108 protein-coding genes and 1 riboswitch (2 of these 109 cut by a window edge) are annotated in these 110,805 nt (G+C 72.4%); of the genes, 46 read left to right on the top strand and 62 right to left on the bottom strand.

Annotated elements, in window-relative coordinates; genetic code table 11:
• From EIM48_RS11055 to aceE, 3 genes are all read right to left on the bottom strand, one after another.
• Positions 1–924, bottom strand: partial view of a hypothetical protein gene (locus tag EIM48_RS11055; protein WP_125111652.1) — the 5' portion only. 540 nt of this gene lie to the left of the window's left edge; only the first 924 of its 1,464 coding nucleotides appear in the window; the start codon lies at positions 922–924; the stop codon falls past the left edge of the window.
• Positions 924–2,207, bottom strand: coding sequence for an AAA family ATPase (locus EIM48_RS11050; protein ID WP_125111651.1), 1,284 nt, complete (start codon positions 2,205–2,207; stop codon positions 924–926). The genes EIM48_RS11055 and EIM48_RS11050 overlap by 1 nt, the downstream gene beginning before the upstream one ends.
• A gap of 135 nt (positions 2,208–2,342) precedes the next feature.
• A complete protein-coding gene (aceE, locus tag EIM48_RS11045) occupies positions 2,343–5,033 on the bottom strand; it encodes a pyruvate dehydrogenase (acetyl-transferring), homodimeric type (protein ID WP_125111650.1) in 2,691 nt (896 codons plus the stop codon).
• Between the two features lie 756 nt (positions 5,034–5,789).
• Here aceE and EIM48_RS11040 point away from each other — a divergent pair.
• The gene (locus EIM48_RS11040; protein ID WP_019399037.1) at positions 5,790–6,203 is read left to right on the top strand and encodes an STAS domain-containing protein; all 414 of its coding nucleotides are present in this window, start codon (positions 5,790–5,792) and stop codon (positions 6,201–6,203) included.
• 105 nt (positions 6,204–6,308) lie between these two features.
• Here EIM48_RS11040 and EIM48_RS15355 read toward each other — a convergent pair whose 3' ends face one another.
• From EIM48_RS15355 to rsgA, 6 genes are all read right to left on the bottom strand, one after another.
• On the bottom strand, positions 6,309–6,449 hold the full coding sequence (locus EIM48_RS15355) for a hypothetical protein (protein ID WP_019399036.1): 141 nt from the start codon (positions 6,447–6,449) through the stop codon (positions 6,309–6,311).
• Positions 6,450–6,493: 44 nt separating this feature from the next.
• Positions 6,494–6,958 carry a hypothetical protein gene (locus EIM48_RS11035; protein ID WP_028915152.1) on the bottom strand — a complete coding sequence of 155 codons (465 nt, stop codon included), beginning with the start codon at positions 6,956–6,958 and terminating at the stop codon, positions 6,494–6,496.
• A gap of 46 nt (positions 6,959–7,004) precedes the next feature.
• Positions 7,005–7,235, bottom strand: a complete 231-nt coding sequence (locus EIM48_RS11030) for a hypothetical protein (protein WP_125077340.1) — start codon at positions 7,233–7,235, stop codon at positions 7,005–7,007.
• Between the two features lie 222 nt (positions 7,236–7,457).
• Positions 7,458–9,752: an NADP-dependent malic enzyme gene (locus EIM48_RS11025; RefSeq protein WP_125111649.1), complete on the bottom strand. Its 2,295-nt coding sequence runs from the start codon at positions 9,750–9,752 to the stop codon at positions 7,458–7,460.
• Positions 9,753–9,925: 173 nt separating this feature from the next.
• Positions 9,926–11,167 carry a flavohemoglobin expression-modulating QEGLA motif protein gene (locus tag EIM48_RS11020; RefSeq protein WP_125077342.1) on the bottom strand — a complete coding sequence of 414 codons (1,242 nt, stop codon included), beginning with the start codon at positions 11,165–11,167 and terminating at the stop codon, positions 9,926–9,928.
• Between the two features lie 59 nt (positions 11,168–11,226).
• Positions 11,227–12,336 carry a ribosome small subunit-dependent GTPase A gene (rsgA, locus tag EIM48_RS11015; protein WP_019399031.1) on the bottom strand — a complete coding sequence of 370 codons (1,110 nt, stop codon included), beginning with the start codon at positions 12,334–12,336 and terminating at the stop codon, positions 11,227–11,229.
• 173 nt (positions 12,337–12,509) lie between these two features.
• On the opposite strand from rsgA, the gene EIM48_RS11010 reads away from it, so the two are divergent.
• Genes EIM48_RS11010 through EIM48_RS11000 form a run of 3 tightly spaced genes read left to right on the top strand, consistent with a single transcriptional unit; the run spans position 12,510 to position 15,120 of the window.
• Positions 12,510–13,781, top strand: a complete 1,272-nt coding sequence (locus EIM48_RS11010) for a pyridoxal phosphate-dependent aminotransferase (protein WP_026010616.1) — start codon at positions 12,510–12,512, stop codon at positions 13,779–13,781.
• 2 nt (positions 13,782–13,783) lie between these two features.
• Complete coding sequence (locus EIM48_RS11005; RefSeq protein WP_028915157.1) at positions 13,784–14,419, top strand: SGNH/GDSL hydrolase family protein; 636 nt, start codon at positions 13,784–13,786, stop codon at positions 14,417–14,419.
• Positions 14,420–14,448: 29 nt separating this feature from the next.
• Positions 14,449–15,120 (top strand): class I SAM-dependent methyltransferase, encoded by a 672-nt coding sequence (locus tag EIM48_RS11000; RefSeq protein ID WP_026010615.1) that lies wholly within the window; start codon positions 14,449–14,451, stop codon positions 15,118–15,120.
• A gap of 44 nt (positions 15,121–15,164) precedes the next feature.
• Here the strand turns inward: EIM48_RS11000 and EIM48_RS10995 are convergent, their stop codons facing one another.
• Entirely contained in the window at positions 15,165–15,941 is a 777-nt protein-coding gene (locus EIM48_RS10995) for a polysaccharide deacetylase family protein (RefSeq protein ID WP_125077343.1), read from the bottom strand.
• Between the two features lie 62 nt (positions 15,942–16,003).
• Between EIM48_RS10995 and grxD the strand changes: the two genes are divergently transcribed.
• Positions 16,004–16,930 (top strand): Grx4 family monothiol glutaredoxin, encoded by a 927-nt coding sequence (grxD, locus tag EIM48_RS10990; protein ID WP_019399026.1) that lies wholly within the window; start codon positions 16,004–16,006, stop codon positions 16,928–16,930.
• A gap of 59 nt (positions 16,931–16,989) precedes the next feature.
• On the opposite strand, the gene EIM48_RS10985 is transcribed toward grxD, so the two are convergent.
• Complete coding sequence (locus EIM48_RS10985) at positions 16,990–17,526, bottom strand: DUF924 family protein (RefSeq protein ID WP_019399025.1); 537 nt, start codon at positions 17,524–17,526, stop codon at positions 16,990–16,992.
• A 134-nt stretch (positions 17,527–17,660) separates the two neighbouring features.
• Here EIM48_RS10985 and EIM48_RS10980 point away from each other — a divergent pair, with 134 nt between their 5' ends.
• From EIM48_RS10980 to EIM48_RS10965, 4 genes are all read left to right on the top strand, one after another.
• A complete protein-coding gene (locus EIM48_RS10980) occupies positions 17,661–18,287 on the top strand; it encodes a 2-hydroxychromene-2-carboxylate isomerase (RefSeq protein WP_019399024.1) in 627 nt (208 codons plus the stop codon).
• Between the two features lie 85 nt (positions 18,288–18,372).
• A complete protein-coding gene (locus EIM48_RS10975; protein ID WP_125077345.1) occupies positions 18,373–19,314 on the top strand; it encodes a DegV family protein in 942 nt (313 codons plus the stop codon).
• Positions 19,315–19,381: 67 nt separating this feature from the next.
• Positions 19,382–19,720, top strand: coding sequence for a hypothetical protein (locus tag EIM48_RS10970; protein ID WP_125111648.1), 339 nt, complete (start codon positions 19,382–19,384; stop codon positions 19,718–19,720).
• A 13-nt stretch (positions 19,721–19,733) separates the two neighbouring features.
• On the top strand, positions 19,734–20,411 hold the full coding sequence (locus EIM48_RS10965; RefSeq protein ID WP_019399021.1) for a hypothetical protein: 678 nt from the start codon (positions 19,734–19,736) through the stop codon (positions 20,409–20,411).
• Between the two features lie 3 nt (positions 20,412–20,414).
• Here the strand turns inward: EIM48_RS10965 and EIM48_RS10960 are convergent, their stop codons facing one another.
• From EIM48_RS10960 to frmR, 5 genes are all read right to left on the bottom strand, one after another.
• Positions 20,415–20,981 carry a hypothetical protein gene (locus EIM48_RS10960; RefSeq protein ID WP_083852434.1) on the bottom strand — a complete coding sequence of 189 codons (567 nt, stop codon included), beginning with the start codon at positions 20,979–20,981 and terminating at the stop codon, positions 20,415–20,417.
• Positions 20,982–21,063: 82 nt separating this feature from the next.
• The gene (fghA, locus tag EIM48_RS10955) at positions 21,064–21,915 is read right to left on the bottom strand and encodes an S-formylglutathione hydrolase (RefSeq protein ID WP_019399019.1); all 852 of its coding nucleotides are present in this window, start codon (positions 21,913–21,915) and stop codon (positions 21,064–21,066) included.
• Positions 21,916–21,927: 12 nt separating this feature from the next.
• Positions 21,928–22,629 (bottom strand): NAD(P)H-binding protein, encoded by a 702-nt coding sequence (locus tag EIM48_RS10950; RefSeq protein ID WP_019399018.1) that lies wholly within the window; start codon positions 22,627–22,629, stop codon positions 21,928–21,930.
• Between the two features lie 3 nt (positions 22,630–22,632).
• Positions 22,633–23,742 (bottom strand): S-(hydroxymethyl)glutathione dehydrogenase/class III alcohol dehydrogenase, encoded by a 1,110-nt coding sequence (locus EIM48_RS10945; protein WP_125077348.1) that lies wholly within the window; start codon positions 23,740–23,742, stop codon positions 22,633–22,635.
• 59 nt (positions 23,743–23,801) lie between these two features.
• Positions 23,802–24,077, bottom strand: a complete 276-nt coding sequence (gene frmR, locus EIM48_RS10940; RefSeq protein ID WP_019399016.1) for a formaldehyde-responsive transcriptional repressor FrmR — start codon at positions 24,075–24,077, stop codon at positions 23,802–23,804.
• A 134-nt stretch (positions 24,078–24,211) separates the two neighbouring features.
• Between frmR and EIM48_RS10935 the strand changes: the two genes are divergently transcribed.
• Entirely contained in the window at positions 24,212–25,453 is a 1,242-nt protein-coding gene (locus EIM48_RS10935) for an HD-GYP domain-containing protein (RefSeq protein ID WP_125111647.1), read from the top strand.
• Positions 25,454–25,681: 228 nt separating this feature from the next.
• Positions 25,682–25,999 carry a hypothetical protein gene (locus tag EIM48_RS10930; RefSeq protein ID WP_125111646.1) on the top strand — a complete coding sequence of 106 codons (318 nt, stop codon included), beginning with the start codon at positions 25,682–25,684 and terminating at the stop codon, positions 25,997–25,999.
• A 33-nt stretch (positions 26,000–26,032) separates the two neighbouring features.
• Here EIM48_RS10930 and EIM48_RS10925 read toward each other — a convergent pair whose 3' ends face one another.
• Positions 26,033–27,421, bottom strand: coding sequence for a glutamate--cysteine ligase (locus EIM48_RS10925; protein ID WP_306460558.1), 1,389 nt, complete (start codon positions 27,419–27,421; stop codon positions 26,033–26,035).
• A 135-nt stretch (positions 27,422–27,556) separates the two neighbouring features.
• Between EIM48_RS10925 and EIM48_RS10920 the strand changes: the two genes are divergently transcribed.
• Entirely contained in the window at positions 27,557–28,270 is a 714-nt protein-coding gene (locus EIM48_RS10920; protein WP_019399012.1) for a VIT family protein, read from the top strand.
• A gap of 16 nt (positions 28,271–28,286) precedes the next feature.
• Here EIM48_RS10920 and yihA read toward each other — a convergent pair whose 3' ends face one another.
• The gene (gene yihA, locus EIM48_RS10915; RefSeq protein WP_019399011.1) at positions 28,287–28,889 is read right to left on the bottom strand and encodes a ribosome biogenesis GTP-binding protein YihA/YsxC; all 603 of its coding nucleotides are present in this window, start codon (positions 28,887–28,889) and stop codon (positions 28,287–28,289) included.
• 147 nt (positions 28,890–29,036) lie between these two features.
• Here yihA and EIM48_RS10910 point away from each other — a divergent pair, with 147 nt between their 5' ends.
• The 4 genes from EIM48_RS10910 (at position 29,037) to EIM48_RS10895 (ending at position 32,295) form a co-directional block, all read left to right on the top strand.
• Positions 29,037–29,825, top strand: a complete 789-nt coding sequence (locus EIM48_RS10910; RefSeq protein ID WP_019399010.1) for a c-type cytochrome — start codon at positions 29,037–29,039, stop codon at positions 29,823–29,825.
• Positions 29,826–29,947: 122 nt separating this feature from the next.
• A complete protein-coding gene (locus EIM48_RS10905) occupies positions 29,948–30,595 on the top strand; it encodes a thiol:disulfide interchange protein DsbA/DsbL (protein WP_125111645.1) in 648 nt (215 codons plus the stop codon).
• Positions 30,596–30,634: 39 nt separating this feature from the next.
• Entirely contained in the window at positions 30,635–31,444 is an 810-nt protein-coding gene (locus EIM48_RS10900) for a thiol:disulfide interchange protein DsbA/DsbL (RefSeq protein ID WP_125111644.1), read from the top strand.
• A gap of 110 nt (positions 31,445–31,554) precedes the next feature.
• The gene (locus tag EIM48_RS10895) at positions 31,555–32,295 is read left to right on the top strand and encodes an endonuclease/exonuclease/phosphatase family protein (RefSeq protein WP_026010609.1); all 741 of its coding nucleotides are present in this window, start codon (positions 31,555–31,557) and stop codon (positions 32,293–32,295) included.
• 12 nt (positions 32,296–32,307) lie between these two features.
• On the opposite strand, the gene EIM48_RS10890 is transcribed toward EIM48_RS10895, so the two are convergent.
• Positions 32,308–33,084 (bottom strand): SDR family oxidoreductase, encoded by a 777-nt coding sequence (locus EIM48_RS10890; RefSeq protein ID WP_019399006.1) that lies wholly within the window; start codon positions 33,082–33,084, stop codon positions 32,308–32,310.
• Between the two features lie 46 nt (positions 33,085–33,130).
• Here EIM48_RS10890 and EIM48_RS10885 point away from each other — a divergent pair, with 46 nt between their 5' ends.
• Entirely contained in the window at positions 33,131–33,355 is a 225-nt protein-coding gene (locus EIM48_RS10885; protein ID WP_125111643.1) for a hypothetical protein, read from the top strand.
• A 21-nt stretch (positions 33,356–33,376) separates the two neighbouring features.
• Here the strand turns inward: EIM48_RS10885 and sppA are convergent, their stop codons facing one another.
• Together sppA and EIM48_RS10875 are read right to left on the bottom strand one after the other, a co-directional pair.
• Complete coding sequence (gene sppA, locus EIM48_RS10880; protein WP_028915170.1) at positions 33,377–35,284, bottom strand: signal peptide peptidase SppA; 1,908 nt, start codon at positions 35,282–35,284, stop codon at positions 33,377–33,379.
• A gap of 70 nt (positions 35,285–35,354) precedes the next feature.
• Positions 35,355–36,749, bottom strand: a complete 1,395-nt coding sequence (locus EIM48_RS10875; RefSeq protein WP_019399003.1) for an MATE family efflux transporter — start codon at positions 36,747–36,749, stop codon at positions 35,355–35,357.
• A gap of 64 nt (positions 36,750–36,813) precedes the next feature.
• Between EIM48_RS10875 and EIM48_RS15715 the strand changes: the two genes are divergently transcribed.
• The gene (locus EIM48_RS15715) at positions 36,814–37,929 is read left to right on the top strand and encodes a DUF3667 domain-containing protein (protein WP_305000369.1); all 1,116 of its coding nucleotides are present in this window, start codon (positions 36,814–36,816) and stop codon (positions 37,927–37,929) included.
• Between the two features lie 3 nt (positions 37,930–37,932).
• Here EIM48_RS15715 and EIM48_RS15590 read toward each other — a convergent pair whose 3' ends face one another.
• The gene (locus tag EIM48_RS15590) at positions 37,933–39,282 is read right to left on the bottom strand and encodes a hypothetical protein (RefSeq protein WP_233581679.1); all 1,350 of its coding nucleotides are present in this window, start codon (positions 39,280–39,282) and stop codon (positions 37,933–37,935) included.
• A gap of 445 nt (positions 39,283–39,727) precedes the next feature.
• On the opposite strand from EIM48_RS15590, the gene EIM48_RS10860 reads away from it, so the two are divergent.
• Positions 39,728–41,953 carry a primosomal protein N' gene (locus EIM48_RS10860; RefSeq protein WP_026010225.1) on the top strand — a complete coding sequence of 742 codons (2,226 nt, stop codon included), beginning with the start codon at positions 39,728–39,730 and terminating at the stop codon, positions 41,951–41,953.
• 13 nt (positions 41,954–41,966) lie between these two features.
• On the opposite strand, the gene EIM48_RS10855 is transcribed toward EIM48_RS10860, so the two are convergent.
• Positions 41,967–42,719, bottom strand: coding sequence for an NYN domain-containing protein (locus tag EIM48_RS10855; RefSeq protein ID WP_019397299.1), 753 nt, complete (start codon positions 42,717–42,719; stop codon positions 41,967–41,969).
• An 89-nt stretch (positions 42,720–42,808) separates the two neighbouring features.
• Between EIM48_RS10855 and EIM48_RS10850 the strand changes: the two genes are divergently transcribed.
• Positions 42,809–44,119, top strand: a complete 1,311-nt coding sequence (locus EIM48_RS10850; RefSeq protein ID WP_125111642.1) for an MFS transporter — start codon at positions 42,809–42,811, stop codon at positions 44,117–44,119.
• Positions 44,120–44,142: 23 nt separating this feature from the next.
• A complete protein-coding gene (locus tag EIM48_RS10845; RefSeq protein WP_026010226.1) occupies positions 44,143–45,435 on the top strand; it encodes an NAD(P)/FAD-dependent oxidoreductase in 1,293 nt (430 codons plus the stop codon).
• A gap of 9 nt (positions 45,436–45,444) precedes the next feature.
• Here EIM48_RS10845 and EIM48_RS10840 read toward each other — a convergent pair whose 3' ends face one another.
• The 9 genes from EIM48_RS10840 to rhlB all read right to left on the bottom strand — a co-directional run bounded on the left by EIM48_RS10840 (position 45,445) and on the right by rhlB (position 53,541).
• Positions 45,445–46,068 carry a trimeric intracellular cation channel family protein gene (locus EIM48_RS10840; RefSeq protein ID WP_019397302.1) on the bottom strand — a complete coding sequence of 208 codons (624 nt, stop codon included), beginning with the start codon at positions 46,066–46,068 and terminating at the stop codon, positions 45,445–45,447.
• 126 nt (positions 46,069–46,194) lie between these two features.
• The gene (rpoH, locus tag EIM48_RS10835) at positions 46,195–47,073 is read right to left on the bottom strand and encodes an RNA polymerase sigma factor RpoH (RefSeq protein WP_019397303.1); all 879 of its coding nucleotides are present in this window, start codon (positions 47,071–47,073) and stop codon (positions 46,195–46,197) included.
• 179 nt (positions 47,074–47,252) lie between these two features.
• The gene (locus tag EIM48_RS10830) at positions 47,253–47,966 is read right to left on the bottom strand and encodes a pirin family protein (protein ID WP_125111641.1); all 714 of its coding nucleotides are present in this window, start codon (positions 47,964–47,966) and stop codon (positions 47,253–47,255) included.
• A complete protein-coding gene (locus tag EIM48_RS10825) occupies positions 47,963–48,337 on the bottom strand; it encodes a hypothetical protein (protein ID WP_019397305.1) in 375 nt (124 codons plus the stop codon). The genes EIM48_RS10830 and EIM48_RS10825 overlap by 4 nt, the downstream gene beginning before the upstream one ends.
• A 97-nt stretch (positions 48,338–48,434) precedes the next feature.
• On the bottom strand, positions 48,435–49,175 hold the full coding sequence (ung, locus tag EIM48_RS10820; RefSeq protein ID WP_019397306.1) for a uracil-DNA glycosylase: 741 nt from the start codon (positions 49,173–49,175) through the stop codon (positions 48,435–48,437).
• 33 nt (positions 49,176–49,208) lie between these two features.
• Entirely contained in the window at positions 49,209–50,033 is an 825-nt protein-coding gene (locus tag EIM48_RS10815) for a response regulator (RefSeq protein WP_019397307.1), read from the bottom strand.
• Positions 50,033–50,983, bottom strand: a complete 951-nt coding sequence (gene ftsX / locus EIM48_RS10810) for a permease-like cell division protein FtsX (protein ID WP_019397308.1) — start codon at positions 50,981–50,983, stop codon at positions 50,033–50,035. The genes EIM48_RS10815 and ftsX overlap by 1 nt, the downstream gene beginning before the upstream one ends.
• Entirely contained in the window at positions 50,980–51,666 is a 687-nt protein-coding gene (ftsE, locus tag EIM48_RS10805; RefSeq protein ID WP_028915177.1) for a cell division ATP-binding protein FtsE, read from the bottom strand. The genes ftsX and ftsE overlap by 4 nt, the downstream gene beginning before the upstream one ends.
• 150 nt (positions 51,667–51,816) lie before the next feature.
• Positions 51,817–53,541, bottom strand: coding sequence for an ATP-dependent RNA helicase RhlB (gene rhlB / locus EIM48_RS10800; RefSeq protein ID WP_125111640.1), 1,725 nt, complete (start codon positions 53,539–53,541; stop codon positions 51,817–51,819).
• 219 nt (positions 53,542–53,760) lie between these two features.
• Here rhlB and trxA point away from each other — a divergent pair, with 219 nt between their 5' ends.
• Positions 53,761–54,093, top strand: a complete 333-nt coding sequence (gene trxA / locus EIM48_RS10795) for a thioredoxin TrxA (protein WP_019397840.1) — start codon at positions 53,761–53,763, stop codon at positions 54,091–54,093.
• Between the two features lie 243 nt (positions 54,094–54,336).
• Positions 54,337–56,124, top strand: a complete 1,788-nt coding sequence (rho, locus tag EIM48_RS10790) for a transcription termination factor Rho (RefSeq protein WP_125111639.1) — start codon at positions 54,337–54,339, stop codon at positions 56,122–56,124.
• An 87-nt stretch (positions 56,125–56,211) separates the two neighbouring features.
• Here rho and EIM48_RS10785 read toward each other — a convergent pair whose 3' ends face one another.
• Both EIM48_RS10785 and EIM48_RS10780 read right to left on the bottom strand, forming a co-directional pair.
• Positions 56,212–57,060, bottom strand: a complete 849-nt coding sequence (locus tag EIM48_RS10785; protein ID WP_083852369.1) for an energy transducer TonB — start codon at positions 57,058–57,060, stop codon at positions 56,212–56,214.
• A gap of 91 nt (positions 57,061–57,151) precedes the next feature.
• Positions 57,152–58,009: a hypothetical protein gene (locus EIM48_RS10780; protein WP_083852370.1), complete on the bottom strand. Its 858-nt coding sequence runs from the start codon at positions 58,007–58,009 to the stop codon at positions 57,152–57,154.
• A gap of 128 nt (positions 58,010–58,137) precedes the next feature.
• Between EIM48_RS10780 and EIM48_RS10775 the strand changes: the two genes are divergently transcribed.
• Complete coding sequence (locus EIM48_RS10775) at positions 58,138–59,988, top strand: monovalent cation:proton antiporter-2 (CPA2) family protein (protein WP_125111638.1); 1,851 nt, start codon at positions 58,138–58,140, stop codon at positions 59,986–59,988.
• Between the two features lie 21 nt (positions 59,989–60,009).
• Here the strand turns inward: EIM48_RS10775 and EIM48_RS10770 are convergent, their stop codons facing one another.
• Together EIM48_RS10770 and EIM48_RS10765 are read right to left on the bottom strand one after the other, a co-directional pair.
• Positions 60,010–63,324 carry an ankyrin repeat domain-containing protein gene (locus tag EIM48_RS10770; RefSeq protein WP_125111637.1) on the bottom strand — a complete coding sequence of 1,105 codons (3,315 nt, stop codon included), beginning with the start codon at positions 63,322–63,324 and terminating at the stop codon, positions 60,010–60,012.
• Positions 63,317–63,574, bottom strand: coding sequence for a YcgL domain-containing protein (locus EIM48_RS10765; RefSeq protein WP_019397279.1), 258 nt, complete (start codon positions 63,572–63,574; stop codon positions 63,317–63,319). Before EIM48_RS10765 ends, EIM48_RS10770 begins: the two co-directional genes overlap by 8 nt.
• Positions 63,575–63,750: 176 nt before the next feature.
• Here EIM48_RS10765 and EIM48_RS10760 point away from each other — a divergent pair, with 176 nt between their 5' ends.
• From EIM48_RS10760 to EIM48_RS10745, 4 genes are all read left to right on the top strand, one after another.
• A complete protein-coding gene (locus tag EIM48_RS10760; protein ID WP_026010217.1) occupies positions 63,751–64,965 on the top strand; it encodes a beta-ketoacyl-[acyl-carrier-protein] synthase family protein in 1,215 nt (404 codons plus the stop codon).
• Positions 64,962–65,747 carry a beta-ketoacyl synthase chain length factor gene (locus EIM48_RS10755; RefSeq protein WP_125111636.1) on the top strand — a complete coding sequence of 262 codons (786 nt, stop codon included), beginning with the start codon at positions 64,962–64,964 and terminating at the stop codon, positions 65,745–65,747. The genes EIM48_RS10760 and EIM48_RS10755 overlap by 4 nt, the downstream gene beginning before the upstream one ends.
• A complete protein-coding gene (locus EIM48_RS10750) occupies positions 65,740–66,501 on the top strand; it encodes a glycosyltransferase family 2 protein (protein ID WP_125077365.1) in 762 nt (253 codons plus the stop codon). Before EIM48_RS10755 ends, EIM48_RS10750 begins: the two co-directional genes overlap by 8 nt.
• Before the next feature lie 82 nt (positions 66,502–66,583).
• Positions 66,584–67,849, top strand: coding sequence for a cation:proton antiporter (locus EIM48_RS10745; RefSeq protein WP_037034817.1), 1,266 nt, complete (start codon positions 66,584–66,586; stop codon positions 67,847–67,849).
• A 10-nt stretch (positions 67,850–67,859) separates the two neighbouring features.
• Here EIM48_RS10745 and fabG read toward each other — a convergent pair whose 3' ends face one another.
• The 8 genes from fabG to EIM48_RS10705 are packed head-to-tail and all read right to left on the bottom strand — an operon-like array spanning position 67,860 to position 74,305.
• Complete coding sequence (gene fabG / locus EIM48_RS10740; RefSeq protein ID WP_037034820.1) at positions 67,860–68,597, bottom strand: 3-oxoacyl-ACP reductase FabG; 738 nt, start codon at positions 68,595–68,597, stop codon at positions 67,860–67,862.
• Between the two features lie 33 nt (positions 68,598–68,630).
• A complete protein-coding gene (locus EIM48_RS10735) occupies positions 68,631–69,086 on the bottom strand; it encodes a phosphotransferase (protein WP_125077366.1) in 456 nt (151 codons plus the stop codon).
• The gene (locus EIM48_RS10730) at positions 69,083–71,425 is read right to left on the bottom strand and encodes an MMPL family transporter (RefSeq protein WP_125108927.1); all 2,343 of its coding nucleotides are present in this window, start codon (positions 71,423–71,425) and stop codon (positions 69,083–69,085) included. Before EIM48_RS10730 ends, EIM48_RS10735 begins: the two co-directional genes overlap by 4 nt.
• 6 nt (positions 71,426–71,431) lie before the next feature.
• Positions 71,432–72,091, bottom strand: a complete 660-nt coding sequence (locus tag EIM48_RS10725) for a LolA-related protein (RefSeq protein WP_019397287.1) — start codon at positions 72,089–72,091, stop codon at positions 71,432–71,434.
• Positions 72,006–73,016, bottom strand: coding sequence for an acyltransferase (locus EIM48_RS10720; RefSeq protein ID WP_125111635.1), 1,011 nt, complete (start codon positions 73,014–73,016; stop codon positions 72,006–72,008). Before EIM48_RS10720 ends, EIM48_RS10725 begins: the two co-directional genes overlap by 86 nt.
• Positions 73,006–73,299, bottom strand: a complete 294-nt coding sequence (locus EIM48_RS10715) for a polyketide synthase dehydratase domain-containing protein (protein ID WP_125111634.1) — start codon at positions 73,297–73,299, stop codon at positions 73,006–73,008. Before EIM48_RS10715 ends, EIM48_RS10720 begins: the two co-directional genes overlap by 11 nt.
• A gap of 30 nt (positions 73,300–73,329) precedes the next feature.
• The gene (locus tag EIM48_RS10710) at positions 73,330–74,010 is read right to left on the bottom strand and encodes a ketosynthase (RefSeq protein WP_028915188.1); all 681 of its coding nucleotides are present in this window, start codon (positions 74,008–74,010) and stop codon (positions 73,330–73,332) included.
• A 28-nt stretch (positions 74,011–74,038) separates the two neighbouring features.
• Positions 74,039–74,305 carry a phosphopantetheine-binding protein gene (locus EIM48_RS10705; RefSeq protein WP_037034862.1) on the bottom strand — a complete coding sequence of 89 codons (267 nt, stop codon included), beginning with the start codon at positions 74,303–74,305 and terminating at the stop codon, positions 74,039–74,041.
• A 264-nt stretch (positions 74,306–74,569) separates the two neighbouring features.
• On the opposite strand from EIM48_RS10705, the gene EIM48_RS10700 reads away from it, so the two are divergent.
• Complete coding sequence (locus EIM48_RS10700; protein ID WP_232207879.1) at positions 74,570–75,547, top strand: pteridine-dependent deoxygenase; 978 nt, start codon at positions 74,570–74,572, stop codon at positions 75,545–75,547.
• Between the two features lie 43 nt (positions 75,548–75,590).
• On the top strand, positions 75,591–76,916 hold the full coding sequence (locus EIM48_RS10695; RefSeq protein ID WP_125111633.1) for a serine hydrolase domain-containing protein: 1,326 nt from the start codon (positions 75,591–75,593) through the stop codon (positions 76,914–76,916).
• Between the two features lie 18 nt (positions 76,917–76,934).
• On the opposite strand, the gene EIM48_RS10690 is transcribed toward EIM48_RS10695, so the two are convergent.
• Positions 76,935–77,996: a patatin-like phospholipase family protein gene (locus EIM48_RS10690; RefSeq protein WP_051403695.1), complete on the bottom strand. Its 1,062-nt coding sequence runs from the start codon at positions 77,994–77,996 to the stop codon at positions 76,935–76,937.
• 38 nt (positions 77,997–78,034) lie between these two features.
• Positions 78,035–79,426 carry an AMP-binding protein gene (locus tag EIM48_RS10685; protein ID WP_125111632.1) on the bottom strand — a complete coding sequence of 464 codons (1,392 nt, stop codon included), beginning with the start codon at positions 79,424–79,426 and terminating at the stop codon, positions 78,035–78,037.
• Positions 79,427–79,594: 168 nt separating this feature from the next.
• On the opposite strand from EIM48_RS10685, the gene EIM48_RS10680 reads away from it, so the two are divergent.
• Genes EIM48_RS10680 through hemF form a run of 4 tightly spaced genes read left to right on the top strand, consistent with a single transcriptional unit; the run spans position 79,595 to position 84,016 of the window.
• A complete protein-coding gene (locus EIM48_RS10680) occupies positions 79,595–81,988 on the top strand; it encodes a S9 family peptidase (protein ID WP_125111631.1) in 2,394 nt (797 codons plus the stop codon).
• A complete protein-coding gene (locus EIM48_RS10675) occupies positions 81,985–82,413 on the top strand; it encodes an NUDIX domain-containing protein (protein WP_019398309.1) in 429 nt (142 codons plus the stop codon). The genes EIM48_RS10680 and EIM48_RS10675 overlap by 4 nt, the downstream gene beginning before the upstream one ends.
• 57 nt (positions 82,414–82,470) lie before the next feature.
• The gene (locus EIM48_RS10670) at positions 82,471–83,040 is read left to right on the top strand and encodes a hypothetical protein (RefSeq protein ID WP_019398310.1); all 570 of its coding nucleotides are present in this window, start codon (positions 82,471–82,473) and stop codon (positions 83,038–83,040) included.
• Positions 83,041–83,083: 43 nt separating this feature from the next.
• A complete protein-coding gene (gene hemF, locus EIM48_RS10665; RefSeq protein ID WP_019398311.1) occupies positions 83,084–84,016 on the top strand; it encodes an oxygen-dependent coproporphyrinogen oxidase in 933 nt (310 codons plus the stop codon).
• Positions 84,017–84,415: 399 nt separating this feature from the next.
• Here hemF and polA read toward each other — a convergent pair whose 3' ends face one another.
• Entirely contained in the window at positions 84,416–87,196 is a 2,781-nt protein-coding gene (polA, locus tag EIM48_RS10660; RefSeq protein WP_019398312.1) for a DNA polymerase I, read from the bottom strand.
• Positions 87,197–87,294: 98 nt separating this feature from the next.
• Between polA and EIM48_RS10655 the strand changes: the two genes are divergently transcribed.
• Positions 87,295–87,591, top strand: a complete 297-nt coding sequence (locus tag EIM48_RS10655) for a DUF2782 domain-containing protein (RefSeq protein WP_028915195.1) — start codon at positions 87,295–87,297, stop codon at positions 87,589–87,591.
• A 12-nt stretch (positions 87,592–87,603) separates the two neighbouring features.
• On the opposite strand, the gene soxR is transcribed toward EIM48_RS10655, so the two are convergent.
• A complete protein-coding gene (gene soxR, locus EIM48_RS10650) occupies positions 87,604–88,074 on the bottom strand; it encodes a redox-sensitive transcriptional activator SoxR (protein ID WP_125111630.1) in 471 nt (156 codons plus the stop codon).
• 65 nt (positions 88,075–88,139) lie between these two features.
• Between soxR and EIM48_RS10645 the strand changes: the two genes are divergently transcribed.
• Positions 88,140–88,691, top strand: coding sequence for an NAD(P)H-dependent oxidoreductase (locus tag EIM48_RS10645; protein ID WP_019398315.1), 552 nt, complete (start codon positions 88,140–88,142; stop codon positions 88,689–88,691).
• 62 nt (positions 88,692–88,753) lie between these two features.
• Positions 88,754–90,601 (top strand): ABC transporter ATP-binding protein, encoded by a 1,848-nt coding sequence (locus tag EIM48_RS10640; RefSeq protein ID WP_199728414.1) that lies wholly within the window; start codon positions 88,754–88,756, stop codon positions 90,599–90,601.
• 17 nt (positions 90,602–90,618) lie between these two features.
• Here the strand turns inward: EIM48_RS10640 and EIM48_RS10635 are convergent, their stop codons facing one another.
• Together EIM48_RS10635 and EIM48_RS10630 are read right to left on the bottom strand one after the other, a co-directional pair.
• Entirely contained in the window at positions 90,619–91,923 is a 1,305-nt protein-coding gene (locus tag EIM48_RS10635; RefSeq protein ID WP_028915198.1) for an MFS transporter, read from the bottom strand.
• 10 nt (positions 91,924–91,933) lie between these two features.
• Positions 91,934–92,881 (bottom strand): aldo/keto reductase, encoded by a 948-nt coding sequence (locus EIM48_RS10630; protein WP_125111629.1) that lies wholly within the window; start codon positions 92,879–92,881, stop codon positions 91,934–91,936.
• Positions 92,882–93,049: 168 nt separating this feature from the next.
• Here EIM48_RS10630 and EIM48_RS10625 point away from each other — a divergent pair, with 168 nt between their 5' ends.
• Positions 93,050–93,664 carry a DNA-3-methyladenine glycosylase gene (locus EIM48_RS10625; protein WP_125077375.1) on the top strand — a complete coding sequence of 205 codons (615 nt, stop codon included), beginning with the start codon at positions 93,050–93,052 and terminating at the stop codon, positions 93,662–93,664.
• Positions 93,665–93,688: 24 nt separating this feature from the next.
• Positions 93,689–93,815: riboswitch (yybP-ykoY riboswitch) on the top strand.
• A 44-nt stretch (positions 93,816–93,859) separates the two neighbouring features.
• On the top strand, positions 93,860–94,426 hold the full coding sequence (locus EIM48_RS10620; RefSeq protein ID WP_125111628.1) for a manganese efflux pump MntP family protein: 567 nt from the start codon (positions 93,860–93,862) through the stop codon (positions 94,424–94,426).
• An 11-nt stretch (positions 94,427–94,437) separates the two neighbouring features.
• On the opposite strand, the gene EIM48_RS10615 is transcribed toward EIM48_RS10620, so the two are convergent.
• From EIM48_RS10615 to EIM48_RS10605, 3 genes are all read right to left on the bottom strand, one after another.
• Positions 94,438–94,884, bottom strand: a complete 447-nt coding sequence (locus EIM48_RS10615) for a universal stress protein (RefSeq protein WP_125077377.1) — start codon at positions 94,882–94,884, stop codon at positions 94,438–94,440.
• Positions 94,885–94,972: 88 nt separating this feature from the next.
• The gene (uvrD, locus tag EIM48_RS10610) at positions 94,973–97,153 is read right to left on the bottom strand and encodes a DNA helicase II (RefSeq protein ID WP_125111627.1); all 2,181 of its coding nucleotides are present in this window, start codon (positions 97,151–97,153) and stop codon (positions 94,973–94,975) included.
• 203 nt (positions 97,154–97,356) lie between these two features.
• Complete coding sequence (locus tag EIM48_RS10605) at positions 97,357–97,977, bottom strand: TIGR00645 family protein (protein ID WP_019398323.1); 621 nt, start codon at positions 97,975–97,977, stop codon at positions 97,357–97,359.
• 195 nt (positions 97,978–98,172) lie between these two features.
• On the opposite strand from EIM48_RS10605, the gene EIM48_RS10600 reads away from it, so the two are divergent.
• On the top strand, positions 98,173–98,859 hold the full coding sequence (locus EIM48_RS10600) for a glutathione binding-like protein (RefSeq protein WP_125111626.1): 687 nt from the start codon (positions 98,173–98,175) through the stop codon (positions 98,857–98,859).
• A 12-nt stretch (positions 98,860–98,871) separates the two neighbouring features.
• Here EIM48_RS10600 and EIM48_RS10595 read toward each other — a convergent pair whose 3' ends face one another.
• The 3 genes from EIM48_RS10595 to EIM48_RS15350 all read right to left on the bottom strand — a co-directional run bounded on the left by EIM48_RS10595 (position 98,872) and on the right by EIM48_RS15350 (position 100,697).
• Entirely contained in the window at positions 98,872–99,573 is a 702-nt protein-coding gene (locus EIM48_RS10595) for a class I SAM-dependent methyltransferase (RefSeq protein ID WP_125111625.1), read from the bottom strand.
• A gap of 96 nt (positions 99,574–99,669) precedes the next feature.
• Positions 99,670–100,290, bottom strand: coding sequence for a DUF4375 domain-containing protein (locus tag EIM48_RS10590; RefSeq protein ID WP_158675207.1), 621 nt, complete (start codon positions 100,288–100,290; stop codon positions 99,670–99,672).
• A 47-nt stretch (positions 100,291–100,337) separates the two neighbouring features.
• Positions 100,338–100,697 carry a hypothetical protein gene (locus EIM48_RS15350; RefSeq protein WP_158675206.1) on the bottom strand — a complete coding sequence of 120 codons (360 nt, stop codon included), beginning with the start codon at positions 100,695–100,697 and terminating at the stop codon, positions 100,338–100,340.
• Positions 100,698–100,911: 214 nt separating this feature from the next.
• Between EIM48_RS15350 and EIM48_RS10585 the strand changes: the two genes are divergently transcribed.
• Entirely contained in the window at positions 100,912–103,134 is a 2,223-nt protein-coding gene (locus tag EIM48_RS10585) for a S9 family peptidase (protein WP_125111656.1), read from the top strand.
• A gap of 97 nt (positions 103,135–103,231) precedes the next feature.
• Here EIM48_RS10585 and EIM48_RS10580 read toward each other — a convergent pair whose 3' ends face one another.
• Positions 103,232–103,708, bottom strand: coding sequence for a hypothetical protein (locus EIM48_RS10580; protein WP_125108996.1), 477 nt, complete (start codon positions 103,706–103,708; stop codon positions 103,232–103,234).
• A 158-nt stretch (positions 103,709–103,866) separates the two neighbouring features.
• On the opposite strand from EIM48_RS10580, the gene hemB reads away from it, so the two are divergent.
• Positions 103,867–104,856: a porphobilinogen synthase gene (gene hemB, locus EIM48_RS10575; RefSeq protein WP_125111623.1), complete on the top strand. Its 990-nt coding sequence runs from the start codon at positions 103,867–103,869 to the stop codon at positions 104,854–104,856.
• A gap of 29 nt (positions 104,857–104,885) precedes the next feature.
• Here the strand turns inward: hemB and EIM48_RS10570 are convergent, their stop codons facing one another.
• Positions 104,886–105,767 (bottom strand): PD40 domain-containing protein, encoded by an 882-nt coding sequence (locus EIM48_RS10570; protein WP_199728412.1) that lies wholly within the window; start codon positions 105,765–105,767, stop codon positions 104,886–104,888.
• Between the two features lie 71 nt (positions 105,768–105,838).
• On the opposite strand from EIM48_RS10570, the gene aroE reads away from it, so the two are divergent.
• The 4 genes from aroE (at position 105,839) to EIM48_RS15760 (ending at position 107,486) form a co-directional block, all read left to right on the top strand.
• Positions 105,839–106,690 (top strand): shikimate dehydrogenase, encoded by an 852-nt coding sequence (gene aroE / locus EIM48_RS10565; protein ID WP_125111622.1) that lies wholly within the window; start codon positions 105,839–105,841, stop codon positions 106,688–106,690.
• A 9-nt stretch (positions 106,691–106,699) separates the two neighbouring features.
• On the top strand, positions 106,700–107,053 hold the full coding sequence (locus EIM48_RS10560; protein ID WP_233581678.1) for a hypothetical protein: 354 nt from the start codon (positions 106,700–106,702) through the stop codon (positions 107,051–107,053).
• A 158-nt stretch (positions 107,054–107,211) separates the two neighbouring features.
• On the top strand, positions 107,212–107,412 hold the full coding sequence (locus EIM48_RS15765; protein ID WP_343202909.1) for a DUF2798 domain-containing protein: 201 nt from the start codon (positions 107,212–107,214) through the stop codon (positions 107,410–107,412).
• Positions 107,413–107,423: 11 nt separating this feature from the next.
• Positions 107,424–107,486, top strand: a complete 63-nt coding sequence (locus EIM48_RS15760; protein ID WP_343202908.1) for a hypothetical protein — start codon at positions 107,424–107,426, stop codon at positions 107,484–107,486.
• 21 nt (positions 107,487–107,507) lie between these two features.
• Here EIM48_RS15760 and EIM48_RS10550 read toward each other — a convergent pair whose 3' ends face one another.
• The 4 genes from EIM48_RS10550 to EIM48_RS10535 form a co-directional block, all read right to left on the bottom strand.
• The gene (locus tag EIM48_RS10550; protein ID WP_125077147.1) at positions 107,508–107,747 is read right to left on the bottom strand and encodes a hypothetical protein; all 240 of its coding nucleotides are present in this window, start codon (positions 107,745–107,747) and stop codon (positions 107,508–107,510) included.
• Between the two features lie 95 nt (positions 107,748–107,842).
• A complete protein-coding gene (locus EIM48_RS10545; protein WP_125111621.1) occupies positions 107,843–109,141 on the bottom strand; it encodes a DUF58 domain-containing protein in 1,299 nt (432 codons plus the stop codon).
• Between the two features lie 34 nt (positions 109,142–109,175).
• Positions 109,176–110,162, bottom strand: a complete 987-nt coding sequence (locus EIM48_RS10540) for a MoxR family ATPase (RefSeq protein WP_125111620.1) — start codon at positions 110,160–110,162, stop codon at positions 109,176–109,178.
• On the bottom strand, positions 110,159–110,805 hold the 3' portion of the coding sequence (locus EIM48_RS10535; protein ID WP_125111619.1) for a DUF4350 domain-containing protein. It continues 478 nt past the right edge of the window; only the last 647 of its 1,125 coding nucleotides appear in the window; its start codon lies off the right edge, out of view — the gene reads right to left on this strand; its stop codon occupies positions 110,159–110,161. The genes EIM48_RS10540 and EIM48_RS10535 overlap by 4 nt, the downstream gene beginning before the upstream one ends.

The following is a 110,805-nucleotide window of genomic DNA, read 5'->3' as shown; positions in this document are numbered from 1 at the left end:
TTCGCCGGCCAAAACGGTGAACAAGTCCGCCTGAGCGCGCTCATCAGACTTGATCGCTTCGGGCAAAGCGAAAATGCCCATATCTTCCCGCAACTCAAGTTTCACTCCCTTAAGGAGTGCAGCAAACGCCCCCTTGGAAACCGTAGAGTTGGCCAACCAGCTATAGAGAAGACCATAGAGATCTGTAGTAGACCACTTGAGCTCCACACGCTCAGCGCGAAGCTTAGATGCGTCTGGAAAATCAAAGACAAGGCGATCGTCACCCTGATCTGGGCGCACGAAAATCTTGGCACGAATAGACGAATAACTTCGAAGTGACAGCGAGAGTCGCAGAAGGCCCCGCGTGAGCTCTCGAACCACCTGCCAGTTGGCGCCCAGCCGGTCTAGCGCGTCGAAGACGAGAAGCTGCTTGACACCCTCACGCCGCAGCCGGGCATCGGCTGCGACCATTGCACGCTCGTACTCTTCGGGATGCTCGTTAATGAACGCACAAGCTTTCTCGAAACTCTCGCTCTCCCACGTCCTATCAATAGCTTTTAGCAGCACACTACGCCAAACTGTCTCTGGTCGAATCCCCTTTTCAAGAAGAGAACGCAACACATTAGCCGATGGCGCAGCGCCTTTGCTGAAATCATCTCCGGAGAAACCCAGGGACGCACGCACTGAAGCCAAGTTCAATTTGGGATAAGCCAGCGCGAGAACCCGCCTCGTATCCTCGTCAATTAGGGCGCCAGACCAGAAACTCTTCCCGACACCCCGATTGCCCACTACGATCGCACGATCCGGATCGAGAGCACCTTCATGCCCCCTCGGTGCATACATTTCCTTCGGATCAGGCGGCCTCGAAGCATTATGTGAGACATCCAGAGGAAGCTGCTGCAGGCCTCCGCGAAGATCGGCCACAACCTGAATTGTAGGCCTCATCACCTAATCCTCAGTCGCTCACGCGCAGCATCGATGAACGCACCAAAGGTTGCGTCGAAAGCACGCCCAGTCAACAGGTCCGGACTGTCCACAGGATCAAAATCCCGATAGTTAGAATCATCCAGAATGATCCACGAGGCATGAGGCGCCGCATCATCATCCAGACTGAAGGAGAAATCACCGGTCTGGTCGTACAGCCATTCGGAGAACAGCTCGAAAGCCTGGTCACGAAACTCATCTTGTGCGCTGGAATTCGCAGCAGCTTTGGCGTGAACCATTTTTAGGCGCAGCCGCCACTCCCCATCTTCCTCCGTTACGAACCTAGAGAGATGCGCGAGAGCGTACCGATAGCCAGAGAAAGTTTGGAGGGTTTTGTGACCAAATAGCAGTACATCCGCATTGAGCCCAAGCACAGCGGCAGCAGTCGACTCGTTAAGCCCAGCTCTGGCGTCGATCAGAACCGCATCGTAGCGGCGACGATCCACGAGCGAGTCAATTAGCATTGAAATCCGGGAGGAAAGCGGCCTAACCCCCCCGTCTGCGCGGTACGCTCTAAAAAGCTTCGCCAGGTAGTTCTCTGGCCTAGTTACGGACACCAGCCCGGCTGCCGGGCATACATGGATCAATCCCGCACCTTCGACAAGAGTGCTCACACCCACGACGTCGCCAACAATCGCATCCAGATCGATATTCCCGACCGCGTCCTCAAGGAGATAGTCAACCACACCAAACTTGGGTCTTTCAGTTTCCTTCAAGAGCTGGTCGCCTACTCCCGGCGCTTCAAGATCCAGGTCGAGTACAAGAACGTTACCGCCGCCACGCGCAATGCTAGCCGCCAAGGCTACAAGAGCAGTTGTACGACCCACACCACCTTTTAGACTCCAGAACACCATGCGTGGTGGACCATCTTGGTCTTCGACCCTAGGCTTCCGCAGCCAATCTTGGCCTGCAGCCCGCTTATCGACGAGCCTGACGAAAATCGTCTGGCCGCCGAGAATTACCCGCTCTGGAAGTATTAGGTGCCTCTCGTTTACAAGCGGCGACTCCACGTCGCGGATAATATTATCTGGCACTGTGGCGGAATACTTCCCCAGCGCCCCCGCCACGACCGGCCGGAGATCAACCGCAAGCGCTTCGTTCCAGCATGCATAATTCACAACCAGCTGAAGCTGTCCGGACGGACTGCGAACGAAGGCACCATTTTTGAGGAAATCGTCTGCACCTGCAGCGACTACGAGTTCGCAAAACTTCGTCAACGACTCATCGAATAGGATTGTGCTCATACTTATCCCTGAGGGTGGCGCAGTCACCTTGTCCACAAGATCGGCTCGAGCGGCACTCTTACTGCTGGGCGCCCATTATGCAAGAGGGCCGGCGCTGGCGCCGGCCCTCTCAGCGATCCAACACCTTAGAGCTGTTTACACCCCAACCGGGTTCGCCTTCTCCGGATCGATCTTGTAGAGCTTGATCGCCCTGGCCACATCCTTGCCGGTCATCTTGCCCTCCTTGGCCAGGGCCGCGATCGCCGCGTGGGCGATGTAGTAGCGGTCCACCTCGAAGAAGCGGCGCAGGTTGGCGCGGGTGTCGGAGCGGCCGAAGCCGTCGGTACCCAGCACGGTGTAGCTCATCGGCACGAAACCGCGGATCTGGTCGGCGAACACGCGCACGTAGTCGGTGGCGGCGATGGCCGGGCCCTGGCGGCCCTCCAGCAGCTGGGTGACGTACGGCTTGCGCGGGGTCTCCTCCGGATGCAGGCGGTTCCAGCGCTCGGTGGCGAAGCCTTCCTTGCGCAGCTCGTTGAAGCTGGGGCAGGACCAGATGTCGGCGGTGACGCCGAAGTCCTTGTCCAGCAGCTCGGCGGCGGCGATGGCCTCGCGCAGGATCGTGCCCGAGCCCATCAGCTGCACGCGCAGCTCGCCCTTCTTGGGCTTGCCGGCGTCCTTCAGCAGGTACATGCCCTTGATGATGCCCTCGGCCGCACCCTCCGGCATCTCCGGATGGGTGTAGTTCTCGTTCATCAGGGTGATGTAGTAGTACTCGTCGATCTGGTCCTCGAGCATGGCCTTCATGCCGTGCTGCATGATGACCGTGACCTCGTAGCCGAAGGTCGGATCGTAGCTGCGGCAGTTCGGGATGGCGCCGGCCAGCAGGTGGCTGTGGCCGTCCTCGTGCTGCAGGCCCTCGCCGTTGAGGGTGGTGCGGCCGGAGGTGCCGCCGAGCAGGAAGCCGCGGGTACGCATGTCGGCCGCCTGCCAGGCGATGTCGCCCACGCGCTGGAAGCCGAACATCGAGTAGTAGATGTAGAACGGCAGCATCGGCACGTCGGACACCGAGTAGCTGGTGCCGGCGGCCATCCACGACGCGATCGCGCCCGGCTCGCTGATGCCCTGCTGCAGCACCTGGCCGGACTGGTCCTCGCGGTAGTACATCAGCTGGTCGGCGTCGACCGGCTTGTACTTCTGGCCGAACGGGGCGTAGATGCCGATCTGGCGGAACAGGCCTTCCATGCCGAAGGTGCGGGCCTCGTCGGCCACGATCGGCACCAGGCGCGGACCGATCTCCTTGTCGCGCAGGGCGATGTTGAGCGTCTGCACGAAGGCCATGGTGGTGGAGTAGGCGCGGTCGCCGCTGGACTTGAGCAGGCGCTCGAACTTGTCCAGGCCGGGCACGGCGAAGGACTTGCTGGCCTTGCGGCGGCGCTGCGGCAGGTAGCCGCCCAGCGCGGCGCGGCGCTCCTTGAGGTACTGCACTTCCGGCGAGTCCTCGCCGGGGTGGTAGAACGGAACCTGCCCCGCCTCGGCCAGCTGCTTGTCGCTGATCGGGATGTTGAAGCGGTCGCGGAACGCGCGCACGGCGTCGTCGTCCAGCTTCTTGGTCTGGTGGGTCGGGTTCAGCGACTCGCCGGCGCTGCCCATGCCGTAGCCCTTGACCGTCTTGGCCAGGATCACGGTCGGCATGCCCTTGGTGTTCACCGCGGCGTGGTAGGCGGCGTAGACCTTGTGCGGGTCATGGCCGCCGCGGTTCAGGCGCCAGATGTCCTCGTCGGACATGTTGGCGACCATGGCGCGGGTCTCCGGGTACTTGCCGAAGAAGTGCTCGCGGGTATACGCGCCGCCGAAGGCCTTGCAGTTCTGGTACTCGCCGTCGACGGTTTCCATCATCAGCTTGCGCAGGACGCCGTCGGTGTCCTTGGCCAGCAGCGGATCCCAGTAGCTGCCCCACAGGACCTTGATGACGTTCCAGCCGCCGCCGCGGAACACGCCTTCCAGCTCCTGGATGATCTTGCCGTTGCCGCGCACCGGGCCGTCCAGGCGCTGCAGGTTGCAGTTGACCACGAAGATCAGGTTGTCCAGGCCCTCGCGGCCAGCCAGGGCGATGGCGCCCAGGCTCTCCGGCTCGTCGGTCTCGCCGTCGCCCAGGAAGCACCAGACCTTGCGGTCGGACGGCTCGATCAGGCCGCGGTGCTCCAGGTACTTCATGAACTGGGCCTGGTAGATCGCCGCCAGCGGGCCCAGGCCCATGGACACGGTCGGGGTCTGCCAGTAGTCCGGCATCAGCCAGGGGTGCGGGTAGGAGGAGATGCCGCGGCCGTCGACTTCCATGCGGAAGTTGTCCAGCTGGCTCTCGCTGATGCGGCCTTCCAGGAACGAGCGGGCGTAGATGCCCGGGGCGCTGTGGCCCTGGATGTAGAGCAGGTCGCCCGGGTGGTGGTCGGACGGGGCACGCCAGAAGTGGTTGAAGCCCACGTCGTACAGGGTCGCCGCCGAGGCGAAGGAGGCGATGTGGCCGCCCAGGTCGCCCGGCTTGCGGTTGGCGCGCACGACCATCGCCATGGCGTTCCAGCGGATGATCGAGCGGATGCGCCACTCCAGCTCCGCGTTGCCCGGGCTCTTGGCCTCCTGGTGCGGCGGGATGGTGTTGACGTACTCGGTGGTGGGCGAGAACGGAAGGAACGCGCCGGAGCGGCGGGTCAGCTCGACCATGTCCTCCAGCAGTGCATGCGCACGCTCCGGGCCGTCACGGTCGATCACCGCCTTGAGCGATTCGATCCACTCGCGGGTCTCTACCGGATCCGGATCGTTGTGCAGCACATCGTTCAGCCAGTTCATATCACTCCCATTGCCGCGCGTGGGGGGCCGCGGCGTGACGTTCTTGTGGACCCCGGAGTTTACCGCACGGGTGGCACCGGCCGCTTCGCTACGGGTGCGTATGTGCGGTGGGACAGGCTTTTTCACCGGTGTGAATTGCGAGGGGGAGACGGGCCGCCGACCGCACCAAGGCCCGCCTGGCGGCACGTCTGGCGGATAGTCTCCGTTGCAACCAGTGGCGGCCGCGACTGACAGGGCTGTTGCCGGGCGACGCACTGCACGCCCACCGGATCGCAGCCGGAGCAGGTTTTGTTGCGTCGCAAAAACGCCAGCAAACGACCGTGTGTGGGGTCGGGGCACTACATAACGGGGTCGCGACTGATGGCCCTGATCCAGGTCAGATCGATGGGCGTTGGCCGTGCCGGGCGGGCGATGCGGAGGCACGCCTGATCCAGCGCCGATGCGGGTGCCGCCGGACACATGCTTGCCGGGTTGCTCCCGCGCCCGGCGGGTAGGAGCCGGGACGAAAGCGTCGACCGCGACCATGCCGCTGTGGGAGCCCACCCGGGCAGGTTGGCCTGCAATGCCGGCGACCTGGTCGCTGGAGGGACTGCGGCATGGCCCCACCGCCGCCGGGTGCCTGAAGAACCGTTCAGGCATGGCTTCCGATCACCACGTGGCCTTTGCATCTGCCCCCATACGATCCAGTACTGGCAGCCCGACCCCCGGGGCGCCTCCGCAGGCCGCCGTATCCCTGCGGGACTGGAGACCGACGCAATGAGCCAGCTCAGGATCGACCCCACCCCGCCGCACAACGGCGTCCAGCGCATTGCCGTCAGCGGCCGCCTGGACGCGGGCAGCTATCCGGAGCTGGACCAGGCGCTGGATCCGCTGCTGGCCGACGACCGGGTGTCGTCGGTGGTGCTGGACCTGGAAGGCCTCAACTACATCAACAGCGCCGGCATCCGTTCGCTCGAGCGGGTGCGCCGCGCCCTCGCCGCCCGCCATCGCGCCGTTCTGCTGGTCAACCCGCAACCCCAGGTGCGGAAAGTCCTCGACGTGGTCGAGGCGGTACCGGTCGAGGAGGTGTTTGCCTCCTACGAGGAGGCCGACGCGTACTTCGACGTCATGCAGCGCCGACTGGTGTCCAAGGTGGCGGCGCACGCGCCGGAAGCCGGCGCGGACGGCTGATCCCTCGGCCTCAGCGCCGTCCCGTTCCGTTGCTTCCCTGCCTGCGCTGCGTTATCCGGGCCGGCAGAACACCGAACCTGCCCACCTCGCTGCAGCCACGACGGTCTAGCTGCACTCCTGCGAAAGCTTGACGTGGGTGTCGTACGCCGCGTGGGCAATCGTCATCAGGCTTGCGCGGTTATGCCATGTCCAAGCGAAGGCAAGGAAGGCGAACAGCATCAGCGGCAGACTGTTCCTGGTCTTCATAGCGGCAACCGAATGTGTACGTCCATCACGCGAGCACGCATGTTTCACGCGCCCCCCAATGTCATCCCGTAGTACGCCACCGACAGGACAAGCAGGGCATTGGATGCAAGATGCAGCATCCAGGTATGGAAGAAGGCGACCTTTGCCCCGTCCTTGCGTGCCAGGCAATACATGACCGAAAGGGATATACCTCCGGGCAGTCCGTACACCAGGCCATTGAAAGGGCCATTCATCACAAGGTGCAGGACGAAGAAGACAAGCCCGGCCAAGGCACCGCCTACATAGAGGGCCACGGGCTTCCCCCTGCCCAGCTTCAAGCTCGCCTCGACAAGAAGCGAATGAATGAGGGCCGTTTCAAGGAACGGCATCACCAGGATCACGGGAAGCAGGTTAGGCAGCTCGAGGAACCTGGCAGGATTCACCGGGCCAGCCAACAAGTCGCGGCACAACAGGCCAAGAAGCAAGCTTGCGAGATAGTCCAGAATCAGGATGAGCGGCAGATAGTTCATGCACTGCTCTCAGAGGCAGGGGCGCGGCAATCCGCGCCCCTGGTCATTACTCACCGCGGAAGGTATCCCGGAGGGACCGGTACGCATCCGCCACGGTAAACATCACGTGGGCGGTGAAATCCACCAGACCATCGTAAATGTTGGTCAGGGTCTTCCCCAGATTGCCAGGATCACCTTCGACGCTGACCTTGGCACAGAGGTCGCCCTTGCAGACCTCGCCCGCCATCTTCATGCCCCCGCAAACATACGGGACTTCGTCGACTTTCAAGATACGCATCATCCACTCCTTGGATTCTGCGTGCGGACCACCCCTGGCCCGCACGGCCGGCCCCCGCCGGCCATCGCTATTTTTCATATCCGGCAAGGCGCCGCCAGAGCCCACGCCCTGAATCTCGGGTCAGAAAACTCCGACCCGATCCGTCGCGTCGGCAGACTGGCGTGTGGACGGCGACGGCCTGCCCGAATGCGCGGCACCCGTCGCCATGCACGCCAGCGGGGCTCAATCCCCCCCACCCCGCTCCAGCTGCTGGCGGATCTGCGCGTCGACCGCGGCGATGGCGGTCATGTTGAGGATGCGGCGCGGGGTGGCGCTGGTGGTGAGGATGTGCACCGGCTTGCTGATGCCCATCAGGATCGGGCCGATGGCGACGCCGTCGGTGAACACCCGCACCAGGTTGTAGGCGATGTTCGCCGCCTCCAGGTTGGGCATCACGAACAGGTTGGCGCGGCCCTTGAGGGTGCTGTTGGGCATGATCTTGCCGCGCAGCAGCTCGTCCCAGGCGGTATCGGCCTGCATCTCGCCGTCCATGTTCAGGCGCGGGCTGCGCTTGCGCAGCAGTTCGCGCACCTGGCGCATCTTCAGCGCGTCCTTCGATTCGTGGCTGCCGAAGTTGGAGTGCGACAGCAGGGCCACGTTCGGCTCGATGCCGAACAGGCGCATGCGGAACGCGGCCTGCAGCGTGGCCTCGGCGATCTGCTCGGCGGTCGGGTCCTCCTGCACGTGGGTGTCCACGAAGAAGAACACGCCCTGCTGGTTGATCACGCCGGTCATGGCCGAGGTGGACTGCACCCGCGGCTCCAGCGGGATCACGCTGCGCACGTAGCCCAGCTTCTTGTGGAAGCGGCCGACGATGCCGGTGAGCAGGGCGTCGGCTTCGCCGCGCGCCACCATCACCGCGCCGATCAGGGTCGGGCGCGAGCGCATCAGGCTCTTGGCCGCGGCCACGGTCACGCCGCGGCGCTCGGTCAGGGCGTGGTAGTGCTGCCAGTACTCGTTGAAGCGCGGGTCGTCGTCCTGGTTGGTGATCTCCACGTCCACGCCGGGGCGGATGCGCAGGCCCAGGCGCTTGATCCGGGTCTCGATCACCTCCGGGCGGCCGATCAGGATCGGGAACGCCAGGCCCTCGTCGACCACGGTCTGCACCGCGCGCAGCACCACTTCCTCCTCGCCCTCGGCGTAGGCCACGCGCTTGAGGTCGGAGCGGGCGCGGTCGTAGACCGGCTTCATCATCAGGCTGGAGCGGTAGACGAACTGGCCGAGCTTCTCGCGGTAGGCGGCCATGTCCTCGATCGGGCGCTGGGCGATGCCGGAATCCATCGCCGCCTGCGCCACCGCCGAGGACAGCTCGACCAGCAGGCGCGGGTCGAACGGGCGCGGGATCAGGTAGTCGGGGCCGAAGCTGGGGATCTCGTCGCCGTAGGCGCTGCCCAGGTCGGAGGCTTCCTTGCGCGCCAGCGCGGCGATGGCGTGCACGCAGGCGACCTTCATCGCCTCGTTGATGCCGGTGGCGCCGACGTCCAGCGCGCCGCGGAACAGGTAGGGGAAGCACAGCGCGTTGTTGACCTGGTTCGGGTAGTCCGAACGGCCGGTGGCGATGATCGCGTCCGGGCGCACGCGGCGCGCTTCCTCCGGCAGGATCTCCGGATACGGGTTGGCCAGCGCCAGGATGATCGGGCGCTCGGCCATGGTGGCGACCATCTCCGGCTTGAGGATGCCGCCGGCCGACAGGCCCAGGAAGATGTCGGCGCCGGTGACGATCTCCTCCAGGGTGCGGGCGTCGGTGTCGCGCGCGTAGCGGCGCTTGTCCGGGTCCAGGTCGGCACGGCCGGTGTGGATCACGCCGCCGCGGTCGAAGGCCAGGATGTTCTCCGGGCGCAGGCCCAGCGAGACCAGCATGTCCACGCAGGAGATGCCGGCCGCGCCCATGCCGGTGGTGGCCAGCTTCACGTCCTCGATCTTCTTGCCGACCACGTGCAGGGCGTTGACCACCGCGGCGCCGACGATGATCGCGGTGCCGTGCTGGTCGTCGTGGAACACCGGGATGTTCATCCGCTCGCGCAGCTTGCGCTCGACGATGAAGCACTCCGGCGCCTTGATGTCCTCCAGGTTGATGCCGCCGAAGGTCGGCTCCAGCGAGGCGATGATGTCGACCAGCTTGTCCGGGTCGGTCTCGTCGATCTCGATGTCGAACACGTCGATGCCGGCGAACTTCTTGAACAGCACGCCCTTGCCTTCCATCACCGGCTTGCCGGCCAGCGGGCCGATGTTGCCCAGGCCCAGCACCGCGGTGCCGTTGGAGACCACCGCCACCAGGTTGCCGCGCGCGGTCAGCTCGCTGGCCTGCCGCGGGTCCTCGACGATCGCCTCGCAGGCATGGGCCACGCCCGGCGAATAGGCCAGGGCGAGGTCGCGCTGGGTGAGCATGGCCTTGGTCGGCGAGACCTTGATCTTGCCGGGGCGCGGGAAGCGGTGGTAGTCGAGGGCGGCCTGTTTGAAATCTTCCTGTTCGGACATCGATCGGGTTCGGCGCGGCACAAGGGGGCTCGATTCTAAGCCCTCCGGCGACGCAGCGACCCCCCTTGCAATCGCGGCCGCAGCGGCGCCGGCGCGACGCACGTGCTTCGATGCAGTGCAGCAATCGGCGTATCGGCGCGGCGCTTGCGGCATGACAGCGTTGGCCAGCGCCCTCAGCGCAGGCCTTCGCCGATGTGGTCGATGCGGATGCGGTTGGCGAACAGCGAGAACGCCAGCAGCCCGGCCAGGCCGCCGGCGCGTTCGATCCATGGCGGCAGCCACTGCGGCGGCTCCAGGGTGCCGTCGGCGAACAGCGGCTCGAAGCGGACCACGTCGTCCAGGGTCATCTTGCCGGCCAGCAGCCAGCGGCACAGGCGCAGGCGGTCGCGTTGCAGGGCCAGGCGGAAGAAGGTGTGCACGCCGACCAGGCCGCGCAGGTACACCGTGTCCTTGGTGAAGGCGCAGCCCCCGGAGAGCGGCACGCCGCGGAACACGCGCTGGGCCGAGGCGAAGCTCTCCTCCTCGCCCTGCCCGGCGCCGAGGAAGTAGCCGAATACCTGCAGGAAGTCCGCGCCGTCCAGGGCCATGGCCACCGCCTCGGTGCGCAGGCTGATGCGCTTCATCCGGCCGATGTCGATGCTGCCGGTGATCAGCTCGGCCAGGGTGGCCAGGCCCTCCTGGGTGGCGGTGACCCGCGGCGAGGCCAGGGCCAGGCTCGGCAGCACCTCCTGGTTGCGGCCGTTGAGCGCGGTCAGCGAGTGCACCAGGGCCTCGTGGTGGAACAGCTGGCGGCGGTCGTAGTCGCTGAAGGCGGCGCCGGCGCGCAGGCGGATGCGGGTGGCGCCGGCGGCGGCCTTGGCGATCAGCTCCGGGTCCAGTTCGACCTGGACCACGCGCCGGCCGAAGAACTCGTCCAGGTCGCCCTGCAGCTGCAGCGCCAGCGCGGTCGCGGAGACGGGCACCTGTTCGGCCGGGGAGAACAGCTCGTGGTCCAGCTCGCCGGCGATCTGGATGAAGTGGTGCGCGGCCTCGCGGGTGGTGGGGCCGTCGCCGGGCAGCGGATCGTCCGGACGCCCGAACAGGGCCACCGCCTCGGCCCCGGCCCGGGCCGTGCCCAGCGCCTCCAGCAGCCGCGCCGCGCGCTCCCAGCTGGCGGCCGACTCGCGCAGGTAGATGCCCAGCGGGTGGCCGGGGTCGGCGGCGGCGGCCACCGCGCGCAGTTCGGTGCGGGCGGCGGCGAAGTCCAACTTCGGGTACTCGACCCGGGGCAGCACCGCCCGACCCTGGCGCCAGGCGGCCAGGAAGGCGTGCTGCACCGCGGCCGGCCAGCTGGCCAGGCCGAGCAGGCGGATGCCGCGCGCAGCCCGGACCAGGCGCCGGTCCAGTGCGGCATGGCGGGCGATGGCGTCGGTCATCGGCGGCTCGGCGGCGCATGGGGCCCGGGTGCCCCGCCCGCACCGTACCGCAAACCCGGCTAGCGCCGCGGGCGCGGGGCCGGACGCCTGCGCCCGGCGGGGCCGCGGGCCTCGTTCTTCTGCGCCAGGCGTTGGGCCAGGCGCGCGGCGGCACCGGCCACCTCCTCGCGCAGCTTGAGGTAGTTGGCCAGGCGCTTCGGGTCCAGGGTGCCGGCCTCGATCGCGGCCAGCACCGCGCAGCCGGGCTCGTTGCGGTGGCTGCAGTCGTTGAAGCGGCACTGGGTGGCCAGCTCCTCGATGTCGCCGAACCCGCCGTCGGCCAGCTCCTCCTCGCCGGTGGGCTTGAGCTCGCGCATGCCGGGGGTGTCGACCAGGCAGGCGCCGGAGGGCAGCGCGATCAGCGCGCGGTAGGTGGTGGTGTGGCGGCCGCGCGAGTCGTGGGCGCGCACCTGGCCGGTCTTCATCCGCTCCTCGCCCAGCAGGGTGTTGGTGAGGGTCGACTTGCCGGCGCCGGAGGAACCGACCAGGACCACGGTCAGGCCTGGCGCCAGCCACGGCGCCAGCTGTGCCGCGGCGCCGCCGTCGCGGGCGTTGAGCGCCAGCACCGGCACGCCCTGGGCGCGCACGCCGGCCAGCGCTTCCAGCGCGGCTTCCGGATCGGCCCCTTCCAGGTCGGCCTTGGTCAGCACCACCACGGGCTGCACTCCGCCGCCGCCGACCAGCAGCAGGTAGCGCTCGATCCGGCGCGGGTTGAAGTCCGCGTCCAGGCCGCAGACCACGAAGGCGGTGTCGACGTTGGCCGCGATCACCTGCTGCTGGTAGTGCTCGCCGGCGGCGGCGCGCTTGATCGCGGTGCGCCGCGGCAGCAGGGCGAGGATGCGGCGGCCGTCGTGCAGCACCCAGTCGCCGACCGCGGCGCGCTCGTGCGCCGGCACGCCATCGGGGCGGAACACCGGGCGGCGCATCCATTCCGGCGGTGACTCGGCGCGGAAGCCGGCGTCCGGCGCGTCGGCCAGCACGTAGCCGGTGCGGTGCTGCTCGCTGACCCGGGCCGGGCGGGCCTGCGGATGCGCCTGGAACAGGGCCTGCCAGGCCGGGTCCTCGGGCGGGCCGGCCCAGGGCCAGCCAATCCGTTGCAGGGCGGTGTAGTCGGGTCCGGGGAGGTTCATCGGCAGGCATTGTAGTGCCCGGCCGGTTGGCGGCAGTGGCGGCGCGCCGGGTTGCTGGCGCTGCCAGCTTCCGTTTCGACCGAAACGGCCGCCAGGACTGGGCTTGCGGTCCCACCGGGGGGCGTTTTTTTTCGATACCATGCCAGACCTTGCCACGCCCGCTGGGCCCTGCCATGCCGTCCACCGAAAAAACGCTCGCGGTGCGCGAGCGACTGTCGGAAGTCCGCTACGAGATCCGCGGCGAGCTCAACCGGCGAGCGCATGCGCTCGAGGCAGCAGGACGCAAGCTGATCAAGCTCAACATCGGCAACCCGGGCGCGTTCGGCTTCCGCGCGCCGGAGCACCTGCAGCAGGCGATCATCCGCGACATCGACAACACCGACCCGTACACCCACCAGCTGGGCCTGCCGGCCGCGCGCGAGGCGCTGGCCGCGGCCTACCGCAAGCGCGGCGCGCCGCACGTGGATACCGAGCGGGTGTTCGTCGGCAACGGCGTGTCCGAACTGATCGACATGACCCTGCGCGCCCTGCTCAACCCGGGCGACGAGGTGCTGGTGCCCTCGCCGGACTACCCGCTGTGGTCGGCCGCCACCATCCTCAACGACGGCCGCCCGGTGTACTACCGCTGCACGCCGGAGAACGGCTTCATGCCCGACCCGGTGGAGGTGGAGGCGCTGGTCTCCGCGCGCACCCGCGCGATCGTGCTGATCAACCCGAACAACCCCACCGGCGCGGTGTACCCGCGCGCGCTGCTGGAGCGGCTGGTGGACATCGCCCGCCGCCACAACCTGCTGCTGCTGGTGGACGAGATCTACGACCAGGTGCTGTACGACGGCGCCGAGTTCGTGCCGACCGCGCCGATCGCCGGCGACCACCCGTGCATCACCTTCTCCGGCCTGAGCAAGGTGCACCGCGCCTGCGGCTGGCGCGTGGGCTGGGCGGTCCTCACCGGTTCGCACGCCCGCACCGCCGAGTACCGCAATGCGCTGGACCTGCTGTCCGGCCTGCGCCTGTGCGCCAACGTCGGCGGCCAGTACGCGATCGAGGCGGCGGTCAACGGTCCGGACACCATCAGCGCGCTGTGCGCCCCGGGCGGACGCCTGTACGAGACCCGCCGCGCGGTGGTCGAGGCCTGCGCCGCCAGCGAGCACCTGCGCCTGATCGAGCCCAAGGGCGCGCTGTACGCCTTCCCCTCGGTGGTGGGCGCGGCCGCGCGCGGCTTCGACGACCACCAGTTCGCACTGGAGCTGCTGGAGACCGAGGACGTGCTGATCGTGCCGGGCAGCAGCTTCAACGTCCCCTACCGCGACCACTTCCGCGTGACCCTGCTGCCGGAGGCCGGGCTGATGCGCGAGGTGTTCGCGCGCATCGACCGGGCGCTGTCGCGGCGCGCCGAGCTCAACACCAAGGTCGTGCCGCTGAAGGCGCGGAACGCGGCGGCGTAAGCGTGGCGCAAGGCTTCCTCGCCCTGGGCGATTCCTACACGATCGGGGAAGGCATCGCGGCGGACGGGCGCTGGCCGGTGCAGCTGGCCGCGCTGCTGCGCGCCGAAGGGCTGGACGTGGGCCAGCCGCGGATCATCGCCACCACCGGCTGGACCACGGATGAGCTGGACGCCGGCATCGATGCCGCCCACGCGCAGGCGCCGATCCCGGCCGACCACGCCCTGGTCAGCCTGCTGGCAGGCGTGAACGACCAGTACCGCGGGCTGGAGCCGGATGGCTTCCGCACCCGCTTCGCCGCCCTGCTGCGGCGCGCGGCCGGCTTCGCCGGCGGCGATCCGGCGCGGGTGCTGGTGCTGGCGATCCCGGACTGGGGCGTGACCCCGTTCGCCTTCGCCCAGGGCCGCGACCGCGCCCTGGTCGCCACCCAGATCGACGCCTTCAACGCCATCTGCCGGGAAGAAGCCGCGCGCGCGGGCGCGCACTGGGTCGACATCGGCCCGGTCAGCCGCGCACGCGGCGCCGAGCCTGGCATGCTGGCCGACGACGGCCTGCACCCCTCGGCCGCCCTGTATACCCTGTGGGCACGGCTGGCATTGCCGGCCGCCCGCGCCATCCTGCAAGGCAGGAGTACCCCTTGAACGCGATGCCCCGACCCCAGCCGCGACCGCTGTCGCGGGACACCGCTGCGCGTATCGCCAGCAGCTTCCTGCCCGGCACCCTGCTGGGCAACCGCTACCACTACTACTACGCCCGGGCGAAGCTGCGCAGCGACCCGCTGTACCCGGGCGTGTGCGCGGCCCTGCGCGACGCCGCCGGCCCGCTGCTGGACCTGGGCTGCGGCATCGGCCTGCTGGCCCACGCCCTGCAGCACGAGGGCATCGCCCTGCGCTACTTCGGCGTGGACAACGACCACCGCAAGATCGCCTCGGCGCGCCGCGCCGCCGCCCGCGCCGGGCTGGTCGACGCCGGCTTCGAGGCGCTGGACCTGTCGCAGGCGCTGCCGCCGCACCGCGGCAGCGTGGCGATCCTGGACGTGCTGCAGTTCCTGCAGCCGCAGCGCCAGGCCGAGGTGGTCGACGCCATGGTCGCCATGCTCGAGCCGGGCGCGAAGCTGGTGATCCGCACCGGCCTGGACGACGGCAGCCGCCGCGCCCGCATCACCCGCACCACCGACGTGTTCGCGCGCCTGGTGGGCTGGATGAACGCCGCGCCGATCCACTACCCGGACGCGGACATGCTGAGGAAGCGTTTCGACGCCGCCGGCCTGCGCAGCGAGTTCTCGCCGCTGGCCGGCGACACCCCGTTCAACAACTGGCTGGTCGTCGCCACGCGCGACTGAGCCCTCGCCGGCAGCCGCCGCCCCCGACGGCGGCGGCCGGGCGCTCACTCCGGGATGACGCTGGCGTAGCCCTGCTCGCGCAGCAGGCACAGCGCCGCCTCGACGATCTCCACGCTGCGCCCGTGCGGCGCGCCCTCGTGCAGCAGCACGATCGCGCCCGGGCCTAGCCCGCGCTGCAGCCGCTGCAGCACCCGCACCACGTCGCCGTCCACCGCGTCGTAGCCGCGCACGCTCCAGGCCGCGCGCGCCAGCCCCAGCCGCCGCAGCGGCGCGGCCAGGAACGGATTGGTGTGGCCGGCCACCGCGCGGAACCAGCGCGGCGGCTGCCCGGCCAGTTCGCCGAGCACGGCCTGGGCGCGTTCCACCTGCGCGGCCATGGCGCGCGGGCCGAGCGCCCAGAACCAGGCCTGCGGATGGCTCCAGGTGTGGTTGGCCACGCCGTGGCCGCGGCGCAGGATCTCGCGCACCAGCTCCGGCCGCGCCTGGGCGCGCTGCCCGACCAGGAAGAAGGTGGCCTGCATGCCGTGGCGGTCCAGCGCGTCGAGGATCGCCGGGGTGTCGTCCGAGGGGCCGTCGTCGATGGTCAGCCAGACCTGGCGTTCGTCGCCCGGCAGGCGCGACAGCGCCGGCGCGTACAGCGTGGCCCGCGGCAGGAACACCGGCACGATGAAGGCCGCGTGCGACAGCAGCAGGGCCGGCAGGCCCCAGCGCCAGCCGGCCACCCACCACAGCCCCGCCACCGCCAGCTGCGAGGCGGCCAGCCAGGCCAGCCAGGCATGCGGCCGGTGCGGGGTGCGATGCAGTGTTGCCGGGCGGCTCATCGCCGCATCATGCCACGCGGCGTAGAATGCAGGCCCCTGAAAAGTCCGTGGTGAGCCCCCGCATGTCCCTGGATCCCGCCCTGCGTTCGCGCATCGAGTCGCTGCTGCAAGCCAACCGCGTCGTGCTGTTCATGAAGGGCCAGCCGGGCATGCCGCAGTGCGGCTTCTCGGCCAAGGCCAGCGGCATCCTGGAGGACCTGGGCGTGGAGTACGCCCACGTCAACGTGCTGGCCGACCAGGAGATCCGCGAGGGCATCAAGGTCTACGGCAACTGGCCGACCATCCCGCAGCTGTACATCGACGGCGAGCTGGTCGGCGGTTCCGACATCATCGAGCAGCTGGCCTCCAGCGGCGAGCTGTCGCAGATGCTGGGCCTGCCCGCGCCGGACCGCACCCCGCCGCAGGTCACCGTGACCGAGGCCGCCGCCGAGAAGCTGCGCGGCGCCCTGGCCAGCGAGCCGGGCGCGGCGCTGGCGCTGTCGATCGACGCGCGCTTCCAGCCGCGCTTCCAGATCGTGCCGCGCAACGACAGCGCCATCGCGGTGGAAACCCAGGGCCTGCGCATCCAGTTCGACCTGTCCAGCGCGCGCCGCGCCAACGGCATCACCATCGACTGGGTGGACGACTTCCGCGGCCAGGGCCTGGCCATCGACAACCCCAACGCGCCCAAGCCGGTGCAGGCGATCACCCCGGCCGAGGCCGAGCGCCAGGTCGGCACCGGCGAGCTGGTGCTGGTGGACGTGCGTCCGCCCGAGGAACGCGCGATCGCCTCGCTGCCGGTGCCGCACCGCACCCTGGACGGCGACGGCCGCCCGGCGCTGGAAGCCCTGCCCAAGGACACCCGCCTGGCCTTCATCTGCCACCACGGCGGCCGCAGCGCGCAGGCCGCGGAGGAGTTCCGCGCCAAGGGCTTCACCGCGGTGTTCAACGTGGAAGGCGGCATCGACCGCTGGGCACAGGAAGTCGACGGCGGCATCCCGCGCTACTGAGCGCGCGGCGCCAGCCAGCTGGCGGCGGCCCCGGCCGCCCTTTTCCGTTTGCGCCGCCGCTAGAACCCGCCGCCGGCGTCGAGCCAGGCCTGCTCCTCCGGCGTGCTGGTGCGCCCCAAGGCGCGGTTGCGGTGCGGGAAGCGGCCGAAGCGCGCGATCACCTCGCGGTGGGCGATGGCGTAGTCCAGATAGAGCTTGTCGCCGAGGGCGGTGAACAGTTCCACCGAATGGTCCTGGTCGGCCGGGTCCTCGGAGTGCTCCAGGGGCAGGTAGAAGAACGCGCGCAGCGCCGGTTCGACCTGCCGGTCGTGGCCGGCCTGCAGCGCGCGCAGCGCGTAGTGCCGCGCCAGGCCGTCGGTGGCGAAGGCGTGGCCGCTGCCGCGGAACACGTTGCGCGGGATCTGGTCGAGCAGGATCAGCAGGGCCAGGGCCCCTTCCGCCGTCCCCAGCCAGTGCTCGCACTCGCCGCGCGCCGCCGCCAGGTGCGCCTGCAGGAAGCGCGCCTCGCACTGGCGGTCGAACGCCTCGCCGCCGTTGAACCACGCCTGCTGCCCGGCCTGGCGCCAGAACTCCACCACTTCGCCCGCGCTTGCCATTGCATCCTCCTCGGTCGTCGCCCCCCGAGCATGCGCCATCGGCCATGCACGCGGCGACAGCACCGCGGCAACGCAGCGTGGCGCCGGGCGCTGCTGCCGGCATCATCATGCGCACGTCCCGCAGGAGCCGCCCGATGACGCCACGCTGGTACTTCGACTTCGTCTCCCCGTTCTCCTACCTGCACTGGCAGAAGATGCGGCCGCTGGTGCAGGCGGGCCGGGTGCAGCCGGTGCCGGTGGTGTTCGGCGCGGTGCTGGCCGCGCTGGGCAACCTGGGGCCGGCGGAAATCCCACGCAAGCGCGAATTCATCTACCGCCAGGTGCTGTGGCAGGCGCGGCGCGAGGGGGTGCCGCTGGTGTTCCCGCTGGCGCATCCGTTCAATCCGTTGCCCGCATTGCGCTTGTGCGTTGCGGCAAACATCCGCCCCGAGGCGATCGACGCGATCTTCGACGCGATCTGGCGCCAGGGCCTGGATGGCAGCCCGGCGGCGCTGGCGGAGGCCGGGCGCCGGCTCGGCATCGAGGACGTGGCCGCGGCGATCGGGGCGCCCGCGGTGAAGCAGAAGCTGCGCGAGCTGACCGATTCAGCCCTGGCGGCCGGCGTGTTCGGCGTGCCCACGCTGGAGGTGGACGGCGGCCTGTTCTGGGGCAACGACAGCCACGAGCTCATGCTGGCGGTGCTCGAGGACCCCGGACTGCTGCGCGAGGGCCCCCTGGCGGAGATCGGGAAGCTGCCGGTGGGGATCCTGCGCAAGCGCTGAACACCCCGCTTCCGGCAGTCGCAAGCCGCCGGATTCTGCGATAGGGTTCACGCCGCTCCGCGTGCAGGACGCCTGGGAGGGCCCAATGCGCATAGGGATAGTCGTCGATTCGGCCTGCGATCTGCCGGCCTCGTTCATCAGCGAACACGGGATCGTGGTCATGCCGATCACGGTCCGCATCGGCAACGCCGTGCTCGAGGACCGGCGCGACGAGAAGGCCACCCTGGCCTTCCTGCACGCGCACGTGGCCGAGCGCGGCCACGAGGCGGAGACCACGCCGCTGAGCGTGGAACAGATCCGCGACCTGTTCCTGCAGCGCCTGGTGATCGACTACGACCACGTCTTCTGCCTGACCATCTCGCGCCTGCGCAGCCAGATCCACGACAACGCGCTGCAGGCCAGCTACGCCATCCTCAACGAGTACAAGCCGGTGCGCCAGGCCGCCGGGATCACCACCCCGTTCGCGCTGCGGGTGATCGACTCGCTCAACCTGTTCGTCGGCCAGGCGATCACCGCGGTGGAGGCGGTGCGCATGCGCGCCGCCGGCGCCGGCGTGGCGCAGATGCGCGCGCGGCTGGAGGAACTGGCGCAGCACACCTGCGGCTTCATGATCCCGCGCGACCTGTACTACCTGCGCAACCGCGCCCGCACCAAGGGCGACCGCAGCGTCGGCCTGCTCAGCGCCGCGCTGGGCTCGGCGCTGGACATCAAGCCGGTGATCCGCGCCTGGCGCGGCACCACCGAGCCGGTGGGCCGGGTGAAGGGCTTCGAGGCGGCCACCGAGAAGATGTTCGAGATGGCCTGCCAGCGCGTGCGCAGCGGCCTGCTCACCCCGACCGTCAGCGTCTGTTACGGCGGCGACCTGGCCGAGCTGCACGGCCTGCCCGGCTACGCCCGCCTGCTCGACACCTGCCTGGACCACGGCGTGGAGGTGTTCGAGAGCATGATGAGCCTGACCGGCATGGTGAACGTGGGCAAGGGCGCGGTGGCGGTGGCCTACGCCTCCACCGACGCCAGCTTCGGCTGAGCCGGCGGCCACGGCCGCTTCGCGCCGGCGCTGCTAGATTGTCCGCTCCCGCCCGCAGGAGCCGCCGATGCCCGTCCGTTACGTGATCCGCCTGCCCGAGCCGGTCGCCGCGCGCGGCAGCGAGCCGTCGCTGTCGTTCACCGCCAACGGCTACGAAGCCTTCGCCGAACAGCTGCAGGATGCGCTGCGCTCGCCGGCGCTGTTCGAGCGCTGGCGGCAGATGCAGCCGGAACCGGACGAGGTGGACCCGGCGCTGGGCGCGACCGATCCGCAGGCCACGGTCGAAGGCCGGCGCGAGGACATGTCGGTCTACCTCACCGCCACCACCTCCCTGCCCGGCGAGATCCTGCGCCACCGCCTGCGCCTGCTGGCCGGTTCGCGCTGGGAACTGCGCGACGTGCGCTGAGCCGGCCACGGCGATGGCAGCGCGCATCCCGGTCCTGCTGGCCTGGAGCGGCGGCAAGGACGCGGCCTGGACCCTGCACATGCTGCGGCAGTCGGCCACCCACCAGGTGGTCGGCCTGCTGTCGACCGTCAGCGCTGGCCGCGCTTCGATGCAGGGAGTACGGGTGGAGGTACTGCGCGCGCAGGCCGCGGCCGCCGGCCTGCCGCTGCTGGAGGTGGAACTGCCGCCGGCCTGCGAGAACGCGGCCTACGGCGCGGCCATGGCCGGCGCGCTGGACGCGGCCGCGCGGCGCTGGCCCGGGCTGCGCACCATGGCCTTCGGCGATCTGTTCCTGGAGGACATCCGCGCCTGGCGCCGGCAGCAGCTGGAAAGCCTGGACTGGGAGCTGCTCACCCCGCTGTTCCGCTTCGACACCGCGTTGCTGGCGCGGCGCATGCTCGACGCCGGCCTGCGCGCGCGGGTGTGCTGCGTGGATACGCAGCAACTGGACGCGCGCTTCCGCGGCCGCGCCTTCGATGCGGCCCTGCTCGAGGAACTGCCGGCGGGAGTGGATCCGTGCGGCGAGAACGGCGAGTTCCACACCTGCGTTTGGGCCGGGCCGATGTTCGCCACGCCGCTGGAGCTGGAGCACGCCGGCGACAGCATCGAAGCCGGGCGCTTCGCGCGCACCGACTTCGCGCTGCGGGAGTGACGCTCAGAAGCCCGTGGCCGCGGCCGGATCGCACTCGCGGCGCAGGAAGTCCAGCGCCGCGTGCACCCGCGAAGCCATCTCGCTGCCTTCCAGGTGAAGCACCGCGTCGTGCTGCTCGCCGGCAAAGCGCAGGTACACGCGCGAGCCGTCCTGGCGCAGGGCGCGGATCGAGCCGAAGTGCAGGCCATCCGGGCTGCCGACGTGGTCGTCGCCGGCCATCGCCGCGAAGCCGGCCTCGGTCGCCTCGCCGGTGGCCGGGTCGCGCACGGTCAGCCAGGTGTTGGCGATCTCGCCGATCAGGTAGGAGCGGCAGTGCGCCACCGGGTCGGCGTCGACGATCGGCGGCAGCGGCTCGAACTCGGCGCGCAGGCCGTCGCGGCGGGCCTTGGCCAGGACCTCGCTCATCATCGTCGACAGATAGCGGTTGCCCGGCAGCACCTGGCGCAGGAATTCCTGCGCGCCGGCCACCGTGCGCTGCGGCGCGGCGCCGCCCTCGGCCGCGGCCGCGCCGGCGGCCGTGGCCAGCAGCGCCACCGCCAGTGCATACCCGTAATGACTCCTGCCCCGCATGCGTCTCCCCCCTGGTCGGCGTCCATGTGGCGCAACCATGCCACACGGCCGCCGCGGGGGTCATGCTGCGGCGCCGGCGCGCTCAGCCGCGCGGCACCCCGGCCTGGCCGCGCAGGGCCGCGGCATGGTGCGCCAGGTGCTCGCCGATGAAGCTGGCGATGAAGTAGTAGCTGTGGTCGTAGCCCGGATGCATGCGCAAGGTCAGCGGATGCCCTGCCGCCGCGGCCGCGGCCTGCAGCAGCTGCGGGCGCAGCTGGAGCTCGAGGAACTCGTCGTCCGCGCCCTGGTCCACCAGCAGCGGCAGCTTCTCCGCGGCGCCGCCCAGCAGCTCGCAGGCGTCCCACTGCTTCCAGGCCGCGTGGTCCGCGCCCAGGTAGGCGCCGAACGCCTTCTCGCCCCACGGCACCTGGCTGGGCGCGACGATCGGCGAGAACGCCGAGACGCTGCGGTAGCGTCCGGGATTGCGCAGCGCGCAGACCAGGGCGCCGTGGCCGCCCATCGAATGGCCGCTGATGGCGCGTTCGCCGGTCACCGGGAACTGCGCCTCGACCAACGCCGGCAGCTCGTGCACCACGTAGTCGTGCATGCGGTAGTGGCGCGCCCAGGGCTCGCGGGTGGCGTTGAGGTAGAAGCCGGCGCCCTTGCCCAGGTCGTAGCCTTCGGCATCGGCCACGTCCTCGCCGCGCGGGCTGGTGTCCGGGCAGACGATGGCGATCCCGTGCTCGGCCGCGTAGCGCTGCGCGCCGGCCTTGGTGATGAAGTTCTGCTCGGTGCAGGTCAGGCCGGACAGCCAGTACAGCACCGGCACCCGGCGTTCGGCCGCCTGCGGCGGCAGGTAGATGGCGAAGCTCATCGTGCAGCCGAGCACGGACGACGCGTGGCGGTAGACGTCCTGCCAGCCTCCGAAGCAGGCGCGGTGTTCGATGCGTTCCATGGTTACCTCTCCTTATGCGTTCCGGTGCGGCGCGGCGGATGCGCCCTGCATGCGCGCCGATCCGAGGATGGTGTGGCCGCTTGCGCGCGGCACTTCAGCGGCCAGCGCGGCAGCGACGTCTTCGGCGGTGATGGCACGCAGCTGCCCCGGCAGCAGCGGACGCAACCAGCGGTCCAGGCGCGCGGCCAGGTGCTCGCCGCGGCGATGCGGCTGGCCCAGGCGGGCGCGGTCGCCCAGCAGCAGCGCCGGCCGCGCGACCACCAGTGCATCCAGCGGCAACGCGGCCAGCGCCTGCTCCAGTTCGCCCTTGGTGCGGTTGTAGAACACCGGCGACCGGGGATTGGCGCCCATCGCGCTGACCAGCCCGATGCGGCGCACGCCGGCCTCCAGCGCCGCGCGCGCCACCGCCAGGCTGGCGTCGAAGTCCACCGCCCGGAACGCCTCGCGCGTGCCGGCCACGGCAATGGTGGTGCCCAGTGCCAGGTAGGCCTCGCCGGCTGCCGGCAACGGCGGCAGGCGCGCGAAGTCGACCACGTGCAGCTGGAGCTTCGGGTGCCGCAGTTGCAGCGGGCGGCGGACCAGGGCGTGCACCGCGGCCACCTGCGGATCGGCGCACAGGCGCGCGAGCAGCGCGCGCCCGACCAGGCCGCTGGCACCGGCCACCAGCGCGATCCTCGCGCCGGTGGCCATGGCATTGGCGCCCGCCGGCTGCATCGCTCAGTAGTGGATGACGGTGCGGATCGACTTGCCCTCGTGCATCAGGTCGAAGGCCTCGTTGATCCGCTCCAGCGGCAGGGTGTGGGTGATGAAGGGCGCCAGCTCGATCTTGCCGGCCATCGCGTCCTCGACCATGCCCGGCAGCTGGCTGCGGCCCTTCACGCCACCGAAGGCGGTGCCCATCCACTTGCGGCCGGTCACCAGCTGGAACGGACGGGTGCTGATCTCCTTGCCCGCGCCGGCCACGCCGATGATCACGCTCTGGCCCCAGCCGCGGTGCGCGCATTCCAGCGCCGCGCGCATCACCTCGACGTTGCCGATGCACTCGAAGCTGTGGTCCACGCCCCAGCCGGTCATCTCCACGATCACCTGCTGGATGGGCTTGTCGTGGTCCTTCGGGTTGACGCACTCGGTGGCGCCCATCTGCCGCGCCAGTTCGAACTTGGCCGGGTTGGTGTCGATGGCGATGATGCGGCCGGCCTTGGCCTGCCGGGCGCCCTGGATCACCGCCAGGCCGATCGCGCCGAGGCCGAACACGGCCACCGAATCGCCTTCCTGCACCCTGGCGGTGTTGTGCACGGCGCCGATGCCGGTGGTCACGCCGCAGCCCAGCAGGCAGGTGTGTTCCGGGTTGGCCTGCGGGTTGACCTTGGCCAGCGAGACCTCGGCGACCACGGTGTACTCGGAGAAGGTCGAGCAACCCATGTAGTGGTAGATCGGCTGGCCGTTGTAGGAGAAGCGGGTGGTGCCGTCGGGCATCACGCCCTTGCCCTGGGTGGCGCGCACCGCCACGCACAGGTTGGTCTTGCCGCTCTTGCAGAACAGGCACTGCCCGCACTCGGCGGTGTACAGCGGGATGACGTGGTCGCCCGGCTTGACCGAGGTCACGCCCTCGCCCACCTCGACCACGATGCCGGCGCCCTCGTGGCCCAGCACCGCCGGGAACACGCCTTCCGGGTCCTCGCCGGAGAGGGTGAAGGCGTCGGTATGGCACAGCGCGGTATGGGTGATCTTCACCAGCACTTCGCCGGCCCTGGGCGGGGCGACGTCGATCTCGACGATCTGCAGCGGCTGGCCTGCGGCGAAGGCGACGGCGGCACGGGACTTCATGGGGAAACTCCTTTGGGACGGCGACGAACGGATCCGCCGGCGCTCCGGCGGAGGGGGAATCACTTGAGGTAGGAACGCACCAGCGCGGTCATCTCCGCGACCCGCGCCTGGCGCTGCTCGTCCGAGCCGGCGGCGTGGCCGAAGGTCTCGCGGATATGGGCCTCCATCACCTCGGACATCAGCCCGTTGACCGCGCCGCGGATGGCGGCGATCTGCTGCAGCACCGGGGCGCAGTCGGCGCCGGCCTCCAGCGCGCGCTCCAGCGCCTCGGCCTGGCCGCGGATGCGGCGCACGCGGGCCAGCACGCGCCGCTTTTCCTCGGGACTGTGGGGCATGGCCGGCCTCCTCTGATACTGGGGGATAGTATCAGCCAGGCCGCCGGCCGGCGAGCCGCCGCGGTGCTCAAGCCAGGCCACGTCCGGCCGATATGGCCCCCGGCACCCTGTCCCCCCAGAGCCGCCGGTCCACGATGCAGCGCACCATCCCCGTCCACCAGCTCCGCCCGGGCATGTACGTGCAGCGGGTCAACGGCGCCTGGCTCAAGCATCCGTTCTGGCGGACCTCGTTCCTCGCCACCGCGCGCGACATCGAGCGCCTGCAGGGCAGCGGGATCGAGACGGTGGACATCGACCCGGAGCGCAGCCTGCCGGAGGAAGACCCGGCCGAAGCGGCCGCGGAACCCGCCGCGGAACCCACGCCGCCTCCCGGCGCCGCCGGGACGACCGCCGGCGCGGAGGAAAATCCTGGCCCGCGCGGCGCGAGGGTGGCGCCGAAGGTCGACCTCGACGCCGAACTGACCCGGGCGCGCCGCATCTGCCAGGAGGGCCGCGAGGCGGTGGAGGCGATGTTCCAGGAAGTGCGCATGGGGCGCATGGTCGATGCCGCCTCGGTGCTGCCGCTGGCGCAGGAGATCTCCGCCTCGGTCGGCCGCCATCCCGCCGCGCTGATCGGCATCGCCCGGCTCAAGACCGCCGACGACTACACCTACCTGCACTCGGTGGCGGTCGGCGCGCTGATGTCCGCGCTTGCCCGCCAGCTGGGCCTGGACGAACAGGCCTGCCAGGCCGCCACCGTCGGCGGCCTGCTGCACGACCTGGGCAAGGCCTGCGTGCCGCTGGAGATCCTCAACAAGCCCGGGCGCCTGGAGCCGGAGGAGATGGAGGTCATGCGCACCCACCCGGAGCATGGCGCGCGCCTGCTGCGCGAGGGCGGCGAGCACGACGACCGGATCCTGCACATGGTGCTGCACCACCACGAGCGCATGGACGGCACCGGCTACCCGGCCGGCCTGGCGGTCGCGCAGCTGCCGCTGCTGACGCGGATGAGCGCGGTGTGCGACGTGTACGACGCGATCACCTCCAACCGCCCCTACAAGGAAGGCTGGGATCCGGCCGAGGCGCTGCGGCGGATGGCCTCGTGGAAGGGCCACTTCGACCCGGTCGTGCTCAAGGCCTTCATCGCCAGCCTCGGCATCTATCCGGCCGGCAGCCTGGTGCGGCTGTCCAGCGACCGCCTGGCGGTGGTGCTGGACCAGCGGCCGGGCGACCTCACCCGGCCGCTGGTGCGGGTGTTCTATTCGGCGCGGCTGCGCTCGCACCTGCTGCTCGCCGACGTGGACCTGTCGGCGCCCGGCTGCAGCGAGCGCATCACCGGGATCGAATCGCCCCGCGAATGGGGCTTCCGCGACCTGCACAAGCTGTGGGCGCCTTGACCGCCGCGCCCGCGCGCGGGCGTTCGCCAATGCGCAAGAAAGTGTTCCGCCAGGTTGCCTGAGCAACCTTCGCCGGATCGCTATAGTCGTTGCTCCCCCGACCGCCACACTGCATGGAGCAACCGTGAGCGATTCCCCCGCCCACCATCCGTCCTCCCGTTCCTGTGCGGCGCGGCCGCGGCGCTGGCCTTCGCCGCCGGCAGCAACACGCTGCCCAGCCGCGCCCCCGTGCCGGCCACGCCGCTGCCGGCCCCGGCGCCGGCGCGCGGCCAGGCCGGCCGCTTCGATGGCGCGGACCTGTGCCTGCGCGAAGCCGCCGCCCTGCTCCCGGCCGATACCGCGTTCCCGGAGATCGCCTCCTACTTCGACCAGGACGGCAGCCTGCAGCTGTGCACGGTCGACTACCAGGACCCGGCCGATCCGCAGCGGCGGATCGGGCACCGTTTCGACGTGGCCGGCGGCCGCTTCGGCCAGCCGTATGCCGGCGTGCTTCCGGGCCGGCACGAGCCCGGCCTGGCCCTGCCCGCGCTGGATGCAGGCAGGTAAGCGCGGCGCGGGCCTCCACGGCCCGCCCCGCCTTCAGTAGGCGAATTCGGCGAACACCCGGTCGATGTCGCCCTGCCACGGGCCGTGGAACAGTTCGAGCTTGCGCTCGGCCGGGGTCAGCCCGGACTCGGCGATTTCCATCAGGGTGTCGAGGAAGCGCGATTCGTCGATGCCGTCGGCATTGCGCGCGGCGCGCCGGCGCAGGCCGGCGGCGGAGATCTCCAGCGCCGCCAGCGCCAGCTCGCGCACGGTGGCGCCGCGGAACGGCAGCTTCAGCGCGTGCCTGGGCACGCCGTCGCGCAGGGCGTGGCGCTCCTCGCCGGTGAAGTCCTTGACCAGGTCCCAGGCCGCGTCCAGCGCCGCGTCGTCGTACAGCAGGCCGACCCAGAACGCCGGCAGCGCGCACAGCCGCGCCCACGGGCCGCTGTCGGCGCCGCGCATCTCCAGGTACTTCTTCAGCCGCACCTCGGGGAAGGCGGTGGTCATGTGGTCGGACCAGTCGCGCAGGGTCGGCAGCTTGCCCGGCAGCGCCGGCAGGCGGCCTTGCATGAAGTCGCGGAAGCTCTGCCCGCTGGCGTCGACGTAGGTGCCGTCGCGGTAGCTGAAGTACATCGGCACGTCGAGCAGGTAGTCGACGTAGCGCTCGTAGCCGAAGCCGTCCTCGAACACGAAGTCGAGCATGCCGGTGCGGTCCGGGTCGGTGTCGGTCCAGATGTGCGATCGGTAGCTGAGGAAGCCGTTGGGCCGGCCCTCGCTGAACGGCGAATCGGCGAACAGCGCGGTGGCCACCGGCTGCAGCGCCAGCGACACCCGGAACTTCTTCACCATGTCCGCCTCGGAGGCGAAGTCCAGGTTGACCTGCACGGTGCAGGTGCGGGTCATCATGTCCAGGCCGAGGCCGCCGACCTTCGGCATGTAGGCGCGCATGATCCGGTAGCGGCCCTTGGGCATCCACGGCATGTCCTCGCGCCGCCACTTCGGCTGGAAGCCCATGCCGAGGAAGCCCAGCTGCAGCTCGTCGGCGACCTGGCGCACCTCGTCCAGGTGGGTGCCCAGCTCGACGCAGGTCTGGTGGATGGTCTCCAGCGGTGCCCCGGACAGCTCCAGCTGCCCGGCCGGCTCCAGGGTCACCGAGGCGCCGTCGCGCACCAGCGCGATCACCCGCTCCGGCTGCCCGTCCACGCTCTCGCGCACCGGCTGCCAGCCGAACCGGGCCAGCCCGGCCAGCAGCGCCTCGATCCCGCGCTCGCCGTCGAACGCCGGCGGCCGCAGGTCGTCCAGGCGGAAGCCGAACTTCTCGTGCTCGGTGCCGATGCGCCAGTCCGCGCGCGGGCGTTCGCCGCCGGCCAGGTATTCCACCAGCTGGTGGCGGCCGGTGACCGGGGTGTCGGCGACGTGGCTGGGACTCGACAAGGCTGGCACTCGCGCGGGGGAACTGTAGGGACCCGGCGCTGGCCGGAACGGGTGCGAACTATAGCGTGCCGCGGCGCACACCGATGTCGTACCGGTGGGCGTGCAGCTTTCCATGGCCGGGCTGGACTGGCATAAGCTGCCGCTATGCCACAGCCCCCGCAGCGCCACAGCCGCCAGCCCGAACTGCACCGTACCGACCGGGTGGGCTGGTTGCGCGCGGCGGTGCTCGGGGCCAACGACGGCATCGTCTCGGTATCCGGCGTGGTGGTGGGCGTGGCCGCCAGCGGCGCGGCGCCAGGCGCGATCCTGACCGCCGGCATCGCCGCGACCGTGGCCGGGGCGATGTCGATGGCCGCCGGCGAGTACGTGTCCGTGCAATCGCAGGCCGATACCGAGCAGGCGGACATGGCGATCGAGCGGCGCGAGCTGCAGGAGGACCCGCAGGCCGAGCTGGAGGAGCTGGCGCGGATCTACCAAGCGCGCGGGCTGGAACCGGCGCTGGCGCGCCAGGTCGCCGAGCAGCTGACCGCGCACGACGCCCTGGCCGCGCACGCACGCGACGAACTGGGCATCAGCGAGAGCCTGCGCGCCCGCCCGGTGCAGGCGGCCGGGGCCTCGGCGGCGGCGTTCTGCGCCGGCGCGGCATTGTCGATCCTGGCCACGATCCTGGCGCCGCCGGCCAGCACCGGCCTGGTGGTCACCGCGACCACCCTGGTGGGCCTGCTGCTGTCCGGGGCCTGGGCCGCGCACATGGGCGGCGCGCCGCTGCTGCGCGGCGCCTTGCGCGTGGGGTTCTGGGGCGCGGCGGCGATGGCCGCGGCGCACCTGATCGGCGGGCTGTTCGACGTGCCGGTCTAGCCGGCGCAGTCCCGGCTCAGGCCAGTTCCAGCCAGCCGGCGACCACCGCGCGGGCTTCGTCCACGCCCTGCTTGCTCTCGCTGGAGAACGCCTGCACGCCGACCTGGCCGGCACCGGCCGCGGCCAGCTCGCGCCGAACCGCGGCCACCGCCTGCGCCTGCTGGCCACGGCCGAGCTTGTCGGCCTTGGTCAGCAGCGCGTGCGCGGGCAGGCCGCGGGCGATGGCGTAGTCGATCATCTGCCGGTCGTAGTCCTTGAGCGGATGGCGGATGTCCATCACCACCACCAGCCCGCGCAGGGCCTGGCGGCTGCGGAACCAGCCGTCGAGGAAGCGCTCCCAGTGCGCCTTCATCTCCATCGGCACCTTGGCGTAGCCGTAGCCGGGCAGGTCGACCAGGTAACGCTCCGGCGCGACCTCGAAATAGACCAGCTGCTGGGTGCGGCCGGGGGTCTTGGACACCCGGGCCAGGGCGTTCTGCCGGGTCAGGGCGTTGAGCGCGCTGGACTTGCCCGCGTTGGAGCGGCCGGCGAACGCCACTTCGAAGCCGCCATCCGGCGGCAGCTGCGCGGGCGTGTGCGCCGAGCCCAGGTAGCGGGCCTTCTCGAGGGGATTGGACATGGGCATAGGATCGCATGCCCGGCCCCGGGTCGGGGCCGGGCGCGGTCCGGCCGGGGGTTTCGTTGACCGTCGCTGCCCGGCGCGGGGATAATCCCGACGTTTCGCGGCCGTCCAGGCCGCGCCGAATCGGGTTCCCGGAGCTCTAGCATGCGCCACGCTCGCGTTATCGCCCTTGCCGGACTGGCCGTCGCGGTCACCGCCGTCGCCGCCTACGCTGCACAGACCACGGTGGTGCCGATCCCGGACAACGAGCCGGTGCAGGAACAGCCGCTGGAGGTGGACCTGAGCAAGACCCACTGGGGCGATGCCGAGGCCGGTGCCACCGCCGCCACGACCTGCGCGGCCTGCCACGGCGCCGACGGCAACCCGTCCGATCCCATGTACCCGCGCCTGGCCGGCCAGAGCGAGCGCTACATCGCCCGCCAGCTGGCCCTGTTCGCCAGCGGCGAGCGCCACAGCGGCCTGGCCGCGGTGATGGTGCCGTTCGCCCAGTCCCTGACCCCGCAGCAGATGCGCGACGTCGGCGCCTACTTCGCCCGGCAGAAGTCCGGCGCCGGCGTGGCCGACGACGCCGAGATCACCACCGGCCCGTACGCCGGCATGAAGTTCTACGAGGTCGGCGAGAAGCTGTACCGCAGCGGCGACGCCGAGCGCGGCATCCCCGCCTGCATGGCCTGCCACGGCCCCAGCGGCGCCGGCAACCCGGGCCCGGCCTACCCGCACGTCGGCGGCCAGATGTCCGAGTACACCGCCCGCCGCCTGGAGGAGTTCCGCGCCGGCGTGACCAGCGAGCGCGACCCGGCCCTGTTCAACATCATGGCCAAGGTCGCCTCGAAGCTGACCGACGAGGAGATCGGCGCCCTGTCCAGCTACCTGCAGGGCCTGCACGACCGCGCCGACGACGTGGCCGCCGCCGGGGCCGCCGGCCGGCAGTGAACTTCCGCCACCGGCCGCGGTCGGAGTAAGCGTGGTCCCTCTCTGATTACCTTGCGCCGGCCCCCGAGGCCGGCGTCTTTATTTCCGCCAGGCGCCCAACCGGCGCCGCGAGGAAGCCCGCGATGAAGCCCCTGCTCACCGGACTGCTGTTGCTTTTCCTGGCCCGGGTGCCGGCCGCGCCGGCGGCCACCCCGGAGCTGCAGGAAGGCGTGGACTACGTGCGCATCGAGGCCGGCCCGCTTGACCCGCGCGCCGGCCGGATCGAGGTGGCCGAGGTGTTCGCCTACACCTGCCCGCACTGCGCCAGCTTCGAGCCGCGGCTGCAGGAGTGGAAGCGGCGCCTGCCGGCGGACGTGGACCTGGTGCAGGTGCCGGCGGCCTTCGGCGGCGCCAGCGACGCCTGGGCGCGCACCTACTACGCTTCGCGGCAGCTGGGCGTGGCCACGCGCAGCCACCCGGCGCTGTTCGAGGCCCTGCACCAGCGCCACAGCCTGCCGCGCAACCCCACCCCGCAGGAACTGGGCGAGTTCTTCAAGGACTTCGGCGTCGACCCGGAGCCGCTGCGCGCCGCGCTGGCCGACCCGCAGGTCGGCGAGCAGCTGCGCAAGGCCGGCGCCTGGATCCGCACGATCGACCTGGAAGGCACCCCGAGCCTGGTGGTCAACGGCCGCTACCGGGTGCGCGGCCGCGACTTCGACGACATGCTGCGCATCGCCGGGGCCCTGGTCGCGCGCGAACGTGCCGCCATGCGATCCCAGACTTCCCGTTGACGGCCGCTGGCCGATCCTCATCCTCCCTGGAGACCTGAAATGAATATCCGCCCCTTCCTGACCCTGCTCCTGCTGGCCAGCCTGGCGGCCTGCTCCGGCCAGGATGCCGCCCCGCAGGACAGCCAGCCCGCGCCCCCGGCCACCGAGGCCCCGGCGGGCGACGCCGCCGCCGAGCCGGCGGTGGACGCTGGCGCTGACCCGGCCACGGAAGCGGCGGACGGCGGCGAGGCCGCCGCTCCCGCGGCGCCGGCCCCGGCCGCACCCTCCGGTCCGACCCCGGTCGCCGGGGTGGACTACCAGGTGATCGAGAACGGCCAGCCGTTCCAGCCGGTGGCCGGCAAGATCGAGGTGGCCGAGGTGTTCGGCTACACCTGCCCGCACTGCGCCAACTTCGACCCGATCCTGGAGGCCTGGGCAAAGCGCCAGCCGGCCGACGTGAACCTGGTCCTGGTGCCGGGCGCGTTCGGTGGCTACTGGACCCCGTACGCGCGCGCCTTCTACACCGCCGAGGCCCTGGGCGTGCTGCCGAAGACCCACGCGGCGACCTTCCGTGCCATCCACCTGGAGCGCAGCCTGCCGGTGAACGCCAACGTCGGTGCCGCCGAGCTGGCCCCGTTCTATGCCCAGTACGGCGTGGATGCCAAGCGCTTCGCCGATACCTTCAACAGCTTCGGCGTGGAGGCCAAGCTCAACCGCGCCCGCCAGTTCGCCGCGCGCGCGCGCATCGAGGGCACCCCGGCGCTGGTGGTGGCCGGCAAGTACACGATCAACGCCGACCAGTACGGCTTCGAGAAGATGCTGGCCACCGCCGAGTGGCTGGTCGCGCAGGAGCGCGGCGGGGCGCGCTGAGCGCCCCGATGGTTTCGCGCATGGACACGCCTCCCCTCCCCGAGCTGGCACCCGGCGAGCCGGGGGGCACCATGCTGGAGGCCGGCGCGCCGCCCACGCGCCGGCTGCGGGTGCTGTCGGCCAACATCCAGGCCGGCTCCAGCACCCGCCGCTACAGCGACTACGTGACCCGCAGCTGGTCGCACGCGCTGCCGGCCGGGCGCAAGCGCACCAGCCTGGATGCGATCGCCAAACTGGCCGCGGAGCACGACATCGTCGGCCTGCAGGAGGCCGACCCGGGCAGCCTGCGTTCGGGCTTCACCAACCAGACCCACTACCTGGCCCAGCGCGCCGGCTTCCACTACTGGACCCACCAGCCCAACCGCAGCGTCGGCGGCGTGGCCTCCAGCGCCAACGGCCTGCTGAGCAAGCTCGAGCCGGTGCGCATCAGCGACTACCCGCTGCCCGGCCGGATCCGCGGCCGCGGCGTGCTGCTGGGCCACTTCGGCGACGGCCGCGAGGGCCTGACCGTGGCGGTGGCGCACCTGTCCCTCGGCGCCAGGTCGCGCCTGGCGCAGCTGTCGTTCATCGCCGAACTGCTGCAGGACCATCCCAACGCGGTGCTGATGGGCGACTTCAACTGCCTGCCCGACGTGCCGGAGATGGAAGTGCTCTACCGCAACACCAGCCTGCGCCCGCCGGAGTGCATCGTGCCGACCTTCCCCAGCTGGAAGCCGCAGCGCGCGATCGACCACATCCTGGTCAGCGGCGAACTGCGCTGCGCCGGGGCACAGGCGCTGCCGGCGGCCTTCTCCGACCACCTGGCGCTGGCGATGGAAATCGAGGTGCCCGAGCGCAGCCTGCGCACCTGAGCGCGCGCCGCCTCAGAACCCGTAGCGCAGGAAGCCGCCGTCCACCGCGATGCACTCGCCGGTGACGTACGAGGACGCCGGCAGGCACAGGAACGCGACCGCCGCGGCCACTTCCTCCGGCTCGCCGATGCGGCGCATCGGGGTGCGTTCCAGCACCTGGTCGTAGTAGTCCGGGTCCGAGAGCGGGCCGGAGGTGCGCCGGGTGCGGATGTACCACGGCGCCACCGCGTTGACCCGGATGCCATCGGCGGCCCATTCGCAGGCCAGGTTGCGGGTCATCTGGTGCATGGCCGCCTTGGTCATGCCGTAGACCACGCCGGAACGCACGTGGGTCAGGCCGGACACGCTGCCGACGTTGACGATGCACGAGGCGGCGTGGCGCGCCAGCAGCGGGTGCGCGTAGCGCGACAGCTCGAAGGCCGAGAACAGGTTGGTCTCGAAGATCGCGCGCCACTCGTCCTCGGTGTAGTCCACCGCCGGGCGGGTGACGTTGCCGCCGGCGTTGTTCACCAGGACGTGCAGGCCGTCGCCGTGGTCCTCGGCCCAGTCCAGGATCGCCTGGCGGTCCTCGTCGTCGGCCACGTCCGCGGCCATGCCATGGAAGGACTGCTGCGGGTACAGCTCCTCCAGCTCCTCGCAGGCGTCCTGCAGCGGATCCTCGTTGCGCGCCACCAGCAGCAGGTCCGCGCCCAGCGCGGCCAGCTCGCGCGCGATCGCCAGGCCGATGCCGGCGCTCGCGCCGGTCACCAGGGCCAGCTGTCCATCCAGTCGCCAGCGGTTCGTGCTCATGGGCGCTAGGATAGCCCGCGGTCCCTGCCACCGGGAGCGAACGCAAATGCGAAGCCAACCGAGCCGCCTGGCCGCAGCCGTCGTCCTGCTGGGACTGGCCGCGTGCCGGCCCGAACCGCCGCAGCCCGAGCGGCCGCCCGAGCCGCGGGCCACCGCCCTGCGCGATGCGATGCAGGCCCCGCTGCAGGAAGCGCGCGCGGCCGACCAGGCCTTGCAGGACGCCGCGGCCCGGCGCGATGCCGCCGCCGCGGCGGCCACGGCCGACGACTGACGCCGGCCGCGGCCTGCCGGGCTACAGGCCGCAGAAGCAGTAGGCCAGCGACTTCACCGGCGCGCCGTCGCGGTCGCGCATGGCTTCCTCGACGAAGCGCAGCTGCGCCTCGGCCTCCGGCATGGTGCGCGCCAGCAGCGCGCGCGCCAGCGCGCTGTCGTCCAGCAGCGCGGCCGCCAGGCGGCTGCCGGCCAGGCCGGCCATGAACTGCGCCAGCGGCGAGGGATCCTTCTCCACGTAGCGCAGGCGGAACTTGCCATCCTCCAGCCCGGCGCGGGTGGCGGCGTCGGCGACCGCGTCCGACAGCCCGCCCATCGCGTCGACCAGGCCGCGCTCCAGCGCCTGGGCGCCGCTCCACACCCGGCCGCGGGCCACCGCATCGATTTCCTCGACCTTGCGCTGGCGCGCCTCGGCGACCTTGCCGATGAAGTCGGCGTAGCCCTTGTCGATCACCGCCTGGATCACCCGCGCCACGTCCGGGTCCAGCGGGCGGGTGACGTCGAACGCGCCGGCGTAGCGGGTGGTGCCGACGCCGTCGGTGTGCACGCCGATCTTGTCCAGCGTGCGGGTGAAGTTGGGCACCAGGCCGAAGATGCCGATCGAGCCGGTGATCGTGGACGGGTCGGCGTAGATGCGGTCGGCGTCCATGCTGATCCAGTAGCCGCCGGAGGCGGCCAGGTCGCCCATCGACACCACCACCGGCTTGCCGGCCTGCTTCAGCAGCGCGACCTCGCGCCGGATCTGCTCGGAGGCGAACACCTCGCCACCGGGCGAATCCACCCGCAGGACCACGGCCTTGACGTCGTCGTCCTCGCGCGCCTGGCGCAGCAGCGCGGCAGTGGATTCGCCGCCGATGCGGCCGGCCGGCTGGTCGCCGCCGATGATTTCGCCCTCGGCCACCACCACCGCCACCTGCGGGCGCTTGTCCAGCGGCAGGGCCTTGCGGTCCAGGTGCTGCAGGTAGGCGCCCAGGCCGATGTTGCGGAAGCCCAGGTCCTCGTCCTCGTCGGCCACGCCGCGCTCGGCCAGCAGGTCCAGCACTTCCTGGCGGGTCTTCAACCCGTCGACCAGCTTCAGTTCCAGCGCGTGGCGGGCGACGTCGCCACCGGCCGCCTCGATGCCCGCGGCCAGCTGGTCGATCTGCGCGGCCAGCTCGGCCCGGTCGAGCTTGCGCGCCGCGGCCACGTCATCCAGGTAGCGGCCCCAGATGTCGTTCATCCAGAACAGGTCCGCTTCCTTGGACTCGGCCGAGGCGGCATCGAGGACGTAGGGCTCGGCCGCGGACTTGTACTCGCCCACGCGGAACAGGTGCACGTCCACGCCCAGCTTGTCCTGCAGGCCCTGGCGGAAGTACTGGCGGTAGCGGCCGATGCCCTGCAGCAGCAGGCTGCCCATCGGGTCCAGGTAGACCTCGTCGGCCTGCGCCGCCAGCAGGTACTGGCCCTGGCCCAGGTTCTCGGAGAACGCCACCACCTGCTTGCCCGACTCGCGCAGGCTGGCCAGCGCCGCGGCCAGTTCGCGCAGCGAGGCGTAGCCGGACGGCTGCAGGCCGTCCAGGCGCAGCAGCACGCGCTCGATCTTGTCGTCCCCGCGCGCGGCCTCGATCGCCCGCAGCAGGTCGCGCAGCTGCACCTCGCCGGCGTCCTGGCCGCCCAGGGCCCGGCCCAGCGCGCGGCTCACCGGGTCGGTGGTGTACTGCTCCACCAGCCGCCCCTGCGGCGCCAGCACCAGGGTGGTCCGCTCCTGCATCGGCTGTGCGCCGCCGCCACCGCGGCCCACCGCGACCACGAAGACCAGCAGGAACAGGAACAGCAGCCCGAAGAACAGCAAGTTGAGGACCAGCCGCCGGACGAAGTTCATCACGTCCCACAGCCCCACGAAGAACGTGGCGATCGGGTTGCGGGGGCGGGGCAGCGGGGGTGGGATCATCGGGAGCTCCGGCAGGGGACGTCGGTCCGGTGGCGATTAGGGGACAGCATAACGGCGCCGCCGGGGGTATTCATGCGCCTGAAGTAACCGTGCCGGAGGGCGCGGCCACCGGCGGCGGCAGGCGGCGCAGGCTGTGGTGCAGGCGCCAGCCCATCAGCACCGCGGCGGCGGCCAGGCCCAGGATCAGGCCGGTCCACATGCCCTGCGGGCCGCGGCCCAGGCCCAGGCCCAGCCAGGCGCCCAGCGGCATGCCGATGCCCCAGTACGAGACCATTGCAAGGAACATCGGCACGCGGGTGTCGCGCAGCCCGCGCAGGGCGCCGGCGGACATCACCTGCACGCCGTCCGGGAACTGGAAGGTGGCCGCGTACAGCAGCAGCACCGAGGCGGTGGCGGCCACCGCCGCGTCGCGGGTGTAGATGGCGACGATCGCGTCGTGCCCCAGCAGCATCACCAGCGCCGAGCAGGCCTGGGTGGCCAGGACGATGGTGTATCCGGCACGCGCGGCGCGGCGCACGCCCATCGGGTCGCCGGCACCCAGCGCGCGCCCCACCCGCACCGTGGTCGCCTCGGCCAGGCCCATCGGCACCATGAAGCACAGCGCCGAGACGTTGATCGCGATCTGGTGCGCGGCCGCCGGCACCTCGCCCAGGCGCGCGATCAGCAGCGCGGTGGCGATGAACAGGCCACCTTCCATCAGCACGGTCACGCCGATCGGCAGGCCGGTGGCGAGCAGGCCGCGGATGTCGGCCCAGCGCGGCGGATCGAAGCGCGCGAACAGCCCCAGCGGCGCGAACCGGCGCGAGCGCGCCAGGTAACCGGCAAAGCACAGCGCCTGCAGCCACATCACCACCGCCGAGGCCGCTCCCAGGCCGGCCGGCCCCATCTCCGGCAGCGGGCCGAGGCCGAAGGTCAGCACGTAGCCCAGCGGCGCCAGCACGCCCAGCCCGGCGAAGCCCAGGACCATGGTCGGCAGGGTCCAGTGCAGGCCCTCGCTGAGGTAGCGCATGCAGAAGAACAGGATCAGCGCCGGCACGCCCCAGCGGATGGCATGGGCGAAGGCGGTGGCGCCGGGCACGATTTCCGGGGCGATGCCGAACGCGGCCAGCGCCAGCGGCGCCAGGCTCAGGAACGCGAACATCAGCAGTCCCAGGCCCGCGCCCAGCCACAGCGCCTGGCGGAACAGCGGCGCGATCGCGTCGCGGCGGCCGCTGCCGTCCAGCTGCGAGACCGAGGCGGTGAGCGCGATCAGGGTCCCGATCGGCACCATCATCGGCAGCCACAGCAGGGCGGTCCCGACCGTCACCGAGGCCAGGGTCAGGGTGCCGTGGCGTCCGGCGATGACGTTGTCGACGAAGCTGATCAGGCCGGTGGACACGTGCCCCAGCACCAGCGGCAGGGCGAGCGTGATCGTGGCGAGCAGCTCCGGGCCGAGGCGGCGCCCCGGCGGGGAGGATGCGGACATGGGGGATCGGCGGGGAAGCTGCGGTCGTGCCGGGGGCACTGGCACCGGGCTCCGCGGGCTGGCTATGTTACCCCTCCCCACGCCACGCCACCACGCCGTGCACGAAGGCCATCCGCGCGCCTGCGCCAACTGTTCCACCGAGCTCCACGGCGAGTACTGCCACCACTGCGGCCAGCACGCGCACAACCCGGTGCGCAGCTTCGCCCATGCCGTGGAGGAGGTGTTCGAATCGTTCTGGCACCTGGACGGGCGCATTTTCCTGACCCTGCGCCGGCTGCTGGTGCCCGGGCGCCTGGCGCTGGACTACCTGCAGGGCCGGCGCGCGCCCTACGTGGCGCCGATGCGGCTGTTCGTGGTGCTGTGCGTGCTGACCTTCTTCGTCGGCCGCCTGGTGATCCACCTGGGCGACGAGCCGGACGGCCAGGGCCCGAACCTGTCGATGGAGGCGATCGACCGCTCGCTGGAGGAAGCCACCACGGTGGAGGAAGTCGAGCGCATCCGCAGCCAGCGCGTGGCCGACCTGGAGGAGGCGCGCGAGGCGCTGCCGCCCTACCTGGAGCCGGCGCGGGTCGGCATGGACCGCACCATCGCCGGGCTGCACGCGCAGGCCGACGCGCGGGTGCGGGCGCTCGGCGGCACGCCCGCGCCGCGCCCGGCCCAGGCCGCGCCGCAGGCCGGAACCCGGCGCGAGCCAAGCACCTGGATCGAGCGGATCGGCGCGCGCATGGCGCGCAACGCCGAGCGCCTGCAGGATGATCCGGACCTGCTGACCAACGCCTTCCTCGGCAGCGTGCCCACCGCGCTGTTCCTGCTGGTACCGGTGTTCGCGCTGCTGCTGAAGCTGGCCTACCTCGGCAGCGGCCGGGTGTACCTGGAGCACCTGGTGGTGGCGCTCTACAGCCACGCCTTCCTGTGCCTGGCCCTGCTCGGGGAGATGCTGCTGTCGCTGCTGGCGGACTGGACCAGCACCTTCGTGCCGCTGGTGGCCGCCGGCATGGGCATGGTCGCGCTGGCGCTGTGGCTGTGGATGCCGACCTACCTGCTGCTGATGCAGAAGCGGGTCTACGGCGACGGCTGGGTGGCGACCCTGCTGCGCTTCGGCGCGATCGGCACGGTCTACTCGGTGATGATGCTGTTGGCGGCGGTCGTGGTGCTGCTGCTGAGCCTGGTGCGGCTGTAGCGCTCAGCGCCGCGCCGCCTCCTCCAGCCAGGAGCCGCTCCGCGCCGGCGGCAACGCCAGCAACTCGCGGCGCAGCTCGATCCGGCCGGCCGGGGACTGCCGCCGCAGCACCTCGGCCAGCTGCGCGCGCTGCGCCCCGTCCATGCCGCGCAGGACCTGCAGCAGCCGCGCGCGTTCCTCCTCCGGCACGTAGCCCAGCCACGGCTGCAGCCGCGGCCAGTCGTTGCCCAGCTCCGGGCCGAACAGCCAGCCGCGGCGTTCCATGCCGTCCAGCGCGGCGAAGCGTTGCCGCAGCCGCTGCTGCTCGTCCGGCGGCAGGGACAGGAAGCGCGCGCCGGCCTCGCGCAGCCGCGCCTGCTCGTGCGCTGGCAGCCCGGCCCAGGCCTGCTGCGGCGGCGGCCCGCCTTCCGGCGCGGTCGGCGCCTGCACCGGCGCCAGCCCGTCCTCCTCGCGCTCGATCCGCGACTCCGGCGCACCGGCGGCATACCAGGCCAGCAGCGCCAGGTCCGCGACCACCGGGTCGGCCGGCAGTTCCTCCAGCGGCCGCGGCATCGGCTCGGCCGGCACCGCCGGCGGCCCGGGATCCGGCAGCGGTTCGACCAGGATCGGGCCGGGATCGTGCACCCGCAGGTCATCCACCGCGGGCCCGCCGTCGGCGTCCGCGGCCGGCGGCAACGGCGATCCCGGCTGTCGCCACCACCACAGCGCGGCACCGGCCAGCAGGGCCAGCAGCACGAGCAGCAGCGCCGGCCACCACCGCGACCGACGCCGGGCACGCCGCGGCGCCGGGCGCTCGGGCGACGCGGCGGCCGGGGCCTCCGGGCTGCCCGCGCCGGCGAGCGCGGTCTGGCGCAGGGCGGCGATGCGCTCCAGCCGGCTCTCCGGCAGTTCGCGCGCGGCGTGCTGGATGGCCTGGGCCAGGCGGTGCCAGGCGGCCACGTCCACCTCGCCGGCGGCATCGCGCGGGCAGGCCGCGGCCAGGCGCTCGCGATAGGTCTCCAGCGGGATGCCCAGCGCGTCGGCGGCCGGCTCCTCGTCCAGGCCGCCGGCCAGGCGCAGCAGCAGGGCGCGGCGGTCGGCCGGGGCCGGGCCGGCCAGCACCTCCAGTTCACCCGGCCAGTGGCCGGGGCCGGCTTCCAGCGGGCAGGTCGCCAGCAAGCGCCAGAAGCGGGCGGGCCACTCGGCCATCGGCAACTGCCCGGCCTCGGCCTTAAACGTGCGGCTGGCACCGGCCAGGGCGTGGTCGGCCGCGTCCGGGTCACCGCCCTGCAGCCACAGGAACACCCATGCGCGGCGTTCGCTGCCCCGGAGAAAGGCGGCCAGCGCCGGCGGTACGTCGGTGTGGGGGTGCAATTCTGATCCCGTGGAGCGTCGACAGGCCCGCGATGATATGCGCCCCGGCCGCGCCATGGCGCCTTGACGGATGCCCGATCAGGCGCTCCCCCCAGTGTTTATGCGGCCTGCGCCGGATCGGTTGTGCACAGCGCAAGCGCGCACAGGCTTGCGTGTCAAGACGATATGACGCACCGCAAACCTTCACCTTTGTTCCACGGCCAAACCCATGATTTACAAGCACTTTTTCAGATGGCGTTTTTTTGACCAACCTGAGCGAGTGCCCGTTCTGGCCGCATTTGCGGCGTGAAGCCAGAGCCTCATGCACAAGGTTATCCACAGCTCGTGTGGATAACGGCGTTTCCCCTGTCAGGGCGGTGAGTTACGTGGCCTTTAGAAAGGTAACGCTAGCAATCCGCCGCAGGGCAGCAAACCGGGACCCGGCCCGGCCGCTTAGACTTCCGCCATGTCCCTCCCCGCTCCCACGGCAGACTGCCTCCGGGTCGCCTTGCCGGTACCCCTGCCGCGCCTGTTCGACTACCTGCCCCCGGCGGGAACGGTCGCCGGCGCCGGCGACGTGGGCCGGCGGGTACGGGTGCCGTTCGGCCAGCGCGAGCTGGTCGGGGTGGTGGCCGCGGTCGGGCCGGCCGAGGTCGGCGACGGCCTGCGCCAGGCCCTGGCCGTGCTCGACCCCGAGCCGCTGCTGCAGGGCGAGCTACTGGACTCCCTGCGCTGGCTGGCGCGCTACACCCATGCCCCGCTGGGGGAGGTCCTGGCCACCGCCCTGCCCAGCGCGCTGCGCAGCGGCGAGCCGCTGCCGGACACCCATGCCTGGGCCTGGCAGCTGACCGAGGCCGGGCGCACCGCCAGTGCCGGCCTGCGCCGCGGCACCCGCCCGCAACGGCTGGCCGCCCTGCTGCAGGACGGCCCGGTGGACGAGGACCGCCTGGCACTGGAGATCGACGGCTGGCGCGAGGCCGCGCGCGGGCTGCTCAAGCGCGGCCTGGTGGAACGGGTCGCGGTACCGGCCAGCGCCATGGCCCCGGCGCCGCAGCCCGGCCCGGAGCCCAACCCCGAGCAGGCCGAGGCGATCTCCACCCTGCGGGCCGCGCGCGGCTTCAGCCCGGTGCTGCTGGAAGGCGTGACCGGCAGCGGCAAGACCGAGGTCTACCTGCACGCCATCGCCGAATGCCTGGCCCGCGGCCGCCAGGCGCTGGTGCTGGTCCCGGAAATCGGCCTGACCCCGCAGACCCTGGCCCGCTTCCGCGCCCGCCTGGGCGTGCCGGTGCACGCGCTGCACTCGGGCCTGGCCGATGGCGAGCGCGCGCGGGTATGGGCGGCGGCCTGGCGCGGCGAGGCGCGGGTGATCGTCGGCACCCGCTCGGCGGTGTTCACCCCGCTGCCGGAGGCCGGGCTGATCGTGGTCGACGAGGAACACGACGGCAGCTACAAGCAGCAGGACGGTATCCGCTACCACGCCCGCGACTTCGCCCTGGTGCGCGGCAAGGCACTGGACGTGCCGGTGCTGCTGGGCAGCGCCACGCCCTCGCTGGAAACCCTGCACAACGCCTGCGCCGGCCGCTACGGCTACCTGCGCCTGCGCCGCCGCGCCGGCGATGCGCGCCCGCCGGCCGTGCGCATCCTCGACGTGCGCAAGCGCCCGCTGCAGGCCGGGCTGGCGCCGGAGACCCTGCAGATGGTCGAGGCCGCGCTCAAGGACGGCGGCCAGGTGCTGGTATTCAAGAACCGTCGCGGCTACGCCCCGGTGCTGCTGTGCCACGACTGCGGCTGGAGCGCGCACTGCCCGCGCTGCAGTACCGAGGTGCAGTCCACGCCAATGACCGTGCACGCCGGCGGCGGGCGCCTGGTCTGCCACCACTGCGGCCACCGCCAGTCGCGCCCGCTGGCCTGCCCGGACTGCGCCAGCCTGGCGCTGCAGCCGCAGGGCGTGGGCACCGAGCGCCTGGAGGAGCTGCTGGCCGAACGCTTCGCCGGCTGGCCGGTGCTGCGCATCGACCGCGGCACCACCGCGCGCCGCGACGGCCTGCAGAAGCTGCTGGCCGAACTGGGCGACAAGCCCGGCATCCTGGTCGGCACCCAGATCCTGGCCAAGGGCCACGACCTGCCCAACCTCACCCGGGTGGTGGTGGTCGGCGTGGACGAGGGCCTGTTCTCCTCCGACTTCCGCGGCGGCGAGAAGCTGGCCCAGCTGCTGGTGCAGGTCGCCGGCCGCGCGGGCCGTGCGCGCAAGCCCGGCGAGGTGTGGTGGCAGACCCACCACCCCGACCATCCGCTGCTGCACGCGCTGATCAACGGCGGCTACGAATCCTTCGCCGCGGCCGAGCTGGTCCAGCGCGAGGCCGCGGCGTTCCCGCCCTATGCGCACCTGGCGATGCTGCGCGCCGAGGCCGGCCAGGTCGAGGCCGCCAGCGCGTTCCTGCGCGCGGCGCGGCACGTGCTGGAGGACGCCGCGTTCGCCGGCGGCAAGGCCCCGGAGGTCGAGCTGCACGGTCCGATCACCGCGCCGATGGCGCGCCGCGCCGGCCATTACCGCATGCAGCTGCTGGTGTCCTCGGCGCGGCGCGGCGCCCTGCATGCCTGCCTGGATGCCGCGCTGCCGGCGCTGTATGCGCTGCCGGAAGCGCGTCGCGCACGCTGGTCGCTGGACGTGGACCCGGTGGACCTGTACTGAGCGCGGCGCCGGCTCAGCCGGCCTTCTTCCGGGCCGGGGCCCGGCGGCGGGGCTTGTCGCGCACCCACAGGGTCTTGCCCTCCTCGCGCATCTCGAACAGGCCGGTGGCCTTCACCAGGTCCGAGAGCTTGCGGTAGCCGTAGTTGCGCGGGTCGAACGAGGCCTGGTTGCCGATCTGGCTGCCGACCACGTCCAGCCGGGTCCAGCCGTCGTCGCCACTGCCGGCATCCACCGCGCTGCGCAGCATCTGCACCAGGCGCGCGTCGTTGCGCAGTTCCTGCGGGTCCTTCGGCGCGGTGGTGCTGGCCTGGCCGTTGTCGGCGGCCGGCGTGCCCAGGGCCTCGACGTAGGTGAACTTTGAGCAGGCGTTGACGAAGGGCATCGGCGTCTTCTTCTCGCCGAAGCCGTAGACCTTCATGCCGTCGGTCAGCAGGCGCATCACCAGCGGGGTGAAGTCGGCATCGCTGGAGACGATGGCGAAGCCGTCGAGGTTGCGCGCGTACAGCAGGTCCATGGCGTCGATCACCATGGCCATGTCCGAGGCGTTCTTGCCGCTGGAATAGGCGAACTGCTGGATCGGCCGGATCGCGTACTCGTGCAGCACCGCTTCCCAGCTTTTGAGGTTGGGGCTCTTCCAGTTGCCGTAGGCGCGGCGCACGTTGGCCACGCCGTGGCGCGCCACCTCGGCCAGGACCAGGTCGATCTTCGAGGCCGGCGCGTTGTCGGCGTCGATCAGCAGGGCAATGCGTTTTTCCGGTTCGGCCATGGCGGCGCCTCGATGTGGACCGGCGGCAGTCTGGCACAGGGGGGATCGCCACGCCGCCAACGCGGCGCCCGCCGTGCCATCATCCGCCCATGGCCGCGACCCGCGAACTCACCCCCGCCCGGCGCCTGCGCAGCATCTTCAGCGGCTCGGTCGGCAACCTGGTGGAGTGGTACGACTGGTACGTCTACGCGGCGTTCTCGCTGTACTTCGCCGAGGTGTTCTTCCCCGGCGGCGACCGCACCAGCCAGCTGCTGAAGACCGCGGCGATCTTCGCGGTCGGCTTCCTGATGCGGCCGCTGGGCGGCTGGCTGCTGGGACGCTACGCCGACCGCCACGGGCGCAAGGCCGCGCTGCTGCTTTCGGTATGGATGATGTGCAGCGGATCGCTGCTGATCGCGCTGACCCCCGGCTACGCCAGCATCGGCATCGCCGCGCCGGTGCTGCTGGTGCTGGCGCGGCTGCTTCAGGGCCTTTCGGTCGGCGGCGAGTATGGCACCTCGGCCACCTACCTCAGCGAGATGGCCAGCCGCGAGCACCGCGGCTTCTGGTCCAGCTTCCAGTACGTGACCCTGGTGCTGGGCCACCTGCTGGCACTGGGCGTGCTGCTTTCCCTGCAGCAGCTGCTCGACGCGGAGCAGCTGCGCGCCTGGGGCTGGCGCATCCCGTTCGCGATCGGTGCCCTGGCCGCGCTGGCGGCGCTATGGCTGCGGCGGACCATGCTCGAGACCGAGTCGTTCGTGCGCAGCGAGGCCGACGGCTCGCCGGCGCACCAGCGCCGCCAGGGCACGCTGCGCCTGCTGCTGCGGCACCCGCGTGCGCTGCTGAGCGTGGTCGGCCTGACCATGGGCGGCACCCTGGCCTTCTATACGTACACGACCTACGTGCACAAGTTCCTGGTCAACAGCGCCGGGCTTTCCAGCCAGAGCGCGGCGCGGGTCAACGCCGGCACGCTGTTCGTGTACATGCTGCTGCAGCCGCTGGTGGGCGCGCTGTCCGACCGCATCGGCCGGCGCCCGGTGCTGATCGCCTTCGGCGTGCTCGGCACCCTGCTCACCGTGCCGATCCTCGACCGCCTGCAGACGGTGCAGACCGCCGGCGAGGCGTTCTGGCTGGTACTGCTGGCGCTGGCGGTGGTCAGCGGCTACACCGCGATCAATGCGGTGGTGAAGGCCGAGCTGTTCCCGGTGGAGGTCCGCGCCCTGGGCGTGGGCCTGCCCTACGCGCTGACCGTGGCGATCTTCGGCGGCAGCGCCGAATACATCGCCCTGTGGTTCAAGCAGCACGGCATCGAGCGCGGCTTCTACTGGTACGTCACCGCCTGCATTGCATGCTCGCTGCTGGTGTACCTGTGGATGCCCGACACCCGGCGGCATTCGCGCATCGACCAGGATCCCGCCTGACGGCCCACCCCACCGGAGCCCCCATGAGCGCAGCCCCTCCCGATCGCCCCCATCTGGTCGTGATCGGAGGCGGCTTCGCCGGGCTCTGGGCCACCCGCGCGCTGGCCCGGGCGCCGCTGCGCATCACCCTGGTCGACCGCAGCAACCACCACCTGTTCCAGCCGCTGCTGTACCAGGTGGCGACGGCGGGACTCTCGGCACCGGATATCGCCGCGCCGCTGCGCCATATCCTGCGCCGCCAGCGCAACGTGGAGATCCGCCTGGCCGAGGCCAACGCGATCGATCCGCAGGCGCGCTGCGTCGCCCTCGCCGATGGAACCCGGTTGCAATACGACTACCTGCTGCTGGCCACCGGCGCGACCCACGCCTACTTCGGCAACGAACAGTGGGCCAGGCACGCGCCGGGCCTGAAGTCGCTGGACGATGCGCTGGAACTGCGGCGCAAGCTGCTGCTGGCGTTCGAGCGCGCCGAGGCCTGCGACGATCCGGCCGAGCGCGCGGCCTGGCTGGAATTCGCCATCGTCGGCGGAGGGCCGACCGGGGTGGAGCTGGCCGGCACCCTGGCCGAGATCGCGCGCCATACCCTGCGCGACCAGTTCCGCAACATCGATCCGGCCAGCGCGCGCGTGCGCCTGATCGAGGCCGGACCGCGCGTGCTCGCCTCTTTCCCCGAGGCGCTTTCGCAGAAGGCGCGGCGCCAGCTGGAGAAGCTGGGCGTGGAAGTCAGCACCGGCGTGCCGGTGACCGGTATCGACGCCGGCGGCTACCGGCTGGGCGACACCTACGTGCGTTCACGCACCATCGTCTGGGCCGCCGGCGTGGCCGCTTCGCCGCTGGCGCGCTCGCTGGGCGTGCCGCTGGATCGCGCCGGGCGCGTGCCGGTCGGGCCGGACCTGTCGGTACCGGGCCATCCGGAGATCTTCGTGGCCGGCGACCTGGCCGCGGTGAAACAGGCCGACGGTTCGCCGGTACCGGGCGTGGCGCCGGCGGCCAAGCAGATGGGCCGGCATGTCGCCCGCGCGATCCAGGCGCGGCTGCAGGGCGTGCCCGCGCGGCCGTTCCGCTACCGCGACTTCGGCAACCTGGCCACGATCGGGCGCATGGCCGCGGTAGTCGACATCCACGGCCTGCGGCTGTCGGGCGTGCTGGCCTGGTGGTTCTGGCTGGCCGCGCACGTGTTCTTCCTGATCGGCTTCCGCAACCGCCTGGTGGTGCTGCTCAACTGGGCCTGGGCCTACTGGAGCCACCAGCGCGCGGCGCGGATCATCCTCGGCCGCGAGCCTGGCGGCGAACCCGGCGCGCCACCGCCGCCGTAGCGTTCCTCCTCAGCCGCGGTCGTCGGGCAGGTGCGCCGCCGGCAGATGCCAGCCGTGGCGGATGGCCATGTAGCGCAGGCCGAAGCAGACCAGCGCGCCCACCGCCATCGCCGGCGTACGCGGCAGGTCGAACACATCGGCCAGCGCGACCACGCCGCCGCCGGCCAGGGCCGCCACCGCGTACAGCTCGGCCTTGAGCACCACCGGGATGCGCGCCACCAGCACGTCGCGGGCCACGCCGCCGCCGATGCCGCTGAGCATGCCCAGCAGGGTCGCGGCAAATGGCGAGAGCCCGTAGTCCAGTGCCTTGCTGGTACCCAGCACCGCGAACAGGGCCAGGCCGGCGCCATCGAACACCTGCACCGGGTTGCGCATGCGCTCGATGGCCTGGTGGCGGTAGAACGTCACCACGCCGGCAAGCATCGCCACGGCCAGGTAGCGCCAGTCGGCCAGCGCCGCCGGTGGCTGTGCGCCAATCAACACGTCGCGCGCCAGGCCGCCGGACACCGCCGCGGCGCAGGACAGCACCAGCACGCCGAACACGTCCAGGCGGTAGCGCACCGCGAGGGTGCCGCCGCTGAGGGCGAACACGAAGGTGCCGAGCAGGTCGAACAGCAGCAGGAGCAGGCTCACGGCGTGTCAGGTCCCGGGATCCAGGGGAAGCATCGCAGCGGCCGGCGGCGGTGTCATGCCGGCGCCGCGCAAACAAAACGGCCCGGGGAAACCCGGGCCGTCGGCGTGGCGCGCTGGTTGGCGGCTTCAGGCCGCCAGCAGCGCGCGCATCTTCTTCATGGCGTTGGCCTCGATCTGGCGGATGCGCTCGGCGGACACGCCGTACTCGTCGGCCAGCTCCTGCAGGGTCACCTTGTTCTCGTCGTCCAGCCAGCGGCGGGCGATGATGTCGCGCGAACGCGCGTCGAGGTTGGCCAGGCCCTCGCGCAGCAGTTCCAGCTGGTGGCCTTCGCTGTCCTCGCGCTCGTAGGCCTGCGAGGGATCCTCGTCGTGCGCCACCAGGTAGGCGGCCGGCGACGGCAGGGCGTGGTCCTCGTCCTCGTCGACGGGTGCGTCGAAGCCGATGTCGCGGCCGGACAGGCGCGCCTCCATCTCCAGCACCTCGCGCTCGGAGACGTTGAGGTCCTTCGCCACCGCGCTGACCTCGGCGGCGTTCATCCAGCCCAGGCGGGTCTTGGCCTTGCGCAGGTTGAAGAACAGCTTGCGCTGGGCCTTGGTCGTGGCGACCTTCACGATGCGCCAGTTCTTGAGGATGAACTCGTGGATCTCGGCGCGGATCCAGTGCACGGCGAAGCTGACCAGGCGCACGCCCAGGTCGGGGTCGAAGCGCTTGACCGCCTTCATCAGGCCGATGTTGCCTTCCTGGATCAGGTCGCCCAGCTGCAGGCCATAGCCGTTGTAGCCGCGGGCAACGTGCACCACGAAGCGCAGGTGCGAATGCACCAGTTCGCGCGCGGCATCCAGGTCGTTCTGGTCGCGGTAGCGGCGCGCCAGCGCCTGTTCCTGCTCCACGCTCAGCACCGGGATCTGGTGCACGGCGCTGATGTAGGCGTCGAGCGAGCCGAGCGGGCTGGGAACCGGCAGGTTGTTGGCGACGAGCGCGGTGGAACGGATGGTCTGGGTCATGGCAGGCATCTTAGCAATCGGGGGGTTGGACTGCTAACGCCGGGACTGGTTCCCCAGCATTGCGGTGGTGGAACGATTCCGTTCAGCGAATCGCAAGGAAAACAGGCACTTGGACGAGCCGGGAAGCATGCCCCAGACTCCGCCACGGGGCCGTGAGTTCCCCGGATGCGACCCCGGTCTCACTCCGACGGCAGCGGTGGCAGGTCGAACACCAGGACCTCGGCGCCCTCGCCGGCCTCGATCCGGACCTCCGCCTCGTCGCGGTAGCGCAGGGCGTCGCCGGCGGCCAGGCGCTGGCCATTGACGGTGGCGGCGCCGCGAAGCAGGTGGACGTAGGCCAGCCGCCCGGGGGCCAGGGCCAGCCGCGCCTGCTCGGCGCCGTCGAACAGGCCCGCGTACAGGCGCGCGTCCTGGTGCATGCGCAGCGAGCCTTCGGCCCCGTCCGGGGACACCAGCAGGCGCAGGCGGCCACGCTTCTCCTCCGGGGCGAAGCGCTTCTGCTCGTAGCCGGGGGCGATCCCGGTGCGCTCGGGCAGGATCCAGATCTGCAGGAAGTGGGTGGTCCGCTCCGGGTCCGGGTTGAACTCGGAGTGGGTGACCCTGGTGCCGGCGCTCATGCGCTGGACCTCGCCCGGGAGGATGCGCTCGACGTTGCCCATCGAGTCGCGATGCGCCAGCGCGCCCTCCAGCACGTAGCTGATGATCTCCATGTCGCGGTGGCCGTGGGTGCCGAAGCCCTGGCCGCCGGCGACCCGGTCCTCGTTGATCACCCGCAGCGGGCCCCAGTGCACGTGCTCGGGGTCGAAATAGCCGGCGAAGGAGAAGCTGTGCCAGGAGTCCAGCCAACCGTGGTTGGCGTGGCCGCGTTCGCGGGCCGGGCGCAGGGTGATCAATGGGCACCTCCGGGGTGCAGGCGGGAAGGATGGGCCTGGCTGGCGCGGGCGCGGCGCCAGGCATCGAAGCTGAAATCGCCGGCGCCGTGCGCCGCCAGCAGCACCAGGCCGCCGCCCAGGAACAGGCTGCGCGCCAGCTCGATCACCTGTTGCGGTTCGCCCGGGGCGGGCACGCCCAGGGCCGGCGCCAGCACGAGGACGGCCAGCGCCAGCGCCGCCGGCCGGGTCCAGGCGCCGGCCAGCAGCGCCAAGGCGGCAGCCAGGCCGGCCAGCCCCGCCAGGGCGCCGGCATCGGCCAGCATGGCCCAGGCCTCGCCGCCCAGCACCAGGGCCAGGGCGATGCGCGCGAGCAGTGCGTATAGATGGTGCATGGCGGCCTCGTGGGGATGCCCCGCGGGGAAAGCGGGGCTCCGGATGGCGGCCAGCATGATTGCTTTCACCGGCGGGATAAACCCGCCAATGGAATACTTATTGTTCTACCGATGACTTTTCGGCCCGCAGCATGACCTCGACCTCGGCCCGCGGCGGCAGCGACCAGTCCACCGGTGCCTGGCCGCGGCGGACCAGATACTCGTTGGCCGCGGCGAAGTGGCCGCAGCCGAAGAAGCCGCGATAGGCCGACAGCGGCGAGGGGTGCGGGGCCTTCAGCACCCGGTGCCGGCGGGAATCGATGATCCGGCCCTTGGCCTGGGCGTAGCTGCCCCAGAGCATGAACACCAGGCCCTCGCGCTCGCGCGCCAGGGTCTCGATGGCGTGGTCGGTGAAGCCTTCCCAGCCCTTGCCCTGGTGCGAGCCGGCACGGCCCTGTTCCACCGACAGCACGGCGTTGAGCAGCAGCACCCCGCGCCGCGCCCAGGGCAGCAGGCAGCCGTGGTCCGGGCGCGGCAGCCCCAGCTCGTCGCCGATCTCCTTGAAGATGTTCTCCAGCGACGGCGGCACCGGCACCCCCGGCAGCACCGAGAAGCACAGGCCATGGGCCTGGCCCGGGCCGTGGTACGGATCCTGGCCCAGGATCACCACCTTGACCTGGTCGAACGGGGTGGCGTCGAACGCGGCGAACAGGCGTGGCCCGGGCGGATACACCTGCACCCCGGCGGCCTTGCGCTGGCGCAGGAACGCCGACAGCTCGCGCATCTCCGGGCGCAGCAGCCAGTCGCCGATGCGCGCCTTCCAGGACGGCTCGAGGCGGATGACGGGTTCGTCGGCCATGGGGGACTGCATCTCCTGCCGCGCGGCGCGCCGCTAGCGGTCTTCCAGCCGCGCCAGGCGCAGCTGGAACAGCACCTTGGTGACCAGCAGGCGTTCCTCGATCGGCTTCTGCACCAGGTCGTTGGCGCCGGCGCGCAGCAGCTCGGACTGGTTGTGGCGGTTGGCATCGCCGGTCATGACCAGCACCGGCAGGCGGCGCTTGCCGTAGTCGAAGTCGATGCGGATGCGCTCGACCACGTCGCGGCCGCTCAGCTCGCCCTTGAGGGTCACGTCGGTCAGCACCAGGTCGATGCGCGGCACCCGGCCCAGCGACTCGGCGGTCAGCAGCGCGAACGCCTCCTCGGCGGTGAGCACGTGCACCACCTCCAGCTGCTGGCGCTCGAGCATGCGCTTGGTGGCCTCGGCCACCACCCGGCTGTCCTCGATGTAGAGCACGCGCGCGCCGGCGATCGGCTGCGGCTGCACGTAGCCGCGGATGAACTCGACCAGGGCCTCGTGGCCCAGCGACTTGTCGAAGTAGTCGGTGACGTATTCGGTGAAGCGGCGCTCGACCAGGTGCTGCTGGGCGTCGCCGGAGACGACGATGATCGGCACGTAGGCCTGGGCCGCGGCGCGCACGCTGCGCGCCAGCTCCATGCCGTCGCCGTCCGGCAGCGACAGCGCGGTGGTCACCAGGTCGACCGGGCCGGCCTCCAGCGCCTCGCGCGCCTCCTCGATGCTGGAACAGCCCACCACTTCAACGCCCGGCAGTTCGCGCACCAGCACGTCGGCGATCAGCTTGCGTACCAGCTTGGAACCATCGGCGACCATCACCCTGGGGTTGTCGCGGATCAGGTATTTCAGGTCGTGCGAGGCCATCAGGTCTCCGTGGGACGGGTCTGGCGCAGGAAATGGCCGGTGACCGCCCAGGCCCCCAGCCACCCCAGCAGGACGGTGCCCACCAATACCATCGCGGAGTGGAAGGCATCCAGTCCCTGCAGCGCGAAACGGCTGCCGTAGCTCTGGCTGAGCGCGGCCAGCGGCCCGCCCAGGGCGGCGCCGGCGGCGGCGATCAGGCCCAGCGCGAGCACCCCGGCGCCCAGGCCGTACCAGGCGCCCAGGTACAGGAACGGGCGGCGGATGAAGCCGTCGCTGGCGCCCAGCAGCTGCAGCACGCCGATCTCCTCGCGCCGCGACTGGATGTCCAGGCGCACGGTGTTGCCGACCACCAGCAGCGCGCCCAGGCCCAGCAGCACCGACAGCACCTGGACCACGCGCTGGCCGAAGCGCAGCCAGGCATCCAGGCGCTGCCGCCAGAGCGCGTCGTGCTGCACCAGGTCGGCCTGCGGCAGCGCCTCCAGCTCGGCCGCCAGCCGGGCCTCGTCGGCCTCCGCGGCGGGGGTGACCACCAGCAGCGCCGGCAGCGGGTTGTCGCCCAGCGCGTCGATCGCCTCGCCCAGGCCGGCTTCGCGCAGCTCGGCCAGGCCCTGCTCGGGGCTGCGCAACTCGACCGCGGCCACCCCGGCGCGGCCGCGCAGCTGCCCGGCCAGCATGGACGCCGCCGGCATGGCCACGTCCTGCTTCAGGAACACGTTGATCTCGCGCGACTGCTGCACGCTGCCGGCGAAGTGGCGCAGGTTGTCCATCACGATCGACAGGCCCAGCGGCAGGGCCAGGGCCAGGCCCATGACCGCCACGGTCAGCAGGGTCGCCCAGGGCTTGCCCGCGGCGCGGCCGGCGCTGAAGGCCAGGCTGTGCAGGTGCTGGTCGAACCACACGCGCAGGCGCGAGGGCGCGGAGGGGGCGGTCGCCTTCTTCGCGGTGCTCATTCGGCCAGGTCCTTCGGCGAGATGTCGTCGACCAGGCGACCGTGGTCCAGCACCAGCACCCGCTTGCGCATGCGCTTGAGCAGGGCCAGGTCGTGGCTGACCACCAGCACGCTGGTGCCGCGCTCGGGCAGCCCGGCGAACAGGGCCATGATCTCCGCGGCGAGGGTCGGGTCGAGGTTGCCGGTCGGTTCGTCGGCCACCAGCAGCGGGGGCTCGGCGATGATCGCCCGGGCGATGCCCACGCGCTGCTGCTCGCCGGCCGACAGCTGGGTCGGCAACGCCTTCTCGCGGTGGCCCAGGCCCATGCGTTCGAGCACCGAGCGCACCCGCTTGCCGATCTCGGCGCGGCGGGTGCCGCGCAGGATCAGCGGCAGGGCCACGTTCTCGCCGACGGTGCGGTCGGTCAGCAGGCGGTGGTCCTGGTAGACCACGCCGACCTGGCGCCGGTGCAGGGCGACCTTGCCGCCACGCACGCGCTGCAGGTTGCGCTCGCCCAGCAGCACCGCGCCGCGGGTGGGGCGTTCGGACAGGTGGATGAGCTTGAGCAGGGTGCTCTTGCCGGCGCCGGAATGGCCGGTGACGAACAGCATCTCACCCTCGTCCACGCCGAAGCTGACATCGACCAGCGCCTGGTGCCCCCCGGGGTACTGCTTGCTGACGTTTTCGAATCGCAGGACGGTCATGCCGCGATTATGCGGGGGCGCGCACGGCGAAGCGACCGCGACGGCGACGGCCGGCAGGAATCGTGGCTCCAGACGCACGTATCCCCGGACGTGGCGGCCACGACCGGGGATACGGGATGCAGCGAAGCGCCGCCCACGCGGGGCGACGGATCAGCCGCCGACCAGCGAACGCAGCTTGCGGCCGATGCGGCCCAGCAGGGACTCGCGCTTGGGCTCCTGGGCCGGCACGGGACCACGTACCGACGGGGCCGACTGGCGGATCGCCGGCACCGCGGACGGATTGGCCTGGTCGCCGGCCTGCACCGCACCGTCGACCGGCTTGCCGCGACGGCGGCGACGGCGCTTGCGCGGGGCGCGCTCGCCCTCGCCGGCCACGGCCGGGACCTCGTTGCCCTCGACCGGCGGCTGCTGGCGCGGCGCGCGCTCCGGCGCGGCCGCCTGGGCCTCGCCAGCGGCGGCGGGAGCAGCGGCCTCGACCTGCGGCTTGCGGCGCGGACGACGCTCGCCGCCCTCGCGGCGCTCGCCACCGCTGCGGCCAGCGCCGGCGCCGCCAAGGCCGGCGCGCGAACGGCCGCCACCGCGGCGCTCCTCGTCGGCGGCGCGCTGCTCGCGCGCCTCGCGGAAGATCTGGCCGATGCTCTCCTCCTCGCCCTCTTCCGCGGACTCGCCTTCCGGACGCACGCGCTCCGGGCGCGGCAGCGGGGTCAGCAGCTCCGGGGTGACCGGCTCGGACGGGATCTTCTGCTCGATGTAGGCCTCGATGTCCGGCAGGCTCATCGCGTAGCGCTCGCAGGCGAAGCTGATCGCGTCGCCCTCCTCGCCCAGGCGCGCGGTGCGGCCGATGCGGTGGACGTAGTCCTCGGCGTCGAACGGCAGGTCGTAGTTGTAGACGTACTTGATGCCGTCGATGTGCAGGCCGCGGGCGGCCACGTCGGTGGCCACCAGGATCTCCAGCTGGCCCTTCTGGAAGCGGTTGAGCAGGGTCTCGCGCTTCTTCTGCGGCACGTCGCCGGACAGCACGCCCACGCGGTAGCCGGCCTTCTCCAGGGCACGGGCCACGCGCTCGACGTACACCTTGGTGTTGACGAACACCATGGTGCGGGCGCCCTCGCTGCGCGACAGCAGGCCCAGCAGCAGCGGCAGCTTCTCCTCGTCGGCCGGGTAGTAGAGCTTCTGGCGCACGCGCGCGGCGGTGACCGTCTCGGCCTCCACCACCAGCTTCTCCGGCTCGTTCATGTGCTCGTAGGCCAGCTCCAGCACGCGGTGGCTGAGGGTGGCCGAGAACAGCAGGGTCTGGCGCTCGGTGCGCACCGGCATGCGCCGCAGCAGGAAGCGGATGTCCTTGATGAAGCCGAGGTCGAACATGCGGTCGGCCTCGTCCAGCACGCACACCTCGCAGGCATGCAGGGACACCACCTTGTGCTGCTTGACGTAGTCGATCAGGCGGCCGGGGGTGGCGATGATCACGTCCACGCCCTGCTGCAGCAGCTCACGCTGCTTGTCGTAGTCCACGCCGCCGTAGACCAGGGCGAAGCGCAGGCCCAGGTGCGAGCCGAACTTGACCGCGTCCTTGTGGATCTGGATCGCCAGCTCGCGGGTCGGGGCCAGGATCAGCGCGCGCGGATCCTCCGGCTTGCGCTCGGCCAGGGCCGGGCGGGTCAGCAGGCGGTTCATCACCGCGACCAGGAAGGCCAGGGTCTTGCCGGTGCCGGTCTGGGCCTGGCCGGCGACGTCGCGCCCGGCCAGGGCGACCGGCAGGGTCAGCGCCTGGATCGGGGTGCAGCGGGTGAAGCCTGCCGACTCGAGCCCGGCGAGCAGCTCCGGATGCAGGTCGAAGGAGGAAAACGTTACATCGGTCAGCGGCTTGTCGCTCATCATCCAGTCTTCATGTGGCCTGGCCCAGCGTGGCCGGACAGGCGGCCTTTGGCGGCCTTGCAAATACGTTCCCGGCCGCCGCACACTGCGCCGGCGCCGGGCCGCGCGGCCGTCGGTGGGACGGTGTAGCCCACTTGACATCTCCGCGGAACGCCCCAGTTTAACCCAAGCAGCCCCCCGCCCTGCGTGGAGGGCATCCGCAATCCCACGGAGACCCAAGTGAACGACAAGGTGATGCATATCGGCGATGCCGATTTCGACAGCGCCGTGCTGCAATCCCAGGAACCGGTCCTGGTGGACTTCTGGGCCGAATGGTGCGGCCCGTGCAAGATGATCTCGCCGATCATCGACGAGCTCGCCGAGGCCTACGAGGGCCGCATGAAGGTGGCCAAGGTCAACATCGACCAGAACCGGGCCACGGCGATCAAGTACCACGTGCGCTCGATCCCGATGCTGCTGCTGTTCAAGGACGGCCAGGTCCAGGCGACCCAGGTCGGCGCGGTCGGCAAGGGCCAGCTGACCCAGATGATCGACAAGACCCTGGCGGCCTGAAGCCGCCGCGGCGGGCGGCCACGGCCGCCTGCCGCACGGGCCTGAACGCAGGCCCCGCCCGCCTCCCGCGGCGCTTGCCGCCGCCAGGAACCTGGTGCTAGTGTCGGCAGGTCCGGTCGCGCTGCGCGGCCGCCGTCCCGCCGGAACGTTGCCGCCGCAAGGCGCGCCAGGCCGGCGCACCCCACCCAACGAGTCATCCGCCCGCTTCCGGGCGCTCGCATCTGCCAGCGAGGAATTCCAGTCTTGTCCGAGAACACCCAGCCTGAAGCGCCCGGGAGCGACGACGCACCCGCCGAGAAGCGCGCCCGCAAGCGCGTGGCCAAGCCCGCCGACGCCGCTGCCGGCGCCGCCGAATCCACCCCCGCCAACCCGCCGGTCCAGGCTGCGCTGCCGATGCCCTCGGCGCCGGCCGCTGCCGCTCCGGCGCCTGCCGCCCCGGCCCCGGCCGCGCAGGGCGGCGCCCAGAACGCGCCGCAGGCGGCCGAGTCCGCGCCGGCCCAGCAGCCGTCCGCCCCGCAGGGTGGCGGCCAGCAGGGCGCGCCGCAGAGCCAGAACGGCCAGAACGGCAACGGCGGCCAGGGCGGCAACGACGGCGGCGAGCGCGAGCAGCGCGAGGGCGGCGGCCGCAACCGCCGCGAGCGCTTCCGCAACCGCCGCGAACGCCAGCGCGAGCGCTTCCGCGAGGAAGGCGGCATGCAGGACGAGGGCGGCAACGGCGGCCAGCAGAACCCGCAGCGGCCGCAGCCGAGCGTGCCCGAGGGCTTCCCGACCTACACCCTCAGCGACCTCAAGCGCATGCCCGCACACAAGCTGCTGGAGATCGCCGAGCAGCTGAACATCCACGAGGGCGTGGCCCGCGCGCGCAAGCAGGACGTGATCTTCGCCCTGCTGAAGGTGCTCACCCGCCACGGCGAGGGCGTGCAGGCCGACGGCGTGCTGGAGATCCTGCCGGACGGCTACGGCTTCCTGCGCAGCGCCGAGGCCAGCTACCTGGCCGGCCCGGACGACACCTACATCTCGCCCAGCCAGATCCGCCGCTTCAACCTGCGTACCGGCGACCACCTGTCCGGCCGCATCCGCTGGCCCAAGGACGGCGAGCGCTACTTCGCCCTGTCGGTGGTGGACACCATCAACGGCGAGCCGCTGGAGGCGAGCAAGAACAAGACCCTGTTCGAGAACCTGACCCCGCTGTTCCCGCGCCGGCGATTCCGGCTGGAGCGCGGCGACGGCTCGACCGAGGACATCACCGGCCGCATCCTCGACCTGATGGCCCCGCAGGGCAAGGGCCAGCGCTCGCTGATCGTCTCCCAGCCGAAGGCGGGCAAGACGATGATGATGCAGCAGATCGCCACCGCGATCACGACCAACCACCCGGACGTGCACCTGATCGTGCTGCTGATCGACGAGCGCCCGGAGGAAGTGACCGAGATGCAGCGCACCGTGCGCGGCGAGGTCATCTCCTCGACCTTCGACGAGCCGGCCGCGCGCCACGTGCAGGTCGCCGAGATGGTGATCGAGCGCGCCAAGCGCCTGGTCGAGCACAAGAAGGACGTGGTGATCCTGCTCGACTCGATCACCCGCCTGGCCCGCGCCTACAACAACGTGGTGCCGTCCTCGGGCAAGGTGCTCACCGGCGGCGTGGACGCCAACGCCCTGCACCGGCCCAAGCGCTTCTTCGGCGCCGCGCGCAACGTCGAGGAAGGCGGCAGCCTGACCATCATCGCCACCGCGCTGATCGACACCGGCAGCAAGATGGACGAGGTGATCTACGAGGAGTTCAAGGGCACCGGCAACTCCGAGGTGCACCTGAGCCGCCGCATCGCCGAGAAGCGCGTGTTCCCGGCCATCGACATCAACCGCTCCGGCACCCGCCGCGAGGACCTGCTGATCGAGCCGGAACTGCTGCAGAAGATCTGGATCCTGCGCAAGCTCCTGCACCCGATGGACGAGATCGGCGCGATGGAGTTCATGCTCGACAAGATGAAGAACACCAAGTCCAACGACGAGTTCTTCAGCTCGATGAAGCGCTGAAGGCCGCCCGCAAGGCGCAGCCAGGCAACACGGGAAGCCCCGCCACCGGCGGGGCTTCCTGTTTCCGTCCGGTGGCGCCGGACGGGCCTACAGGCCGCGGCCGGCCGGGGTCAGCATTACCCCGCTCCTGGCGCCCACCGCGTTCACGCTGCCACCGGCCATGGCCTCCAGCGGGCCGCCCTGTTCATCTTCCGGCACCCACGGCACCTTGCGCCGCGGGCCGGGCACGTAGGCCTGCCATTCGCCGTAGCGGTTGCGCTGGTCGAAGGTGAAGGCCAGCGGTACTCGCACCAGCCAGTACTCGCGCCCGGCCTCCGGCCCCTGGGTCGGCACGTTGAATTTCCAGCTGCGCGCGCCGCGCACGGCGGCGCGGGCGAAGATGTCGCGCCACTTGTCGGCATCGCGCTCGGGCAGGAAGTGCAGGTTGACCTGCTCGTCGGCGGCGTCCAGCACCTTGCCGTCGGGGCCGACCTTGAGCACCAGGTAGACCGTGGCCTCCACGCCGATCTCGGCGGCCGCCTCCGGGTACGGCGGCGGCGGCATCCGCGCCGCCGCCAGGTCGTAGCCACCGCCCTTCTCGACGGGGGTGAAGCTGGCCGCCTGCAGGACGATGCGCATGCCGCCGTCCGCGCTGGGCCTGGCCACCAGGTACAGGCCCATGCGGTTGCGCAGCGCCACCGGCTTGCCGTCCACCACCGGCGGGTCGAATTCCCAGCGCGGGATATGGAAATCCAGGAACCGGCGCACCTCGGCCGGCAACCGGTTGGCGCCGGTGAGTTCGTACTCCAGCGGCTTGCCTTCCGGTCCCACCACGATCGTGCCGGCGACATGGATGCCGGCTTCCGCCTCGGCCTGGCCCGGCGCCGGCTTCCTCGCCCCCAGCGCCACCGCACTGACCGCCCACAGGACACACACCAACCACCACGGACTGCGCATGTTCTCCCCTCCCCTTGGGCCTCCCCTTTGGGCCCCGGCGGAGTCTAGCGCCGTCGCGGCGTCGTCGCCGCAGGGCAGGCCGCGGGGCGGATCAGCCCCCGGCCTGGGCGACCAGCTTCAGCTGGCCGGGCGCATCCGCCACGTGCAGGGTGTTGCCGGCCAGCGACTCCAGTGGCTGGCGGACGTCGGCTTCCCCGAACCAGTCGACCTGGCGCCACGGCCCGACGACGTAGGCCTGCCACTTGCCGTACTGGTCGCCGGCGCCGGGCAGGGCGGACGGGATGTAGTGCACCGGGACGCGCAGCCGCCAGTACGGGAGCCCGGCGAGCTCGCCGCGGGTCGGCGGCTGGAACGTCCATGCGCGCGCCGCGCGCAATGCGTTGCGGGCGAACAGGTCGCGCCATTTCCCTTCGCTGCCCGCGTCGGGAATGAAATGCAGGTTGACCTGCTCGTCCACCGCCTCCACCACCTTGCCGTCGGGGCCGATCCTGAGCGCGACGTAGACCACGGCGCCGCCCCCGTCGCCGGCCGCCAGGGCCGCGCGGGGATACTCCGGCGGGATCAGCCTGCGCCTGCGCAGTTCGTATTCGGTGTCCCGGGCCGCCGGCCGGAACGAGACGCTTCCCAGTTCGAGGCGCATGCCCTCGCCCTCGGGCACCGCCCTGAGGTGGATGTCCATGAGGTTGTCCAGGGCCACCGCGCGGCCCTCCAGCATCGGCGGCTCGAACTGCCAGCGCGGGATATGCAGGTCCAGGAACCGGCGGACCCCGGCCGGCAGCCGGTCCGGATCCTTCAGCTGGTACTCGCTGGGCTTGCCGTCGGGCCCGACGACGATCCGGCCGGAAACCAGCATGCCGGCTTCGACCTGCGGCTCGCCGCCGCCCTCCGCCGCCAGCGCCAGGCCCGCAACCACCCAGAGCACGACTGCCCACCACCATGGACTGCGCATGTGGACCCTTGGACCGGCGGCGAGGCTAGCACAGGCCCGTGCCGAACCGCCCGCGCGCACCGCGGACAGCGGCCAGTCACGTCCGGCCGCCCACGCGGCGCCATCCGCGGCGATAATCGGGCCAATCGATGGACGGCACCTTGCCCGGCAACCTGAGTTTCGAACTGGCGCTGGTGCTGCTGGCGGCTGCGATCGCGGTCGTGCCGCTGTTCCGCCGGCTGGGCCTGGTGGCGGTGCTGGCCTACCTGGCCACCGGCGTGCTGCTGGGGCCGCACGGGGTGGGCGCGGTCAGCGACCCGGAGCGGATCCTGGGCGCGTCCGAGCTGGGCGTGATCATGCTGCTGTTCGTGATCGGCCTGGAGGTGTCCCCCGCGCGCCTGGGCCTGCTGCGGCGGCCGGTGTTCGGCGCCGGGGGCGCCCAGGTGTTCGTGTCGGCGCTGTTCCTGGGCGCGGCCCTGTTCTTCTACGGCGTGCACTGGAAGGGCGCGCTGGTGGCCGGCCTCGGCCTGGCCCTGTCCTCCACCGCGGTGGGCCTGCAGATGCTGGGCGAGCGCCGCGAGCTGGGCAGCGACCACGGCCAGCTGGCATTCGCGATCCTGCTGTTCCAGGACCTGGCGGCGATCCCGCTGCTGGCGGTCATCCCGCTGCTGGGGGGTGTCAAGGACGAGAGCCTGACCTGGGCCATGGTCGGGCACGCGCTGGGCGCGCTGGCGCTGGTGTGGTTCGGCGGGCGCCTGCTGATGCGGCGCGGGCTCAAGGTGGTGGCCAGCATCCGCACCCCGGAAGTATTCACCGCCACCGCCCTGCTGGCGGTGCTGGGCAGTGCCTGGATCATGCAGCAGGCCGGGCTGAGCCCCGGCCTGGGCGCGTTCATCGCCGGCGTGCTGCTGGCCGACTCGGAGTACCGGCACGAGCTGGAATCGCAGATCGAGCCGTTCAAGGGCCTGCTGCTGGGCCTGTTCTTCATCGCCGTGGGCATGGGCATCGACCTGGACCGGATCGTCGCCGAGCCCTGGCTCATCGCCGCCGGCGTGGGCCTGCTGCTGGTGGTGAAGTTCGGCGTGCTGCTGGGCATCGGCAAGGTGGCGCGGCTGCAGCCCGGGCACGGCCTGCTGCTGGGCGGCACCCTGTGGCTGGGCGGCGAGTTCTCCTTCGTGGTGTTCCACGAGGCGCTGCGCGTGCGCCTGCTCACCACCGCCGAGTACGACCGTCTGGCGGCGGTGGTCGGTGTGTCGATGGCGCTGATGCCGCTGCTGCTGATGGCGCTGGACCGCTACCTGCACCGGCGGCGCGAGGAGCAGCCGCCGGCGCCGGCGCCGCAGTACGACAGCGCCGCGCCCGGGGTCGAGAAGCCGCAGGTGCTGATCGCCGGGGTCGGCCGCTTCGGCCAGATCGTGGCGCGGGTGCTGGCGGCGCAGAAGATCCCGTACGTGGCCCTGGACCGCAGTCCGCAACGGGTGGAGGACGTGCGCCGCAGCGGCGGCCGCATCTTCTACGGCGACCCCACCCGCTCGGACCTGCTGCGCGCCGCCGGCGCCGAGCACGTCAAGGTGTTCGTGATCTGTGCCGACGAGCCGGAGACCACGCTGCAGGCGGTGCGCCTGATCCGCCGCCAGTACCCGCAGGCGCGGGTGCTGGCGCGCGCGCGCGACCGCCAGCACGCCTGGCGGCTGATGGACCTGGGCACCGAGCCCTACCGCGAACTGCTGGGCACCAGCCTGGAAGTGGCCGGGCGGGTGCTGTGCGAGCTGGGCATGCCCGAAGCGCAGGCGGCCGAGCACGTGCGCCGCTTCCGCGCCCACGACGAGGCCCTGCTGCAGGAGCAGTACCTGGTCTACGACGACGAGGACGCGCTCAAGCGCAGTGCGCAGCAGGCACGCGCCGAGCTGGTGCGGCTGTTCGAGGCCGATGCCGGGGGCCCGGCGGTCAGCCGTCCGGCGCAGGACGCGCCGCCGGCCCCGCCCTCCGACAGGGACTGAGCCGCGGCCTTGCCGGCGCGCTCAGTTGCGCGGCTGGTTGAGGAAGCGCGCCATCGACACCCCGGTGGCCTGGTGCGCGGGCACGAACTCGGCGGCCACGTCGACGAAGCCGCGCATCACCGCGATGTCGCGCGGGGTGCGGTTGAGGGTGTCGCGCAGGTCCGGGTCGGCGCCGGCGCGCAGCAGGCGCTGGACCACCGCGCGCAGGCCGTGCAGCGCCGCCAGGTGCAGCGGGCCGAAGCCGCGCGGGTCCTGCGCGTCCAGCGACACGTCCTCCTCCAGCAGGCGCTCCAGGCCGGCCAGGACCACGTTCTCGTCGCAGGCGCTGCCGGGCTCGGCGCGCGCGCCCAGCAGCAGCAGCAGCGGGGTGACCCCGCCGGCGGCCGGCTGGTCGGGCTCGGCACCGGCCAGCAGCAGGGTGTCCAGCAGCGCCAGCAGGCGCGGGCGGTCGCGCCCGGTGAAGCCGTACAGCGCGGCGCAGTGCAGCGGCGCCAGGCCCTGGCTGTCGCCGGCGGAGATATCGGCGCCGGCGGTGAGCAGGCGCGCGGCCACGTCGGCCAGGCCCAGGGCCGAGGCCAGCATCAGCACGGTGACCCCGCCCGGCAGGCGGTGCTCGAGGTCGGCGCCGGCATCCAGCAGGGCCGAGACGATGCCCAGCTGGCGCATGCTCACCGCCGCCGACAGCGGGGTTGCGCCGCTGTTGGCGGCGTGCTGCGGATTGGCGCCGCGCGCCAGCAGCAGGTCCACCACCGCGGCATGGCCGCCGCCGGCGGCGCGCAGCAGGCCGGTGCAGCCCTGGGCGTCGGTGGAGTCGACCGCGAAGCCCAGGTCCAGCAGGCGGCGCACCGCGTCGGCGTCGCCGGCCATCGCCGCGGCCGGGACGTCGGCCGGGCGCAGCGGGCGCCCGGGCAGCTGCCAGCCGCGCCAGTCCAGCCAGTCGGCCAGGTCGCGGCGGCCGCTGGCCAGGGCCACGCCCAGCGGGGTCTGGCCATCGGCGGCACGCGCCTCCGGCGAGGCACCCTGGGCGACCAGGCGCAGCAGCGCCGATTCGCGGCCCAGCGCAGCGGCCAGGTGCAGGGCGGTCATGCCGTGGCTGTCGCGGGCCTCGCGGTCCACGCCGGCGTCCAGCAGGGCGTCCAGCAGGCGCAGCCAGCCCAGGCGCACGGCCAGGGACAGCGCCGGGTCGCCCGCCGGCGAGGGCGCGAACGGATCGGCGCCGGCGCCGAACAGTTCCAGCGCCAGCTGTTCGTGGCCGCGGGCGGCCTCGTCGCGCTGCACGCAGGCGGCGAGGAAGCGGGCCAGGCCGCCGGCGCCGGCCGGCGAGGCACCGTGGCGCAGCAGCAGCTGGATCGCGGCGGCGGCCTCGCCGCCGCGGCCGAGCAGGGCCGACAGCACGGTATGGCCGTCGACCAGGATTTCCGGATCGGCGCCCTGCTCCAGCAGCCAGGCCAGCGCTTCCGGGCGGGCCTGCAGCTCGCGCTCGTGCAGCAGCCCGCCCAGTTCGGCCGGGCTGCACAGCCGTGCCAGCGCCGGCAGGCCGTCCATGCGCCCGGCCAGCAGGCCTTCGCGCAGCAGCGCCAGCGGCGGGCGCGCATCGGCCTCGGCCGGCGCGGCGGCCACGCTGTCGGCCACCGCCAGCGGCAGCGGGTAGCCCGGGTCGAGCGCGGCCACGATCGCCCAGCGCCCGGCCTCGGCGGCGGCGTCCACCGCGCGGCGGCCGCTGGCATCGGGCACCGCCGGATCCACGCCGGCCTGCAGCAGGCGCCGCACCAGCGGCAGCGAAGGCTGCTCGGCACTGGCCGCCAGCAGCAGCGCGTTGCGCCCGGAGGCGTCCACCGCGGCCACGTCGACCCCGATCGCCAGCAGCTGTTCCAGCACCTCGGCGTGCTGGCCGCGCGCGGCCTCCAGCCAGGGCGTGCGCCCGGCCTCGTCGGCGCGGTGCGGATCGGCGCCGGCGGCCAGCAGCGCCGCCACGATCCCGGCGTGGCCGGCCAGCGCGGCCTCGTGCAGGGCGGTGCGCCCGCCGCGGCCGGTGGCGCCCACCCGCGCCTTGAACTTCAGCAGCAGCTGCACCCCGGCCGGATCGTCCTCGTCGCCGCCGGCCGCGGCCAGCAGCGCCGGCTGGCCACCGGGCGGCTCGGGCCGGGCGCCGCGTTCGAGCAGGAACTTGGCCAGGCGCCAGTTGCCGGCGGCGCAGGCCACGCCCAGCGGCGACAGGCCGTCGTTGTTGAGCGCCTCCAGCTCGGCGCCGGCGTCGCGCAGCAGCGCGGCCACGCCGGGGTCGGTGCTGCGCGCGGCATGGTGCAGCGGGGAATTGCCTTCGGCGTCGCGGGCGCGCGGGTCGGCGCCGTTGGCCAGCAGGGTCATCACCGCCTCGGGGCGGCCGTGCCAGCTGTCGCGGGTGGCGGCCAGCAGCGGGCCGGTGCCGCCGGGCGGGTTGAGGTCGACGCCCTGGGCAATCAGCGCGCGCAGCAGGCGCAGGTCCGGCAGCACCGCGGCCAGCACCGCCAGGCTGCGGCGGTCGCGTTCATCCTCCGGCGGCGGCGCATGCGGGTCGGCACCGGCCTCCAGCAGCTGCAGGGCCTGGTCGACGCGGCCGGCGCGGGCGGCGGCGTACAGCGCCTCGGCCAGCGCGGCCGGATCTTCCGGTGCCGGCGGCAGCGGCTCCGGTTCGGCCTGCAGCAGGGTCGCGGCGAGGAAATCCAGCGGCGCGGCGCGCTCGACCGGGGCCGGGGTGCGCTGCAGCCACAGGTGCAGCGGGATCCCGGCCAGGGCCCAGGCCGCGGCCAGGCCCCAGCGCGTGGCCGGGGCCAGCAGCTGCGGCCAGGCCAGCAGCAGCCAGCCGCCCAGCACCAGGGCGATGGCCAGCGCTGCGCCCAGCCCGGACCAGGTATCGGCCTGCTGCTGCGGCAGCCGGCGCCAGGACGCGCCCGGCGCGGCGCCCTCGCCCTCCACGGCGCGCCACACCGGCCACGTGCGCCACAGTGCGAGCACCAGCAGGGCCGCCATCAGGCTGGTGCCCAGCGCGGCGCCGAGGCTGGCGTGGGCACGCAGCGCCTGCAGCGGCCAGGCCAGCAGCAGCGCCGCCAGGGCCAGCCCGGCGCCCCAGGCCAGCAACGGCCCCGGCAGCGCGGCCGGCAGTGCGCGCGGACTGGCCGGCAGCGCGCGGGTACCGCGCCACCACGACAGGCCCGCGGCCAGCAGCGCCTGCGCCAGCAGGCCGGCGACCACCGCGACCGCGCCACCGAAGCCGGCCAGCGCTGCCAGCAGCACGCCGGCCGCGAGCAAGAACGCGGCCAGCGGCGGGCGGGCAGGACGGGAAACGGGCTCAGCCATGGGCCGCGTCCGGGGTACCGGGGACCGGCGGGAACTGGATGTGGAAGCCCTGCGCGGCCAGGTTGGCGCGCACGACCGCGGCGTCGGCCCGCGCCAGGCGGCGCTCCGGAGTCAACGCGACCTCGAGGACGAATTCCAGCTGGCCAAGGCCCTGCGCTACCGCCGCGGGCAGGCGCGAGAACCCGTCGCGTTCGGCCAGGAATACGTAGGTGTCTGCTCGGCGGCGGCTCTTGTAGACGTAGGCTTGCATGCGCGCGGTCGCGCCCGGCCCCGGGGGAAACGTAAGAACCTCGGGATTGTGGAGGAAATGTCGCAGGTGCGGAAGCGCGGCAATGCCTGGGGCATCGTTCATCCTGGTGAAGCCGGCCGGCACGCGGCGGCAACAGGCGCAGTGGCTATACTCCCGCGCCTCCTGCCCGCCAGTCGCTGCCCTTGCTCACGCACTCCCGTCCGGCGCCCGTCGCGCCCGTGGCCATCACCGCCTTCACCGCCACCACCGCGCTTGGCGCCGGGCTGCAGGCGCAGCACGAGGCGCTCGTGCAGCGCCGTGGCGGACTGCGCCGCAACGACCTGCCGGGGCGGCCGCTGGAGTGCTGGATCGGCCGGGTCGAGGGCGTGGAAACGGTGGAACTGCCGGCGGCGCTGGAAGGCTGGCAGTCGCGCAACCACCGCCTGGCCTGGCTGGGCCTGCAGCAGGACGGCTTCCTCGAGGCCGCGCGCGAGGCCGTGGCGCGCCATGGTGCGGCGCGGGTGGCGGTGGTGATCGGCACTTCCACCTCCAGCATCGGCGAAACCGAGGAGGCCTATACCCGGCTGGAGGATGGCCGCTTCCCGGCCGACCTGGCGCGGCTGAAGGTGCACTGCCCGGACGCCGCCTCCGGTTTCGTGGGCGCGGCCACCGGCGCCGCCGGCCCGACCCTCACCGTGGCCACCGCCTGCTCCTCCAGCGCCAAGGTGTTCGCCCATGCCGCGCGCCTGATGCAGGCCGGCCTCGCCGATGCAGCCATCGTCGGCGGCGTGGACACCCTGTGCGGCAGCGTGCTGTACGGCTTCAACGCGCTGCAGCTGGTCTCGGCGCAGCCCTGCCGGCCGTTCGACGCCGCGCGCGACGGTTTGTCGCTGGGCGAGGCCGCCGGCTTCGCCCTGCTCGAACGCCAGGCCGAACCCGCCCGCGTGCGCGCCTGGCTGTCCGGCTACGGCGAATCCTCCGACGCCTACCACATGTCCTCGCCGCACCCGGAAGGCCTGGGCGCGCGGCGGGCGATGCAGGACGCGCTGGCGCGTGCCGGCCTGGCGCCGGACGACATCGGCTACCTGAGCCTGCACGGCACCGCCACCCCGGCCAACGACAGCGTCGAGGCGGCGGCGGTGGCGGCGCTGTTCCCGCCAACCCTGCATGCCAGCTCGACCAAGGGCTGGACCGGCCATACCCTGGGCGCGGCCGGCATCGTCGAGTCCGCGTTCGCGCTGCTGGCGCTGGAGCACGGGCTGTTGCCGGGCACCCTCAACAGCGCCGTGCCCGACCCGGTGTGCGGCCCGCAGATCCGTTTCGACAATGCCCGCGCCGACATCGCCCATGCGATGAACAACGCCTTCGGCTTCGGCGGCAACAACTGTTCGCTGGTGTTCTCGCGCCCATGACCACGCCCCTCACCGCCGCGATCGAAGGCATCGGCCTGTGGGCCCCGGGCGTCCCGTCCTGGGAGGCCTTCGTCGGCCTGCACCGCGGCGCCGCGGCGCCGGAAGCGGCGCCCGCGCGGCCGGCACCCACGCTGCTGCCGCCCAACGAGCGCCGGCGCGCGCCGGACACGGTGCTGGTCGCGCTGCAGGCGGCCCAGGCCGCGTGCGAGGCCGCCGGCCGCGACCCGGCCAGCCTGCCCTCGGTGTTCACCTCCACCTACGGCGAGCTGGCGATCACCGACAACATGTGCGCCACCCTGGCGCGCGCCCCCACCGAGGTCTCGCCGACCCGCTTCCACAATTCCGTGCACAACGCCGCCGCCGGCTACTGGACCATCGGCACCGGGGCGATGGAGCCGGCCACCGCGATCAGCGCCGGCCAAGCCAGCTTCGCCATGGGCCTGGTGGAGGCGCTGGCGCAGCTGGAGGCCGGGGCGCAGGCGGTGCTCCTCGTCGCCTACGACGGCACGGCGGTCGGTCCGCTGCACGACGTGCTCGGCAGCGAGGGCCTGCTCGGCATGGCCCTGGTCCTGGCCCGTCCCGGCGGCAACGACCGCCTGCAGCTGCGACTGGACCCGGACGCCGGGGCGGCGCCGGTAGCGCCACGGTGCGGCATCGCCGCGCGCAATGCGATGGCCCCGGCGGCGCTGGCGCTGGCCGAGGCGCTTGCCGGCACGCATGGCACCACCGCCCTGCCGCTGGGCGAGGGCCGCGGACTGCGGATCGGACTGGCCCATGGCTGACCCGCGTACCACTCCGGTCGTGATCCCGGCGCTCAACGAAGCGCTGCGCATCCGCGACGTCGTCACCCAGACCCTGGCGCACTGCCCATGGGTGATCGTGGTCGACGACGGCTCCACCGACGGCACCGCCGAGCGCCTGCGCGACCTGCCGGTGACCGTGCTGCGCCACGGCCTGCGCCGCGGCAAGGGCGCGGCCCTGCGCACCGGTTTCGCCGAGGCGCTGGCGCGTGGCGCCACCGGGGTGCTGACCATCGACGGCGACGGCCAGCACGACCCCTCCGACCTGCCGCGCCTGCTGGCCGCGGCGGCGCGCCACCCCAACCACATCATCATCGGCGCGCGCCTGCGCCACCGCGCCGCGGCCCCACGCCTGCGGCGCATGGCCAATGCCTTCGGCGACTGGGGCGTGAGCTGGGGCGCCGGCTACCGCATCGCCGACAGCCAGAGCGGCCAGCGCTACTACCCGGCGGCGGTGGTCGCGCTGCAGGACGTGCCCGGCGAGGACTTCGTGTTCGAGGCGCAGCTGCTGATCTCCGCCTCGCGCCAGCTGGGCATCCGCAGCGTGGCGGTGCCGGTGGAGACCCGCTACCGCGGCCAGGACGGCGGCCCGCTGCGGCGCAGCCATTTCCGCCCGCTGCGCGACCTGTACCGGATCACCTCGCACGTGGCGCGCCAGGTGCTGGCCCATGGCGACGTGTGGCGCGAGTATGCGCGGGTGCGCGCCCAGGTGCCGCAGATCGACACCACTCCCTGAAGCGGACCGTTTCACGGCCAACCGTGTTTGGCCCGCGGCCGCGTGCGGGCTATAAGGGCCTGTCCGCGCACGGGGAGTAGCGATGACGGGGTTGCTGCTGTTCCAGATCGCCATCGTCCTGGTGGCCGCACGGGCCTGCGGCGTGCTGCTCGCGCGCCTGGGCCAGCCGCCGGTGATCGGCGAGATGGCCGCCGGCATCCTGCTGGGCCCGGTGGTGTTCGGCGCGGCCATGCCCGAACTGCACGCCGCGCTGTTCCCGGCCGCCTCGCTGCCCGGGCTGTCGGCGCTGGCAACCCTGGGCCTGGTGCTCTTCATGTTCGTCATTGGCGTGGAGATGCGCGCGCCGGAAGGCGCGCGTGCGCAGGTGCTGGCCGCGGCGCGGGTGGCCGGGCTGTCGGCGCTGCTGCCGTTCCTGCTGGCGCTGGCGGCGGCGCCGCTGCTGCACGGGATGCTGGCGCCGGAAGGCGTGGCCTTCTGGCCGTTCGCGCTGTACCTGGGCGTGGCCCTGTCGGTGACCGCGTTCCCGGTGCTGGCGCGGATCCTCAAGGACCGGCGCATGCAGCACACCGCGGTCGGGCGGCTGGCGCTGTCGGCGGCGGCGCTGCTGGACGTGGGCGCATGGATCGCGCTGGCGCTGCTGGTGGCGCTGACCGGCGGCGACGGCTATGCCGGCCTGGCCCGCACCCTGGCCGGCCTGGCCCTGCTGCTGGTGCTGGTGTTCGGCCTGCTCAAGCCGCTGTTCGCGGCGATGCTGCGCCGGCATGCCAGCGATGGCCGCCCGTCCGGCACGGTGCTGGCGGCGCTGCTGGTGGGCCTGTTCGCCTGCGCCGCGGCCACCGAGTGGCTGCAGCTGCACGCGGTATTCGGCGCGTTCCTGTTCGGCGCCTGCCTGCCGCGCGACGACCGCCTGATGCACGCCCTGGTCGAGCGCATCGAGCACCTGGCCCTGGTCCTGCTGATGCCGCTGTTCTTCGCCGTGGCCGGCATGGGCACCACCGCCGACGCGTTCACCGCCACCGGCGCCGGGGCGCTGCTGCTGATCCTCGGCGTGGCGGTGCTGGGCAAGCTCGCCGGCGGCGGCCTGGGCGCGCGCCTGTCCGGCTATCCGCTGCGCGACAGCCTGGCGGTGGGTTCGCTGATGAACGCGCGCGGCATGATCGAGCTGATCGTGATGAAGGTCGGCCTGGATGCCGGCCTGATCGGCCCGGAGCTGTTCACCCTGCTGTTGCTGGTGGCGCTGTGCACCACGCTGATGACCGGGCCGCTGCTGGCCCTGCTGGCGCGGCGCGATGCGCGCGCCGGGGTGGAGGCCGCGGCGGCCACGCCGCAGGACGGGGGCGGCACCTGAGGGCAGGCCTTCAGCCCATGCCGCCGTTGACCCCGATCACCTGGCCGTTGACGTAGCCGGCCGCCTCCGAGCACAGGAAGGCGACCAGCGCCGCCACTTCCTCCGGGCGCCCGGCGCGCGCGGCCGGCACCATCTGCCGGATCGCCTCGGGGCTGAACGTGCCGGCGGTCATCGAGCCTTCGATCACGCCCGGCGCCACGACGTTCACCGTGATCCCGCGGCTGCCCATCTCCCGCGCCAGCGACTTGCTGGCGCCGTGCAGCGCGGCCTTGGCCGCGGCGTAGTTGGTCTGGCCGCGGTTGCCCAGCACCGCCGCCACCGAGGACACGCTGACGATCCGGCCCCAGCGCCCGCGCGCCATCGGCAGCAGCAGCGGCCGGGTGACGTGGAAGAAGCCGTGCAGGGAGACGTCGATCACCCGCTGCCACTGCGCAGCGCTCATCCCGGCCATGGGCGCGTCGTCGTGGATGCCGGCGTTGTTGACCAGCACGTCGATCCGGCCCTCGGCCAGCAGGGCCTCGATCGCCGCGCCGGTGGCGGCGCCGTCGGCCACGTCGAAGGCCACCGCCCGGGCGCTGCCGCCGCGTTCGCGGATCGCCGCGGCCACCGCCTCGGCGCGGGCCAGGTTGGTATTGGCGTGGACGATCACCGCCATGCCGGCATCGGCCAGGGCATGGCAGATCGCGCCACCGATGTCGCCGCTGCCGCCGGTGACCAGGGCGCGGCGCTTGGGAGTCGTCAGGTCCATCGCGGCATTTTGCCAGCGCGCGCGGCGCTGGCGTCAGCCACCGGCCAGCGCGCTGCCGAGCATGGCCGCGGCGCGACCGCTGGCGATGACCTGGCCGCCATGCAGGATGCGGAACGCATACTGCTGGCTGGCCTCGCTGGCGGCCAGCAGTTCCGCCTCGCATTCCAGCGCCCCGGGCAGGTCATCGATGCGGGCAACCGCCAGTTCGATCCCGTGCAACGCCACCAGCACGCCCGGCGCGGCGCGCCCCCCTTCCGTGCCGGCCAGCAGTCCGCCATGCACGGCCATGGCCTGGGCGCCGTACTCGCACAGCGCCAGCGCCGGCAGGCGTCCACGCGCGCGCAGCGGATGCGCCGGATCGCGGTGGTTCCAGGCGCGCACGCGGATGCTGCGCGCGTCCCAGGCCAGCACTTCGTCCCACAGGCACATCGCACCCTGGTGGGGCACCAGGGCGAGGATGCCCGCGCGGCCGGGCAACGGTCGGTTCATCGGGTTTCCTCCGCGGGGCTGCGCGCCACCAGCACCGCCAGCACGAAGTTGCCGACCACGCCCAGGGCCACGGTGCTGCCGATCGCGCGCAGCACCGGGATCGAGGACAGCGCCAGCAGGCCAAACACCAGGGCGGTGGTCAGGCTGCACACGATCACCGCGTGCAGGGTGCGCAGCTGGTCGGCGCGGTCGTCGCCGGCATGGTCGAAGAACAGGGCGTAGTCCAGGCCCAGGCCGGCGGCGAGGATCAGCGAGACCAGGTGGAACAGGTTCAGCTCGACGCCGCAGCCGCGCAGCACGGCCAGGATCAGCAGGGTGGTCAGGGCCATCGGCGCCAGCACCCGCAGCACGCGGCGGCGGTCGCGCAGCGCGGCCACGACCACGCCGGCCAGCAGCAGCGCCGCCACCGCCAGCGCGCCCAGCAGGCGCAACCGCCACTGCGCCACCAGCGATTCGGAGGCCTGCTTGAGGTCCAGCAGCTGCGCGCCCGTGCCGGCCACTGCATCGGCCACGGCCTGCGGATCGGCAAGGCCCGACAGCGACACCAGCGCGGTGGCGTGGTCCTCGCCACGCACCAGGAGGCCGCCGACCGCCAGTTCCAGCGGCGTGCCGGCCAGGTCGTCCACGCCCAGCGGCGGCGCAGCGCGGGCGGCGGCCACGTCCCCGAGGAAGGGCTCGAAGGCATCGGGCAGGAACGGCGAACCGTCCAGTGCCTCTTCCAACGAGGCGCGCAGCGTGTCCGCGTCGGGCAGTCGCGCCTGGCGCGCACGTTGCAGGGCGGCGCTGGGCAGGTAGCGCGCTGCCAGGTCGTAGCCGGCCAGCACGCCGCGTGCCTGCAGTTCCCGCAGCGCGGGCAGCAACTGCTCGGAGCGCTGCAGCGCGCTTTCCACGTCCACGTCCTGGATCGCCAGCATGTAGCGCACGTCCGGCGCCCCCAGCTCGGCGCGCAACTGCGCGTCGCGCTGCAGGTCGGCCGGCGGCACCGGGGTCAGGCGCGACAGGTCGTTCTCCCAGAACGGACCAGGCGCGAACAGCGCCACCGCCGCGGCGGCGACCGCCAGCGCGGCCAGGCTGCGGCGCGGACGCGGCAGGTTGGCGAGGCCGCGCCAGAGGCGTGCCAGGCGTGCCGAATCGGCCGGGTCGCGGCGCGCCGGCGTCACCAGCCGCGGCAGCAGCCAGCGGGTCGAGGCGGCGGCCACGCCCAGGCCGGCGATGGTGAACACCGCCAGCTGCTGCAGGCCCTGCACGCCGGAGAACAGGAAGGTCGCGTAGGCGATGCAGGTGGCCAGCACGCCGGTGACCAGGGTCGGCCACAGCGCGCGCACGCTGGCCACCGGCGATTGTCCGGGACGCAGGTGGCTGAAGAAGTGGATCGGATAGTCCTGGGCCACGCCGATGAGGGTGAAGCCGAAGGCCACGGTGATGCCGTGCACGCCGTCGAACAGCAGTGCCACCGCCCCCAGGCCAGCCAGGCCGCCACTGGCCAGCGGCAGCGCGCCCAGCAGCGGGATGCTCCAGCGCCGGTAGGCAAGGCCCAGCAACAGCAGCAGGCCGACGGTGTCGACCGTGCCGATCCACGAGACTTCGCGCTCGGTGCGCTCGCGGATGGCCACGGCGAAAGCGCCGGGGCCGCTCATCTCCAGCCGGGTCGCCGCGCCTTCGGGGCGACTGGCTTCGAACGCGGCCTGGATCGCCGCCACCGCCGCCTGCTGGGCGGCGCTGTCGAAGCCGGCAGCGGTGGTCTGCACCAGCAGCAGGGCCCGTTCCCCGGCCTGGTCGAACCACACGCCGTGGCGGCGCCCGGGCGCCTGCGCCGGCTGCCAGGCCTCGGCCAGGCGCAGGATTTCCAGGGTGGGGTCGGAGGGCAGCAGCGGCTCGACCAGGTCGGCCGCCGGCGAACCAAGGTCCTGCAGCCGCTGCTCCAGTTCCTCGCGCAGCGTCCCCGCATCCAGCGACTGCGCCTGCGGCGCGGGCGAGAGCAGGTAGCGGTACGGGCGCAGGCCTTCGGGCACCGCCTCCAGGCCGGCGTCCTCGCCGTTGGCGACCAGCGCGATCCCGGGCCGCGCGGCCAGCTCCACCGCCAGCGCGCGCGAATGCGCGGCCAAAGTCCCGTCGTCGGCGCCGGACAGGGCCAGCAGCAGCAGGCGCGAGCCCGGGCCCTCGCCCAGCTCGTCCACCAGCAGCACCTGCGCCGGCGTGCGCGGGCTGGGCAGGAAGCGGCGCAGGTCCTCCTCCATCCGCAGTCCACGCGACAGCAGCCAGCCGCCCAGCGCCAGCAGCGCCACCCAGCCCAGCAGCAGGGCCAGGCGCGCGCGGCCGCGCGGTTCGCGGAAACCCATGCGCGCTTACTCCGTGGCGCCGTGGCAGAGCGCGGCCAGGGCCTGCGCGTCCTCGACCCCGGCCGCGGCCGCGGCGGCGCCGGCCATCAGCGTGCGCTGCGGCTCGCCGCGCACCGGATGGCTTTCCACGCACAGCAGCTCGGCGTTTCGGCCATGCACCTCGATCCGGGCCAGCGAACGCGCCAGCTTCGGGTCGCGCGGCTGCAGGCGCAGGGTCCAGGCCTGCAGGGTGCCGGCGGACTGCACCTGGTAGGTGCGCTGCAGGCGCTCCAGGTCGCCCGCCAGCAGCGCGCCGAAGCCGTCCTGGATCGCCTCCAGCTCCGGCACCTGCTGCAGCGACACCCGCCGCGGCGCGCGCCCGGCACGCTCGATCACCGCCTCGCCGGCGGCCAGCGTGGTGGTTTCCGCGTACGGCACCCGCACCTCGCGCACCAGGCGGCCGTCGGCCTCGCGCCGGTACTGGCCCTCGATGCGTAGCGGCTTGCGCAGCATCGCCGACTGCCGCACCTCCACGAACCCGGTGTGGCTGGGCGCCGGCTGCGCCACCGCGCGCAGGATCGCCGCCGGGGCCGGCGCGGTCTCAGCGGCTGCCGGCAGCGCGGTCGCGCATGCCAGCAGCAGGGCCGGCAGCAGGCGCCGCGGCGCCGGTCGGGAGGGATGCGTCATCGTCGTTCCAGAAGTCGAAGAAGTTGAACCAGTTGTACTCGGCACCGCGGGCGTAGTGCTCCAGGCGCGCGGCATAGGCCGCCACCTGTTGCCGCAACCACTCCGCGCGCCCTTCGCGCCCCGGCGGCGGCGTGGCCACCGGATCGAGGAAAGGCTCGAAGCACAGTTCGTAGCGGTTGCCGCCGCGGTACAGGCCGAAGCACAGCAGCACCGGTGCGTGCAGCGCCAGCGCCAGCCGCCACGGCGTCAGCGGCAGCCGCGCCGGGTGGCCGAGGAAGGGCACGGCCACGGTTTCCTCGTGGCCATGGACGCGGTCGACCAGCAGCGCGACCAGGGCGCCCTGCTGCAGCGCGTGCTGGATCTCCAGCGCGATCGCCGGTCCGGGCAGGGCGCCGTCGATCACCCCGGCGGCCAGCGCCGGGTCCAGCGAATCGAACACTTCGGTCAGCACCGGGTTCTGGCCGCGGTCCAGCACGATCCGCACCTGCAGCCCGGGGCGCCGCCGCGACAGCACCCGCAGCGCGTCGAAGCTGCCCAGGTGCGAGCCGAACAGCAGCGCGCCGCGGCCCTGGTCCAGCAACGCCTCCAGGTGCTCCAGGCCATGCACGTCGATGTCGAACACCTCCATGCGCCCGCCCAGCAGGAACACCCGGTCCAGGATCGTGGCCGAGAAGGTGTGGATGTGCCGCGCCACCTGCCACAGCGAGGCGCGGCGGCCGCGCACCCGCGACAGCCAGGAGCGCGAGGCGCGGCGCTCGGCGCCACGCATGCACAGGAAGTAGGCCACGATCGGGTACAGGCACAGCCGCGCCAGGCCGCGGCCGCCGCCGCGGGCGATCCCGAGGATCAGCCGGATCATGGCCCGGTTGCCGCCCTCCGGGCGCTGCTTCCACGCCGCCGTGGGCTTGCCCGACTCAGCGGCCATCGCCGGCCTCCGCGCGCAACTGGCCGCTGGCCAGCACGGTGTCGCCGCGGCGCACCTGGAAGCACCAGGCCGGCGGTGCGCCGTCCAGCACCACCTCGGCCTCCTCGCCGGGCAGCAGCGGATGCAGGAACTTCACCTGCGGCAATTGCAGCGGCCCCTGCGTGCCATGGGCGGCTTCCACCGCCTCCAGCACGCGCTCGAGCAGGACCACGCCGGGCACCAGCGGGCGCCCGGGGAAATGCCCGTCCAGGCACGGATCATCGGCGGGAATGGTGAAACGCATCGGCAAAGGATAGCCCGCCGCGGCCGCGGCTCAGCCCAGCAGGTCGCGCCAGAACTTCGGCCCCAGGGCCGCCATCTGGCGCAGGAAGTCCAGGCCGTTGCGGTAGGGCTGGCGCGGGAAGCGGCGCTTGCGCCAGGCGAATTCGCCGAGCATGAAGCCGCCGACCACGCCGTAGTTGAGCAGGTTGGCGAACCAGGACCAGGCCTGCGGCGAAACCGCCAGCGGCGGCGTGCGCCCCAGGGCATGCAGCACCCCGCCCGGCTCCGCCCACAGCGCCAGCAGCGCATTGGCCACGGTCAGCAGGGCCAGCACCCCGGCCCAGCCGGCGGTGAGCCGGCGCGCGTAGGTTTCCAGTTCGGCGGTCATCGGCTGCCCGGCGCGCTCGTGCAGCGCGCGCACGATGCGCGCGATCAGCGGCACCCGCCCGCCCCACAGGCTGCGCGCGAACCACCACGCCAGCCAGCCGGTGAACAGCACCGGCGGTGCAAGCAGCAGCAGCTGCGGCCAGGGGCCGCCGTCGAGCCGGGCCAGGCCGGCCAGCAGCAGCCCCAGCAGGGCCAGGGCCCAAAGCCGCCGCCTCAGCAGCGGCGCGGCCAGCAGCAGCAGGACCAGGTCGGCCAGGGCGAAGCTGGCCCAGGGCCCACCGCGGGTGGTGGCGGCATGGGCCAGGAACGGATAGGCCACGCACAACAGCAGCTGCAGCGGCAGCAGCAGGGCCGGCGCGGCGCCGCGCGGGGTCTCAGCCGGCGCGCTGGGACTGCACATGTGCCGCCAGCGCGCGCAGCGAGGCGAAGATGCGGTGGTTGTCCTCGCCGTCCGAGCGCAGCTGCACGCCGTAACGCTTGGCCACCGCCAGCGACAACTCCAGCGCGTCGATCGAGTCCAGCCCCAGGCCGTCGTTGAACAGCGGCGCTTCCGGGTCGATCCCGTGCGGATCGACGCCCTCCAGGTTGAGGCACTCCACCAGGAGTTCGGCCAGTTCGCGCTCGGCTTCGGTCTGCGGCATTGCTTTGTCCACGGTCATGCAGGGCCGGCAACGATCCGGCATTGGCCGTTCCCGCGCAAGCCCGCGAAGGCCCAAGCGCGGGCCTGACGGGCCTCGCGCTATCATGTGCGCCCTTCCAGCAATGCCCGGTTTCCAGCGCATGACCGAGAACGACCCGACGGCCCCTCCGACCGCGCCGACGGCGCCCGCGGAGGAGGCAGGCGTGGTCGCGCCGGGAGGCCGGCCGTGAGCCGCCCGCTGCCGCTGCCCGGTTCCGACGCCTGCCTGCGGGTCGGCTACGCCCCGGCCCACACCCTGCAGGCGCAGCTGGACGACCCGCGGACCCTGGCCGTGTTCGGCTTCGGCGCCGGCGCGGCGGCGCATGCCGACCCGCGCTACCTGCGCGTGCCCCTGCAGCCGCTGCAGGACGAGGCGGTGATCGAGGTGTGGCGCGCCGCCGGCCCGGTCAGCCACGGCCGCCAGGGCGAAGTGGCCTGGGCCAGCGACGGCCGCCTGCTGTTCGGCGCCGTGGAAGTGGCCGAGCCGGACGGCGGCGACATCGAGGCCGCCGCGCGCCAGGCCTACCTGTGCATGGGCGCGTTCCTCGCCGCCGCCCCCGCCGGCCACCTGCTGCGGGTGTGGAACTACATGGACGCCATCACTCTGGGCGAGGGCGACGAGGAGCGCTACCGCCGCTTCTGCGTCGGCCGCGTCGCCGGCCTCGGCCAGCTCGACGCCACCCGCCTGCCGGCCGCCACCGCGATCGGCCGCTGCGACGGCCGCCGCGTGCTGCAGGTGTACTGGCTGGCCGCCGCCGGTCCCGGCACCCCGCTGGAGAATCCGCGCCAGGTCAGCGCCTACCGCTACCCGCGCCAGTACGGGCCACAGCCGCCGAGCTTCGCCCGCGCCATGCTGCCGCCCACCGGCAGCGACATGCCGCTGCTGCTGTCCGGCACCGCCGCCATCGTCGGCCATGCCTCGCAGCACGCCGGCTCGGTCGAAGCCCAGGTGGACGAGACCCTGGCCAACATCGGCGTGCTGATCGCGTCGGCACGCCGGATCCGGCCCTCGCTGCCGCCCGCGCCGGACGCGGCCACCCCGCTGAAGGCCTACGTGCGCCACCCCGGGGACGCCGCGGCGGTGGCCGCGCGCCTGGACCAGCACCTGGGGCGGCAGGTGCCGCGCCTGCTGCTGCACGCCCAGGTCTGCCGCCGCGAACTGCTGGTGGAGATTGACGGCGCCCACGGCGTGCCGCTGGTCTGAACCCGGCCGCGGGGCGTTGCAGCCCGGTGGTGCGCGTGGCCTGATGGCGGGCATCGTCCGCCACCGGGAGATCGCCATGCCGCGCCTGCGCGCCTGCCTGTCCGCCCTGCTCCTTGCCTGCGCCTTCGCCGCCAGCGCCACCCCGCCCGGCTTCGACGGCCGCGCCGGGGTCGCCCGCGTCGACCAGGCGCGCATCGACGCGGCGCTTTCCGGGCTGGTCGACTCCGGCCAGATCGTGGGCGTCTCCGCCCTGGTCTGGCAGGACGGGCGCGAGGCCTACTTCGGCGCCTTCGGCCTGGCCGACCGCGAGGCCGCGCGACCGATGGCGCGCGACACCCTGGTGCAGATCTTCTCGATGACCAAGCCGGTCACCGGCGTGGCCCTGATGCAGCTGTACGAGCAGGGCCGCTTCGGCCTGGACGACCCGGTCGCGCGCTACCTGCCCGAGTTCGCCGCGACCCGGGTCTACGGCGGCACCGATGCCCAGGGCCAACCGCTGCTGCTGGAGCCGCGGCGGCCGATCACGATCCGCGACCTGCTGCGCCACACCGCGGGCATGGCCGGCGGCGACGCGCCCGAACCGGTGGGCGGCTACTACCGCGCCGCCGATCCGGACAACCTCGACAACACCCTGGAGGAAGCCGTGCGGCGCATGGCCGGGGTGCCGCTGCTGTACCAGCCGGGCGAGCAGTGGCTGTACTCGCCGGCGGTGGACGTGCAGGCGCGCCTGGTCGAGGTGCTGTCGGGCATGCCGTTCGGGCAGTACCTGCAGCGCCACGTGTTCGGCCCGCTGAAGATGAAGGACACCCGCTACACCCTGCGTCCGCAGGACCGGCCGCGCATGGCCGCGCTGTACCGGCGCAGCGACGACGGCGTGCTGACCCGCATCCCGGACGAACAGGCCTATGCCCTCAACGGCCGCCAGCGCAGGCTCACCCCGGGCAGCTGGGGCCTGGTCTCCAGCCTCGACGACTACATGCGCTTCGCGCGCATGCTGCTGGGCGGCGGCGAGCTGGACGGGGTGCGGGTGCTGCAGCCGGCCACGGTGCGGCTGATGGCGACCGACGCGCTGCCGGCCGCGGTCGGCCCGGGCGAGCGCTCGTGGCTGCCGAGCAAGGGCCAGGTCGGCTTCGGCATCGACTTCGCCGTGCGCGTGGCACCGCCGGCCGATGCGGAGGAAGCTTCCGGCGAGGTCGGTGAGTTCTTCTGGGACGGGGTGGCCAATACCCTGTTCTGGGTGGACCCGGCCAACCAGCTGGCGGCGGTGCTGTTCGCGCAGTGGCTGCCGTTCGGCAAGGTGCCGCTGCACAAGGCCTTCCGCGACGCGGTCTACGCCGACGATTCCTCCGCCGCCGCGCCGCGGCCGTAGCCGCGCGCGCCGGCGCGCTCAGTTGGCCGCCGGGATGCAGTCACCCTGGTCGCGGCCCAGGCCGAAGCGCGGACGCGGCTTGCACGGCGGCAGCTGCGGCGCCTGCGCGGCGGCCCGCTTCGCCGCCTCGGCGCGCGCGGCCTGCAGGCGCTGCGCCTTGAACTTGTCCAGCGCCGCGCGGATCTGCGGCAACGCCGCCAGCGCGGCCTTCTCGCCCTCGAGGATGGCCTGGTTGCGGCGGGTGAAGTCGGCCGAGCCGTAGTCGAGCACGTTCGGGCGGATCACCACGTCGGCGCGCGCCAGCTCCTGCTCGCCCAGGCGCTGGCCCATGATCGAGATCGACTGGTTGACGATGCCCAGCATGCCGTCCGGGCGCTTGCCGGTGGCCTTGCTGGAAATGTCCACGGCGATGACGAAGTCGGCGCCCAGCTGGCGCGCCGCGTCCACCGGCACCGGGCTGACCACGCCGCCGTCCACGTACTGGTACTGGCCGATGGTCACCGGCTCGAACACGCCGGGGACGCTGCTGGAGGCGCGCACCGCCTGGCCAGTGTTGCCACGCACGAACACGGTGCGCTCGCCGGTCTCCAGGCGGGTGGCGACCGCGGCGAACGGCTTGCGCAGGCGCTCGATCGGGCGCTTGCCGACCTGCGCGTTGACGTAGTCCTGCAGGGCCACGCCCTGGATCAGGCCGCCGGAGAACAGGCGCACGTCGCGGATCTTGGCCTCGTCCAGCGCCACCGCCTTCTCCTGCAGCTGGAACGGGTCCATGCCGCCGGCGTAGAGCGCGCCGACCACGCTGCCGGCGCTGGTGCCCGCGACCACGTCCGGGGCCAGGCCGTTGGCCTCCAGCATCTTGATCACGCCGATGTGGGCGAAGCCCTTGGCCGCGCCACCGCCCAGGGCCAGGCCGATCTTCGGCGGCGGCAGCACCGGGTCGGGCACGACCGGCGCCACCGGCTGCGGCGGGGTCGGGCGGGTGTTGTCGCCACCGCAGGCCGCCAGCAGCACGCCGGCCAGCAGCGGCAGCAGCAGGCGCCAGCGGCGCGGGCGGGAACGACGGGAAGCAGGCTGGTTCACGGCGGGACTACGGGAGCGGACGGGATTGCGGGGCGATTCTAGGCCGCGTTGCCTGAGCCGGACCCGACGACCCGGGCACCCGGGCCGGCCAGCGCCTCCAGCACCGACTCGCGGCACAGCTTGCCGGTGGCGTTGCGCGGCAGCGCCGGCAGCAGGCGCACCTTGCGCGGCAGGAACACCGGGTCGACCGTGGCGCGCAGCGCGGCGACGATGTCCGCCGGCGCCAGGCCGGGGGCCACCGCCAGCGCGGCGATCCGCCCCACCCCGCCCTCGCGCTCCGGCTCCAGCTGCACCACCACGCCGTCCTCCACGCCCGGCACGGCCAGCAGGCGGCGGGTGAGATCGCCCAGCGAGGCGCGCTTGCCGGCGATTTCCAGCAGGTCGGCCTGGCGCCCGCACAGGCGGAAGCGGCCATCGGGCATGACCTCGAAGATGTCGGCCAGCACCACCGGCGCCGGCAGGTGCGGTGCGTGCACCAGGGTGCCGTCCGGCTGCGGCGCCAGGCGCACGCCCGGCAGCGGCGTCCACAGCGGGTCGCGCGCGGTGCGGCGGCGCGCGAACACACAGGTCTCGGTGGAGCCGAACACCTCGCGCACCTCGGCGCCATAGCGGTCCTCGGCCTCGGCCGCCAGTTCCTGCGGCAGCGGCGCGGTCGCCGAGACGATCCCGGCCAGCGCCGGCAACGCCACGCCCGAGCGCAGCAGCGCGCGCAGGTGTACCGGGGTGGTCACCAGGATGCGCGGGCCGCAGGCCTGTTCCAGCGCCTCGGCCACGTCCGCCGGCAGCAGCGGGCGGCCGGCATGCACCGCCGCGCCGCCCAGCAGCGGCAGCAGCACGCTCATCTCCATGCCGTACATGTGTTGCGGCGGCACCGTGGCCACCACCTGCGGCTGGCGCCCGCCCCACAGGTCGGCCAGTGCCGCCAGGTTCTGCGCGGTGCCGGTGGCGAAGCCGGCCCAGGTCTTGGCATGCGCCTGCGGGCGGCCGGTGCTGCCGGAGGTGTAGCCGATCGCGGCCAGGTCGCCGCTGCGTACCCGCGGCGTGGCCGCGGCCGCCACCGGCGCGCCGCGCGCGGCCTCCAGCCCCGGCACGGAGATGCCGTCCTCGCCGCCCAGCCGGTAGGCGCCGCCCTCGGCATGGGCCCGGAGCACCTCGGACAAGATGCGCGGCGCCCCGGACGGCGGCAGCAGCGCCACCTGGCCGCGCAGGGCCGCGGCGCAGAAGCCGAGCAGGAAGCGGTAGCGGTCCTCGGCCAGGTGGGCGACATGGCGCGCCTCCGGCAGGCGCCCGGCCAGGTCGCGGGCCTGGGCGAGGAACTGGCCCAGGGTCACCCCGCCGCGGGCGTCGAACACGAGGACGCGCGCCGGGTCGCCCGCCGCCAGGGGCAGGTCTTCGACGGCGGGAAGGGCTGGCTGGATGACGGCTGACATCGGGCTGGGAGGTTCCTGCGACAGTCCCCGCTGCCGCACAAGACGGTACAGGATGGCGGCCGGCCCCGGCGTGGGCAAGCACGGCTGCGGGCGGGCATGACCTTCTGCCGTGGCCGCGGCGGACCGGGCTGGTACCCTGCGGCGCCAGTCCACCACCCGGTTTCGTCCATGACCCAGCCCTTTCCGCGGGCCGCGCGGCGCCTGCTGCCGCTGCTGCTGGCCGCCCTGCCCCTGGCCGCGTCCGCGCAGTCCCCGTCCGCCGCCTTCACCCTGGAACAGGCGATGGCCGACCCGGACTGGATCGGCCCGCCGGTGGAGAAGGCCTGGTGGAGCTGGGACGGACGCGAGGCGCAGCTGCTGCTCAAGCGCGAGGGCAGCACGGTGCGCGACGCCTGGCGCGTGCCGGTGGCCGGCGGTGCCCTGCAGAAGGTCTCCGACGCCGAGCGCGCCGCGCTCGACGCCCCCGACCCGGTGTACGACCCGCAGCGCCGGCGCATGGCCTTCGTGCGCAACGGCGACGTGTTCGTGCGCGACCTGGCCAGCGGCAACCTTCAGCAGCTGACCCGCACCGCCCAGGCCGAGGCGCAGCCGCGCTTCGCCGCCGACGGCGGCGTGCTGTGGCGCGCCGGCGACGACTGGTTCCACTGGCGCGCGGACGGGGTGGTCGCCCAGGTCACCACGCTCAAGGCCGCGCGCGACCCGGCCGCCGCGCCCGCGCCGGACGCCCTGCGCGAACAGCAGCTGCGCACCTTGGAAACCCTGCGCCGCGACCGCGAGCGGCGCGAGGCGCAGCGCGCGCAGGAGGAAGCCTGGCGCAAGGCCGACCCGACCCGCGCCGCCGCCCCGGTCTACCTGGGCGACGACGTGGAGATCGTCGACAGCAGCCTGTCGCCCGACGCCCGCCACCTGCTGGTGGTGGTGAAGAAGAAGGGCACCGATGCCGGTCGCGAAGGCAGGATGCCGACCTACGTCACCGAGTCCGGCTACGAGGAGTTCGAGGACGTGCGCACCCGCGTCGGCCGCAACGACCCGGTCCCGCATGCGCTGTGGCTGGTCGACGCCGCCACCGGCCAGGTGCGCGAGCTGGCGTTCGACGTCCTGCCCGGGATCAAGGACGACCCGCTGGCGGCGCTGCGCAAGACCGCCGGCAAGGAACCGCTGAAGGGCAACCGCCCGCTGCAGGTCGGCGCCGAGGGTGCGGCGATCCGCTGGAGCGATGACGGCCGCAACGTGGCGGTGATGCTGCGCGCGGTCGACAACAAGGACCGCTGGATCGCCAGCGTGGACCTGGCCGCCGCGCGCCTGCAGCCGCGCCACCGCCTCACCGACCCGGCCTGGATCAACTGGAACTTCAACGAGTTCGGCTGGCTGCCGGACAACCAGACCCTGTGGTTCGTGTCCGAGGAAAGCGGCCACGCCCACCTCTACACCCAGTCCGGCAGCGGCAAGCCGCGCCAGCGCACCTCCGGCCGCTGGGAGGCCTCCTCGCCGGTGCCCACCGCCGACGGCCGCGGCCTGCTGTTCCTGTGCAACCGCGCCTGGCCGGGCGACTACGAGGTCTGTGCCCTGGACCTGGCCAGCAACGAGGTGCGCGAGGTCACCGCGCTGGACGGCGTGGAGGACTTCGTGCCCTCGCCCGACGGCCGCCACCTGCTGGTCCGCTACTCCGGCAGCTGGCTGCCGCCGCAGCTGGCGGTGGCCCCGCTCGACGGCGGCCAGGCGCGGGTGCTGACCGATACCCGCAGCGCCGCGTTCAAGGCCCGCGCCTGGACCGGCCCGGAGATCGTGCAGGTGCCTTCCCGGCATGGCGCCGGCACGGTGTGGGGCAAGTTCTACGGACCGAAGGACTACGAACCGGGCCGCAAGTATCCGGTGGTGATGTTCGTGCACGGCGCCGGCTACCTGCAGAACGTGCACGCGCGCTGGCCCAACTACTTCCGCGAGCAGATGTTCCACCACCTGCTGGTCGAGCAGGGCTACGTGGTGCTGGACCTGGACTACCGCGGCAGCGAAGGCTACGGCCGCGACTGGCGCACCGCGATCTACCGGCAGATGGGCCATCCGGAGCTGGAGGACTACCTGGACGGCCTGGACTGGGTGGTGGCCAACCGCCAGGGCGACCGCGACCACGCCGGCATCTACGGCGGCAGCTACGGCGGCTTCATGACCTTCATGGCCCTGTTCCGCAGCCCCGGCACGTTCAAGGCCGGCGCCGCGCTGCGCCCGGTGGTGGACTGGACCCAGTACAACCACGAGTACACGTCCAACATCCTCAACACCCCGGAGCTGGACCCGGAGGCGTACCGCACCTCCTCGCCGATCGAATACGCCCAAGGCCTGCAGGACCACCTGCTGATCGCCCACGGCATGATCGACGACAACGTGTTCTACCGCGACTCGGTGGTGCTGGCGCAGAAGCTGATCGAGCTGCGCAAGGACAACTGGGAGCTGGCCTCCTACCCGCTGGAGCGGCACGGCTTCGTGCGCCCGGACTCGTGGTTCGACCAGTACCGCCGCATCCACAAGCTGTTCGAACGCACCCTCAAGGAGCCCGCCCGATGAACACCCCCGTCGAACCGATCCGCACCGTGGCCGCGGTGATCCGCGACCCGGCCGGGCGCGTGCTGCTGGTGCGCAAGCATGGCTCGGATACCTTCATCCAGCCCGGCGGCAAGCGCGAGCCGGGCGAGGACACCCTGCAAACCCTGGCCCGCGAGCTGGACGAGGAACTGGGCGTGGCCATGCGCGCCGATGGCGCCGTCCGCCTGGGCGAGTTCGAGGCCGACGCGGTCAACGAGCCGGGGCGCCGGGTCCGCACCGAGGCCTACGTGGTCCAGGTCGAGGGCCAGCCGCAGGTGCGCGCCGAGATCGCGGAACTGGCCTGGGTGGACCCGCGCCTGCCGTTCCCGGTGAAGGTGGCCCCGCTCAGCGCCGGCCACGTGCTCCCCGCCCTGGACCGGGCGCTGGCATCCGGCGCGCTGGGCTGAGCCCCGGCGCCGGACGGCTTTCGGCACAATGCAGCGGTCGACCCGGGGAACGGATCCATGAACGCACCGCCGCCCTTGCCGCGCAACGGCTTCGTCAGCGTGCTGGCCCGCATCTCGATGCTGCTGGCGGCGCTGGCGGTGCTCGGCTCGCTGGCACAGGCGGCGCTGGCCCTGGCGGTGGGCGACGCCACCGTGGCCCGGATCGCCAGCCACGCCGCCGTGCCCCCGGCGGTGGCCTGGATGCTGGAGCAGCGGCGCCTGCTGTCGCTGCTGGGGCTGCTGCTGTCGGGCCTGTTCCTGGTCTCGTCCTGGGGCCTGCTGCGGCGCCGGGACTGGGCACGCTGGACCTTCATCGCCTTCCTGCTGGCCACCGCCCTGCTCAACTTCGCCTCGCTGGCGCTGGTCGGCCAGTTCTTCGACGGCATGGTCGGGATGTTCCCGCAGGAGTTCCTGGACAGCCGCGAGGGCCGCGAATTCATGGCCCAGATGCAGGCCAACCGGATCGTCTCGCTGGTCACCGCGACGGCCACCGCGCTGGCCTTCGCCGGCCTGCATGGCTGGCTGGCCTGGAAGCTTTGCACCCCGCAGGTGCGGGCCGAATTCCACCGCGACCCGGCAAGCCCTTGATCCCGATCAAGGGCAGGCCCGGGTCGCCCGCTAGAATGCACCCATGGATCCGAACTTCGAGCTCGTCAGGGACTACCTGACCGGACTGCAGGACCGCATCTGCGCGGCCATCGAGGCAGCCGACGGCAAGGCCCGCTTCGTCGAGGACGCCTGGACCCGCCCCGGCGAGCCCGGCGCCAGCACCCATGCCGGCGGCGGCCGCACCCGCGTGCTGCGCGAGGGCGCGGTGTTCGAGCAGGCCGGCATCGGCTTCTCCGACGTCTCCGGCAGCCGCCTGCCGCCCTCGGCCAGCGCTGCCCGGCCGGAACTGGCCGGCGCCTCCTGGCGCGCCACTGGCGTGTCGCTCGTGTTCCATCCGCGCAACCCGTACCTGCCCACCACCCATGCCAACGTGCGCCACTTCCAGGCCCAGCGCGACGGCGAGACGGTGGCCTGGTGGTTCGGCGGCGGCTTCGACCTGACCCCGTTCTACCCGTTCGACGAGGACATCCAGCACTGGCACCGCACCGCCTTCGAGCTGTGCGCGCCGTTCGGCGCCGACCGCTACGAGCGGCACAAGCGCTGGTGCGACGACTACTTCTTCCTGCGCCACCGCAACGAGACCCGCGGCGTGGGCGGCCTGTTCTTCGACGACCTGCACGAGGACTTCGAGCGCGACTTCGCCTACCTGCGCGCGGTCGGCGACGGCTTCCTCGACGCCTACCTGCCGATCGTCGAGCGCCGCAAGGACACCCCGTACGGCGAGCGCGAGCGCGAGTTCCAGCTGTACCGCCGCGGCCGCTACGTGGAGTTCAACCTGGTCTACGACCGCGGCACCCTGTTCGGCCTGCAGAGCGGCGGCCGCACCGAATCGATCCTGATGAGCCTGCCCCCGCGCGTGCGCTGGGAATACGGCTACCAGCCCGAGGAAGGCAGCGCGGAAGCCCGCCTGCGCGAGTACCTGGTACCGCGCGACTGGCTGGCGCAGGAGACCTGACACACCAGGGGATAGCGGCTGCGGCCGCCTGGGAGCTTCCGGCGTTACCGGGGACAGGGGCATGGGGGATGCCCGTCGCGCCAGGCGCGGCGACGTCCCGGCAGGGGCGCGCACGAGCGGACGCCGGAAACAAGAAGCCCCGCCAACCAGGGGGAGGTTGGCGGGGCCGAGGAACGACGGCTTGGGGAGGAGCCCCCGTTCCAGTAGATCTACTCCAGGGGAAGGGAGAGATCCGCGACAGGCGTTGCACCTGTCGAGGGTTATGAAAGCACGGGGGACATTGATGTTTCGTGAAGAAAATTCTGGAAAACCGGTCCCGTTTAGGCCGGATTCAGTAGCGCGAAGCGGTTTCTGACTGAAGCATACAGATTCGGGTGAAACCCTCGTGAAACCGGGCGTTCAGTGCGCCTCGTCCCAGTTGTCGCCCACGCCCACGTCCACCACCAGCGGCACGCTCAGTTGCGCCGCCGCCGACATCCGTTCCCGCACCCGTTCCACCAGCTCCGGCACGAACGCCTCGTCGGCCTCGAACACCAGTTCGTCGTGGACCTGCAGCAGCATGCGCGCGCGGTCGGCGTGCGGCGCCAGCCACGCGTCCACCGCGATCATCGCGCGCTTGATGATGTCCGCCGCCGTGCCCTGCATCGGCGCGTTGATCGCCGCGCGCTCGGCGCCGGCGCGCTGGGCCGCGTTGCGCGCGTTGATGTACTCCAGGTGCAGGCGGCGGCCGAACACGGTCTCGACGAAGCCGCGCTCGCGCGCCTGCTCGCGGGTGCGCTCCATGTAGTCGCGCACGCCCGGGTAGCGGCTGAAGTACAGGGCAATGTAGTCCTGCGCCTGGCCGCGGTCGATGCCCAGCTGGCGCGCCAGGCCGAACGCACCCATGCCGTACATCAGGCCGAAGTTGATCGCCTTGGCGGCTCGGCGCTCGTTGACCGTCACCTCCTCCAGCGGCCGCCCGAACACCTCCGCCGCGGTGGCGCGGTGGATGTCGGCGCCGGAGGCGAAGGCGCGCAGCAGGCCCGCGTCCTGCGACAGATGGGCCATGATCCGCAGCTCGATCTGCGAGTAGTCGCAGGCCACCAGCTTGCGCCCGGGCGGGGCGACGAAGGCACGGCGGATGCGGCGGCCGTCGTCGGTGCGGATCGGGATGTTCTGCAGGTTCGGATCGGACGAGGACAGCCGGCCGGTGGCCGCGCCGGCCTGGTGGTAGCTGGTGTGCACCCGGCCGGTCTCCGGGTTGACCATCTCCGGCAGCTTGTCGGTGTAGGTGCTGCGCAGCTTGGCCAGGCCGCGGTACTCGAGGATGATCCGCGGCAGCTCGTGCAGGTCGGCGATCGCCTCCAGCGCCTCTTCGTTGGTCGAGGGCTGGCCCTTGGGCGTCTTCACCAGCGCCGGCAGCTTCAGCTCGTCGAACAGCAGCGCGCACAGCTGCTTGGGCGAGTCCAGGTTGAAGCTGCGCCCGGCCAGTGCGGTGGCGCGCTCCTGCGCCTCCAGCATCCGCCGCGACAGGTCCGCGCTCTGCCGGCGCAGCTCCTCCATGTCCACCAGCACGCCGTTGGCCTCGATCCGCTCCAGCACCTGCACCAGCGGCATCTCGATGTCGCGGTACACGGCCTGCAGCTGCGGCTCGCCCTGCAGGCGCGCCGACAGCACCCGGTGCAGGCGCAGGGTGATGTCGGCGTCCTCGGCGGCGTAGCGGGTGGCGTCCTCCAGCGCGCACTGCGAGAACGGGATCTGCTTGGCGCCCTTGCCGCAGATGTCCTCGTACTTGACCGTGGTGTAGCCGAGGTGGCGCAGGGCCAGGCTGTCCATGTCATGGCGGGCGTTGCCGGAATCGAGCACGAAGCTCTCCAGCAGGGTGTCGTCGGCGTAGCCGGCCACCGGCACGCCGTGCCGGCGCAGCACGTGCAGGTCGTACTTGCCGTGCTGGCCCAGCTTGCGCACCGCCGGGTCGGCCAGCAGCGGGCGCAGCAGGTCCAGGGCCTGGCCACGCTCCAGCTGCGCCGGCGCGCCGGGATAGTCGTGGCCCAGCGGCAGGTACGCGGCGCGGCCGGGTTCGGCGGCGAAGCTCAGGCCGACCAGGCGCGCGCGCATCGGGTCGAGGCTGTCGGTCTCCGTGTCCAGGGCGAAGCTGCCGGCGGCGCGCAGGGCCGCGATCCAGGCCTGCAGCTGCTCGACCGTGGTGATGGTCTCGTACTGGCCGGGCGCGGCCAGGGCCGGGTCCAGGCCCTCCGGGGCGGCGGCCGCGGCGGTGGCGAAACCGGTGCCGCGGGCGCGGCCGGGCTCCTTCTCGGCCACGTTGCCGGTGGCCGCGCCGCCTTCCAGCTCGCGCAGGGCCTGGTTGAAGCCGTAGCGGGCGTACAGCGCGCGCAGGGTGTCCACGTCCGGCTGGCGCAGCACCAGCGCCTCCGGACCCTGGGCCAGGGCCACGTCGGTGCGGATGGTCACCAGCTCGCGGTTGAGCGGCAGGCGGTCCAGGGCCGCGCGCAGGTTGTCGCCGATCTTGCCCTTGATCGAGGGCGCGGCGGCGATCACCCCGTCCAGCGAGCCGTACTCGGCCAGCCACTTGGCCGCGGTCTTGGGGCCGCACTTCTCCACCCCGGGGACGTTGTCGATGGTGTCGCCCATCAGCGCCAGCAGGTCGACGATGCGCCCGGCCGGCACCCCGAACTTCTCCATCACCGCCGCGTCCGAATCCATGCGGCTTCCGGTCATGGTGTTGACCAGGGCGATCGAACCGGCGCCCCTGCCGGGCTCGCGCACCAGCTGGGCGAAGTCCTTGTCGCCGGTGGAGATGGTCACCTCCATGCCGGCGTCGGCACCGCGGGTGGCCAGGGTGCCGATCACGTCGTCGGCCTCCACCCCTTCCACCCGCAGGATGTCGATGCCCAGCGCCTGGACGATGTCGCACATCGGCTGCACCTGGGCGCGCAGTTCCTCGGGCATCGGCGGGCGGTTGGCCTTGTACTGCGGGTACAGCTCGTCGCGGAAGGTCTTGCCCGGGGCGTCAACCACGAAGGCGACGTAGTCGGGCTTCTCCTTGAGCGTGGCCCGCAGCATGTTGACCACGCCGAACAGCGCGCCGGTGGGCTCGCCGGCGGCGTTGGTCAGCGGCGGCAGCGCGTGGAAGGCGCGGTAGAGGTAGCTGGAGCCGTCGATCAGGATGAGCCGTTTCATCGGGGCATTCTAGCGGCCCGTGCCGGTACCGGCCGGGAACGGCGCGGCGCGCGCGCCCGGCTGGCGCATAATGACCGCGTCCACACGGAGAACCCGCGATGCGCACGCCGATCCTGACCGCCGCCACGCTGGCCAGCCTCCTGCTCGCTGGCTGCGCCACCACCGCCACCGCCGACGCACCGGTGGACGTCAGCGGGGCGGAGGTCGCCAGCCGGGTGCTGGAGAATGGCGACCGGGTGGACGAGTACCGCGTGGCCGGCCAGCTGCGCATGGTCCGCATCACCCCGGTGCGCGGCCCCGCCTACTACCTGTACGACCGCGACGGCGACGGCACCCTGGACCGCGACGACGCCGAGGACCTGCCGCAGGTCTACTGGAAGCTGTTCTCCTGGTGAGCCGCGCCGGGCTCAGCCCGGCTCCAGCCGGCGCGCGCCCGGACCCTGCCGGCCCAGCACGTCGCCCGGGTTGCGCAGCGGGCACTCGCGCAGCGACAGGCAGCCGCAGCCGATGCAGCTGTCCAGCTGGTCGCGCAGGCGCACCAGGCGCTCGATCCGCGCGTCCAGTTCGGCGCGCCACTGGTGCGACAGCCGCCGCCAGTCGGCGCGGGTCGGCACCTTGTCCTGCGGCAGGGTCGCCAGCGCCTGCGCGATCTCCGCCAGGGGGATGCCGGCGCGCTGCGCCACCTTGATAAGCGCCACCCTGCGCAGCACCGCGCGCGGGTAGCGGCGCTGGTTGCCGGCGCTGCGCTCGCTGCGGATCAGGCCGCGGGCCTCGTAGAAATGCAGCGCGGAAACCGCCAGGCCGCTGCGCCTGGCCACCTCGCCCACGCTCAACCAGTCGCCGCCGCGCGGATGCGCCGGACCGCGGGATGCCGCCATCGCTTGACCTCAAGTTTGCTTGAGGTCCTAGCCTGCCACACCCCCAAGACGAGGAGCGTCCGCGCATGCCCGACCCCACCCTGCGCCTTGCCCTGCTGTACGGCAGCGACCGCCGCCAGCGCTTCTGCGACACCATCGCCGCCTGGGCCGTCGCCCACGCCGAGGCGATGGGCGGCTGGAGCATCGACCGCCTCGACCCGGCCACCCCGGAGGGCCGCGACGGCGCGGCGCTGGAACGCAAGGTCCGCGAGGCGGACGCATTCCTGGTGGTGACCCCGGAGTACAATCACGGCTACCCGGCCGCGCTCAAGGCAATGATCGACGCGGTCTACATCCCCTGGCAGGCCAAGCCGGTGGCCTTCATCTCCTACGGCGGCCTTTCCCGCGGGCTGTGCGCGGTGGAGCAGCTGCGGCAGGTGTTCGCCAGCCTGCACGCGGTGCCGCTGCGCGACGGCGTCAGCTTCGCCCACGCGCGCGACCAGTTCGCCGCCGACGGCACGCTGCCGGGCGGGCACCCCGCGCACAAGGCGATGCGCCTGGCCCTGTGGCGCCTGCGCTGGTGGGCCGGCGCGCTGCGCCAGGCCCGCCTCCTGATTCCCTACGACGCCGCCGCCTGAACGGCCCCCGCAGATCCCCGATGGACGCACCCGCCCAACCGACCCCGTCCCGCCGCAGCTGGCTGTTCCGCTGGTTCGAACGCCGCATCGACCCGTACCCGCCGGCGCCGGTGGTGCAGCCGCCACGCTCGCTGTACGCGTTCTGCCGGCACTACACCCGCGGCACCGAGCCGTGGCTGGCGCTGATGGCGGTGCTGACCACCGCGATCGCGGTGACCGAGGTGTCGCTGTACGCGTTCACCGGCTCGATCGTGGACCGCCTGTCCAGCCACACGCCGGCCACCTTCCTGGCCGAGGAAGGCTGGAAGTTCGCCGCCATGGCCGCGGTGGTGCTGGTGGTGATGCCGGCGCTGAACCTGCTCAGCTCGCTGGTGATCCACCAGACCCTGCTGGGCAACTTCCCCATGCGCATCCGCTGGCGGGTGCACCGCTACCTGCTGCGCCAGTCCATGGGCTACTTCCAGGACGAGTTCGCCGGGCGCATCGCCACCAAGCTGATGCAGACCTCGCTGGCGGTGCGCGAGACGGTGATCAAGCTGCTGGACGTGGGCAACTACGTGGTCGTGTACTTCGGCGGCGCGCTGCTGGTGGCGGCCTCGGCCGACTGGCGGCTGATGCTGCCGTTCGCCGGCTGGCTGGTCGCCTACGCGGCGCTGCTGCGCTACGCGATCCCGCGCCTGAACAAGGTCGCCCAGGAGCAGGCCGACGCGCGCTCGACCATGACCGGCCGGATCGTGGACAGCTACACCAACATCGCCACGGTCAAGCTGTTCTCGCACTCGCGCCGCGAGGAGGAGTACGCGCGCGGCTCGATGGACCAGTTCCTCGGCACCGTGCACCGGCAGATGCGGCTGGCGACCTTCGTCAACGTCAGCAACGACACCCTCAACATGCTGCTGCTGTTCGCGGTGGCCGCCAGCGGCATCGGCCTGTGGATGCAGGACGCGGTGAGCGTGGGCGCGATCGCCGTGGCCATCGCCTTCGTGCTGCGCCTGATGGGCATGTCGCAGTGGATCATGTGGGAGATGTCGGCGCTGTTCGAGAACATCGGCACGGTGCAGGACGGCATCAACTCCATCGCCCTGCCGGCCGCGGTGGACGACAGGCCCGAGGCGAAGGCGATCGGCCCGGTGCGCGGCGACATCCGCTTCGACCACGTGACCTTCCACTACGGCAAGAAGGGCGGCGTGATCGAGGGCCTGGACCTGCACGTGCGGCCGGGCGAGAAGGTCGGCCTGGTCGGCCGCTCCGGCGCCGGCAAGTCCACCCTGGTGAACCTGCTGCTGCGCTTCTACGACCGCGAGGGCGGGCGCATCCTGGTCGACGGCACCGACATCGCCACGGTCACCCAGGATTCGCTGCGCGCGGCGATCGGCGTGGTCACCCAGGACACCTCGCTGCTGCACCGCTCGGTGCGCGAGAACATCATGTACGGCCGCCCCGACGCCACCGAGGAGGAGATGGTCGAGGCCGCGCGCCAGGCCAATGCCCACGACTTCATCATGGAACTGGTCGACGCCAAGGGCCGCCGCGGCTACGACGCCCAGGTCGGCGAGCGCGGCGTCAAGCTGTCCGGCGGCCAGCGCCAGCGCATCGCCATCGCCCGCGTGCTGCTGAAGAACGCGCCGATCCTGGTGCTGGACGAGGCCACCTCGGCGCTGGACTCGGAGGTCGAGGCGGTGATCCAGGAGAACCTGTACCGGCTGATGCAGGGCAAGACGGTCATCGCCATCGCCCACCGCCTGTCGACCATCGCGGCGATGGACCGGCTGGTGGTGATGGACCAGGGCCGGATCGTCGAACAGGGCACGCACGAGCAGCTACTGGCCGCCGGCGGGCTGTACGCGCAGCTGTGGCAGCGCCAGTCCGGCGGGTTCCTCGAGCTGGAGGCGGAGGCCGCGGCGCCCTGAACCGGCGCCGTGCCCCGCTACTGCGCCGCCGCCTCGCGCCGGCGCTGGGCGCGGCCCAGGGCCACGCCGGTGCCGGCCCAGACCAGGGCCACGCCGGCGCCGATGAACAACGCCAGCGACGGGTGCTCGCCCAGCAGGTCAAGCATGCGCTTGACCCAGGCCGAGAGCGCGTCGCCGCCGCGGTAGACCGCGGTGTCGATGAAGTTCTTGGCCTTGTACTTCTGCGCCGCCGGCACGACCGTGTAGAGCATTTCCCGGCCCGGGCGCACCAGCGCGTACTCGCCGGCGCGGCGGGCGACCATCACCACCACGAACACCGCGAACACCGGCGCCAGCGCCAGCCACAGGAAGCCGGCGGCCATCACCAGCGGCACCGCCACCAGCAGCACGCCCACGCCCAGCTTCCTGGCCACGTGGCCGGTGACGAACAGCTGGGTGAGGATGGCCAGCACCTGGACCACGGTATCGATCAGGCCGAACACCCGGGTCTGCTGCTCGCGGTGCGGGAACAGCTCGGCCACCAGCCGCGCCTGCTCGAAGTACAGGAAGGTGGTGACCGTGGTCAGCAGCACCACGAACAGGCAGATGCCCAGCAGGAAGGGCGAGCGGAACACGTCGGTGGCACCCTCGAACGGGTTGCCGCCCAGCCGCTTCGGCGGCGGTGCCGCCGCGCGCTCGTGCGCCGGCAGCGGGTGGCGGTCGCGCCAGCGGTGCAGCCACAGCGCGGTGGCGGCGCTGGCGCCGATCAGCAGCGAGGACAGCAGCAGCAGGCCACCGTGGCCCAGCGTCCCCACCAGCAGGGTGGTCAGCACCGGCCCCAGCAGGCCTCCGGCGCTGGCGCCGGAGGCGACCAGGGCGAACAGGCGCCTGGCTTCCGAAGGCGCGAACACGTCGGCCAGCACGCTCCAGGCCAGCGAGATCAGCAGCAGGTTGACCACCGAGACCCAGATGTAGAACGCGCGCCCGACCCAGACGTTCTCCGGCTGCAGCAGCAGGCTGGCACCGAAGCCCAGCAGGGTCGCCACCACCGCGCCGAACACCCACGGCACGATCCGCCGCCGCGGCACCTTCGAGGCGATCCAGCCGAATACCGGCAGCACCGCGACCGTGGCCAGGAAGGTGCCGGTGAACAGCCATTGCAGGTTGTCCACGCCCCCGGCCACGCCGAAGGTCTCGCGCACCGGCCGCAGCATGAAGTAGCCGGTGAACAGCAGGAAGAACATCGCCAGGCCGGCGCCGACCGCAGGCGCTTCGTGCGGCTGCACGCCGAACAGGCGCGACAGCAGGGGCTGGCGGCGGGCGGAATCCGGCGAGGACGTCATCGGCGCCGGCTCAGGCGGAGAACATCCGCACCAGCTCGCGCTGCTGCGCCTGGTCCAGCAGCGGGCCGGTGCCGGCCGCGAGCTGGTCGCGCTGGCGCTCCGGCTTGCCGGTGGCCGGGATCACCACCGTCACCGCCGGATGGCTGATGGCGAACTTCAGGAACATCTGCGCCCAGGATCCCACGCCGACCTCGGCGGCCCAGCCGGGCAGCGGTTTGCCGCGCACCTGGGCGAACAGGCGGCCGTCGTCGAAGGCGCGGTTGATGAGGACCGCCACGCCGCGGTCCTGCGCCAACGGCAGCACAGTCTTCGCCGCGTTGGTGGAGTTGACCGAGTAGTGGATCTGGATGAAGTCCAGCGCCTCCGTGCGCAGGATCTGCTCCATTTCCGCCAGGCCGGCGTCGGTGTAGTGGGTGATGCCCACGTACTTCGCCTTGCCCTGGGCCTTGAGCTCGCGCGCGTAGGGCAGCTGCCGGCGCCAGTCGCGCATGTTGTGCACCTGCAACAGTTCCACGCGGTCGGTGCGCAGCCGGCGCAGCGACTCGGCCCACTGCGCCTGCGCCGCCTCGCGGCTGTCGGCGGCGATCTTGGTGGCCAGGAAACAGCGATCGCGCCAGCCGCCGTCGGCCAGCAGGCGGCCCACCACCGCATCGGAGCGGCCGTAGTTGGGCGAGGTGTCGATCACCGCGCCGCCGCCCTCGAAGAAGATCCGCGCGACCTCCTCCAGGGCCTGGTATTCGGGCGTACCGAAGTCCACGTCGTAGCTGCCGGAGGTGCCGGCGCCAATCACCGGCAGCTGCTGGCCGGTGGACGGGACCGGCCGGGTCAGCAGCGGGGAAGCACCGGATTGCCCGGCAGCCCACAGCCGGCCCGGGGTTCCCAGCAGGGTGGCGCTGGCGACGGCGGAGGTGGCCAGCAACGACTGGGCGAGGAAGCGGCGACGCGAAGAGGTGTTCATGGAACGGACTCCGTTGGCGGCTCGCGGTCCGCCGATGCTAACCCCGTTTCCCGCCTTCGCATGTGCAGCTTGGCAGGGGGCCGGCGGTCATGCCCTGGCGGCAATGACGCACCGGCGCGCGCCGGCACGCTAGGCTGCAGCCCGTTTTCCCGGATCCCATCCGAGCCCGTGAGCGAACTCCCCGACCCCGGCTGGCAGGTGCTGCCGCGCGAGTTCTACCGCCGCCATCCGGCCGAGGTGGCGCCCGAACTGCTGAACAAGATCCTGGTGCGCAGCGACGGCCGCGCCGCGCGCATCGTCGAGGTCGAGGCCTATGCCGGCAGCGAGGACCCGGCGGCGCACTCGTTCCGCGGCCCCACCACGCGCACGGCGACCATGTTCGGCGAGGCCGGGCACCTGTACGTGTACTTCACCTACGGCATGCACTGGGGCAGCAACGCGGTGTGCGGCGAGGTCGGCCAGGGCTACGGCGTGCTGCTGCGCGCGGCCGAACCACTGCTGGGCGTGGAGCTGATGCGCCAGGCGCGGCCACGCGCGCGGCGCGAGCGTGACCTGGCCAGCGGCCCGGGCAAGCTGTCGCAGGCCTTCGGCATCACCGGCGTGTTCGACGGCGCCGACCTGGTCGGCGGCGACCGTGGCCTGTGGATCGCCTGCGACGGCACCCCGCCGCCGGATGCGCCCGTGGTCGGCCCGCGCATCGGCATCAGCCGCGCGGTGGAGTTCCCCTGGCGCTGGCACGTGCCCGGGCACCTGCACGTCTCGGTGCCGCCGCGGCGGCGATGACGGCCTGCGTGGTATCCTGTCCGTCCTCGTTTGGGGAGTAGCCTGCCCCGTCGCAATGGCAGGGCGTCCGCGTCAACACACTCGGCCCATGGCCGTGGCGCGGACACCGCAAGGACTGGCGAGACCAACGGTTGGCTGACGCGTCCGCGGCTGGGCGCCAGCCGGCCGTGTCCGTCGCCCAGCCCGGTACTCCCGATGCGTCCGCTTTCCATCCTCCTGATCGGCCTGGCCATGTCCACCGACGCGTTCGCCGCGGCGGTCGGCAAGGGCGCGGCGATGCAGCGTCCCGGCTTCGGCCTGGCGCTGCGCACCGGCGCGCTGTTCGGCCTGGTCGAGGGCAGCACGCCGGTCCTGGGCTGGCTGCTGGGCACCGCTGCGGCGCGCTACGTCACCGCCTGGGACCACTGGATCGCGTTCGGCCTGCTGTTGCTGCTGGGCCTGCACATGATCTGGCACGGCATCCGTCCCGATTCGGCGGAGAGCGCGCCGCGCCGGCACGGCTTCTGGAGCATGCTGGGGCTGGCGCTGGGCACCAGCATCGACGCCATGGCGGTGGGCGTGAGCCTGGCCTTCCTCGACGTGCCGATCGCCGTGGTCGCCCTGGTCATCGGCCTGTGCACCATGGTGATGGTCACCCTGGGCATCCTGCTCGGGCGCATGTTCGGCGCCCTGGTCGGGCAGCGCGCGGAGCTGGCCGGCGGCATCGTGATGATCGCCATCGGCGTGGCGATCCTGCACGGGCACCTTGGCGGCGCGGCCTGAAGGCCACGCGCTCAGCGCACCACCAGTACCGGCACCTTCGAGCGCGCCAGCACCGCCTCGGTCTGGCTGCCCAGCAGCACCTTGCCCAGGCCGCGCCGGCCGTGCGAGGCCATCACCACCAGGTCGGCGCCGTGCTCGGCCGCGGCGTGCACGATGGCGTCGGAAGGATGCCCGTCGGGCACGTGCACCGTGGTGCAGGCGACGCCGGCGGCGGCTGCCTGGGCGGCGGCATCGGCGAGGATGCGCTGGGCCGAGCGCTCGCAGCCTTCACGGTATTCGCGCTGCATGTCCGGATCGGCCGACAGCGCAAGAGCGTCGTCGAAGGCCGGCATCCACGGCTCGGTCACGGTGACCACGACCACGTGCGCGCCCACCGCGCGGGCCAGGTCCAGGCCGTGGTCCAGGCCCTTGCCGGCCAGCTCGGAACCGTCGGTGGCGATCAGGATGCGTCGGTACATGGCGGCCTCCAGGCGCGGGACTGCGCATATTGCACCCCCGCGGGCGTGATGGCGGCAGATACGCCGCCGCCCCGCCCGGGCCGCCGGCTCAGACCGGCTGCAGCTTGGCGAAGGCCAGCACCAGCCACTTGCTGCCGGCGTCGTCGAAGTTCACCTGCACCCGCGCGTGGGCACCGCTGCCTTCGTAGTCGGTGACCACGCCGCGGCCGAAGCTGGGGTGCACCACCGCCTGGCCCAGGGCGATGGCCGGGGCCTCGATCGCCGGATGCACCAGGGTGCGCGGCGGTGCGGCCATCGGCCGTGCCACCTGCACCCGCGGGCGCACCTCGTTGAGCAGGTGCCCGGGGATCTCGCGCAGGAAGCGCGAGGGCAGGCCGTACATGTCCATGCCGTGGATGCGCCGGCTCTCGGCATAGGTCAGCACCAGCTTCTGCCGCGCGCGGGTGATGCCCACGTACGCCAGGCGCCGCTCCTCCTCCAGCCGCCCCTGCTCCTCCAGCGACTTGCTGCTGGGGAACACGCCCTCTTCCACGCCGACCAGGAACACCAGCGGGAATTCCAGGCCCTTGGCCGAATGCAGGGTCATCAGCTGCACCCCGTCCTCGTCGGCCTGGGCCTGGCCTTCGCCGGCCTCCAGCGCCGCATAGGACAGGAAGGCGACCAGCTCGCTCATGCTTTCCTGGTCGTCGTCCAGCTCGGCGCGGGAGAAGCGCGAGGCCACCGACACCAGCTCGTCCAGGTTCTCCAGGCGCGACTCGGCGTCGAGCTGGCCGCGGGCCTCGCTGGCCCAGTGCTGGCGCAGGCCGGAGCGGGCCAGCACGTGGTCCACGCGGTCCTTCAGCGCCAGGTCGGCGGTTTCCGCGTCCAGCGCCTCGATCAGGGCAAGGAAGCCGGCGACGGCATTCCGCGCGCGCGCGGCCAGGGCGTTCTCGGCCACCAGCGCGGTGGCCGCATCCCACAGCGACTGCGAGCGCTCGCGGGCGCGGCGCCGGATCTCGTCCAGGGTGCGGTCGCCGATGCCGCGCGCCGGGGTGTTGACCGTGCGCTCGAACGCGGCGTCGTCGGCGCGGCTGGCGACCAGGCGCAGGTAGGCCAACGTGTCCTTGATCTCGGCGCGCTCGAAGAAGCGCATGCCGCCATAGACGCGGTACGGCACCTGTTCGGACAGCAGCACCTCTTCCAGCGCGCGCGACTGCGCGTTGGAGCGGTACAGCACCGCCGCCTCGCGCCAGCTGCCACCGTCGCGCACCCACTGGCGGATGCGCTCGACCACGAAGCGGGCCTCGTCCATCTCGTTGTAGGCCGCGTATACGTCCACCGGCTCGCCCTCGCCGCTGTCGGTCCACAGCTGCTTGCCGATGCGGTCGGGGTTGTGCGCGATCACCGCGTTGGCGGCGTTGAGGATGTTGGCGGTGGAGCGGTAGTTCTGCTCCAGGCGGATGGTCTGCGCGCCGGGGAAATCGCGCAGGAACTGCTGCACGTTCTCCACCCTGGCGCCGCGCCAGCCGTAGATGGCCTGGTCGTCGTCGCCGACCACGAATACGCGGCCGCTGTCGCCGGCCAGCACGCGCACGAAGGCGTACTGGATGGCGTTGGTGTCCTGGAACTCGTCGATCAGCAGCTCGCGGAAGCGGGCGCGGTAGTGGCCCAGCAGGGCCGGGTTGTCGCGCAGCAGCTCGTGCGCGCGCAGCAGCAGCTCGGCGAAGTCGACCAGGCCGGCGCGGTCGCAGCGCTCCTGGTACAGCTCGTAGGCGCGGCGCATGGACTCGGTCCACGGGTCGTTGACCGCCTGGATGTGCTGCGGGCGGCGGCCCTCGTCCTTCTGCGCGTTGATCCACCAGGCGATCTGGCGCGGCGGGAAGCGGCCCTCGTCCAGCTCCAGCTGCTGCACCACGCGCTTGACCAGGCGCTGCTGGTCGTCGCTGTCCAGCACCTGGAACGACTCCGGCAGCCTGGCCTCGTTCCAGTGCAGGCGCAGCAGGCGGTGGGCGATGCCGTGGAAGGTGCCGATCCACATGCCGCGGCTGCCGTTGCGCAGCTGCATGTCGGCGCGGGAACGCATCTCGCCGGCGGCCTTGTTGGTGAAGGTGACCGCGAGGATCCCGTGCGCCGGCACGCCGTGGACCTCGTTGAGCCAGGCGATGCGGTGGGTGAGGACGCGGGTCTTGCCGGAGCCGGCGCCGGCCAGCACGAGGTAATGGCCGGGCGGGGCCGAGACGGCCTCGCGCTGGGCGCTGTTGAGGCCGTCGAGAAGGTGGGAGACATCCATGGGCGCATTTTACGGGTTCGGGGGGCGCAGGCCGTGAGACGCGTGCCTGCGATTCATGCGCCGGGCCCTGCCGCAGGGGAAGCGGAGGCAGCCCCGGCGTGCGTCCGCGCCGGATTCCGCGGATACATGAACGACGAAGGGCCGCCCTGCGGCGGCCCTCCGGCATTCCTGTTCCGCGCGGTCGCGGCGGGCGGCGCGACGGCTCAGTGGCTGCCGTGCTCGCGCTTGTGGCTGTTGTGGGTCATCAGCTTGTCGGTCCAGGCGATGCCGATGGCCGACAGGATGAACACGATATGGATGATGGTCTGCCACAGCACGCCATCGGTGGTCAGCGCGTTGCAGCGGGCGGCGCCGACATTGGAGGCGGCGGTGGCGACCAGCTCCGGCGGGCAGAACGGCAGGCCGTTGAGGGTGCCGGCGGCGATGAAGGTCTTCAGCAGGTGGATCGAGGAGATGCCGATGATCGCCATCGCCAGCTTCACCTTCAGCACCGAGGCGTTGACGTGGCTCAGCCACTCCGGCTGGTCCGGGTGGCCTTCCAGGCCCAGGCGCGAGACGAAGGTCTCGTAGCCGCCGACGATCACCATCACCAGCAGGTTGGAGATCATCACCACGTCGATCAGGCCCAGCACGATCAGCATGATCTGCTGCTCGCCCATGCTCGGCGCGTCGTGGACCAGGTGCCAAAGTTCCTTGGCGAACAGGAACACGTAGACGCACTGCGCCAGGATCAGGCCCAGGTATAGCGGCAGCTGCAGCCAGCGCGAGGCGAAGATCAGGGAGGACAGCGGACTGAGCGGGCGGCGGGGCGTGGGCTGCGACATGGGTGGGTGCTGCACTGCGGAAAAGACGGCGCAGATTAGCGGCGCGCCGGCCCGGCTGCCAAGCGGCCGGCGGACCGGCGGGCGCCGGGGCCGTCCCGGCGGCGGGCCCCGGCTGCAACGCAGCGGACCACCGGCGCCCACGGGGCCATGCCCTCCGCGGCCCTACACTCGCCGTTCCGAAGCGGAGGCAAGCGCATGATCGAGCTGTACTACTGGCCCACCCCCAACGGCCACAAGATCACCCTGTTCCTGGAGGAATCCGGCCTGCCCTACACCATCAAGCCGGTGGACATCGGCAAGGGGGACCAGTTCAGGCCGGAGTTCCTGGCGTTCTCGCCCAACAACAAGATGCCGGCGATCATCGACCGCGAGCCCAACGACCTGGGCGAGCCGGTCACCGTGTTCGAGTCCGGCGCGATCCTGCGCTACCTGGCCGACAAGACCGGCCGCTTCGGCGGCGAAGGCCTGCGCGGCCGCGTCGAGGTGGACCAGTGGCTGGCCTGGCAGATCGCCGGCCAGGGCCCGATGACCGGCCAGTACGGGCACTTCACCGTGTACGCGCCTGAGCGGATCGAGTACGCGATCGACCGCTACACCCGCGAGGTGCAGCGCCTGCTGGGCGTGCTCGACAGGCGCCTGCAGGGCCGCGCCTTCATCGCCGGCGACCAGTACACCATCGCCGACATGGCCGCCTATCCCTGGATCAATCCGTACACCAGGGCCCCGCTGGACCTGGAGCCGTATCCGGAAGTACGCCGCTGGCACGCCAGCATCGCCGCGCGCCCGGCCACCCAGCGTGCCTACGCCCTGACCCGGCAGGTCAACCCGAACGCAGGCAAGCCGCTGACGGAAGAAGAACGCAAGCAGCTGTTCGGCCGCTGAGGCGAACCCGCCTCAGCCTGCTGCCCGCCGCGACACCCAGGCGTGGATCAGTCCGGCCTGGAAGAACGGCACGGGGAGCTCGAAACCGCCCGCGCGCAGGATCGCCTCGACCTGCGCCGGCGGCAGCACGGCCACGTCCTCGCCATAGGCCCGGCGCATGCGCTCCAGCGCATCCGCCGGGACCTCGGCGCCGGCCATCGTCCGCATCCAGGCCTCCAGCAGCACCGCGTACTCCGGCGATGCGGTATCGGCCGCCAGGTCCGAGCTGGCCAGCAGTCCTCCGGGCCGCAAACGCGCGGCGATGGCGCGGAACAGGGCGGCCCGCTCGTCGATGTCGAGGATGAACTGGGACACCAGGAAGCAGGTCGCCGCGTCATATGCCGGGGCTTCCGGCAGTTCCTGCACGTAGCCGGCATGGAAGACGCAGCGGTCGATGAAACCTTCCTGCTCCGCGCGGCGGCGGCTCACCTCCAGCATCGCCTCGGACGGATCGACCGCCATGAAGCGCCAGCCGGGGCAGCGCCGCGCAAGGTGCGCCATCTCCGCACCGGTGCCCACGCCGACGCAGAGGATCCGCGCATCCTCCGGAAGTCCGGCGAACACCGGCTCCAGCAGGAAGTGCAGGCACTGGCGGATCGGCGCGGTCTTCTCCCACTGCCGGTCGTAGCCGGCGGCCTGCTGGTCGAACAGTGCCTTGATGGCCTCGGGCTGCATGGCGCACTCCTCTCGGGAAAGTTCCAGCATGCAGGAGCTGTCAAGCGCGCCGTCGACAGGCCCGGTGCTTGCGCGCCTGTCCGCGGATGGGGCACGTCAGCCCTCAGGCGCCCCGGCCGGCCGTTCGTACAGCCCATGCCGCAGGGCGAACGCTTCGAAGCGGTCGTGCAGGCCATCGGGATCCGCGCGGAACTGGCGATCCAGCTCTTCCAGCCGTTGCTCCTGGCCGGGCGTCAGCCGCTCGAAGGCTTCGTCGCAGGCCCAGGCACTGGCTGGAACGCCGCCGAACCCGAACACGATCTGCCTGGCCGCCTCGAGGATCCTGATGCTGTCCACCGCACCGTTCTCCTCCAGGCAACGCAGCGCCGTGGTATAGCGTTCGCCGCCGGTATTGCGGAAGGCGGCATCGAAACCGGTGGAGATCACGTCGCCCGCCAGCAAACAGGCGGCGAAGTACAGCTTCTCCCGGGGCGGGAGCCGGTCATAGCCGTCAGGCGTGCCGTACGCACGGGAGCAGAGGCCGTCCCAATAGATGTGCCGCGGGTCGGCTTCCAGGCGCGCCCGGTACTCGAGGTACTTCTGGCGGGAACGTCCCATCGTCTCCCGCGTGCCATTGGCGCAGGGCATGCACTGCCCGTCGTTGCGCTGGGCCGTGGTGGGCAGGATGGGAACACCGCAGGTGTTGCAGGGAATCTTCTCCATGATCCGGTTCTCCATGCGGGTGATCAAGTCGAGGGCGGCGGCAGGGAGCCATGCTCCGGCGGTCAGGCGGGATCGACGAAGTGGTCGGCCCGGACGGCAGCCGCTTCCCCGTGCGACTGCACGCCCCGGAAGAACGCCGCGCCCGCCGCACGCAGGTCGGGCTCGCCCTCGCCCTGCCAGTCCACGAACCCTGGCGGATACACCGCAAACCCTGTTCCGATCCGGCATTGCGGTACGGGACGACGATCCTGAGGGTTTGCGGGACCTGGCCGCAGGAACGGGCCACGACGAACAGCGCATCGGTCCGGGCGCCCGTCGGCGGACGGCTCCTGCCCGGGCATCGGCACCAGCGGCTCGCCATCGGCCACGCACCAGATGCCGTGCGCTGCAAGGAAGCCGGCAAATCCGGCTGCGCGTTCCATCGCTTCCCCCTCAAATCCATCGGATGCGCCCCCGCAGGGGCGGGCCGCAGTCTGCATTTGCGCCCGGAGGACCGTCAATCGGAGCACGCCTCCGCGAGGGCGATCGCCACAGGCACCGCTGTGCCTACAATGCGGCCATGTCGCCCTACTGGATGCCTGCATGCGTTTCGCCACGCTTCCCGCGCTCGCCGCGCCGTTGCTGCTTGCCTTCGCCATGACGCAACCCGCCCCTGCCACCGCCGCGCCGGCGGGAGAAAAGCTCACCCTCGAGGCGATCACCGGCAGCGCGCCGCTGTCCGGCCCGACGCTGATGAAGCCGAAGGTTTCGCCCGACGGCGCGCGGGTGACCTTCCTGCGTGGCAAGGAGAACGACCGCAACCGCCTGGACCTGTGGGAATACGACGTGGCCAGCGGCCAGACCCGCATGCTGGTGGACTCCAGCGTGGTGCTGCCGGGCGAGGAAGTGCTCAGCGAGGCGGAAAAGGCGCGGCGCGAACGCCAGCGCATCGCCTCGCTCTCGGGCATCGTCGACTACCAGTGGTCGCCGGACGGCAAGGCCCTGCTGTTCCCGCTGGGCGGCGAGCTGTACCTGTACGACCTGGCCCGCGAAGGCCGCGAGGCGGTGCGCAAGCTGACCTCGGGCGAGGGCTTCGCCACCGACCCCAAGCTGTCCCCGCGCGGCGGCTACGCCAGCTTCGTGCGCGACCGCGACCTGTGGGTGATCGACCTGCAAAGCGGCCGCGAGATCCGCCTGACCCACGACGCCAGCGACACCATCGCCAACGGCGTGGCCGAGTTCGTGGCCGACGAGGAGATGGGCCGCCACACCGGCTACTGGTGGGCGCCGGACGACAGCGCCATCGCCTTCATCCGCATCGACGAATCGCCCGTGCCGCTGCGCCAGCGCCACGAGGTGCACGCCGACCGCACCGTGGTGGTGGACCAGCGCTACCCCGCCGCCGGCGACCCCAACGTGCGCGTGCAGCTGGCCACCATCGCCCCGCGCGCCGGCGCCAGGCCGCGCTGGATCGACCTGGGCAAGGAACAGGACATCTACCTGCCGCGCGTGGACTGGCGCGACCCGCAGCGCCTGACCTTCCAGCGCCAGTCGCGCGACCAGCAGCGGCTGGAGCTGGTCGAGGCCGACCTGGCCAGCGGCCGGCAGCGCGTGCTGGTGACCGAGACCTCGCCGACCTGGGTGCCGCTGCACAACGCCCTGCGCTTCCTGCCCGACGGCCGCTTCCTGTGGGCCTCCGAGCGCAGCGGCTACCAGCACCTGTACATCGCCAGCGAGGACGGTAGCCAGCTGACCGCGCTGACCTCCGGCGAATGGGTGGTGGACGAGCTGCTGGCGGTGGACGCCGAGGCCGGCTACGCCTGGTTCTCCGGCACCCTGGATTCGCCGCTGGAGAAGCACGTCTACCGCGTGCCGCTGGCCGGCGGCGCGGTGGAGAAGCTGTCGAAGGAGCCGGGCATGCACGGCGCCAGCTTCGCGCGCAACGCCAGCGTGTACGTGGACTACTGGTCCAACGAATCCACCCTGCCGCAGACCGAGCTGTACCGCAACGACGGCACCCGCCTGGCTACCCTGCTGCGCAACGACCCGGCCGATCCGGCGCATCCGTTCGCGCGTTACCGCCAGGCGCAGCTGCCGGTGGAGTTCGGCACCCTGGCCGCGGCCGACGGCCGCACCGAGCTGCACTACAGCCTGATCCGCCCGGCCGGCTTCGACCCCGGGAAGAAATACCCGGTGGTGGTCTACGTCTACGGTGGCCCGGCCACCCAGACCGTGACCCGCAGTTGGGCCGGCCGCGGCGACGGCATGTTCAACCAGTACCTGGCGCAGAACGGCTACGTGGTGTTCTCGCTGGACAACCGCGGCACCCCGCGCCGCGGCCGCGACTTCGGCGGCGCGCTGTACCGCCGCCAGGGCACGGTGGAGGTGGACGACCAGCTGCGCGGCATCGAGTGGCTGAAGTCGCAGCCGTGGGTGGATGCGGCGCGCATCGGCGTGCACGGCTGGTCCAATGGCGGCTACATGACCCTGATGCTGCTGGCGCGCACCGATGCCTACGCCTGCGGCATCGCCGGCGCCCCGGTCAGCGACTGGGGCCTGTACGACACCCACTACACCGAGCGCTACATGGGCCTGCCGGCCTCCAACCCGGACGGCTACCGCGCCGCGCGCGTGCTGGAGCACATCGACGGCCTGGTCGGCCCCAAGGCGCCGAAGCTGCTGCTGCTGCACGGCATGGCCGACGACAACGTGCTGTTCACCAACGCCACCGCGGTGATGTCGGCGCTGCAGAAGCGCGGCCAGCCGTTCGAGATGATGGCCTACCCCGGTGCCCGCCACGGCCTGTCCGGCGCCGACGCGCTGCACCGCTACCGCCTGGCCGAGGACTTCTTCGGGCGCTGCCTCAAGCCCGGGCGCTGAGGCGCGGCTTTGTTCCCGGACGCGCTTCGCTCGTCCGGGCCACAGCCGCAGCGGCCCCCAGGACAGGAACGCCGGCCCAGGGCCGGCGTTCCTGCTTTCAGTTGCCCGGTTCCACCGGCACGGAGGCCCCTGGTCGGCTGCCCGGTTCCGGCTGCGGCGCCACCGCCCCCGGCGGCACCCAGATGGCGACGCCGGCCGCCTTCTTCTGCGTGGTCGGGATGCCCACGCTGAGGCCGCCGGCGGTGTGGCGCCCGAAGCTGCCGGCGCCCACCGACATGCCCACCGGCGATCCGGACGAACCCACGCCCACCAGCACCACGCCGTTGGCGCCCAGCGCCGCGGCCTCGCGCTTGAGCCGCGCCACCGCAGCGTCGGTCTGGCCCTGGGTGCCGAAGCCGACCGCGCTGGAGGCTTCCAGCTGGGCGATGTCCTGCGAGCCCGGCGGCGGCACCGAGTAGATCTGCACCTGGGACGGGTCGATCGGCGGCCGCGCCTGGCCCAGCATGACCTTGGATGTGCCGGCGCAGCCGGCCAGCAGCAGGCCGGCCAGGGACGCGGCGATAAGTGGCTTCATGTGGCGCATGGCGGTTCCCCCTGGGTCCGATGGTGGTGGCCCGGATGTTCCCCCCGGCCGGGTGAATCGGCCGCGAACCGCCCGGCGGGCGGGACAATCGGTCCGGGGAAGCGGCGCCGGCCCGGGGCGTATCATTCCAGGCCTGCAAGGAGCCATCCATGTCCTATCCCCTGATCCGCCCGCGCCGGATGCGGCGCGACGAGTTCTCCCGCCGCCTGATGCGCGAGAACGTGCTGACCACCAACGACCTGATCTACCCGGTCTTCGTCCACGAGGAGAAGGGCCGCGCACCGGTGCCCTCGATGCCGGGCGTGGAGCGGCTGTCGATCGACGAGCTGCTGCGCGTGGCCGAGCAGGCGCTGGAGCTGGGCGTGCCGGTGCTGGACCTGTTCGGCGTGCCCGATCCGGCAGCCAAGACCGCCGACGGCCGCATCGCCTGGGATCCGGACGGCATCGTCCCGCGCGCCATCCGCGCCCTGAAGTCGCGCTTCCCCGAGCTGGGCGTGATGAGCGACCAGGCGCTGGACCCGTACACCACCCATGGCCAGGACGGGCTGATCGACGAGTCCGGCTACATCCTCAACGACGAGACCATCGGAGCGCTGGTCAGGCAGTCGCTGGTGCACGCCGAGGCCGGCGTCGACATCCTCTCGCCCTCGGACATGATGGACGGCCGCATCGGCGCCATCCGCGAGGCGCTGGAGAACGCCGGTTTCATCAACACCCGGATCATGTCCTACGCGGCCAAGTACGCCAGCGCGTTCTACGGCCCGTTCCGCAGCGCGGTCGGCAGCGCCGGCAACCTCGGCAAGGGCAACAAGTTCACCTACCAGATGGACCCGGCCAATTCGGACGAGGCCCTGCGCGAGGTGGAGCTGGACATCGCCGAGGGCGCGGACATGGTCATGGTCAAGCCGGGCCTGCCCTACCTGGACGTGATCCGCCGGGTGAAGGACGCCTTCGGCGTGCCGACCTTCGCCTACCAGGTCAGCGGCGAGTACGCGATGCTCAAGGCGGCCGCGGCCAACGGCTGGCTGGACGAGAAGGCCTGCGCGATGGAGGCGATGCTGGCGTTCAAGCGCGCCGGCGCCGACGGCGTACTGACCTACTACGCGCTGGACGTGGCGCGCTGGCTGCGCGAGGACTGAGCCACGCCGGCCTGCGGGCGGCCCGGCGCTCAGGCGCCGGGCATGCAGCCGTCGGCCCCGCGCAGGGTCGGCACGGCGACCCGGTACAGATCACCCTTGCCGGCCTTCGGCGCCGGCGCCGAGCCGGTGACCAGCAGGTCGGCCGGGCGCGAAAGATCGACCACCGGCGCCCGCGTGTCGCGGTCCTCGGTGTTGAAGGACAGCCCCCATGGACCCTGCGCGGCATAAGCCACGCCCTGGCAGGCCGCCAGGTGGAGGCGCGAGCGGCCACTGGCCGGATCGCGCCGCGCGAACAGCAGCGCGCGGCCGCCGTCCAGCTCCAGCACGTCCAGTTCGTCGATCCGGGTGTTGACGCCCGGCAGGGGGCCGGCCAGGACGAAACTGCCATCGTGAAGGATCCGCGCGGCGTACAGGTCCAGCCCTCCGGCACCGGGGTGGCCATCGCTGGCGAACAGCAGGCGGTCCGCGGAGGGCGTGGGCGAATGCTCGTTGCCCGGCGTGTTGAGCGCGACCAGCGGCTCCGGCGTGCCCCAGCGCTGGCCGTCGAATGCCACCCGGTACAGGTCCAGGCCGCCGCGGCCATCCTCGCGTTCGGAGGCGAAGTACAGCCAGCGTCCGTCCGGCGAGAACGCCGGCTCGGTCTCGGTGCCGGGGGTGTTGAACGGCAGCGGCTGCGGATCGACCCAGCGGATGCCGTCGCGGCGGGCGATCCACAGGTCCATGCCGCCGGCGCCACCGGCACGGTTGCTGGCCCAGGCCAGCCACTGCCCGTCCGGGGAAACGCTGCCGCGCAGCTCATCGTCGCGCGTGGACACGGTCCACAGGCCCTCGATGCCAAACTCGGCCAGGCCGGACGCACTGGCCGGCAGGAGTAGACTCAGGCAAAGGGCCGTCCGCAGGTGGCTTCGCATGGCTCGGTCCGTAGTCCCGGGCCGGGCAGTCTAGCCGCCATTGGCCCCACCACCGCAACGTCGAGGACGCCATGCCCGAAGCCCGCTATGCCGTGTTTGGCCACCCCATCGCCCATTCGCTGTCGCCGCGGATCCATGCAGCCTTCGCCCGGCAGACCGGCATCGCCCTGCAGTACACGGCCATCGATGCCCCGCCGGAAGCGTTCGCCGACATCCTCGCGGCGTTCGCCGCCGGCGGTGGCCGCGGCGGCAACGTCACCATGCCGCTGAAGGAACAGGCGCACGCGCTGTGCGCCAGCCTCACCCCGCGCGCGCGCGCCGCGCAGGCGGTCAACACCCTGACCTGGCGCGACGGCCAGTGGCATGGCGACAACACCGACGGCGCCGGCCTGGTGCGCGACCTCACCGGCCGCCACGGCCTGGACCTGCGCGGCCGCCGCACCCTGCTGCTGGGCGCCGGCGGCGCCGCGCGCGGCGTGGCCGGCGCGCTGCTGGAGGCCGGCGTGCTGGAACTGGCGGTGGTCAACCGCACCGCCGCGCGCGCCGACGCCCTGGTCGACGCGCTGGGCCAGCCCGGCCGCGCCTATTCGCGCTACTGGGACGACCTTGCCAACCAGGGCGACTTCGAGCTGATCGTCAACGCCACCTCGGCCGCGCGCGGCACCGGCGCCGGCGCGTTCAACGCCCCGATCACCCTGGTCAACAGCCGCACCGTGGCGGTGGACATCAACTACGGCGAGGCGGCGATCCCGTTCCTGGCCTGGGCGCGCGCCGCCGGCTGCCTGCGCGTGGTCGACGGCCTGGGCATGCTGGTCGAACAGGCGGCCGAGGCCTTCGAGGCCTGGCACGGCGTGCGCCCGGACACCCAGCCGGTGTACGAGGAACTGCGCGCGCAACACGCGCGCCTGGTCACCGCGGACTGAGGCCAGCAGATGCCGACCCAGTTGCTGACCATGCTGGCCTACCAGCTGCCGGAACTGCTGGCCGCCAGCCTGGTGCTGGCCCTTCTGCGCATCCGTACCCGCACCGGCGCCCCCGGCCGCAGGCTGGCCGTGGCCGGCGCCCTGGTGGTCCTGCTCGCGTCCCTGCTGCGCCTGCTGGCCAGCCTCGGCCAGGGCTGGGTGCTGGCCCGCGGCATGGCCGGCGGCGGCGAATCCCTGGGCACCTGGCTGGCGCTGTACAGCGCGGCGGTGATGCTGTTTGCGCTGGCGTCCGCGGTGGGCCTGGCCCTGCTGGGCTGGGGCGCGCTGCGCGCGATCAGCGCGGCCGGCGCCCGCGCCGCCTGAAGGCCGGCAGCGCCCGTTCGGCGGCCACGGACGCCCGGCCGCGCCTGCGCGGGAGGACAGCCCCGGCCGCTCAATGCGAGGCGATGTAGCCGCTGCCCGGCTCCCGCGGCGGCAGGGCGAAGCTTTCGCATCCGCCCCCACTGCACTGCTGGAGAACCATGAGTAGCAACCATCGCCAGGACTCCCACATCCTCCCCGGCATTCCCAAGCTGCCCGCACGTTGCGCGGCGATCGTCATGCCGCTGCTGCTGTCGGTGCTGATGAGCGCGATCGTCTCGCTGGTTTCCACGCTCAAGGCCGCGGGACTGGCGCCGGACCTGCTGCCGCGCTGGATCGGGCCTGGGGCCTGTCCTGGCTGATCGCCTTCCCGGTGCTGCTGCTGGTGCTGCCGGTGGTGCGGCGGCTCGCCGCGATGCTGGTGCGTGCGGCCTGAGCGGGCCGCGCAAAGCCCGGCTCAGGCCAGCGGCCGACGGTACACCGCAGCGCTGATGCACGACAGCACGCTGACCACGAACCAGCCGAACGGGAACAGCGACAGGGTCAGCAGCCAGGTCAGGGCGCCGGCGATGCAGGCGGCCAGGAACCACAGCACGGCCGAAAGCACCCGCCCCTGCACCAGCTGGCCCAGGCCGGGCACGACGAGGCTGCAGATGGCGGCAATCACGTTGCCCGCGGAGCCGGGTCCGTTGCTCATTGCGCAACTCCTTTGAGTGGATGGCTCCATCCTCGCCGACCGATGCTGGCCGGCCAGTGAAGGAGGTCACGCGACCCAATCCGAAAATCCCGGCCTCACAGCAGCCCGTCGCGCTTGACCGCCAGGTAGCGCTCCACCAGCGCGCCGGGCAGCTCGGCCGCGGTCACGTCCAGGGTCATCACCCGGTGCCGGCGCAGCGCTTCGTGCGCCTGGGCACGCTGGGCCAGGTAGGCGGCGGTGGCGCCGGCGCGGATCGCGCCGCGCACGTCGTCCACTTCCGTGGCCAGGGCCTGGTCCAGCTCCTGCTCGCGCAGGCTGGCCACGCACACCAGGTGCCGGCGCTGCAGCAGGCGCACCGCCGCCAGCAGGTCGTCGGCGTCCTCGTCGCGCACGTTGGTGCACAGCATCACCAGCGCGCGCCGGCGCTGGCGCAGGGCCAGGGCGTCGGCCAGGGCCAGGTAGTCGGTGGCCACCGCCTGCGGTTGCAGGTCGTAGCTGGCGCGCAGCAGGCCCTGCAGCGCGCCTGGCCCGCGCCGCGGCGGGATCCAGCGGTGGCCGGCGCCGCTGGCGAGCAAGCCCACCGCATCGCCCTGGCGCAGCGCCAGCCAGGCCACCACCAGGGCGGCATTGAGCGCGTGGTCGAAGTGCGACAGCCCGCCCTCGCTGGCGAGCATGCGCCGCCCGGTATCGACCACCAGCATCAGCTGCTGGTTGCGCTCCTCCTGGTATTCGCGCGAGACCAGCTTGCGCGCGCGGGCGGTGGCCTTCCAGTCGACCTGGCGCAGGCTGTCGCCGACGCGGTACTCGCGCAGCTGGCGGAAATCGGTGCCCTCGCCGCGGCGGCGGCGCACGTGCGCGCCCACCAGCAACGAGGCCTGTTCGGCGCTGAACAGCGCCAGCTTCGCCAGCGGCGCGAAGTCGGGGTAGACCCGCACCTGCTGCGGCTGGCCCGCGGTGCGCAGCGCGCGCCACAGCCGCCATGGCGACGGCAGGCGCAGGTGGGTGCCCTCGAACACGAAGCTGCCGCGCGCGGCCGGGACCAGCCGGTAGCGGACCCGGGCCACGCCGTGCGCCGGCAGCGACAGCCGCAGCGGCAGGCCCTCGGCGCGCCAGCCCGGCGGATGCAGGTCGGCCAGTTCCAGCCGCAGTGCCGGCACCGAGCGCAGCTCCAGCTGCACCTCGCGCGGCACGCCCACCGGCAGCACGTCGGCCAGGCGGCGCTCCACCTGCGGCGTGGGAATGGCGCGCAGGCGCCAGGCATCCACCGCCGCAAGCAGCACCAGCAGCGCCACCAGCAGCCACCATGCCCACGCCGGGGCCAGGCCCAGCGCCGGCAGCACGCCGGCCAGCGCGCATAGCGCCAGCAGGGCCAGCAGCGGCATGCCGGGCCTCATCGCGCCTCCGGCGACCGGGCACTGCGGCGAGCGCTCACTTGCGCGGCGCCTCCACCCGGGCCAGCAGCGCGCGCAGCACCTCGTCCGGCGACTGCCCGTCGATCTGCAGTTCCGCCGCCAGCGCGATGCGGTGGCGCAGCGCCGGCAGGGCCACCGCGCGCACGTCATCCGGGGTGGCGAAGTCGCGGCCCTCCAGCACCGCCTGCGCGCGCGCCGCGCGCACCAGGGCGATGCTGCCGCGCGGGCCCGCGCCCAGGGCGATGCCCGGCCACTTGCGGGTGGCGGCGACGATCCGCACCGCGTAGTCGATCACCGCCGGATCCATCGCGACCCGGGCCACGCCCTGCTGCATCGCCACCAGCTCGGCGGCGCCGACCACCGGCACCACCTCGTCCAGCTCGAAGCCGCCGCCGCTGCGCCCGCCGGTGACTTCGGCCACCATGCGCACCTCGTCCTGGTGGCGCGGGTAGCCGATCAGCAGCTTGAACAGGAAGCGGTCCAGCTGCGCCTCCGGCAACGGATAGGTGCCCTCCTGCTCCACCGGATTCTGGGTGGCCAGGGCCATGAACGGTGGCTGCAGCGGGAACGACTCGCCCTCGATGGTCACCTGCCCTTCCTGCATCGCCTCCAGCAACGCCGACTGGGTCTTGGCCGGGGCGCGGTTGATCTCGTCGGCCAGCAGCAGGTTGGTGAACACCGGGCCGCGGCGGATGCGGAAGCTGGCGCTGTCCGGGTCGTACACCGCGTGGCCGCTGATGTCGCTGGGCATCAGGTCGGGGGTGAACTGCACCCGCGCGTGCTCCAGCGCCAGGGCGCGGGCCAGCGCGCGCACCAGCAGGGTCTTGCCCAGCCCGGGCACGCCCTCGATCAGCACGTGGCCGCCGGCCAGCAACGCCACCAGCACCTGGTCCAGCACCTCCTCCTGGCCGATGAACGCGCGCGCGACCTCGGCGCGGATCGCGGCCCCCCGGCTGGCGAGGGCTTCTCCGGTGATGGGTTGCAGGGTGGACGTGTCGCTCATAGCCGGTTCCTCATCTGGACCAGGGTGCGCATGCGCGCGTGGAATTCTTGGCGGTCGCCCGGGCGCTGCAGCGCTTCGCGCACCAGCTGCGGCGGCAGCTGCAGGCGCGCCGCCAGGGCCGCGGCGCGCTCGGCGCCGGCAAGCGCGTGGAGCGCCGGTTCGCGCCGCCGCAGCCGCGCCAGGAAGGCCTCGCGCAAGGCCGCGTGCAGCAGTTCGTGGTGCCCGCGCCGGTACAGCAGTTCGCCGCTGGCCTGCACGTGCTCCAGCAGCGAGCGCCGCGCCGCCACCGGCGCCGGCAGCCACGGGCCGAAGCGCTGGCCGTGCCGCCACAGCCCGGCGCCCAGCAGCAGCAACAGCGGCAGCCACACCATCCAGCCGCGCCGCAGCAGCTCCAGCCACGGCGGCAGGCGCTCGGACATGCGCACCAGGTGCACGGTGCCGCGGCCGTAATTGGGCGCCAGCACCTGCCGCGCCAGGGCCTGGTGCGGCACCTCGCGCAGCGGGCCGTTGCCGAGGAAATCCATGTCCGCCAGCAGGTCCACGTGGCCGCGGCCGTGGCGCCAGCGCGCCCAGGCCAGGCCATGCCCCTCCTGGCCCCAGCGCAGCTGCGGCGAGCGCGCCGCATCGGGCACGAAGCGGCGGC

The organism is Pseudoxanthomonas sp. SGNA-20, from assembly GCF_003931635.1.
Classification (GTDB): Bacteria; Pseudomonadota; Gammaproteobacteria; order Xanthomonadales; family Xanthomonadaceae; genus Pseudoxanthomonas.
Note: the sequence above shows the minus strand (reverse complement) of the source record. Positions and strands in the feature narration are given on the sequence as shown.

Bases quoted from the DNA above. Each gene is read 5' to 3' on its own strand.
- fabG (WP_037034820.1), bottom strand. From the start codon at position 68,597: ATGGACCTGACGACTCCCAAGCGCCGCGCCCTGGTCACCGGCGGCAGC.
- grxD (WP_019399026.1), top strand. From the start codon at position 16,004: ATGTCCCTGGATCCCGCCCTGCGTTCGCGCATCGAGTCGCTGCTGCAA.
- EIM48_RS10755 (WP_125111636.1), top strand. From the start codon at position 64,962: ATGACCACGCCCCTCACCGCCGCGATCGAAGGCATCGGCCTGTGGGCC.
- EIM48_RS11030 (WP_125077340.1), bottom strand. From the start codon at position 7,235: ATGCGTATCTTGAAAGTCGACGAAGTCCCGTATGTTTGCGGGGGCATG.
- EIM48_RS10670 (WP_019398310.1), top strand. From the start codon at position 82,471: ATGAACGCACCGCCGCCCTTGCCGCGCAACGGCTTCGTCAGCGTGCTG.
- aceE (WP_125111650.1), bottom strand. From the start codon at position 5,033: ATGAACTGGCTGAACGATGTGCTGCACAACGATCCGGATCCGGTAGAG.
- EIM48_RS10980 (WP_019399024.1), top strand. From the start codon at position 17,661: ATGACGCCACGCTGGTACTTCGACTTCGTCTCCCCGTTCTCCTACCTG.
- EIM48_RS10635 (WP_028915198.1), bottom strand. From the start codon at position 91,923: ATGACGTCCTCGCCGGATTCCGCCCGCCGCCAGCCCCTGCTGTCGCGC.
- EIM48_RS10910 (WP_019399010.1), top strand. From the start codon at position 29,037: ATGCGCCACGCTCGCGTTATCGCCCTTGCCGGACTGGCCGTCGCGGTC.
- EIM48_RS10655 (WP_028915195.1), top strand. From the start codon at position 87,295: ATGCGCACGCCGATCCTGACCGCCGCCACGCTGGCCAGCCTCCTGCTC.
- EIM48_RS10730 (WP_125108927.1), bottom strand. From the start codon at position 71,425: ATGGGTTTCCGCGAACCGCGCGGCCGCGCGCGCCTGGCCCTGCTGCTG.
- EIM48_RS10685 (WP_125111632.1), bottom strand. From the start codon at position 79,426: ATGTCAGCCGTCATCCAGCCAGCCCTTCCCGCCGTCGAAGACCTGCCC.
- EIM48_RS11040 (WP_019399037.1), top strand. From the start codon at position 5,790: ATGAGCCAGCTCAGGATCGACCCCACCCCGCCGCACAACGGCGTCCAG.
- ung (WP_019397306.1), bottom strand. From the start codon at position 49,175: ATGGCCGACGAACCCGTCATCCGCCTCGAGCCGTCCTGGAAGGCGCGC.
- EIM48_RS10545 (WP_125111621.1), bottom strand. From the start codon at position 109,141: ATGAGGCCCGGCATGCCGCTGCTGGCCCTGCTGGCGCTATGCGCGCTG.
- rhlB (WP_125111640.1), bottom strand. From the start codon at position 53,541: ATGAGCGACAAGCCGCTGACCGATGTAACGTTTTCCTCCTTCGACCTG.
- ftsX (WP_019397308.1), bottom strand. From the start codon at position 50,983: ATGAGCACCGCGAAGAAGGCGACCGCCCCCTCCGCGCCCTCGCGCCTG.
- EIM48_RS15350 (WP_158675206.1), bottom strand. From the start codon at position 100,697: ATGGAACGCGCAGCCGGATTTGCCGGCTTCCTTGCAGCGCACGGCATC.
- aroE (WP_125111622.1), top strand. From the start codon at position 105,839: ATGCCCGAAGCCCGCTATGCCGTGTTTGGCCACCCCATCGCCCATTCG.
- EIM48_RS10620 (WP_125111628.1), top strand. From the start codon at position 93,860: ATGCGTCCGCTTTCCATCCTCCTGATCGGCCTGGCCATGTCCACCGAC.
- EIM48_RS10905 (WP_125111645.1), top strand. From the start codon at position 29,948: ATGAAGCCCCTGCTCACCGGACTGCTGTTGCTTTTCCTGGCCCGGGTG.
- EIM48_RS10630 (WP_125111629.1), bottom strand. From the start codon at position 92,881: ATGAACACCTCTTCGCGTCGCCGCTTCCTCGCCCAGTCGTTGCTGGCC.
- EIM48_RS10725 (WP_019397287.1), bottom strand. From the start codon at position 72,091: ATGACGCATCCCTCCCGACCGGCGCCGCGGCGCCTGCTGCCGGCCCTG.
- EIM48_RS10680 (WP_125111631.1), top strand. From the start codon at position 79,595: ATGACCCAGCCCTTTCCGCGGGCCGCGCGGCGCCTGCTGCCGCTGCTG.
- EIM48_RS15355 (WP_019399036.1), bottom strand. From the start codon at position 6,449: ATGAAGACCAGGAACAGTCTGCCGCTGATGCTGTTCGCCTTCCTTGCC.
- EIM48_RS10970 (WP_125111648.1), top strand. From the start codon at position 19,382: ATGCCCGTCCGTTACGTGATCCGCCTGCCCGAGCCGGTCGCCGCGCGC.
- soxR (WP_125111630.1), bottom strand. From the start codon at position 88,074: ATGGCGGCATCCCGCGGTCCGGCGCATCCGCGCGGCGGCGACTGGTTG.
- EIM48_RS10745 (WP_037034817.1), top strand. From the start codon at position 66,584: ATGACGGGGTTGCTGCTGTTCCAGATCGCCATCGTCCTGGTGGCCGCA.
- EIM48_RS10825 (WP_019397305.1), bottom strand. From the start codon at position 48,337: ATGCACCATCTATACGCACTGCTCGCGCGCATCGCCCTGGCCCTGGTG.
- EIM48_RS10695 (WP_125111633.1), top strand. From the start codon at position 75,591: ATGGCGGGCATCGTCCGCCACCGGGAGATCGCCATGCCGCGCCTGCGC.
- EIM48_RS10945 (WP_125077348.1), bottom strand. From the start codon at position 23,742: ATGAAGTCCCGTGCCGCCGTCGCCTTCGCCGCAGGCCAGCCGCTGCAG.
- EIM48_RS10605 (WP_019398323.1), bottom strand. From the start codon at position 97,977: ATGTCGCAGCCCACGCCCCGCCGCCCGCTCAGTCCGCTGTCCTCCCTG.
- EIM48_RS10985 (WP_019399025.1), bottom strand. From the start codon at position 17,526: ATGGCAAGCGCGGGCGAAGTGGTGGAGTTCTGGCGCCAGGCCGGGCAG.
- EIM48_RS11025 (WP_125111649.1), bottom strand. From the start codon at position 9,752: ATGTCCGAACAGGAAGATTTCAAACAGGCCGCCCTCGACTACCACCGC.
- frmR (WP_019399016.1), bottom strand. From the start codon at position 24,077: ATGCCCCACAGTCCCGAGGAAAAGCGGCGCGTGCTGGCCCGCGTGCGC.
- EIM48_RS10885 (WP_125111643.1), top strand. From the start codon at position 33,131: ATGCGAAGCCAACCGAGCCGCCTGGCCGCAGCCGTCGTCCTGCTGGGA.
- ftsE (WP_028915177.1), bottom strand. From the start codon at position 51,666: ATGACCGTCCTGCGATTCGAAAACGTCAGCAAGCAGTACCCCGGGGGG.
- EIM48_RS11020 (WP_125077342.1), bottom strand. From the start codon at position 11,167: ATGACCGACGCCATCGCCCGCCATGCCGCACTGGACCGGCGCCTGGTC.
- EIM48_RS10935 (WP_125111647.1), top strand. From the start codon at position 24,212: ATGCAGCGCACCATCCCCGTCCACCAGCTCCGCCCGGGCATGTACGTG.
- EIM48_RS10900 (WP_125111644.1), top strand. From the start codon at position 30,635: ATGAATATCCGCCCCTTCCTGACCCTGCTCCTGCTGGCCAGCCTGGCG.
- EIM48_RS10715 (WP_125111634.1), bottom strand. From the start codon at position 73,299: ATGCGTTTCACCATTCCCGCCGATGATCCGTGCCTGGACGGGCATTTC.
- EIM48_RS11050 (WP_125111651.1), bottom strand. From the start codon at position 2,207: ATGAGCACAATCCTATTCGATGAGTCGTTGACGAAGTTTTGCGAACTC.
- EIM48_RS10590 (WP_158675207.1), bottom strand. From the start codon at position 100,290: ATGGAGAACCGGATCATGGAGAAGATTCCCTGCAACACCTGCGGTGTT.
- EIM48_RS11010 (WP_026010616.1), top strand. From the start codon at position 12,510: ATGCCGTCCACCGAAAAAACGCTCGCGGTGCGCGAGCGACTGTCGGAA.
- EIM48_RS10850 (WP_125111642.1), top strand. From the start codon at position 42,809: ATGGCCGCGACCCGCGAACTCACCCCCGCCCGGCGCCTGCGCAGCATC.
- EIM48_RS10785 (WP_083852369.1), bottom strand. From the start codon at position 57,060: ATGCGCAGTCCGTGGTGGTTGGTGTGTGTCCTGTGGGCGGTCAGTGCG.
- rpoH (WP_019397303.1), bottom strand. From the start codon at position 47,073: ATGACCCAGACCATCCGTTCCACCGCGCTCGTCGCCAACAACCTGCCG.
- EIM48_RS10770 (WP_125111637.1), bottom strand. From the start codon at position 63,324: ATGGCTGAGCCCGTTTCCCGTCCTGCCCGCCCGCCGCTGGCCGCGTTC.
- EIM48_RS10580 (WP_125108996.1), bottom strand. From the start codon at position 103,708: ATGAAGCCACTTATCGCCGCGTCCCTGGCCGGCCTGCTGCTGGCCGGC.
- EIM48_RS10890 (WP_019399006.1), bottom strand. From the start codon at position 33,084: ATGAGCACGAACCGCTGGCGACTGGATGGACAGCTGGCCCTGGTGACC.
- EIM48_RS10975 (WP_125077345.1), top strand. From the start codon at position 18,373: ATGCGCATAGGGATAGTCGTCGATTCGGCCTGCGATCTGCCGGCCTCG.
- EIM48_RS10845 (WP_026010226.1), top strand. From the start codon at position 44,143: ATGAGCGCAGCCCCTCCCGATCGCCCCCATCTGGTCGTGATCGGAGGC.
- EIM48_RS10920 (WP_019399012.1), top strand. From the start codon at position 27,557: ATGCCACAGCCCCCGCAGCGCCACAGCCGCCAGCCCGAACTGCACCGT.
- EIM48_RS10815 (WP_019397307.1), bottom strand. From the start codon at position 50,033: ATGGCCTCGCACGACCTGAAATACCTGATCCGCGACAACCCCAGGGTG.
- rsgA (WP_019399031.1), bottom strand. From the start codon at position 12,336: ATGAACCTCCCCGGACCCGACTACACCGCCCTGCAACGGATTGGCTGG.
- EIM48_RS15715 (WP_305000369.1), top strand. From the start codon at position 36,814: ATGTTACCCCTCCCCACGCCACGCCACCACGCCGTGCACGAAGGCCAT.
- EIM48_RS10960 (WP_083852434.1), bottom strand. From the start codon at position 20,981: ATGCGGGGCAGGAGTCATTACGGGTATGCACTGGCGGTGGCGCTGCTG.
- EIM48_RS10780 (WP_083852370.1), bottom strand. From the start codon at position 58,009: ATGCGCAGTCCATGGTGGTGGGCAGTCGTGCTCTGGGTGGTTGCGGGC.
- EIM48_RS10720 (WP_125111635.1), bottom strand. From the start codon at position 73,016: ATGGCCGCTGAGTCGGGCAAGCCCACGGCGGCGTGGAAGCAGCGCCCG.
- EIM48_RS10570 (WP_199728412.1), bottom strand. From the start codon at position 105,767: ATGCGAAGCCACCTGCGGACGGCCCTTTGCCTGAGTCTACTCCTGCCG.
- EIM48_RS10750 (WP_125077365.1), top strand. From the start codon at position 65,740: ATGGCTGACCCGCGTACCACTCCGGTCGTGATCCCGGCGCTCAACGAA.
- EIM48_RS10595 (WP_125111625.1), bottom strand. From the start codon at position 99,573: ATGCAGCCCGAGGCCATCAAGGCACTGTTCGACCAGCAGGCCGCCGGC.
- EIM48_RS10540 (WP_125111620.1), bottom strand. From the start codon at position 110,162: ATGAGCGACACGTCCACCCTGCAACCCATCACCGGAGAAGCCCTCGCC.
- hemB (WP_125111623.1), top strand. From the start codon at position 103,867: ATGTCCTATCCCCTGATCCGCCCGCGCCGGATGCGGCGCGACGAGTTC.
- EIM48_RS10765 (WP_019397279.1), bottom strand. From the start codon at position 63,574: ATGCAAGCCTACGTCTACAAGAGCCGCCGCCGAGCAGACACCTACGTA.
- EIM48_RS10735 (WP_125077366.1), bottom strand. From the start codon at position 69,086: ATGAACCGACCGTTGCCCGGCCGCGCGGGCATCCTCGCCCTGGTGCCC.
- EIM48_RS10855 (WP_019397299.1), bottom strand. From the start codon at position 42,719: ATGGCCGAACCGGAAAAACGCATTGCCCTGCTGATCGACGCCGACAAC.
- EIM48_RS10585 (WP_125111656.1), top strand. From the start codon at position 100,912: ATGACGCAACCCGCCCCTGCCACCGCCGCGCCGGCGGGAGAAAAGCTC.
- EIM48_RS10995 (WP_125077343.1), bottom strand. From the start codon at position 15,941: ATGAGCCGCCCGGCAACACTGCATCGCACCCCGCACCGGCCGCATGCC.
- EIM48_RS10675 (WP_019398309.1), top strand. From the start codon at position 81,985: ATGAACACCCCCGTCGAACCGATCCGCACCGTGGCCGCGGTGATCCGC.
- fghA (WP_019399019.1), bottom strand. From the start codon at position 21,915: ATGGAACGCATCGAACACCGCGCCTGCTTCGGAGGCTGGCAGGACGTC.
- EIM48_RS10705 (WP_037034862.1), bottom strand. From the start codon at position 74,305: ATGCCGCAGACCGAAGCCGAGCGCGAACTGGCCGAACTCCTGGTGGAG.
- EIM48_RS10775 (WP_125111638.1), top strand. From the start codon at position 58,138: ATGGACGGCACCTTGCCCGGCAACCTGAGTTTCGAACTGGCGCTGGTG.
- EIM48_RS10950 (WP_019399018.1), bottom strand. From the start codon at position 22,629: ATGCAGCCGGCGGGCGCCAATGCCATGGCCACCGGCGCGAGGATCGCG.
- EIM48_RS10875 (WP_019399003.1), bottom strand. From the start codon at position 36,749: ATGTCCGCATCCTCCCCGCCGGGGCGCCGCCTCGGCCCGGAGCTGCTC.
- EIM48_RS15765 (WP_343202909.1), top strand. From the start codon at position 107,212: ATGAGTAGCAACCATCGCCAGGACTCCCACATCCTCCCCGGCATTCCC.
- hemF (WP_019398311.1), top strand. From the start codon at position 83,084: ATGGATCCGAACTTCGAGCTCGTCAGGGACTACCTGACCGGACTGCAG.
- EIM48_RS10550 (WP_125077147.1), bottom strand. From the start codon at position 107,747: ATGAGCAACGGACCCGGCTCCGCGGGCAACGTGATTGCCGCCATCTGC.
- EIM48_RS10560 (WP_233581678.1), top strand. From the start codon at position 106,700: ATGCCGACCCAGTTGCTGACCATGCTGGCCTACCAGCTGCCGGAACTG.
- EIM48_RS10615 (WP_125077377.1), bottom strand. From the start codon at position 94,884: ATGTACCGACGCATCCTGATCGCCACCGACGGTTCCGAGCTGGCCGGC.
- polA (WP_019398312.1), bottom strand. From the start codon at position 87,196: ATGAAACGGCTCATCCTGATCGACGGCTCCAGCTACCTCTACCGCGCC.
- EIM48_RS10645 (WP_019398315.1), top strand. From the start codon at position 88,140: ATGCCCGACCCCACCCTGCGCCTTGCCCTGCTGTACGGCAGCGACCGC.
- sppA (WP_028915170.1), bottom strand. From the start codon at position 35,284: ATGATCCCACCCCCGCTGCCCCGCCCCCGCAACCCGATCGCCACGTTC.
- EIM48_RS10860 (WP_026010225.1), top strand. From the start codon at position 39,728: ATGTCCCTCCCCGCTCCCACGGCAGACTGCCTCCGGGTCGCCTTGCCG.
- EIM48_RS10965 (WP_019399021.1), top strand. From the start codon at position 19,734: ATGGCAGCGCGCATCCCGGTCCTGCTGGCCTGGAGCGGCGGCAAGGAC.
- EIM48_RS11035 (WP_028915152.1), bottom strand. From the start codon at position 6,958: ATGAACTATCTGCCGCTCATCCTGATTCTGGACTATCTCGCAAGCTTG.
- EIM48_RS10600 (WP_125111626.1), top strand. From the start codon at position 98,173: ATGATCGAGCTGTACTACTGGCCCACCCCCAACGGCCACAAGATCACC.
- uvrD (WP_125111627.1), bottom strand. From the start codon at position 97,153: ATGGATGTCTCCCACCTTCTCGACGGCCTCAACAGCGCCCAGCGCGAG.
- yihA (WP_019399011.1), bottom strand. From the start codon at position 28,889: ATGTCCAATCCCCTCGAGAAGGCCCGCTACCTGGGCTCGGCGCACACG.